At 51.0% G+C, this 90,768-nt stretch carries 77 protein-coding genes; 27 read left to right on the forward strand and 50 right to left on the reverse strand.

Translation table 11 applies throughout. The features are described from left to right. Positions 1 to 491: 491 nt before the first annotated feature. The 4 genes from copI to L6J37_RS16700 form a co-directional block, all read right to left on the reverse strand. A complete protein-coding gene (gene copI, locus L6J37_RS16685) occupies positions 492 to 1,040 on the reverse strand; it encodes a copper-resistant cuproprotein CopI (protein ID WP_237795966.1) in 549 nt (182 codons plus the stop codon). 87 nt (positions 1,041 to 1,127) lie between these two features. After that, positions 1,128 to 4,256, reverse strand: a complete 3,129-nt coding sequence (locus L6J37_RS16690) for an efflux RND transporter permease subunit (protein WP_237795968.1) — start codon at positions 4,254 to 4,256, stop codon at positions 1,128 to 1,130. Continuing rightward, positions 4,253 to 5,962: an efflux RND transporter periplasmic adaptor subunit gene (locus L6J37_RS16695; RefSeq protein WP_237795970.1), complete on the reverse strand. Its 1,710-nt coding sequence runs from the start codon at positions 5,960 to 5,962 to the stop codon at positions 4,253 to 4,255. The genes L6J37_RS16690 and L6J37_RS16695 overlap by 4 nt, the downstream gene beginning before the upstream one ends. 2 nt (positions 5,963 to 5,964) lie before the next feature. Further along, positions 5,965 to 7,341 carry a TolC family protein gene (locus L6J37_RS16700; protein ID WP_237796026.1) on the reverse strand — a complete coding sequence of 459 codons (1,377 nt, stop codon included), beginning with the start codon at positions 7,339 to 7,341 and terminating at the stop codon, positions 5,965 to 5,967. Between the two features lie 692 nt (positions 7,342 to 8,033). Between L6J37_RS16700 and L6J37_RS16705 the strand changes: the two genes are divergently transcribed. Beyond that, positions 8,034 to 8,576 (forward strand): hypothetical protein, encoded by a 543-nt coding sequence (locus tag L6J37_RS16705; protein WP_237795973.1) that lies wholly within the window; start codon positions 8,034 to 8,036, stop codon positions 8,574 to 8,576. A gap of 67 nt (positions 8,577 to 8,643) precedes the next feature. Here the strand turns inward: L6J37_RS16705 and L6J37_RS16710 are convergent, their stop codons facing one another. The 4 genes from L6J37_RS16710 to L6J37_RS16725 all read right to left on the reverse strand — a co-directional run bounded on the left by L6J37_RS16710 (position 8,644) and on the right by L6J37_RS16725 (position 12,233). Then, positions 8,644 to 9,162: a protein disulfide oxidoreductase gene (locus L6J37_RS16710; protein ID WP_237795975.1), complete on the reverse strand. Its 519-nt coding sequence runs from the start codon at positions 9,160 to 9,162 to the stop codon at positions 8,644 to 8,646. Between the two features lie 4 nt (positions 9,163 to 9,166). Beyond that, a complete protein-coding gene (locus tag L6J37_RS16715) occupies positions 9,167 to 11,266 on the reverse strand; it encodes a protein-disulfide reductase DsbD family protein (RefSeq protein ID WP_237795976.1) in 2,100 nt (699 codons plus the stop codon). A gap of 59 nt (positions 11,267 to 11,325) precedes the next feature. Further along, positions 11,326 to 11,706 carry a hypothetical protein gene (locus L6J37_RS16720; protein WP_237795977.1) on the reverse strand — a complete coding sequence of 127 codons (381 nt, stop codon included), beginning with the start codon at positions 11,704 to 11,706 and terminating at the stop codon, positions 11,326 to 11,328. A 137-nt stretch (positions 11,707 to 11,843) separates the two neighbouring features. Beyond that, positions 11,844 to 12,233: a DUF805 domain-containing protein gene (locus tag L6J37_RS16725; RefSeq protein ID WP_237795978.1), complete on the reverse strand. Its 390-nt coding sequence runs from the start codon at positions 12,231 to 12,233 to the stop codon at positions 11,844 to 11,846. Between the two features lie 282 nt (positions 12,234 to 12,515). Between L6J37_RS16725 and L6J37_RS16730 the strand changes: the two genes are divergently transcribed. Then, positions 12,516 to 15,335: an FAD-binding and (Fe-S)-binding domain-containing protein gene (locus L6J37_RS16730; RefSeq protein ID WP_237795979.1), complete on the forward strand. Its 2,820-nt coding sequence runs from the start codon at positions 12,516 to 12,518 to the stop codon at positions 15,333 to 15,335. 255 nt (positions 15,336 to 15,590) lie between these two features. Here L6J37_RS16730 and L6J37_RS16735 read toward each other — a convergent pair whose 3' ends face one another. Together L6J37_RS16735 and L6J37_RS16740 are read right to left on the reverse strand one after the other, a co-directional pair. After that, positions 15,591 to 17,255: a methyl-accepting chemotaxis protein gene (locus tag L6J37_RS16735; protein ID WP_192017479.1), complete on the reverse strand. Its 1,665-nt coding sequence runs from the start codon at positions 17,253 to 17,255 to the stop codon at positions 15,591 to 15,593. Between the two features lie 256 nt (positions 17,256 to 17,511). Beyond that, positions 17,512 to 18,312 carry a THxN family PEP-CTERM protein gene (locus tag L6J37_RS16740; RefSeq protein ID WP_237795980.1) on the reverse strand — a complete coding sequence of 267 codons (801 nt, stop codon included), beginning with the start codon at positions 18,310 to 18,312 and terminating at the stop codon, positions 17,512 to 17,514. 542 nt (positions 18,313 to 18,854) lie between these two features. Here L6J37_RS16740 and L6J37_RS16745 point away from each other — a divergent pair. The 7 genes from L6J37_RS16745 to L6J37_RS16775 all read left to right on the forward strand — a co-directional run bounded on the left by L6J37_RS16745 (position 18,855) and on the right by L6J37_RS16775 (position 25,221). Continuing rightward, entirely contained in the window at positions 18,855 to 19,673 is an 819-nt protein-coding gene (locus L6J37_RS16745; RefSeq protein ID WP_218383210.1) for a phosphate ABC transporter substrate-binding protein, read from the forward strand. Positions 19,674 to 19,764: 91 nt separating this feature from the next. Beyond that, positions 19,765 to 20,676 carry a phosphate ABC transporter permease subunit PstC gene (gene pstC, locus L6J37_RS16750; protein ID WP_218383208.1) on the forward strand — a complete coding sequence of 304 codons (912 nt, stop codon included), beginning with the start codon at positions 19,765 to 19,767 and terminating at the stop codon, positions 20,674 to 20,676. Between the two features lie 5 nt (positions 20,677 to 20,681). Beyond that, the gene (gene pstA, locus L6J37_RS16755) at positions 20,682 to 21,566 is read left to right on the forward strand and encodes a phosphate ABC transporter permease PstA (RefSeq protein WP_237795981.1); all 885 of its coding nucleotides are present in this window, start codon (positions 20,682 to 20,684) and stop codon (positions 21,564 to 21,566) included. A gap of 17 nt (positions 21,567 to 21,583) precedes the next feature. After that, the gene (pstB, locus tag L6J37_RS16760; protein ID WP_237795984.1) at positions 21,584 to 22,333 is read left to right on the forward strand and encodes a phosphate ABC transporter ATP-binding protein PstB; all 750 of its coding nucleotides are present in this window, start codon (positions 21,584 to 21,586) and stop codon (positions 22,331 to 22,333) included. A 221-nt stretch (positions 22,334 to 22,554) separates the two neighbouring features. Further along, on the forward strand, positions 22,555 to 22,935 hold the full coding sequence (locus tag L6J37_RS16765) for a hypothetical protein (protein WP_218383206.1): 381 nt from the start codon (positions 22,555 to 22,557) through the stop codon (positions 22,933 to 22,935). A 112-nt stretch (positions 22,936 to 23,047) separates the two neighbouring features. Then, positions 23,048 to 24,685 (forward strand): mechanosensitive ion channel family protein, encoded by a 1,638-nt coding sequence (locus L6J37_RS16770; RefSeq protein ID WP_237795986.1) that lies wholly within the window; start codon positions 23,048 to 23,050, stop codon positions 24,683 to 24,685. Positions 24,686 to 24,786: 101 nt separating this feature from the next. Beyond that, positions 24,787 to 25,221: an META domain-containing protein gene (locus tag L6J37_RS16775; protein WP_192017486.1), complete on the forward strand. Its 435-nt coding sequence runs from the start codon at positions 24,787 to 24,789 to the stop codon at positions 25,219 to 25,221. Positions 25,222 to 25,246: 25 nt separating this feature from the next. Here the strand turns inward: L6J37_RS16775 and L6J37_RS16780 are convergent, their stop codons facing one another. Next, positions 25,247 to 26,926, reverse strand: a complete 1,680-nt coding sequence (locus tag L6J37_RS16780; RefSeq protein ID WP_237795987.1) for a CHASE domain-containing protein — start codon at positions 26,924 to 26,926, stop codon at positions 25,247 to 25,249. A gap of 213 nt (positions 26,927 to 27,139) precedes the next feature. Here L6J37_RS16780 and metR point away from each other — a divergent pair, with 213 nt between their 5' ends. Beyond that, entirely contained in the window at positions 27,140 to 28,051 is a 912-nt protein-coding gene (metR, locus tag L6J37_RS16785; protein ID WP_192017488.1) for an HTH-type transcriptional regulator MetR, read from the forward strand. A 56-nt stretch (positions 28,052 to 28,107) separates the two neighbouring features. Here the strand turns inward: metR and L6J37_RS16790 are convergent, their stop codons facing one another. Further along, positions 28,108 to 28,296 carry a DUF4250 domain-containing protein gene (locus tag L6J37_RS16790; RefSeq protein ID WP_027253265.1) on the reverse strand — a complete coding sequence of 63 codons (189 nt, stop codon included), beginning with the start codon at positions 28,294 to 28,296 and terminating at the stop codon, positions 28,108 to 28,110. 115 nt (positions 28,297 to 28,411) lie between these two features. Then, positions 28,412 to 29,035 (reverse strand): hypothetical protein, encoded by a 624-nt coding sequence (locus tag L6J37_RS16795; protein WP_237795988.1) that lies wholly within the window; start codon positions 29,033 to 29,035, stop codon positions 28,412 to 28,414. Between the two features lie 280 nt (positions 29,036 to 29,315). On the opposite strand from L6J37_RS16795, the gene L6J37_RS16800 reads away from it, so the two are divergent. Then, positions 29,316 to 30,524: a GGDEF domain-containing protein gene (locus L6J37_RS16800; RefSeq protein WP_192017490.1), complete on the forward strand. Its 1,209-nt coding sequence runs from the start codon at positions 29,316 to 29,318 to the stop codon at positions 30,522 to 30,524. A gap of 22 nt (positions 30,525 to 30,546) precedes the next feature. Here the strand turns inward: L6J37_RS16800 and L6J37_RS16805 are convergent, their stop codons facing one another. Beyond that, positions 30,547 to 31,749 (reverse strand): MFS transporter, encoded by a 1,203-nt coding sequence (locus tag L6J37_RS16805; protein ID WP_237795989.1) that lies wholly within the window; start codon positions 31,747 to 31,749, stop codon positions 30,547 to 30,549. Positions 31,750 to 31,861: 112 nt separating this feature from the next. Between L6J37_RS16805 and L6J37_RS16810 the strand changes: the two genes are divergently transcribed. Both L6J37_RS16810 and L6J37_RS16815 read left to right on the forward strand, forming a co-directional pair. Then, positions 31,862 to 32,755, forward strand: a complete 894-nt coding sequence (locus L6J37_RS16810) for a LysR family transcriptional regulator (RefSeq protein ID WP_237795990.1) — start codon at positions 31,862 to 31,864, stop codon at positions 32,753 to 32,755. Between the two features lie 280 nt (positions 32,756 to 33,035). Next, entirely contained in the window at positions 33,036 to 34,226 is a 1,191-nt protein-coding gene (locus L6J37_RS16815; RefSeq protein ID WP_237795991.1) for an amino acid aminotransferase, read from the forward strand. Between the two features lie 149 nt (positions 34,227 to 34,375). Here L6J37_RS16815 and L6J37_RS16820 read toward each other — a convergent pair whose 3' ends face one another. Next, positions 34,376 to 34,681, reverse strand: a complete 306-nt coding sequence (locus tag L6J37_RS16820; protein WP_027253270.1) for a hypothetical protein — start codon at positions 34,679 to 34,681, stop codon at positions 34,376 to 34,378. 224 nt (positions 34,682 to 34,905) lie between these two features. Then, entirely contained in the window at positions 34,906 to 35,298 is a 393-nt protein-coding gene (locus tag L6J37_RS16825; RefSeq protein ID WP_192017494.1) for a MarR family transcriptional regulator, read from the reverse strand. Positions 35,299 to 35,653: 355 nt separating this feature from the next. Here L6J37_RS16825 and L6J37_RS16830 point away from each other — a divergent pair, with 355 nt between their 5' ends. Continuing rightward, the gene (locus L6J37_RS16830; RefSeq protein ID WP_237795992.1) at positions 35,654 to 36,319 is read left to right on the forward strand and encodes a DUF2982 domain-containing protein; all 666 of its coding nucleotides are present in this window, start codon (positions 35,654 to 35,656) and stop codon (positions 36,317 to 36,319) included. Between the two features lie 7 nt (positions 36,320 to 36,326). Here L6J37_RS16830 and L6J37_RS16835 read toward each other — a convergent pair whose 3' ends face one another. From L6J37_RS16835 to L6J37_RS16865, 7 genes are all read right to left on the reverse strand, one after another. Continuing rightward, positions 36,327 to 36,980: an MBL fold metallo-hydrolase gene (locus L6J37_RS16835; RefSeq protein WP_237795994.1), complete on the reverse strand. Its 654-nt coding sequence runs from the start codon at positions 36,978 to 36,980 to the stop codon at positions 36,327 to 36,329. 66 nt (positions 36,981 to 37,046) lie between these two features. Next, positions 37,047 to 37,598, reverse strand: coding sequence for a YcbK family protein (locus tag L6J37_RS16840; RefSeq protein ID WP_027253274.1), 552 nt, complete (start codon positions 37,596 to 37,598; stop codon positions 37,047 to 37,049). 155 nt (positions 37,599 to 37,753) lie between these two features. Further along, positions 37,754 to 39,541 (reverse strand): L,D-transpeptidase family protein, encoded by a 1,788-nt coding sequence (locus tag L6J37_RS16845; protein WP_237795995.1) that lies wholly within the window; start codon positions 39,539 to 39,541, stop codon positions 37,754 to 37,756. 137 nt (positions 39,542 to 39,678) lie between these two features. After that, on the reverse strand, positions 39,679 to 40,821 hold the full coding sequence (locus L6J37_RS16850; protein ID WP_237795996.1) for a DUF1513 domain-containing protein: 1,143 nt from the start codon (positions 40,819 to 40,821) through the stop codon (positions 39,679 to 39,681). Next, entirely contained in the window at positions 40,802 to 41,812 is a 1,011-nt protein-coding gene (locus L6J37_RS16855) for an imelysin family protein (protein WP_237795997.1), read from the reverse strand. The genes L6J37_RS16850 and L6J37_RS16855 overlap by 20 nt, the downstream gene beginning before the upstream one ends. A 9-nt stretch (positions 41,813 to 41,821) precedes the next feature. Next, a complete protein-coding gene (locus L6J37_RS16860; protein ID WP_237795998.1) occupies positions 41,822 to 43,258 on the reverse strand; it encodes a di-heme oxidoreductase family protein in 1,437 nt (478 codons plus the stop codon). A gap of 105 nt (positions 43,259 to 43,363) precedes the next feature. After that, the gene (locus tag L6J37_RS16865; RefSeq protein ID WP_237795999.1) at positions 43,364 to 44,617 is read right to left on the reverse strand and encodes an imelysin family protein; all 1,254 of its coding nucleotides are present in this window, start codon (positions 44,615 to 44,617) and stop codon (positions 43,364 to 43,366) included. A 557-nt stretch (positions 44,618 to 45,174) separates the two neighbouring features. On the opposite strand from L6J37_RS16865, the gene L6J37_RS16870 reads away from it, so the two are divergent. After that, positions 45,175 to 45,675 (forward strand): MarR family winged helix-turn-helix transcriptional regulator, encoded by a 501-nt coding sequence (locus tag L6J37_RS16870; RefSeq protein WP_192017501.1) that lies wholly within the window; start codon positions 45,175 to 45,177, stop codon positions 45,673 to 45,675. A gap of 134 nt (positions 45,676 to 45,809) precedes the next feature. Further along, on the forward strand, positions 45,810 to 46,670 hold the full coding sequence (locus L6J37_RS16875; protein WP_192017502.1) for a LysR family transcriptional regulator: 861 nt from the start codon (positions 45,810 to 45,812) through the stop codon (positions 46,668 to 46,670). Here the strand turns inward: L6J37_RS16875 and L6J37_RS16880 are convergent. Continuing rightward, the gene (locus L6J37_RS16880) at positions 46,615 to 47,385 is read right to left on the reverse strand and encodes a TSUP family transporter (RefSeq protein ID WP_192017503.1); all 771 of its coding nucleotides are present in this window, start codon (positions 47,383 to 47,385) and stop codon (positions 46,615 to 46,617) included. The two genes, L6J37_RS16875 and L6J37_RS16880, sit on opposite strands and share 56 nt — an antisense overlap. A gap of 244 nt (positions 47,386 to 47,629) precedes the next feature. On the opposite strand from L6J37_RS16880, the gene L6J37_RS21375 reads away from it, so the two are divergent. Further along, complete coding sequence (locus tag L6J37_RS21375; RefSeq protein ID WP_269093539.1) at positions 47,630 to 47,752, forward strand: hypothetical protein; 123 nt, start codon at positions 47,630 to 47,632, stop codon at positions 47,750 to 47,752. Between the two features lie 70 nt (positions 47,753 to 47,822). Here the strand turns inward: L6J37_RS21375 and L6J37_RS16885 are convergent, their stop codons facing one another. The 8 genes from L6J37_RS16885 to cmoM form a co-directional block, all read right to left on the reverse strand. Beyond that, positions 47,823 to 48,668: a PEP-CTERM sorting domain-containing protein gene (locus L6J37_RS16885; protein ID WP_218383192.1), complete on the reverse strand. Its 846-nt coding sequence runs from the start codon at positions 48,666 to 48,668 to the stop codon at positions 47,823 to 47,825. A 134-nt stretch (positions 48,669 to 48,802) separates the two neighbouring features. Continuing rightward, entirely contained in the window at positions 48,803 to 49,249 is a 447-nt protein-coding gene (locus L6J37_RS16890; protein ID WP_237796000.1) for a globin domain-containing protein, read from the reverse strand. 176 nt (positions 49,250 to 49,425) lie between these two features. After that, entirely contained in the window at positions 49,426 to 50,250 is an 825-nt protein-coding gene (locus L6J37_RS16895; RefSeq protein WP_218383187.1) for a tetratricopeptide repeat protein, read from the reverse strand. A 315-nt stretch (positions 50,251 to 50,565) separates the two neighbouring features. Beyond that, a complete protein-coding gene (locus L6J37_RS16900) occupies positions 50,566 to 51,606 on the reverse strand; it encodes a hypothetical protein (RefSeq protein WP_192017507.1) in 1,041 nt (346 codons plus the stop codon). 359 nt (positions 51,607 to 51,965) lie between these two features. Then, positions 51,966 to 56,426 carry a chromosome partition protein MukB gene (mukB, locus tag L6J37_RS16905; RefSeq protein ID WP_237796001.1) on the reverse strand — a complete coding sequence of 1,487 codons (4,461 nt, stop codon included), beginning with the start codon at positions 56,424 to 56,426 and terminating at the stop codon, positions 51,966 to 51,968. Then, positions 56,426 to 57,154 (reverse strand): chromosome partition protein MukE, encoded by a 729-nt coding sequence (gene mukE, locus L6J37_RS16910; RefSeq protein ID WP_027253292.1) that lies wholly within the window; start codon positions 57,152 to 57,154, stop codon positions 56,426 to 56,428. The genes mukB and mukE overlap by 1 nt, the downstream gene beginning before the upstream one ends. Continuing rightward, the gene (mukF, locus tag L6J37_RS16915; RefSeq protein WP_192017510.1) at positions 57,135 to 58,463 is read right to left on the reverse strand and encodes a chromosome partition protein MukF; all 1,329 of its coding nucleotides are present in this window, start codon (positions 58,461 to 58,463) and stop codon (positions 57,135 to 57,137) included. Before mukF ends, mukE begins: the two co-directional genes overlap by 20 nt. A 50-nt stretch (positions 58,464 to 58,513) precedes the next feature. Then, positions 58,514 to 59,308, reverse strand: coding sequence for a tRNA uridine 5-oxyacetic acid(34) methyltransferase CmoM (gene cmoM, locus L6J37_RS16920; protein WP_192017511.1), 795 nt, complete (start codon positions 59,306 to 59,308; stop codon positions 58,514 to 58,516). Positions 59,309 to 59,425: 117 nt separating this feature from the next. Here cmoM and elyC point away from each other — a divergent pair, with 117 nt between their 5' ends. Together elyC and L6J37_RS16930 are read left to right on the forward strand one after the other, a co-directional pair. Further along, positions 59,426 to 60,238 (forward strand): envelope biogenesis factor ElyC, encoded by an 813-nt coding sequence (gene elyC, locus L6J37_RS16925; protein WP_192017512.1) that lies wholly within the window; start codon positions 59,426 to 59,428, stop codon positions 60,236 to 60,238. Positions 60,239 to 60,475: 237 nt separating this feature from the next. Continuing rightward, positions 60,476 to 61,864 (forward strand): L-cystine transporter, encoded by a 1,389-nt coding sequence (locus L6J37_RS16930; protein WP_237796002.1) that lies wholly within the window; start codon positions 60,476 to 60,478, stop codon positions 61,862 to 61,864. Between the two features lie 89 nt (positions 61,865 to 61,953). Here L6J37_RS16930 and L6J37_RS16935 read toward each other — a convergent pair whose 3' ends face one another. The 6 genes from L6J37_RS16935 to L6J37_RS16960 all read right to left on the reverse strand — a co-directional run bounded on the left by L6J37_RS16935 (position 61,954) and on the right by L6J37_RS16960 (position 69,637). Next, positions 61,954 to 63,261, reverse strand: coding sequence for a serine hydrolase domain-containing protein (locus L6J37_RS16935; RefSeq protein ID WP_237796003.1), 1,308 nt, complete (start codon positions 63,259 to 63,261; stop codon positions 61,954 to 61,956). Positions 63,262 to 63,496: 235 nt separating this feature from the next. Beyond that, on the reverse strand, positions 63,497 to 64,243 hold the full coding sequence (gene kdsB / locus L6J37_RS16940; RefSeq protein ID WP_237796004.1) for a 3-deoxy-manno-octulosonate cytidylyltransferase: 747 nt from the start codon (positions 64,241 to 64,243) through the stop codon (positions 63,497 to 63,499). Beyond that, positions 64,243 to 64,422, reverse strand: a complete 180-nt coding sequence (locus tag L6J37_RS16945) for a Trm112 family protein (protein WP_027253299.1) — start codon at positions 64,420 to 64,422, stop codon at positions 64,243 to 64,245. Before L6J37_RS16945 ends, kdsB begins: the two co-directional genes overlap by 1 nt. After that, a complete protein-coding gene (lpxK, locus tag L6J37_RS16950) occupies positions 64,403 to 65,416 on the reverse strand; it encodes a tetraacyldisaccharide 4'-kinase (protein ID WP_192017516.1) in 1,014 nt (337 codons plus the stop codon). Before lpxK ends, L6J37_RS16945 begins: the two co-directional genes overlap by 20 nt. A gap of 16 nt (positions 65,417 to 65,432) precedes the next feature. Next, positions 65,433 to 67,190: a lipid A ABC transporter ATP-binding protein/permease MsbA gene (gene msbA, locus L6J37_RS16955; protein ID WP_192017517.1), complete on the reverse strand. Its 1,758-nt coding sequence runs from the start codon at positions 67,188 to 67,190 to the stop codon at positions 65,433 to 65,435. Between the two features lie 143 nt (positions 67,191 to 67,333). Further along, positions 67,334 to 69,637 carry a DNA internalization-related competence protein ComEC/Rec2 gene (locus tag L6J37_RS16960; RefSeq protein WP_330873347.1) on the reverse strand — a complete coding sequence of 768 codons (2,304 nt, stop codon included), beginning with the start codon at positions 69,635 to 69,637 and terminating at the stop codon, positions 67,334 to 67,336. Between the two features lie 41 nt (positions 69,638 to 69,678). Here L6J37_RS16960 and L6J37_RS16965 point away from each other — a divergent pair, with 41 nt between their 5' ends. Then, positions 69,679 to 70,188, forward strand: a complete 510-nt coding sequence (locus L6J37_RS16965) for a DUF2062 domain-containing protein (RefSeq protein WP_192017518.1) — start codon at positions 69,679 to 69,681, stop codon at positions 70,186 to 70,188. Positions 70,189 to 70,398: 210 nt separating this feature from the next. Here the strand turns inward: L6J37_RS16965 and lolE are convergent, their stop codons facing one another. The 3 genes from lolE to lolC are packed head-to-tail and all read right to left on the reverse strand — an operon-like array spanning position 70,399 to position 73,527. Then, positions 70,399 to 71,643: a lipoprotein-releasing ABC transporter permease subunit LolE gene (gene lolE, locus L6J37_RS16970; protein ID WP_192017536.1), complete on the reverse strand. Its 1,245-nt coding sequence runs from the start codon at positions 71,641 to 71,643 to the stop codon at positions 70,399 to 70,401. Beyond that, positions 71,640 to 72,329 carry a lipoprotein-releasing ABC transporter ATP-binding protein LolD gene (lolD, locus tag L6J37_RS16975; protein ID WP_237796005.1) on the reverse strand — a complete coding sequence of 230 codons (690 nt, stop codon included), beginning with the start codon at positions 72,327 to 72,329 and terminating at the stop codon, positions 71,640 to 71,642. The genes lolE and lolD overlap by 4 nt, the downstream gene beginning before the upstream one ends. Next, complete coding sequence (lolC, locus tag L6J37_RS16980) at positions 72,322 to 73,527, reverse strand: lipoprotein-releasing ABC transporter permease subunit LolC (RefSeq protein WP_218383316.1); 1,206 nt, start codon at positions 73,525 to 73,527, stop codon at positions 72,322 to 72,324. Before lolC ends, lolD begins: the two co-directional genes overlap by 8 nt. 188 nt (positions 73,528 to 73,715) lie before the next feature. On the opposite strand from lolC, the gene L6J37_RS16985 reads away from it, so the two are divergent. From L6J37_RS16985 to L6J37_RS17005, 5 genes are all read left to right on the forward strand, one after another. Beyond that, a complete protein-coding gene (locus L6J37_RS16985) occupies positions 73,716 to 74,291 on the forward strand; it encodes a PilZ domain-containing protein (RefSeq protein WP_237796007.1) in 576 nt (191 codons plus the stop codon). A gap of 2 nt (positions 74,292 to 74,293) precedes the next feature. After that, on the forward strand, positions 74,294 to 77,749 hold the full coding sequence (gene mfd, locus L6J37_RS16990; protein WP_237796009.1) for a transcription-repair coupling factor: 3,456 nt from the start codon (positions 74,294 to 74,296) through the stop codon (positions 77,747 to 77,749). Positions 77,750 to 77,777: 28 nt separating this feature from the next. Beyond that, a complete protein-coding gene (locus tag L6J37_RS16995; RefSeq protein WP_192017522.1) occupies positions 77,778 to 78,599 on the forward strand; it encodes a peptidoglycan binding protein CsiV in 822 nt (273 codons plus the stop codon). 59 nt (positions 78,600 to 78,658) lie between these two features. After that, on the forward strand, positions 78,659 to 79,231 hold the full coding sequence (locus L6J37_RS17000; RefSeq protein WP_218383166.1) for a GNAT family N-acetyltransferase: 573 nt from the start codon (positions 78,659 to 78,661) through the stop codon (positions 79,229 to 79,231). Between the two features lie 69 nt (positions 79,232 to 79,300). Further along, positions 79,301 to 79,774, forward strand: a complete 474-nt coding sequence (locus L6J37_RS17005) for an FKBP-type peptidyl-prolyl cis-trans isomerase (RefSeq protein ID WP_218383164.1) — start codon at positions 79,301 to 79,303, stop codon at positions 79,772 to 79,774. A gap of 112 nt (positions 79,775 to 79,886) precedes the next feature. Here L6J37_RS17005 and L6J37_RS17010 read toward each other — a convergent pair whose 3' ends face one another. The 8 genes from L6J37_RS17010 to hinT all read right to left on the reverse strand — a co-directional run bounded on the left by L6J37_RS17010 (position 79,887) and on the right by hinT (position 86,576). After that, on the reverse strand, positions 79,887 to 81,176 hold the full coding sequence (locus tag L6J37_RS17010) for an NAD(P)/FAD-dependent oxidoreductase (RefSeq protein WP_237796011.1): 1,290 nt from the start codon (positions 81,174 to 81,176) through the stop codon (positions 79,887 to 79,889). Between the two features lie 133 nt (positions 81,177 to 81,309). After that, a complete protein-coding gene (gene ycfP, locus L6J37_RS17015; protein ID WP_218383163.1) occupies positions 81,310 to 81,852 on the reverse strand; it encodes an alpha/beta hydrolase YcfP in 543 nt (180 codons plus the stop codon). A gap of 102 nt (positions 81,853 to 81,954) precedes the next feature. Continuing rightward, a complete protein-coding gene (locus L6J37_RS17020) occupies positions 81,955 to 82,809 on the reverse strand; it encodes a DUF6279 family lipoprotein (protein WP_237796013.1) in 855 nt (284 codons plus the stop codon). A gap of 48 nt (positions 82,810 to 82,857) precedes the next feature. Next, on the reverse strand, positions 82,858 to 83,703 hold the full coding sequence (locus L6J37_RS17025; RefSeq protein WP_237796015.1) for a phosphotransferase: 846 nt from the start codon (positions 83,701 to 83,703) through the stop codon (positions 82,858 to 82,860). Continuing rightward, the gene (gene lpoB / locus L6J37_RS17030; protein ID WP_046219739.1) at positions 83,704 to 84,294 is read right to left on the reverse strand and encodes a penicillin-binding protein activator LpoB; all 591 of its coding nucleotides are present in this window, start codon (positions 84,292 to 84,294) and stop codon (positions 83,704 to 83,706) included. Between the two features lie 70 nt (positions 84,295 to 84,364). Next, a complete protein-coding gene (locus tag L6J37_RS17035) occupies positions 84,365 to 84,760 on the reverse strand; it encodes a YcfL family protein (RefSeq protein ID WP_237796017.1) in 396 nt (131 codons plus the stop codon). Then, a complete protein-coding gene (locus tag L6J37_RS17040; RefSeq protein ID WP_237796019.1) occupies positions 84,760 to 86,157 on the reverse strand; it encodes a COG3014 family protein in 1,398 nt (465 codons plus the stop codon). The genes L6J37_RS17035 and L6J37_RS17040 overlap by 1 nt, the downstream gene beginning before the upstream one ends. Before the next feature lie 68 nt (positions 86,158 to 86,225). After that, positions 86,226 to 86,576, reverse strand: a complete 351-nt coding sequence (gene hinT / locus L6J37_RS17045; protein ID WP_237796021.1) for a purine nucleoside phosphoramidase — start codon at positions 86,574 to 86,576, stop codon at positions 86,226 to 86,228. 360 nt (positions 86,577 to 86,936) lie between these two features. Here hinT and L6J37_RS17050 point away from each other — a divergent pair, with 360 nt between their 5' ends. After that, complete coding sequence (locus tag L6J37_RS17050) at positions 86,937 to 88,934, forward strand: methyl-accepting chemotaxis protein (RefSeq protein WP_237796023.1); 1,998 nt, start codon at positions 86,937 to 86,939, stop codon at positions 88,932 to 88,934. A gap of 208 nt (positions 88,935 to 89,142) precedes the next feature. Beyond that, positions 89,143 to 89,886 carry a class I SAM-dependent DNA methyltransferase gene (locus L6J37_RS17055; protein WP_218383160.1) on the forward strand — a complete coding sequence of 248 codons (744 nt, stop codon included), beginning with the start codon at positions 89,143 to 89,145 and terminating at the stop codon, positions 89,884 to 89,886. Positions 89,887 to 90,118: 232 nt separating this feature from the next. On the opposite strand, the gene L6J37_RS17060 is transcribed toward L6J37_RS17055, so the two are convergent. Then, positions 90,119 to 90,409: a YkgJ family cysteine cluster protein gene (locus L6J37_RS17060; RefSeq protein ID WP_081669315.1), complete on the reverse strand. Its 291-nt coding sequence runs from the start codon at positions 90,407 to 90,409 to the stop codon at positions 90,119 to 90,121. Positions 90,410 to 90,768 lie beyond the last annotated feature (359 nt).

Below are 90,768 nucleotides of genomic sequence, written 5' to 3' on the forward strand. Positions count from 1 at the left end.
TAGATTTATACATAATCATCTGATACTAAAGAAATTCTATGACATCACCATATAATGGCATCACTAAGATAAACGATATGATGTCTTATCTTTCGCTTTTGCATAAAGTTCTATGTAACTGATTCACATATGATTTCATCATTCATGTTCGTTGTATCATCAATCAGCGACAAGTGATTCGAAATAATAAAGCGATATTCTATAGTCTCAGGTCTGTTCATTTACAGCCGTTCAAATATGACTGAAAGACCACCGCCGATTCATCAACAATCACGTAAATTTCTTCATCAGACACGCTACCGCCCTTCACATTGAAGTGAATCGTATGATAGAAATTTGACGCTTATATATGATATTCAGATATGGCTGCTGTTTCACGCTTTGGTGTGTTTTGAGTTGCATATCTGTGCATTAGGGCAAGTTCTGCGGCGTGAAAAAAGGAGGCGGTGCCTCCTTGGGTAGGTGGAGTGTAAGCTGTTGACGGGGTTGGATTACTGCACCATGATGCTTTTCACCATACCGGCTTCGGCGTGGCCGGGGATGTTGCAGGCGAGCTCGACCTCTGGTTCACCGTGGAAGTGCCAGAGCAGGGTTTTGGCTTTACCCGGTTTTACCGTCACGGTTGAGCCGCTGTCGTGATCATGGCCGGTTGTCATGTTGCGCATCATTTCCCGGTGTTTGAGTTGTTCTTTCATTGAGCCGATGGAGAACTCATGGTCGATCTTGCCTGTGTTCATTACGACAAACTGCACGACATCGTTGGCTTCGATCTGCACGTCTTTCTTAAAGCGGATCTTCATGTCATCGGAGAGAATAACGTGAACCACTTTGTCGGGTTTGGCGCCTTTGGCGGGCATACCGACAGCAGACATGTCTTCCATGTTCATGCCATCCATTTTCATCCCTGAATGATCCATTTTACTGTGGTCCATTTTCGAATGATCCATCGAACCGTGGTCCATCGAGCCGTGGCCCATTTCATCCGCAAGGACAGGCGTCGAGGCCAGTGTCATGATAAGGGCGAGTACTGTTTTTTTCATCTGTATTTCCTTTGTGTTCAGCATAATTATTCTGATGTGTTTACCTTTGTGCCCTTCTCCCGCCGGGCAGGAGAAAGGCAAAGATAGTTAACGGTTTGATGTCACTTCGCGCTGCTTCCACAGCTTGAAAATGGCGGGCAGCACCAGCAAGGTGAGAAGCAAGGCTGACGCCATGCCGCCAATCATAGGTGCGGCAATACGCTGCATGACTTCCGATCCTGTGCCTGAGCCGTACATAATGGGAATCAAGCCAATGATGACTGTTAGAACTGTCATCATCACAGGGCGGACACGCAGCCCGGCCCCTTCCCGGATAGCGTCAGTCAGATCCTGTGGCTGCAGGTGATTCTGCTGCTCTTCTGCCTGTAATTTGCGCCAGTGCCAGGCCTGATTGAGATACACCAACATGATGACGCCAATCTCTACCGCCACGCCTGCCAATGCGATAAACCCGACGCCTACCGCAATCGAGAAGTTGTATTGCAGGAGATACATCAGCCAGACGCCACCCACCATTGCCAGCGGCAGGGTGGCCATAATGACCAGCACTTCCCCTACCCGCCGGAAGCTGAAATACAGCAGCAGCATAATGATCATCAGCGTAACAGGCGTAACCACACTGAGTTTTGCCTTAGCCCGTTCCATATATTCATACTGCCCGGACCAGGTCAGTGAATAACCGGCTGGCAACGACAGTTCGCGGGCCACAATCTCTCTGGCTTCGGCAACGTAAGAGCCCAGATCACGATCTTCAATATCCACAAACACCCAGCCGTTGGGGCGGGCATTTTCTGTTTTGATCATCGGCGGCCCGTCTTCGTAGCGAATATCGGCCACATCGGCGAGGGCAATCCGGGCGCCGTTAGGTGTGACCAGTGGCAGATTCTGCAGTTTCACCACGGAATCCCGATAGTCCTGCGGGTAGCGGACATTGATCGGATAACGCTCCAGCCCTTCAATGGTTTCGCCGACGTTCACACCGCCAATTGCAGAGGCAATCACCTGCTGAACGTCCTGGATGTTCAATCCGTAACGCGCGGCCTGGCGGCGCTTGATATCAATGGTGACATAGCGCCCGCCGGCAACCCGCTCGGCATAGACAGAAGCTGTGCCCGCTATCGCGTTGAGGATGGGCTCAATCTGCGCGCCGATGGTTTCTATTGTTTTCAGATCCGGCCCCGCAATTTTGATGCCTATCGGGGTTTTGATACCCGTTGCCAGCATATCGATGCGGGTTTTTATCGGCATCACCCAGGCATTGGTCAGGCCGGGAAACTGCACCAGATCGTCGAAGGTTTTGCGCAGCGATTCTGTCGTCACGCCCTCGCGCCACTGATCGCGCGGTTTGAGCTGAATCACGGTTTCTATCATAGTCAGCGGCGCGGGATCGGTCGCGGTTTCTGCCCGGCCAATCTTGCCCCACACGGTTTCCACTTCCGGCACGGTTTTGATCAGCTTGTTGGTTTGCTGCAGCAGCTCACGCGCCTTGCCAACGGAAATGCCAGGATAGGTGGTTGGCATGTACATCAGATCGCCCTCGTCCAGCGGCGGAATGAACTCACTGCCCATTCTGGCGGCCGGGTAGTAAGCCGAAGCCAGCAGCGCCAGTGCCACTACAATCACGGCTTTAGGATAAGCCAGACTGAGATTCAGCAACGGCCGGTACAGGGCCACCAGCCCGCGGTTGGCCGGGTTTTTGTGCTCAGGCAACACCTTACCGCGAATAAAGTAGCCCATCAGAACCGGAACCAGCGTGATCGCCAGTCCGGCGGCTGCGGCCATGGCATAGGTTTTTGTGTAAGCCAGCGGCGAGAACATCTTGCCTTCCTGGCCTTCCAGCGCAAACACAGGCACGAAGCTCAGGGTGATGATCAGCAAGGAGAAAAACAAAGGCGCACCGACTTCTTCTGCCGCTTTGCCGATCACCTGCCAGCGGTTCTGATCTGTCAGCGGTGTGCGCTCGATGTGCTTGTGCACATTTTCAATCATCACAATCGCGCCATCGACCATCGCCCCGATAGCAATCGCAATTCCGCCGAGCGACATGATATTGGCGTTGATCCCCTGCCAGTGCATGACGACAAAGGCCGCTAAAATACCGACCGGCAGACTGATAGCTATCACCAGTGAGGAGCGGATGTGGAACAGGAAGATGGCGCAAACAACCGCCACCACGATGAACTCTTCCGCCAGTTTCTGCCACAGATTCTCAACCGCGGCGTTAATCAGGGTTGAACGGTCATAAGTGGGCACTATCTCGACACCGTCCGGCAAGCTGCGCTGCAGTGCTGCCAGTTTGGCTTTCACCGCCTCAATTACCTGACTGGCGTTCTCGCCATAGCGCATCACAATCACACCGCCTACCGCTTCACCTACGCCGTTCAGCTCGGAAATGCCGCGTCGCATCTGCGGGCCAATGTTGATATCGGCGATATCTCCCAGCAGCAAGGGGGTGCCTTTGGCTGTGGTTTTCAGTGGCAACGCTTTCAGATCGTCAACACCGGTCAGGTAGCCGGTTGTTCTGACCATGTGCTCGGCTTCGGCCACTTCGATAACCGACGCGCCAACTTCCTGATTACCACTCTGAATGGCGTTGTTAACCTGCTGAAGCGTCAACCCGTAAGCGCGCAGCTTGGCTGGATCTATCTGCACCTGATACTGCTTCACCATGCCACCGACTGTGGCCACTTCCGACACCCCATTGACGGTTTGCAGTTCATACTTCAGAAACCAGTCCTGCAGACTGCGCAGCTCAGCCAGATCGTGCTGGCCGGTTTTATCCTGCAGCACATAACTGTATACCCAGCCAACGCCGGTCGCATCCGGGCCCAGGGTCGGTTTCGCGTTCGCCGGCAGCTTAGGCGCAACCTGGCTGAGGTATTCCAGCACCCGGGAACGTGCCCAGTACATGTCGGTATCATCGTTGAAAATGATATAAACGTACGAGTCGCCAAAGAAGGAATAGCCACGGACCGTATCGGCACCCGGCACTGCCAGCATGGCGGTGGTCAGCGGATACGTCACCTGATCTTCCACCACTTGCGGTGCCTGTCCCGGGTAGCTGGTTTTGATGATCACCTGTACATCGGATAAATCCGGCAGTGCATCGACCGGGGTATTTTTAACGCTGTACAGGCCCGCCAATGTCAGGAACAGGGCCGCTATCAGCACCAGAAAACGGTTGTGGAGTGACCAGCGAATAATGGCAGCTATCATTGCTCACCCCCGGCCGCATTCAGTTGTTTCAGGCTGTACTCACTGCCGTTGCGGACAATCAGAAAGCGGACGGTTTGTCCTTCTGTAAACGCAGACAGATCGATACTGTCATCGACGGTGAAGTTCATTTCGCCCGGCTGCCATTGCCATTCGGGCACCGCTGAATGTGACAGAGTGATCATCCCGAAATCCGCCATCAGCATTGTAATATCACCTTTTACCCAGATTTCCCGGGCAGCAGGCTGATCCTTGACGTTGAAATCCACCACCTGATACTGGCCGGATTCTAGTTTGGTAATTTCGAAATCCAGTGTCTGTCCCGTCTTCAGCGGTGCCATTTCCAGGCTTTCAGCCAGAGTGAAATTCATCACCATGCCCGGCCAGTCCCATTCCGGTACAGGCTGATGGTTTATCGTCAGCATCTTGTGATCGGCCATCACCTCGGTAATTTCACCGGTTGCCCAGACTGTGGCTTGTTCAGGTTCAACACCGTTGATGCGTGCCAGATCTGCCGACTGACTGGATTCTGAGTCCAGCAAGAAATGTGCAGAGGTCACAACACTGTCCTGCAGGCTTAATCCCTGCAGGACTTCAATCTGTTCTGCCGCCTGGCGGCCCACTTCTATCCGGGCAGAGCGATATTTCCCCTCACCTTCTGACAACACCACGCGCGTCATACCGCCGGAGCGAATCACCGCAGAGGCCGGAATCGTCATCACCGCTTTGTCTGTCTCGGGCTCCAGCACGATGTTGGCAAACATATTGGGTTTGAGTTCGCCCGCTGCATTGTTGAAATTCAGCCGCATCCGCAGAGTACGGGTAGCTGGGTCAAGAATGGGATAGACATAATCCACACGCCCCTGCCACGCTTTGCCCGGCAGGGCATCCAGCGTCATGGTGGCTTTACTGCCTGTTTTTATCCAATGCGCCTGGCGTTCAAACACCTCGGCATCGACCCAGACAGTATTCAAGGGCCCTGCGCTGATCACCGACTGCGCCGGTGACAGATACGCCCCTTCACGGACATTCAGGCTGGCGATCACCCCGTCTGCCGGGGCCTTCACTTTCACTGTTTGTACCGCTTTGCCACTTCTGGCGATGGCCTGAATTTGTGCCTTATCAACTCCCAGCGACACCAAGCGCTCATAGGCGCCTTTAATCAGGCCATCACGTTTAGTGCGGTATGCATTCAATAGCTCTTCCTGGGCTTTGACCAGTTCCGGTGAATACAGGGTGAAGAGTACATCTCCTTGCTTCACCTGCTCACCAACCGCATTGATGTAAAGGTTCTCCACCCAGCCGCTGACACGCACGTTGGTTTGCCACAAGTGCCTTTCATCAAAAGCGACATACCCGACGGTTTCAATTCTGGGCGACAGTGGCTGGACAGACACCGCAGCCGTTTTCACGCCAAGGTTGTTTTCCACCGCCGGATCAATACGTACCGTGCCCGGTTTACTTTTCGAACCGCCTTGGTCTTCTTCATAAACCGGGATCAAATCCATCCCCATCGGCGACTTTCCCGGCTGATCTCGCCGGTAGTTGGGGTCCATAGGTGCCACCCAGTACAGTGGGGCTTTGGGTGTATCCGCTGATGAGTCGCTGTTATTGGCTGACAGAGCCTGGCTGCTGAGGTATTGACTGCCCACATAGCCGATTGCGCTTCCAATCAGCAGCGCCAGCACAGTAATTGTTATTGTTTTCATTCTTATTTTCCTTGGTCTGTCAGTGATGGGGCGAGAGTTTGCAAGGCTTGACCACCCAGCAAAAATGCCAGCGTACTGCTGGTCTGGCTGAAATCGGCCGTCAAACGTGCCAACTCCAGTTCAAGTGCCAGTTCATCGCTGGCCGCATTGATCACATCACTGAACTGCGCGGTGTTATTCTGATAGCCGCGTTCCACGGCTTTGGTCCTTTCTTTCGCCTGCGGCAGCAAGCTGTTCTGATAACGTTCCAGCCGCTCTGCCTGGCTCTGTCTGTCAGCCAGCAAGGCATTCACCCTGGCGTTCATCTGAGCAAGGAGCAGGTCTTTCTGAGATTTGGCTGCGCCAACCTGATAATGCGCAGCAGCGCGGTTTCTGTCCTGCCGGTTGTCCGTAAACAGCGGAAGATCCACCGTCAGATAAGCACTGAGCAGATCTGAAGCCGGTTCGCCTCGCATATTATTGGCCTGCCGGTAGCCGTACATGACTTCCACGGCAAACTGAGGCTTGTAAGCTTCGCCAGCGATATCTGCCTGAGTCTGACTGGCTGAAATCGCCGCTTCAGTCATTGCCACCATGGGGTGCTGAGCCAGCAAAGAGTAAAACTGACTCGTGCCATTGTGCGACTTCAGCACAGCGTCCAGCGCTGCCCTGTCAAGTTGATAACCGGCAGCCAGTGAAGCATTCGCCGACAACCAGTCTGCCCCCAGCCATTCGGACATCTGCGACATCAATTTACGCTGGCTCTGCCGGTTGGCCTGAAGTTTATCGTCCAGCCGACTCACCTGAAGCTGGGCCTGAAGCAGGTCCTGGCTTTCACTTTTGCCAATCGCGTAATTGGTCTGGATAAAACCGGCCATTTCCGACATCAGGCGCTGATTTTCCCTTAACACGCGTTCAGCATATTGCTGATAGCCCAATTCAAGCCACAGTTGGGTAATACTGTTGGCGACCTCCCTTTGCCGGGCCTGAATTTGCCAGTCCACGCCTTCCGCTTGCTGACGCACTTTTCTGGCCTGCAGTTCAAGCGTGTCTCCGCGCTCGAACTGCTGCATCAGCCCGACTGAAATATTGGTCATGGGATCGTCATCAAACTGAAAGCTGTCCACAGGCAAGCCGCCGACACCGACTTTCAGTTTGGGATCCATTTGAGTGGCACTGGCGACGGCCGTTTCACGTAACGCACTGGACTGCGCAGCGAGCTGCGCCTGACTGGCGTCATTGCGTACAGCCAGCGCGATCAAGGTTTGTAACGATGCTGGCTGAGCTTCCTTGTGGGCGGAGACGGCCAGCGTCTCTGCTGCCCAGACCGGAAACTGCCATGCCGGGTACAGCCAGGCGGCACTGAGACTCAGCGCCAAAGCATGCATATGTTTTTTCACCATAACATCCATTCTGTTTGCTGCCGGAAAGCGGCAGAAAAACGATACTCACCGTCAGTTCACGGTGAGACAACTTACGAAGAATGGATTCAGGCGATGGGAGGACGGTAAAGGGACTGGGAAGTGTAAACCACAGAAACAACGCTCTCTGCTGGTCTCAAAGCTAACTGGCTCTTAAGAGGAAAAGGCTGATGCTGGACGGGCAGCACAAAAGCTGTACTACAAGTTGCGGTACAACAGGTGTGAGCCATGGTCATATCATGATCGCAACCGGGTGGCATCTGCACGCTGTGTGCTGAGTGCTCATTGTCAGCCGTGTGAGACATACCAGCACAGTGATGTTCAGCCATTACCATGCTGTCACTTATCATACTGAAGGTCATTAAAGGCGTGCTATTGACCACACTCGATACAACCAGTACCAGTGAAGTCAATAAGGTTAACCAGATTGTCCGACGTGATTTCCGACGCATAACCAGCCTATGAATATCTGAACGCCTACACCCTAAAGCTTTCCCTTAGGGGAAGGTCAATACTGATGGACTCCTCTATTAAAAAAATGATACCTGTGACAAGAAAAGTCAATCATGCAACACGGCTACTACGCCCTTTTCTCGTGCATTCTTACCCTTGCAACAAATACCGCGCCAGCCTGGTCATACTAAAGAGAGTGTTGTTACGGAATTCAACTGATGCGCAGATGGTCGGTTCCTACCTGGATACTTGTCGCTACAGGGCTGCTGCTCAATATCGTCTCGGCATTGATGACCAACTTTTATATCGACGGTGCCACGGTTGATGCCAACCAGCTCATTCAGCAGCAATACAATAATGAAAAGCTCATCAGCCTGACCTGGCAGCAGATTGAAGGGATAGAACGAAAGCGGGAGTTAGTGCTGAACCTAGTGTCGCTCAGTGAGCTAAGCGGCTCGCCACTTCCCACCCCGGTTCAGCAGGAAATACAAGATCAACTGGCACCATTACACAATGCGACATTTTCCGGTCTGGCAACAGACAAGCTGACAGGACTCATGGCTGCCTTCAATACCGAACAGGAACTGCTCAGAGAAAAGATCAATCAGCTCTTTATCGATAATCTCTCACTGGCCGATAAGCACACCCGCCTGATGGCGCACATCTCCGGTTTGAGAAACCTCGCGCTATTTCTGCAGATCATCGGGCTGGCGCTGATTTTAGCCAGAGATCTCAGCCGTCGGCAGGATCTGTCCCGATAGCATAAAGCCTGCCCGCCGATGAGGCAGACAGGCTTTACGATCAATCAGCTTCAGCTTAACCAGATCCTCAGCTCAGCCAGAGCCTTGCCAGCAAGCCCGGCGGTGTGGTGATGCCACTGGTGATAAAGGTAACCTTACCATCACGGACGATAAACACAGTCGGCGTAAACGCCACACCCCATTCACGACCCAGCACATTTTTTTCGTCATTAACATTCTGAAAATCCAGCCCTTTATTGGCAAAATACTGCTGCAGTTTTTGATCAGAACCGGACGACAGAGAAATCCCGATCGTTGGATAATACTGACTCAGCCAGTTAACACTCGGGGTGACAAAACGGCACACGCCGCACCAGGTTGCCCAGAAATACACTATCACAGGCTGCTCTTTACTGAGCGCGGCAATATCAACCGACTCACCCTGTATGTCGAGCGCTTTCAGGGTAAAAGGTGCGTCATCCGGTACGGACTGACTTCGCCAGAGATCGACCCCCACTGAAACCACAGTCAGCAGCACAGTAAAAAAGAGGATTTCTCTCAGCCACTTTTTCCACTTCCCCGCGTGCCTTTTATGCTCTTCACTCATTGGCTTATCCTCCCTGAGCCTGTTGAATAGCAAGCATTACATCCTCGCTGGTGTAAATCACAGGTAACGCAATACCCTGAGGGGCACCCGGGCCGTAGACGATATTAAATGGCACGCCGAACCGGCCATTGGCCTGTAAATAGGCGGTCACTGCATCATTAGGAATTGTCCAGTCTCCCTGCATACGCACCAGACCGGGTTGCTGAATCGCGTCGTAAACTGGCTGCTGCAGCAGTACGCGAACCTTGTTGGCTTTACAGGTGATACACCAGTCTGCGGTCACATCCACGAACACGGTTTTTCCCTGCGCAACCTGCTTACTGATATCAGCAGCAATCAGCGGCTGCCAGCTTGGCTCCGGCGGCAAAGGTGTCGCCCACTCTTCAGCCGTCAGACTGGCTGCGAGCAGGGCAACAGCGCTGAACAGCAGAAACACGCTGCCCAGCACACCCACAGGCTTGCCGCCAAACACTTTAACGGATCGCCACACAATCAGGCTCACACCCGCAATACCTGCCAGCCACAGCGACCAGATCGGCCAGTGTGGGGCCAGCAGAGTCAGCAGCCATAGCGTTGTCGCCAGCATCATTATCCCGAACAGGACTTTCATTTTGCCCATCCAGACACCCGGCTTAGGTAACCATCGCACCATAAACGGGAACAATGCGATAGCTATCCAGGGCAGTGCCATCCCCAGCCCCAGGCCGGTAAAGATCACGGCCAGATTGCCGATACTGCCCGCCAGAGCGAAGGCGACCGCCGTACCGAGAAACGGCGCAGAACAGGGCGTTGCAAGAAAGGTGGCAAACATACCTTGTGCATAATGCCCGGCATAGCCTTTGCCACCTTTGGTGCCCAGCCAGGTACTGATGCCCGATGGCAGGCTGATGGTGAACAGCCCCAGCATATTGGCACCAAACATGAAGGTCACCAGTACCATCACGGCAAGAAAGGCCCCGCTCTGGAACTGTATCCCCCAGCCGATAGCCTGTCCGGACAGCTTCAGCGCCACCAGTGCCAGTGCAATCAGCCAGAATGCGCTGATGATCCCGCCGGCTGAGGCCAGAAACTGCAGTCGGATCTGTTGCTTTTCCTGCTTCTCGGCCGTCAGCACGGTGGAGAGTTTCATGCCCAGCACCGGCAGCACGCACGGCATGATATTGAGGATCAGTCCGCCCAGCAGCGCCAGACCGAACATGACCAGTAGGCTATGACCTGCCTGACCGGTAACGATACCGCTTTGCACCTGTAGGCTGTGTTCAGACAACACCGCATCGTCTGTCACTGTGACCGTGAGCGCTTGCTGGGCGAGATCCGGCTGACCGAACCAGCTCGACACGCTTATCTGCGCCGTCAGGGTTTCCCCCTCAATACTGATGTCCGGACGTGAGAAATGGCTGTCTTTAACGGCGTCGGAATCACCATCAATAAACAGATCAGGTTTGACCCAGCCCTGTTCGTTGCTCAAAACTACCTGCAGTTTGCTTTGCTCTGCATCCCAGATCGCTGACTTGATCTCAGCCAGCGAAGAGGCTTGCGGCACAGTGCTTAACGCTTGTGCATAGCGGCGCATATCAGTTTCTGAAGGCGTCAGCTCTGAGGGAATAAAGGACAAATCGATCGGATAATCGGTGATCACACAAACCGTCGAGCACGAAGACAGGCTGAGAGTAGCCAGCAGAATCACAGGCTGAGAAAAATCCTCCACCTTGATGGTCATCGGAAAAATAACATCCTCAGCATAGCCTATGGTTTCCACACCGAGTACGTCATACCTTTGCGGTACAGGCCACTGCCAGTCCAGTTCGGCAATATTCGCCGAATCCTGCCAGTTCATACTGGGTGCCACGCCCCCTTCGCCGGGTGATCGCCAGTAGGTTTTCCAGCCCTGTTGCAAGCGCACTTCCAGGTAACCGGCCACTGTGCCATTGACAGCATCTGTCTGTCCGGTTAACACAAAGCGTGTTTCAACCGGCGGATGATTGGGGTCACTCAGCCAGCCCGTGCTGACGACTGATGCCTGGGCCACAGACATAAATAACAGGCACAGCCATAACCCGCTGCTTGTCAGCCATTTGATAGTCAATCGTAAATTTTTTTGCATTGTCTTTCCTAAGTAATAAACACACAGATTTTTTGGCATCACGCCAGATGCTATGTGTTTTATTCCCGGAAAATACAAAGTGTCAGATGAATGCGCCTTTTAGGGACTTTAGGCTCACGAGACGGAGGCGGAGAGAGACAGCCAGCGCCTAACAAGCCAGCAAGCAACAGTGTCAGTAGCAGAATGGGGATCAGGAAGAGAGTATCAAGCTGCTGATATTTCACCTGTAGCAGTTGTTCCGACAAATCACACTCAGAGGAATCTGCCGACGCTTCAGGCTCAGCCAGTTCACTGACAGAGAAGATTTGCACAACCTCAACAGGTTGATTCGGACAGAGCGCCAGCAGAGCCGTGTTTTTCGACAGACACACAAACACCACCCAGACCGTTAACAGTAACGCCCAGTGTGCTAAGAATTGTCGTCGGAAAAAATACTGCATGATTGCCCGTCTGTCTCGTACCCTGACCCGTGAAAATCTGATGCGCTGACTTAGGTTTCAGCATCAGCCACAGGAAAATACCACGAAACTGCGTCAGGGTAACCCACAGAATGTTACCAGGCATGTCCGGCTGCTGCTTACATCGCCATATGGCCCATTCCGTTCTCTTCTTTTGGGTTATTGCCGTATTCATTCGGGCCGGGCTGGCCCGCTCTGGCAAAGAAAAAGAGCAGAATGACGAAGCCCAAGACCGGGATCAGGCTCAGTAACATCCACCAGCCTGATTTGCCGATGTCATGCAAGCGTCGAACCCCTACCGCGACAGAAGGAATCAGTACTGCCAGCGAATACACACCGCCCAGTAAGCCTGTCCCCTCGCCCGCACCCGGAGTATTGAGAAGATTATCTGCTATGCCCAGCGCCAGAGTAACGACCAGGTTGATCAAAAAGAAATACCAGTACTCCTGTCGCTGCGCGCGACCTGAGAAAACCGCGTACTTTCTGAGTGCGTACAAATACCAGTTCATGCTCAATCCCTTGGGTTGGAGGCTGTCAGGTAAATTTCTGCAGGTGACCAGAGTCAGTTACACTCAAGTATAGATTCAGATCACAAATTTATGGTTTTTCTCTTCTGATAATAAGGAAAGCGATAGGGTTCACACCCTGTTAACAGAAATGCCGCTGAGCACCGAAAGCTGAGATCAAGAGCAAAGTCTGTTTGCTGTTACGCGCTACACTCAAAGTATCTTCATGATTCATAAATAAAAGCATCAGACTTTTTCACTTTTCGTCTACGAGCAAGGGCAACTATGACGGACAACTACCAGCAGCTGATCCAGCAGCTTGGCACCCTACTTAATGCCGAGCAGATCATCACAGATGAAGCCAAGCGCCTCGCCTACGGCACCGATGCCAGCTTCTATCGCCTGATCCCTAAGATAGTGCTTCGCCTGCACAACCAGAATCAGGTCATTGAGGTTATTCGCGCCTGCGCCGAGCTGGATATTCCCTACACCTACCGCGCCGCAGGCACCAGCCTGTCGGGACAGGCAGTCTCCGATTCGGTACTGATCACCCTGAGCGATCAGTGGCGAGGCCATCTCATTGAAGACAACGGGCTGAAAATTACCCTGCAACCCGGTGTTATCGGCGCGGATGCTAACCGCTATCTGGCCCCTTACGGACGCAAGATCGGGCCGGATCCCGCTTCGATCAACACCTGCAAAATTGGCGGGATCGCGGCCAACAATGCCAGTGGTATGTGCTGCGGTACGGCACAAAACTCCTATCGCACTGTAGATGGGATGACAGTTATTCTGACCGATGGCACGGTACTGAACACCCGCGATGAAGAGAGTAAAGCCGCATTCCGCCGCAGCCATGCCTCATTACTCGGCGATTTGTCTGAACTGAAGAATGACGTCGACACTCACCCGGCACTGAAAGATAAAATTCAGCATAAGTACCGGCTGAAAAACACCACAGGTTACGCGCTGAATGCACTGACCGATTTCAGTGATCCTATTGATATTCTTGAACATCTGATGATCGGCTCGGAAGGCACGCTGGCCTTTATCTCCGACATCACTTACAAGACGGTTATCGAGCACCCTCACAAAGCCTCTGCTTTGCTGGTTTTCAGTAATATTGAGCACGCAAGTGAAGCGACCACAGTACTGGCCACCATCCCTGTCTCCGCCGTCGAAATGATGGACGGTCGCGCGATGCGCTCCGTTGCCAATAAAGCCGGAATGCCCGATTTTATCGCCCATCTGGATCTGGAAGCCGCCGCCTTGCTGGTTGAAAGCCGGGCAGGTACGCGCGACGAACTGCTCAGTCAGTGCGACGCCATCATGGCCAGTTTGTCGGCGTTTACCATTATCGAATCTGTGCCATTCACCTCTGAGCCGGCCACTGTCAATACACTGTGGGCGATCCGCAAAGGCATGTTCCCCGCCGTGGGAGCGGTACGGGAAACCGGTACCACTGTCATCATTGAAGATGTCGCCTTCCCTGTCGCAGATCTGGCTAAAGGCGTTCGTGATCTACAGGCCTTGTTTGCGCAGTTCCGGTATCACGAAGCCATCATTTTTGGCCATGCGCTGGAAGGTAATCTGCACTTTGTGTTCACCCAGGGGTTTGATGCTCAGAGTGAAATCGACCGTTACGGTGCCTTTATGGATGCCGTCGCCGAGTTGGTGGCCGTCAAGTATCATGGCTCGCTGAAAGCCGAACATGGCACCGGCCGCAACATGGCGCCTTATGTCGAGCTGGAATGGGGCAAAGAAGGCTACCAGCTGATGCAGCGCATCAAGCGGCTGTTCGATCCGCAAGGGCTGCTGAATCCTGGGGTGATCATCAATGACGATCCGCACGCCCATCTTCGTCACCTGAAACCCATGCCTGCGGCCGACGAACTGGTGGATCGCTGTATTGAGTGTGGCTTCTGTGAACCTGTCTGTCCGTCGCGGACGCTGTCTTTATCCCCGCGTCAGCGCATTGTGTTATACCGCGAGCTGCAGCATCGCCATCGCAGCGGAGACGCAGTCGGCGCAAAAGCACTGGAATCTGTCTTTCAGTATCAGGGCGTTGACACCTGTGCGGCCACAGGGTTGTGTGCCGATCGCTGCCCGGTGGGCATTAACACAGGGGATCTCATCAAAAAACTGCGTACCGACAAGTATCAGCGCTTTGCGCCGATTGCGCGCTGGACCGCCGATCACTTCGCCACCACTACCCGCTTAGTGAAAACCGGTCTTGGCGTGGCGCAGTCTGCCCAGTCTCTGCTTGGTGAGCACAGAATGACAGCGATCAGCAACGCAACCAGACGCTGGAGCCACAACAGTACACCACAGTGGCTGCCAGAATTACCGGCAGCCAATCACCATCAGTTAATTGAAACTGCCGGCAGCAGCCCGGCACACGGCGAGAAAAAAGTGGTATACCTGCCTTCCTGTGCCAGCCGCACTATGGGTCAGCAACCAGATAACCCGGATCAGCGCCCGCTCACAGAAGTGACACTGTCACTGATTTCAAAAGCAGGGTTTGATGTTGTTATCCCTCAGGCGGTAAACGATCTCTGCTGCGGTATGCCCTACGACAGCAAAGGGATGACAGAGCCTGCGGCGCAAAAAAGCCAGCAACTCGAAGACGCGCTCTGGCAAGCCAGTGAACAGGGCAAATACCCGATTCTGATTGATGCCAGCCCCTGCGCCAAACGCAGTGTGGAAAGTTTCAGCCGGCTGATGAATATTGTCGAGCCTGTTGGGCTGGTACTGCATTATCTGTTGCCACATCTGGAACTGAAACGTCTGCATGAGACTGTGATGCTGCATATCACGTGCAGCAGCCGCAAAATGGGGCTAGAAGATGACATGCTGGAACTGGCCAAAGCCTGTGTCAGCACTGTGATAGTGCCGGAGCACATTCAGTGCTGTGGCTGGGCGGGCGATAAAGGATTTAGTATCCCTGAGCTTAACGCCGCCTCGCTGGAACCATTGAAGGCTCAGATTCCGCCAGACTGCCGACGTGGTTTCAGCAACAGCCGTACCTGCGAAATCGGCCTCTCGCATCACAGTGGTGTGCCTTATCAGTCGATCTTGTATCTGGTGGATGAAGTCGCCCGTTAGTACACAGCGTTAGTACACAACCGTTAGTACACAAAGGGTGAATACGCAATGAGTCACGGGCCAGTGAGTACACTGGCCTGCAATATTGTTATCTCGTGCTCAGATCTCAGCATTAAGACAGAAAAAGCAAACCGCTGACACTACTATAAATAGGCCTTTAGGTCTTACACAGTACGAAAAAACCCGCCAGTAATTTTATTGGCGGGTTTCTTATTTTTTATTAACTTTCAATACGTTGTTCTATTGCTGCTTCTTTTAGCTGGCCTTGATGCTGTGACCTTCACTCGCATTGGCTACCTGAAAAAAGCTGACCTGCTCAACCACTTCCTGGCTGACACGGTGCATGTCATCGCTGCATTGTACCGTTTCAGAGGCGATAGACGAGGTCTTATCCGACAACGCCTGCACCGTATGAATATTCTGGCTGATATCGGCGGCAACCGCGCTCTGCTCTTCCGCTGCCGTCGCAATCTGCTGAGTCTGCTCATTAACCTGATTGATCATGTTCATGATGTCTGCCAGTAACTGATTGGTTTCAGACATCCTCGCTTCGGCCTGATCGGCTTCTGTGGTGCTGTCTGCCATCATGTCAACCGCGCTGCTGCAGGCTTGTTGCAGCTGAGCCAGCATCTGCTCAATTTCGTTGACAGAAGTTTGTGAGCGCTGCGCCAGGCCGCGCACTTCATCGGCCACAACAGCAAAGCCCCGTCCCTGTTCACCGGCCCGGGCTGCTTCAATCGCCGCGTTCAGGGCCAGCAGGTTGGTCTGTTCAGCAATACCGCGTATCACTTCCAGAATACTTTCAATCTTGCGGGATTCGCCATGCAGCTCATTAACGACGCCCGAGGTATCTTGCAAGGTAGCAACCAGCCGCTGAACCACAGACTGGGTGTGCTCAGAAGATTCAATGCCCCTTTCCGCCAGTCCCATCATCTGATCAGATGCTCTGGCTGAATCTGAGGTATTGACCGCAATACTCTTACTGGTTGTCGAGAGCTCTTCAATCGCCGTCACGGCCTGAATGGTATGCTCTGATACCTCACCCGCCGCAACCTGAATATTGTTATTGGCATCTTGTAAAATACGGCTGTTCTCGGTCACCAGTGTGCTGGAACGCACTATGCCTGCAACAGTACTGTTCAGACGGTTGACTGTGCTGTCAATCGCGCTGCTCAGCTGGGCCACTTCGTCTGTCCCTTTAACATTGGACAGCACATCCAGATGGCCGCTGGCCAGGGCTTCGGCTGTTGCCTTAACCCGGCTGATCCCGCCAACCAGACCTCGCGCAATCCAGTGGCTCAATACAAACGCAATCAGCACCGACAGGATAATGGAGATATAAAAGACAGTATTAGCGGTTTTAATTGACTGCAAGGTATCCTGATTGGCCTGAATCGCCATCTGAGCGCTGGCCTGCTGGATTTTATCGAACTGCAGATTCAGGGCTTCATAGCTGTCAACAAAGGCTCTGAATACTGGATAAGGTGCCTGATGGTTAGGTGCTGATTCCATATCCGACACAAACTGAAGTGTATTGGCCTGGTAGGTCGATAACTTTTGCTCAAAGTCCGCCAACATCTGAGGGTCACCGTTGTAGTCTTGCTTCAGCTCTTTCACCAGTTCCGGGGTGATCGCACTGTTTTTATCGACAATCGCATTAAATTCAGGCACTTGTTCATACAACCCCAGAAGGTACACCACCTGCAGCCCCCTGACATTACCGATAATATCGGCCTGCGCCTGGCGAATCTGGCTGATCAATTGCGACACTTTATAGTTATGCTGGTAAAACTCACTGAAATTACTGCCAATACGGTCATTAGCTGATTTAATGAATAACATTGCAATCACGAACATCAGTGAGACTGCACCACCTAAAACCAAAATTTTATTGCGGATTGAGAAATGACTAAGCTGCATTGACGCGCCCCAAACAACGATTTGATGTAATTTTGTCCTCACTATTCACAAAAAGAAAAATAAAGGCAAATAAATGCCACAAGGGAATGACAGAATGCTACTCAAGCTCAAATTTTTGCATAAATAGTACAAATATATTTAATTCTGACTTGCAAGTCAGTAAAACTCCTGCCTGAAAAATTTCATGCCCGAAGAATAAATATTCGCTGTTCAGGCAAAGAAAAAGCCGCAGGTTCTGCGGCTGGATGAGATTGGGTTATGAGCTGAGATTCTGCCGTTGATTCTGCCGTTTACGGCGGCGTATCATGGCAATGCCGGCCAGCACTGTACCCAGAATGGCAACACTGGCAGGTTCTGGTACCGGCACCTCAGTCAATGCAGAAATATTAGCCTGAATGAAAGCCTGATTGGTGCTTTGCTCAACGGTTTCAAACCGATCAGCAAATAGACCGTTGACCAGAAAACCCTGAATGTTCACCGTATACTGGATGCCGTTTATGGTAGTGACATCCGTGAACTGCGAGGTGGATACCGTAATGATGTCCGCACAGCCGTTCACGTTTACCCCAACGCCATTCGCTTCCCCGTTCGCGCAGGGATCCGCGCTGTTGCTGGTCTCGTTATGGGTAAAGTTAAACACAAACTGCACATCCACCGGCGTTCCGCCGTCAATAGACACTGTCGTGCTCAATTGCAAATCGACACTTTGCAGGCTGGCACCTGAGCTCAGAATGACATTATTTAAATGGGTAAAAGTCCCCAGCTGAAAATCATCGCTGGTGCCGGTATCAGTATCAAACGTGGTGTCAAAGCTGGCTGCAGAGGCAAAATCATAGCCGCTCTGCGGACCCGAAGACGGCGATGGCAGCCCCCAGCGTAACATAGGGTTATCCGTCGCATTGCCGATTGTCATTGGCTGACCACTGCCGGTATCTGCCACCGCGTTAACCCAGGAACCCGTAAATGCGCCAAACTCAACAGTGACTAATGCGGCATTGACATGGGCACTTGCCAACATCGCCAGACTGAACATCGTTATTTTTGTCACAGGTTTCATTACACACCCCCAACCCAACTTTATTGTCGTTTTTGTGTTCGTGCAGGAGTGCTTCAAGTTCTGTGCCATCGCAGCCTGAACGAAAAACAGCGCAGTAACGGAAGCGGAACTTTTCAGGAAATGACCTCAGTAAATCAAGGCTATAGAGCTCACCAAGCTGTGTGGGGATTCTCCGGGTAATTTTGCGTTTTTTTCATACCTGTCTGCCCAGAACCCTTTACGTCTTGCTGTGTAAAAAAAGGTGACACCGGGATACCTGACCCTGATCTGCCATGGCAGACCCGCGGCTCAAGTGAGAAATGCCTTCCAGAATTCATCATGCAGTCAGGCATCATTTATACCTCATGAGTATTATTGATAGCCTTTCATCAGTCTACGATTTCACATTAACTGCAATTATTGATGTATATCAGCCACTTAGTTTCATCTTCATAGAGTGTTCAACAAACTGCAACAAACCTGTCATAAAACTCTCCTAACCTGTGCCTCGTTCGTTAAACAACTGATTGGCAATTCCGCCAAATTCGAAAGGATATGGAAAAATGAAAGCAAAGGTTATCGGTGCTATCACACTGGCTGGCTCAATGATGTTTAACCCGGCTATGGCGGCTGAAACAATTTCTGTTGTAGGCTCTTCTTCTGTAACGCCATTGATGGAAGTATTCGGCGAGACTTACGCAAAATCCCATGATGTTGTGGTTGAGGTTCAGGGACCGGGTTCTTCTGCCGGTATCCGCACTGCCCACGACGGTTCTGCAGATCTGGGTATGAGCTCCCGTGATCTGAAATCATCTGAAAAAGCGTCTGACATTACCGAAGTGGTGATTGCCCGTGACGGTATCGCTGTTGTTATCCACAATTCAAACCCGGTAAAAGACCTGAGCAAAGAGCAGGTTGCTCAAATTTATAAAGGCGAAATCACCAACTGGAAACAAGTAGGCGGTGAAGACAAGCCTATCGTTGTGGCTACCCGTGATACCGCCTCAGGCACCCGCGGTGCATTCGAAGATATCATGTCTCTGAAGCGCAAAGTCAACGGTAAAACCGTTACTGCTATCTCTCAGCGTGCACAGGTTGCCAGCGGTAACGGTCAGCTGAAAACCATGGTTGCCAGCAACCCGTTCTCTATCGGTTACATTTCTCTGAGCTCTGTAGACGACTCTGTGAAAGCGCTGTCTATCGAAGGGCACACGCCATCGGTTGAAGCGATTAAAGCCGGTGATTACAGCGTACAACGCCCATTCCTGGTGGTTTACAAAGACGGTCGCCCTTCTAAAGCCGCTCTGGATTTCCTGAGCTGGATGAAAACCGCTGACGCACAAAAAATCGTTTCTGAGCAAGGTTTGATTTCAACTCACTAATTTGCAATACCTTTCCGGCCTGATATGCAGGCCGGATATTTCGATTTCTCAGTACCTGAAGTTTTTGGTTCAGCGTCTGGAGTAATGCAAAATGACCATCGCGAACAATATTGAGAACACGCAGAAGAAGCCTCAGCTTGCTGCTGCAAATAAAATTGACTGGCGTGAACTCTTTTTCAAATACCTTTTCCTAGCTAGTGCTGTCATTGGGATTTTATCGCTGATCACCATCGGCTATTTCATTTTCCGTGAAGGCTATGCGGCTTTCGCTGAAGCCGGTTTCTCTGGCATTGTGCTGGGTGACGAATGGTTACCACCTGCCTTGTTCGGCATCTTCCCTATGATCGTCGCTTCTGTGGTTTCTACCGCAGGTGCTGTGATTGTCGGTGTGCCGATTGGTGTGATGACCGCGATTTTTATCGCTGAAGTGGCTCCCAAGCGCCTGGCCGACATCATTCGCCCTATGGTTGAACTGCTGGCGGGTATCCCCTCTGTGGTTTACGGTTTCTTCGGTCTGGTGATTATCGTTCCTCTGATCCAGAACGTATTTAATGTACCGGCGGGTAACACGGTGCTGGCGGGTATCATAGTACTGGCAGTCATGATTCTGCCCACAGTGATCACTGTGTCTGAAACCTCCATTCGTGCTGTGCCGCGCAGCTATAAAGAAGGCTCACTGGCGCTGGGTGCATCGCATATTTTCACCATTTTCAAACTGCTGGTACCGGCTGCGCGTTCCGGCATTATGACGGGCGTTATTCTGGGTATCGCACGTGCATTAGGTGAAACCATGGCCATCATCATGGTGATGGGTAACTCCCCGGCTATGCCTGAGGGCATTCTGGATTCAGCACGTACCCTCACCGCCAATATCGCGATTGAAATGTCGTACGCCACCGGTATTCACGCCAGCGCCCTGTATGCCACAGGTATTGTTCTGCTGGTGTTCATCATGATGCTGAATGCTGCCCTGCTCTACCTGAACCGTGAGCGCGCGAGGTAATCACAATGACGCTATCAACAAACACACATTTGCAGGCAAGTAACCCTGCCAGACAGCAACTTAAAGACACAATCTACCTCAGTGTGATCTGGACCTCGGCCACGGTAACGGTCGGCTTCCTGCTGTGGGTCGTCTGGTACATTCTGAGCAACGGCCTTGCCTACGTCGACTGGACATTTATCTCCAGCAACTATACAACGCTGGGCGAGGAGTCGGGCATCTGGCCGATGATCGTTGCCACGCTGTACATGGTGCTGGCGTCAATTCTGGTTGCCGCGCCCATGGGGATCATGACCGCAATATACCTGACAGAATATGCCAAAGTCGGCAGCCGGCTGGTGAAAGTGATCCGCTTCTGTACCGAGTCACTGGCGGGTATTCCTTCTATTATTTACGGCCTGTTCGGTATGACTTTCTTTGTGGTCGTGCTTGGCTTTGGCTTCTCGATTTTGTCTGGTGCCCTGACACTGAGCATTCTGATTCTGCCCGTGATCATTCGCACCACAGAAGAAGCCTTGATGGCGGTGCCGCAAACTTACCGTGAAGGGTCTTACGGACTGGGCGCATCCAAAATTTACACCATCTGGCGCCTGATATTGCCAAGCGCAATGCCAGGCATAGTCACTTCTATCATCCTCAGTGTAGGTCGTGTTATCGGTGAATCGGCACCGGTATTCATGACAGCAGGCATGGTGGCACGTCTTCCGGAGAGTCTGCTTGATTCCGGCCGGACACTCACCGTGCACCTGTACAAGCTGACTCAAGAACTCTACACCATTCACGAATGGCATCAGGCTTACGCCACTGCCACGATTCTGATTGTGATTGTTCTGATCATCAACCTGTGCACCAAACTGCTTGCCAAACGTTTTAACACTGCGACTTACTGATTTCGGGGAAATACATTATGAACAAATTTAATATTGAAAATCTGGATCTGTTTTACGGCGACAACCAGGCACTGAAAAAAATCAATCTGCCGATTCCTAATCGCCAGGTGACAGCATTAATCGGCCCGTCCGGCTGCGGTAAATCCACGCTTTTGCGCTGCCTTAACCGCATGAATGACCTGATTGAAGGTGTGAAGATCAAAGGCAAATTGTCGATGGACGGAGAAGACGTTTACGGCAACATAGACGTTTCCAGACTGCGCATTAAGGTGGGCATGGTGTTCCAGAAGCCTAACCCCTTCCCGATGAGCATATACGAGAACGTGGCTTACGGCCTGCGTGCTCAGGGTGTGACCGACAAAAAACGTCTGGATGAAGTGGTAGAGCAATCGCTGCGCGGTGCCGCATTGTGGGATGAAGTGAAAGATCGTCTGAAATCACACGCCTTCGGTCTGTCTGGTGGTCAGCAACAGCGTCTGTGTATCGCCCGTACCATCGCTATGGAGCCTGAGGTCATTTTAATGGATGAACCAACCTCAGCGCTGGATCCGATTGCGACCAAGAAAATAGAAGATCTGATGGAGTCTCTGAAAAAGAACTTCACTATCGTTATCGTCACTCACTCTATGCAGCAGGCACGCCGAATTTCAGATCGTACCGCCTTCTTCCTGATGGGTGAGCTGGTCGAACACGATGATACTTATGCGCTGTTCAACAGCCCGCGTGATGGCCGTACCCGCGGCTATGTGAACGGCGACTTCGGCTAAGCCTGGATTCCAGACGGCATAGCATGCCGTGAAATCCGGCCTGCCCCCGACACGACAGATAATAAAAGCGATGGTAAGTACTTGCCCCCAACCTTGGGGGCTTTTTTTTGCTCTTTTTTTACCCATTCCTGACATTTCACACAACAGCCGGATTTACACTCAAATGAACACTGATTAATTCTATTGGCGCCGGACATTCAGGCCAAGGTCAGACAGGTGAGATGATGCAAAAGAATCATGAAATTTCACATGCTAAATCCTGGATTCACAAACTCGCAGCAATGGATGCTCACCCCAAACTCACTGGTATTCTGCAATCTTCACGGATCATGACACAACAGTATGCCGCCTTTTGCCGTTTACATAACCTGATGGCCTTTACCTATTCACAAAATGGCCACCAGCAGCTGCTTGCAGACACCCTTGCGGCTTCAGGATGCGACACCCTCATCTGTGATCAGCGCCACTACCCTGCACTCTGGTATATGCTGCATCAGATTAACCGGCCTATGCTGATCATTCTGAATCAGGAAATGTGGACGCCGGACTGGTGCTGGCAATTTGATCATCATCAGTTCCTTTGCCAGCAGGATTTGCTCTGACCTCACCCACAACGGTTAGCATGTTATAATCACGGCACTCATTCTCATCGCGGCACACCCGTTGCCGCGATGTACTTGTATTTATCTCCCTGAACCGGAATACCGCTCTACTATGCGCAAGCTTTTACTCATTATTACGTTGCTTACATACAGCCTCAATGTCTTTGCCCAGGCTGAAACACCGCCCTCTCAGCTGGATGAACTGTCGCAGTTGAACCAGGAAGTCATGGAGCTGTATCAGGCCGGCCAGAGCCGTACCGGTACCACACGTGATGTACTGCGCATGCAGGTACTGAATAAGAACAATGAACTGCGCGACAAGATCGGGGAATTAATCAGTGAGCCGCCGGAAGGGGCAACCGCCACCCTGCTGGATTACGTCAAACGACAGGAACGCTATACCGACAATACGGCAAACTATCTGAGTAACAAGATTCTGGCTGATGAAAAAGCACTGGACAAAGCCTCGCAGGAAGAACAGCTGCTCAAGCTCAAGCAATTGAATGAAGAGCGCATGCTGTCTGTTCAGATGCTGGGCGAGCAGTGGGAAAACTACCGCTGGATGGAACAGCTTGGTCATAATGCCGATCAGAAAAAAAACAAACTGGCTAAAGCCATCAGCAACCGCTTAGAGTTTGTCTCTGCTTCACTGGATTACAACAACCAGCAGGAAAAAGTGCTGGCTAAGCAGCTCAAAGAGGCGTCAGAGGGTGAGAAAGCCTCACTGCAACTGATGCACATTCTGGCACAACGCAAACTGTCGAGCGATATTGACCGCTTAAACTACTTAATCAACCTCGGTGATCAGGCACAGATAGATACGTCGAACTACAAAAAGCAGCAATTTGAAGTGACCGGTGATCTCACCAATGACATCCTGAATCCGCGGGTAATCTATTCGATTGTCTCAGCCTGGGCCGACAACCTGAAAAAGTGGCTGATTGATAATACCCCGCAGGTGCTGTTCAAGGTGTTGATCTTCGCCCTGGTCCTTTTGCTGTTCCGGCTGTTAAAAAACCTGACACGTAAAGTGGTTAAGCGCGCCGTGGCGTCACCCAATCTCAAGATGTCGCAGTTGATGCAGGACTTCTTTATTTCCATGTCGGGCAAAGCGGTCTTTTTTCTCGGGCTGTTAATTGCCCTGTCACAGGTCGGGCTTAACCTTGCGCCGATACTGACAGGTTTCGGTGTGGCCGGTGTGATCATCGGTTTTGCTTTGCAGGACACCTTGTCTAATTTTGCTTCAGGCATGATGCTGCTGATTTACCGCCCTTTTGATGTCGGCGATTTTGTTGAGGCTGGTGGGGTGTCTGGTAAGGTCAGCCACATGAGCCTGGTCAATACCACTATCCGTACCTTTGATAACCAGATCATCATAGTGCCGAACAGTAAAATCTGGGGGGACACAATCAAGAATGTTACGCACGAGCGCGTCCGCCGTGTCGATATGGTATTTGGGATCGGCTATAAAGACAGCATTGAGCAAGCCGAAGCCATTTTACATGACATTATTGATAACCATCCGGCTGTGCTGCGTGCCCCGGAGAAAACCATCAAAGTACACACACTAAACACCTCTTCGGTGGACTTTATTGTTCGTCCCTGGGTGAAAACGGATGACTACTGGGATGTGTACTGGGATGTCACGCGCGAAGTCAAACTGCGGTTCGACAAAGAAGGCGTTTCTATCCCCTTCCCGCAGCAGGATGTGCATTTACACATGGTCAGCCCGGAAAAGAACGATGCGTAAAAACATCCAAGTTGAATTGCTTCTACACTAAAAAACACGGTTTACGGAATTTTTTGTCTTACCGTCAGTCAAAAATCTTCGAATCCATTTGGGGAAATACAATGAAAAAACACCTGCTGACCGCCATGGGCACTGCCCTGCTGTTATCTGCCTGCGCCGGAACCGGTGGCAACACAACAGCTGGCTCTTCTGCTGATCTGACGCAATATGAATGGGAACTGTCAAAGATCGACAATCAGGCCGTCACCATCCCGAGTATGGGAGCCGTGCCGACCCTGGGGTTTGAAAATAACACAATGGCACATGGGCATTCCGGCTGTAACCGCTATTTCGGTTCTGCCGAAGTTAAAGACGGCCAGTTCCGGATTGAAAAAATGGGCATGACCATGATGGCCTGCCCGGATGATGCGATGAAACTGGAACGTGTGATGAGTGATACCTTAAGCCAGTGGAGCAAAGCCGAAGTCAAAGGAAATACGCTGACGCTCAGTAATAGTCAGCATACTCTGACTTTCACCGCCACTCAGCCAATGTAATTCGCCACCCTTCTGTCTGACAGCATCAACTGAGCGCGTTCTCAGTTGATGCTTGTGGCTGACGAACCTTTGCACTCACTTTGTTAAATCCTTCCTGCTGTGCCTGATACAGCAAAGCTTCTGTTTGATGGAACAGGGTTTCTGCTGTTAACCCCTGAATGTCGAAGACTGTCATCGCGCCCACAGACACCGTCAGATAGGGATTGGCACTCATTTCTGTATTGGCCAGATTCAAACGTTCAGCCGCAGTGCGCAGATGGCGGGCAACCACTTCACCATTGTTAGTATTCGGCAATACGGCGGCAAACCTGTCATCATCGAGCCGTGCCACCATATCAGCGGGGCGTTTTAATGTTCTGCCCAGCTCGTTGGCCAGCCTCCTGAGGCCGGACTCATACATGTCCTGCGGACACTGGCTGACAAAGTGCGCGTAATCATCAATTTGGATCAACACCACCACCAGCGGGGATTGTTCCCGCCGTGCGACTCTGACCGCTTTATCCAGACTTTCTTCAAACGCTCGCTGATTAGCGATACCCGTCAGCGGGTCAATCAGGCTCATGCGTTCCAGCTTTTCGTTAACGGCCAGCAGTCTGTCATGTTGCTGATTCAGAGTATCCAGATATTGCTGGCCCCGTTGAAACACGAAGAAACTCACCAAGGCTGCGACAGCAAAAAATGCATTGACTCCCCAGAAGACCCACCAGGGTGTTAATGACTGATGCTGGCGAATATAGTCCTGCATAGGTGTGGCTTCAATCACCCAGCGGCGTCCGCCTTTGCTCAACACCTGATGAACATAGCGGTAATCAGGCGCATACTCGCGGGTGAGAACCTCCTGGGTCAGCCTTTTCTGGCTATAGTGGTAATGCTTTTGCTGGCTAACCGGGCCGGTATCCAACGTCGGCACCAGGCTGAATACCAATTTATTTGGCTGGGGTGCCAGGGTATCAATCAGTGTCAGTGCAAAAGGCTTGACCTGAGTTAAGCCGGGTGATGAGAGAAAAATCTGCGCGGGATTAAACACCCCTGCCACAAAGCCCAGCAAGCTGTCCTGCCGCTCTGCCTCTGACATAGGTTCAGGGAATTCGTACACAGGCAACAGGCTGAGGATGCCCTGTGCGGTGACATCATTGCGCTGAATCTGGAGCGGGACAGTCAGTTGCAATTGCCCGGTATCTCTGGCGCGCTGAACCGCTTCAAAACGCAGAGAGTGCGAGCCCATGTCGTAACCTATTACCGCCTCGTTTCCGGTGACAGGCTCGACGTAATAAACTGGATAGTAAACAGCTCGCTCGCTGGCCGCTACACGCTCTCCGGACGCGACCTGTTCGGTAATCACATATCCGGGCAGCCATTCATTGGCCCGTTGTTCTAAGCTGGCACGGTCTGCCTGTTCCACTTCGGGAATCCATTCCAGGGCAGTGATTGCCGGAAAACGGGTAAGAATTTTATCTGTCAGTGCCGCGAAACCCTTGGCATCCGGAATGCCGTTGGTGTCCAGATTAAGCTGCAGGGTATAAAGTGCTTCAAAGTGGCTGTTCATCGCCTGAATAAAGGCGTGTGAGGCTTCCGTGACATCCGATTCAAATTCCTGCTGAATACGGCGGGTTTCCAGATGAGAGAAGAAAAGCAGCATCACAATCGACAAGATCAACCCGGCAAACAAGAGTAAGCCAATAAATGTAAGACGTTGTCGCTTCATCAAGTTCCCTTAAACAATTTAGTTACACCGGGTTTCAATCCTATTTTCAGCCAGGCGTCATCTATTTGCCAGTTTGGTTTCAGATAACAGATACAAGATCACTATGCGACACTCATTACGCCCTAATGTAATCGATTATAGACGTCTAGATGTTTACACTTCTCTTGATAACCAGTACTCTGAACAGCAGTAATCTTCAGGGACTGAGTGAACATGATTGAAATTAAACACCTTCGCACATTAGCGGTACTGAGAGACACCGGTTCCCTGACAGCAACAGCCAACACCCTTTGTCTGACCCAGTCGGCGTTGTCTCACCAAATTAAGGATCTTGAGCAGCGGATTGGCGCACCACTGTTTTTACGCAAGACACGCCCGGTCAGATTCACCGCAGAAGGCGATATCCTGCTGAAACTGGCCGATGATTTAATGCCCCGTATCGCACGCGCCGAGCATGAACTTGCCAATTTAAAAGAAGACGCAAAAGGTCGGCTGCATATGGCAATTGAGTGCCATTCCTGCTTCCAGTGGCTGATGCCTGCGCTGAAGGAATACCAGATTAACTGGCCAACGGTGAGCCTGGATTTTTCATCCGGTTTTAGTTTCGAGCCTATCCCGGCTCTGGCTGCCGGGGAACTCGATCTGGTGATAACATCTGACATTAACCCGCGATCGGAAGTGCACTATGAACCCCTGTTCGACTTTGAGATGCGCCTGGTAGTTTCGCCGCAGTCTCCCCTGGCCGAGTTGAGCACAATTAAACCGGCCGATCTTGCCAGCCAAACCATGTTGACCTACCCGGTACAAAAAAACCGCTTAGATGTGGTGAAACATTTTCTGCAGCCTGCGGGCATTGAACCTAAGATATGGAAGCAAGCCGATAATACCCTGATGCTGGTGCAAATGGTCTCGGCAGGCTTGGGAGTTGCTGCCCTGCCCAACTGGGCAATCCATGATTTTGCCCGCCAGGGATTAATCGCCAGCAAGCCACTGGGTAAAGGCTTGTGGCGAAGACTGTATGCGGCGATTCGCGCATCAGAAAAAGAGCGCCATTATCTTCAAGCCTTCTTTGCGACGGCCCGGCAGCAGTGCCAGACACACCTTGAGGGCATTAAAGCAGCCTGAGGCAAGTCTACAATAGACCTGAAAAAACAAAGGGCACCGAGACGGGTGCCCTTTATTCATTTAAATTGATTAGAAATGGGATCATAGCGGTAGCCGAGGGCCGCCATTTTTTGTCGCAATTGTTCCTGATCCAGCTCGTAACGGCTGGAAAGATCGTCAATCGTATCGCATTCCAGGCGCAATCTTTCGTTCACTATGCCCAGCACTATGTTAGCGTCCATGTTCAGCAAGTTACTGATTTCCACCTCTCCCTCCTCCGGCTACTGCCGTTAGAACATCAGACCCGGAGTCAAACAACTCCTCTTGTTGTTAGCATAGACGCTCTACCTATCATTCGACCAGTCAGAGCACTTCATTCAGTCAGAACACTGAAAGCTGGCATCCTACTGAGGCAGACAGCAATAAAAGCACACCGGACAATTGCCAGACTTTGACCGGTTTCGCCAACACAATATGGCCGACCCAAATCACCTGAGCAGCAATCAGCAATAACAATGCCGCACAAATCGCCAGTAACTTGCTTTCCACCTGTGCCTGAGGCACAGAGTAATAGAGCTGGCCTGAAAACAGCAACACACTCAGCATGGCACTCACCAGGCCTGCTGCGGGTAATACCCGGTGAAAAGCCTGCAACCGCGTTCGTGATTGAGTCAGCAACAGGTGCGCCAGGGCGGCGCCAAACATCACCACGGCAATCAGGCTCTGCACTTTTTCTGACCATGACAGCGAAGAGAGTGCCATCAGCCAGCTCAGCACTGCCATCGCGCACGAGGCATACAACAGCTTCAACGGCCCCTGATCCCGCGTCTTACCGGTTTTTACCTGGAAAGTGAACAAGCCTACACCCAGAAGCGGCAACAGTGCCACTGGCTGGTTGATGCATGCGATTAACCAACCCAGCAACAGTACAGGAAGCATCTTATGGACCCGGCCTCGCTGGCCCGGACAGATCTCCCCTTTCGTTAAAACGAGAGTGAGAATCATCTGTGCTCCCAACAGGGCAGAGACGAGTAAAGTGGTATAAGTCATATTCATGAAAGGCTACAGAAGAAAGAGAAAAACGCCCGAAATTATATCAGAACAGTACTAAAAACATCCATCGCTCAAATTTCCCGACAATTAACCTGGTTTCACATGTATTATATGAATCAAGATCACGGTTTTGGCGACCGTCTTGTAGAATAATTGTTCGATTATAAAAATAAAGGGCGTTTACCGTCTGTTTTTTCTCACAAAACAGATGTCAGATGAGCTGGAAGCAAAGATGATATCGACTTATAACCACTACCATAGGCTGTTGTGCCATGCGCTCAAGCTCTATATTCCGGATCTATGGAGTGCTAAAGCACACACCCAGAGCTTCCAGAATACGCGAAGCGGATACCTGCGCAGCCGAATTTCTCTGCTCTGCATTGTATGGGCAGTACTGATCATAGCATGGATACCTTTTGACTTTTTTTACCTCAATACAGGAGAAGATACCCGAATTGCCAGTGCCCGTTTACTTCTCGCGTTATTTTTAATGGGTATTGCCAAAGTCAACGAGACTCACACCACCTTGCGTCAGTCGCAATGGTGCATGGCACTCATGGTTCTGGGACTGAACCTCTTCTACACCTATTGCATCTGGGTATTGGGTTTTCCCGAAGTGTACAGCGGTTTTGAATACGGCTATACGCTGTTGCCTATTTTGCATGTCGCCATTTTAACTATCCTGCCGATTACACTGAAGGAAAGCCTGTGCCTGCTGGCATTCACCGCTGTCACAGAAATCGCAGTCGATTTACAGACAGGCACGGTGCTGATGCCGGAAACACTGGCCAATTACTGGCTGCAGAACGTGCTGGCTATTGTCGTCATCTGGTCACAGTTATCCAAGCTTTACATGTTGATGCGTTTGTACCGCCAGGCAACCCTGGATCCGTTAACCGGGATATACAATCGCAGAATGTTACTGCAACAAGCCCAGAAAGCCATGGAAAACTGTCAGGCCAAACGTCAGCCTTTTTCTCTGCTGCTGTTTGATATCGATCGTTTCAAACGCATCAATGATACCTGGGGCCATGGCGTTGGTGACAAAGTACTGCGCGGTTTTGCCGATCATCTGCAACTGGCATCGCGGAAAACCGATCTGTTCGGACGTTATGGCGGCGAAGAGTTCATTCTTTGCCTGCCCTGCTGCGATACCTTAACAGCGCAAAAAATTGCAGACCGGATGTTAGCCGATATCCGCTCACTGCAACTGCCAACTGATATAGAAGAAACACATGTGTCAATCACAGCCTGCATCGGCATTGCGACTTTTACCTCAGGCGACAGCCTGATGACCATGATAGACCGTGCCGACCGCGCATTGTACGAGTGCAAAGATGCCGGTCGCGACTGCTACCGGTTCCACCCGTATGGCTATCAGTACCGCGACAGACGCAAGCCGTTAGAACCCCTGGTCAGTGAAGCCAGCAGCGAGGTTTAACCCAGTCTGACCAGGGTATATGTTAAACAGCCACCGATGCCACTGGCTCGGTGGCCTGCTTTCTTCCCAGGCGCCAGCACAAGGCATACAGAGCCAAATACAGCACACTGCCGCCCACCAGTACGCCGTGCCAGTTCCAGTGTTGCCAGCAGGTGATCAGGTAAAACCCGCCCAGGCTGCCGCCGACATAATAGTGCACCAGGTAAAGGGCGGTGGCCGTGGCTTTTCCTGTCTTCGCTTTCTGGCTCACCCAGGCATACGCCAGAGAATGGGTAAAAAACGCACCGGAACTGATTAACAACAAACCGCTCAGCATGGCCGACACAGAGTCCAGCGCGGCAACCCACATCCCCAGCGCACTGATTGTCGTACCCAGTATCATGCCACTCACCGGTTTATACCTGATGCTCCAGCTGCCACTGAGTTTTGCGGTAAGCGTCCCGCTCAGATAACACAGAAATATCAAAGACGCCCAGCTGACCGGCAAGGAATAAGGCGGTGAGACCAGCCTGAAGCCCATCACAGAATACAGGTTCACAAACAAGGCAAAATTGATACAGCCAATCAGCATAGGGATCCACAATACCGGTTGCTGTAAATGCCGGATCACATGTTTTGTGTGATGTCTGAGCTGCCCGCGCTGAGGGGTAAAATATTGCTGCTGCGGCAATAATCTGGCGACCACCAAAGCGCCAACCAAACTAAAAAGTGCCATACCCAGCACAGCCCCCTGCCAGCCCCAGGCGTCTGACGCAAAGCCGCCGAATAATCGCCCGGCAATGCCGCCCAGTGAGTTAGCGCTGATGTATCCGCCTACCGCCAGCGACAGGGCTTTAGGTGAAAACTCTTCAGCCATATAGGCCACTGCAACCGCTGCAAACCCTGCCAGCGAGGCGCCCATCAGTGCCCGGGCAAGACTCAGCATCAGCAAGCTCTCAGCCAATAGCATCAGTACGCCCACCACAGGCAGCAAGAACAGACTCAGCAACATCACCTTACGCCGTCCAATCATTTCGGAGCTGACAGCCCATGGCACCAGAGTCAGCGCCAGAGCCAGTGTACCTGCTGCCAACAACCAGTTAACTTTGGTGGCACTCACGGAAAAAGCCTCCGTCATTACAGGCAACAGTGGCTGGAAGAGATACAAATTACAAAACACCAGAAATGAACCAAGAGCCAGAGCAAAACTGGCCCGACGATAGGCAGAACTATGGATTTCTATCACAGACAGGCACCAGACGATGAAGAGTTGCTGAAACAGTAGCAATTTCCCTCTGATAGTGAAAATATATTAAAAATATCGACTCCATATCTTTTATTAATAGCCAGAGTAACCAATGGACATTCGCCAGCTCACTTATTTCATAGCCATTGCAGAGGCCGGCAGTTTCACGAAAGCCGCGGCAAAACTGCACATAGCACAGCCGGCTTTAAGCATCGCAATAAAGAAATTCGAGCAACAGCTAGAGATGCCGTTGTTTCACCGCAGCGATCGCCAGATAGTGCTGACTCACGAAGGTGAAGTACTGATTCAGCATGCCCGCCTGATTTTGCAGCAGGTGGATGATGCAAAGATCGCCATGGCGGAATTGAAGGGATTGCAAAAAGGCGAAGTCCGGCTGGGTGTACCCAGTATGCTGGGGTCGTATTTTTTTCCCGATATCCTGATGGGGTTTAAATCTCGCTACCCCAATCTCAAACTGACGCTGGTCGAAGCCGGTACCCAGTCGATCCGCTTGATGCTGCTTAACGGAGAGCTGGATTTAGGTGTGATCCGAAGTGCCGATCTCCCCGACAGCCTTGAAGCCGAGCCGTTACTCACGTCAGAAATGGTGGCTGTCGTCAGCCCGAACCACGAATTTGCCCGGCAGTCCTCGGTGTCGTTCGAACAGTTTTTCAGCCAGGAGTTGGTTATGTTCAAGCAAGGGTACTTTCATCGCGACTACATCGACCATGTCTGTCAGGCACATCAGCTCAAACAGCACATTGCGTTTGAAACAAACCTGTTGCCCATGATCCTGAGTATTATCAGACAGGAGTTTGCCATATCAGCCTTACTGGAAATGGTCACCCGCCACGAGCCCGGTTTAACAGCCGTGCCTTTCGAACAACCGGTACAGCTCAATCTGGCTATCGCCTGGCGAAAAAATGGCTACTTATCGATGGCTGATCGGGCATTCATGGAATTTATCAAAGAGCATCAACGCCATCGCCGATTGCATTCAGCGTGATCCGGCATTTCAGGATGGGTATATGAAAAATTGCAAATTCGCAATGTGATCAAGCTCACGTGAAAATTTCCAATAGATGATGTTTGTGTTTCATTTTCTTTTACAATGGATGTTTGCTTGGGAGCCTGATCGCACCGGAATGTCAAAAGCCAGACCGGATTTCTGTCTGCCAGATCCTTGAAGGACTGCAGAATTTCGATCAGAGTCACATGACCATTGAAAAATTATGGTCTTTCCAGGCACGTCGACCGTATCACTGACTAGCATGGATGATTCACGAATGTTTGAAAAAATCGTTGCCGCACCAGCTGACCCTATCCTGGGACTGACTGAAGAATTCAAAAATGACACTCGCGCTGAGAAAATTAATCTTGGCGTTGGCATCTACAAAGATGAATCGGGTAATACCCCGGTTCTGGCGACAGTGAAAAAAGCTGAAGCTATCCTGCTGGAAAAAGAAACCACCAAATCTTATCTGAGTATTCCCGGTACAGCAGAATACGGTCTGGCTGTTCAGGAACTGCTGTTTGGCAAAGGTGCCGCCATTATTACTGACAAACGTGCTCAAACGGCTCAAGCGCCGGGTGGTACGGGTGCACTGCGCGTAGCGGCAGAATTCATTAAACGCCAGCTGGGCGATGTGACCGTTTGGATCAGCAACCCAACCTGGGCAAACCACTTTGGTGTCTTTGGCGCTGCTGGCCTGCAGACAGAACAATATGCTTACTACAATGCCGAAACCAAGAGCATGGATTTCGATGCTTTGCTGAGTTCTCTGGCAAATGCTAAAGCAGGTGATGTGGTATTGCTGCACGGTTGCTGCCATAACCCTACCGGTATCGACCCGGATGCCGATCAATGGCTGGCTTTAGCAAAATTCTGTGCAGAGAAAAACCTGCTGCCAATGTTCGACTTTGCTTATCAGGGCTTTGCCAAAGGCGTTGAAGAAGATGCAACCGGTTTGCGTATTTTTACTGAACACAACAGTGAACTGCTGATCGCCAGCTCTTTCTCCAAGAACTTTGGCCTGTACAACGAGCGTGTGGGCGCCTTCACTCTGGTGGCTAACACCGCTGAAGTGGCCAGCACGTCATTCAGCCAGGTTAAAAGCATTGCCCGTGTGATCTACTCTAACCCACCGGCTCACGGCGCAGCGATTGTGACTGAAATTCTGAACAATGCCGAATTACGTGCAGAGTGGGAACAGGAAGTCGCAGACATGCGTGACCGCATTCAGGAAATGCGTACCCTGTTTGTTCAGACACTGAAAGATTTGGGTGTAGACGCCGACTTCAGCTTTATTGAGCGCCAAAATGGCATGTTCTCATTCTCTGGCTTGAATAAAGACCAGGTGACACGCCTGAAAGAAGAGTTTGCTATTTATATCGTAGGCTCTGGCCGTATCAGCGTGGCGGGTATGACCAAAGATAATATGCAGCCTCTGTGTAACGGCATTGCCGCTGTCCTGTAACCTTCGGGCTCAGTCACCTGCACAGAAAGGGGCGCTCACAGGGCGCCCCTTTCTTTTGACTGTCTTTTGGCTTTCTGTTTAATGCTCTGGTGCATTTTGCTGTATTTGTTATTCACTGTGCTTTCGGTGCACTGTCTGCCTGCTTCACATCAACCGGATTTATCCAGCGGTAGCACATTACAAAACAGCTCACGCTCATATTGTCGTTCCAGCTGGTCTCGCCACGACTTCTTGGAAATATGGACCAGATAAAAGTTTTCCCGTGATGTATCTGTTACGAATGCCATATCAAACTGCATTAACTCGTAATGAATATCATGCACAAATCCCAGCGAGAAACTTTGCCGGCCAGTCAGCTGATTAATGTCCTCCCGGGTTAAACACACACCCTGTTCATCCTCAGCAAAACGGTTACGTAACCATTCGGAAAACTCTCGAGCACTGATCATTGTCATATTACCTCATCTGTGAGTGCCTACATCCGTGAATAATCCGATCCTCTTAAATAGGTATAGCAGAATAAGACTAGTTCGTCAGACCGAAACGAAATTGCGCAATAAAATCAGCCATGAATGGTCGGCTGTAAGAAATGCTGATTACGAGGAAAAAAGGAGATAAATGATTGAAAAAGGCAAGAAAGGTAACCCGCTCCTGATAATTCAGGAACGGGGAAGGACAATTACAGCGCTTTATATACGACTTTATTGCCAGCAAGCTGAATTCGCTCAACAAGCCCTTCTTCAACCAGTTTTTTCAGTGCCCCCGTTGCCCAGGAAGCGGCTTTGCTGTCTTCCTGGCCGGCTTCAAGGCCGATACTTTTCGGGTTAATACCTTCTGCATTGTTTGCCACTATGCCCAGCACCTGCTGCTGCTTAGGTGTCAGCGATACAGTAACCGCGACTTTACCCGCTGGTGCTTCTGTTTTTTTCACATCAACCTGAGGCTTTGCTGCCGCTACCGGGGCTGCCTGCTTCACCGCTGCTTTGGTGACAGGTTTTTGAGTCACTGCCGTGGCCGCTTTGATGCGTTTTTGCAGTTTAAGCTGTACTTTACGTTTGTGAGAGATTCTCATTAACTTCCTACTCCGTTGTACTACTTTCAGTCGCCAGTTTGGATGCCCAGCGGGAAAAAAAGTAGCGCGAGTTATATCAAGGATGTCAGAGGAATGCCAGCAAACGGCTATTTTAAGCACAATAAAAGCCATATTTTGCGTATTTTAAGCGACAAGATCTCATTTTTATCTTTTTCAAGTTCATGCAATTAATGGAATAAATACCGACTTTCATGCAAACTAGCCCTTACGCATTGCATAAACAGTCGTCAGTGGTTTGACACCCATATCGCTAACCACAACCTGTGAGTAATATCTCTGGACAATTTGCCATACTTTATAAAGATGACATCTTCATGCTCTCTCTGGAGTTAATTTGAATAGCGTATATATTCAGTCGCCGCATCCCAAACCCGGTGCTTATCTGATCTGGCTGAGCCTGCTGGCTATACTCGTGCTCGGGCTGACCGTCTTTACCTTTCCCGACATTAACGGCGTGGCCGTCGCGCTGTTATTGCTCGCCATGATGACCTTGTTACTCATAGGGGTGAAACTCAACCGACAGTCACCGATTACTTTCACCCTCACTTTCATGCACCTTCAGTACCACAGTCCGCACGGCGGCTGGCTGACCCGGTGGCAAAATGTCGCGGATATAGGACGCGCGTCTGTCAGCACTCAGGGCTGGCACAAGCCCTTGCCCTGGATTGGCATCAGACTCAAACATTACGATGAGTTCCTGGACAGCATCTGCCCCCGTATTGCCAGCCAGATATTAATGGAACAGCGCGGTTTGATGATCATGGCGTACAAGCGTGCAGACAATCCGCCTCATGAAATAGAAGATATGTTATTTGATGACAAACACTATGTGGGGGAAAACGGTAAAATAAACAAGGGGTTGTTGGCTATGCTGGCAAATCGCATGCGCTACAACAGGGAACTGATGGGGTATGATTTTTTTATTTCAGAAGATCTGCTCGACAGGCCAGCCGATGACTTTATCGGTCTGGCTCGTCGTTTTCTGGCTCAGTCCAGATAACAATCAATTACCAGAGCGGCATAGCATCAGCCACGTGCGGGTTACTGGCACGCTCTTCACCAAAAGTCGACATTGGACCGTGGCCGGGAATAAAGCGCGTGCCATTACCCAGTGGCCATAGCTTGGTTTTGATCGACGCAATCAATGTGCCATGGTCACCACGCGGAAAATCGGTTCGGCCGATACTGCCGTTAAACAGCACATCGCCCACAGCCGCCAGTCCGGCTTCTTCACTGTGCAGAACAACATGTCCCGGCGTATGGCCCGGTGTATGATACACAGCCAGACTCTGCTCACCAAAGTGGATACAGTCTCCCTCATCGAGCCAGCGATCAGGCTGAAACGAGGTCACGGGAGGAAAGCCAAACATCTGGCACTGCTGTTGCAGCGAATCCAGCCAGAACGCATCGTCTTGGTGCGGTCCCCATACAGGCACCTCAAGCTGGGACGATAAAGGTGCTGTGCCGCCGACATGATCCAGGTGACCATGCGTCAGAACGATTTTCACCACCCTGATGCCTAATGACGTAATACGGGCCGTGATACGCTCAATATCCCCGCCGGGATCGACAACCACACCTTCCAGTGTTTTATCACACCACAGAATTGAGCAATTCTGCTGAAACGGGGTCACTGGCACGATTTCAAACTGCAGACTCATACACTTGTCCTAACTGTTCCAAAACCGCGCCAGCATACCACACCCCTGCTCTTCTGCGTACTGTGCTTACCAGCGACGCACAGGACCTGTATCAATATGCACAAACCCGCTGCGAGGATAATAACCAACACCACCCAATTTCAGATCCAGTGCTGCACTGCGGACACGAGACAAAGAAATACCTTCCAGATTAAAATCAATGGCTTGACCTGTCATATGGTAGCTTTTCTTTGCCACTCCTTTGGTGGAGCCGCGCAGCATTTGATTGGTTTTGGGCGAACGGTAGCCAGATATGATACGAACCTGACCTTTATGGCTCAGTTCTTCACGGATCTGGGAAATCGCATCGAACAGGCGTCGGTCCATTGGCGCAACTTCATTCTGACGGAAGTCACGGCAAATATGGTTCATGCGCTTTAACTCTTTGTCCAGATAGAACTTCCCATCAAAGTAACGTGTTTCCAATTCTTCTTTGGTATGAATGTTACATAGGTACAGCTCTCGGGCACTTTTCGCGGTATATGGACTCGCAATCGCCATTTTTGGCAACATAAAGGCGCCTAATGTCAGCCCGCTCGCGATCAGGAGCTGACGACGCTTATTATCTACTTCTGACATCCTGAAAAACTCAACTGTAAAACACAAAAAACAAGCGCAAAAGCCTGTAAACGACTGCACGATAGCCGTGTGTTTTCGATGAGTCAACGCACGAATGTCAAAAAACAGACGTCAAAAAAGCCATTAAATTGACTAACTATTGACGTATAAGGAATTTAATTTTTGTAAATTGATGCAAATTTTTCAGAGTCTGGTGAATTTTTATCCTGCTCATCGTATTGGTACACATCATTGCGATAGTTCACCAGCCCCTGTTCGTCAATCCACGCAGTCTGATAAATCAGGAACACTTGAATTTTCTGTTTCACGCCGACGGTTCTGGTCGAGCTTCGCCCGGCCAACTGATCAAAGCGCTGCTCTGATACACCTGCATAGCTTAACAAGACTTTCGCCATCTCATCCGCGCCCTGAACACGGATACAGCCGGAGCTGAACGCTCTGAAATCTTTATTGAACAGACTTTTTGACGGCGTATCGTGAAGATAAATAGCCTGATTATTCGGGATAGTGAACTTAAAACGTCCCAGTGCATTATGCGCACCTGGTTTTTGCCGTAACCGGTACGGGAAGTTCTTCGCCGTCACATAGCGCCAATTGATAGAGCTGATGGGAATTTTTTCATTACTGTTCCAACCGCGGAGTACGTCGTAATGATGGCGGTACAAGTAGCCGCTGTCGTACCGGGCTTTAGGCAGAATGTCTTTTCTCATGATGGAGTTAGGGACATTCCAGTACGGATTAAACACCACAGCGGACAGGTTCGAGATCATGACAGGCGTTGGCCGTTTGGGTTGCCCGACTATGACTCTGGCATCAAACACCATGCGGTTATCCAGCCACAGATTCAACGCAAAATCGGGAATATTCACAACCAGCCTGGACGGAAAATCTGACGTCCACACCCGGCTGCGCTGGGCATTTAATGCCAGCAGGCGAATACGCTCCTGAGGCGTCACCGCTAGCCAGGCACGGGTTTGCGGGCCAATTGCACCGTCCACTTTTAATCCATGCCGTTGCTGGAAGTGCTTCACCGCTTCTGCCAGATCGATATTGTAGTGTTTCTTGCCCGCGGTTCTGAGTTGCTCTGCCTGGTAGTCAGTTAAATCACCCAAACGTTCCAGCATGGTGATTAAGATATCAGGATCTCTCAGCCAGGCGCCCAGGCGGATAATGCCGGGCTGACTGAACACTGGCCAGGGCTTCTCCGCAATGGTTTCCATTCGGTTGATGGCCTGCAGAAACTGGTTGTAGTGGCGTCCGGTAGGTTTGAGCGACGCCACGAAAACATTGAGCTGATCTCGTTCCAGCACTGCCATCAGCTCAGCCAGACTTTCATCCGAAGGCGCAGGCATGCGCGTGGGCACTTCCTCGCTAAACAGCCACTGCGTGCGGTTATCAATGACATTTTCAATGAAACTGAGGTATGCCAGTAAGGTGTCTGTCGCGAGCAGATCATACTGACGCCAATCCTGACTTTGCTTCAGCCGTTTGAGCTGCTTCAGACGATAGTTAAAATCCGGGCTGGTTTCCGCGAGTGTCAGCACCCATAACTGCTGCTCAAAATCAGTCACAGTGAAGCTGTCTTGCCAGAGAGGCACATAACCTAACCCGTGATACAGCTGAGCAAGTTGCTGTTTATATCGCAATCCCGGTAACTGAGCAGACACTTCATCGACCCAGGCCAGTGACTTTTGCCGGATAAGCGCTAATTCGTCCGCGTGTTTCTGAGCCTGAATCTGCTCCGGGGTCGGTGCAATGGCCGCCGCCTCGGCCGCAGGAGCCGGTTCAGCCATGGCACTTGTTTCAGCTTCTGGTGCAACAGGCGCGTCGATGGTTACACTGATCTCTGACTCAGGATCTGTGTTTGACGCATCCTGTGCATGCAGAGTATATGAAACACTGCTGACTACCAGAAGAAGCCCGATACGACCTAGCCTAGTCATGTGCGCTCTCCGCTACCATCACTATCATTATGGCAAAGCGAAGCGATTATCGCTTGAAATCAAACGATAACTCGATGCTTTCCCTGTTTATAGTTATAAAGGTAGTGAGATATTCGAAAGCCCGTTGTTTCAAAGTTTCAACTGAACAGCAATTTCCAGTGGTTGTCCCACATCACTGCAGATTGAGCGATCCGGCCCGGACGGAGCGGCGTGCGGGTCAGAATTTTTCCCGCCCCTGAGCCAACCAGCCACTGCCCCTGGCTGACTGCCACCCCTGACGCATCCGTCAAAGGCTGTAGATCCACCAGCTCGCCAGTCTCTTCACGCCAGATGCCATAGCAGTTGCCTCGTGGTGAGGTTGCCAGCAGATAACCGTCCAGGCTGGCAATACTGGCAATATAATGGTTAAACCGCATCCAGTCCTCTTCATCCGCCTGCAGCGGGCGAAGCGCGCCGCCACGTGTATGCAGATGAACAAGCGGCGCGGCCTGCTCTGGCAGTCCCCGGTATTGCTGACCGCAGGCGATGTCTCCGGTATCTGTCACGGCAAGGTGCCGGATACTCAGCCGTTTATCTGACAGCACGGCTTTCCCGACAACTTTCCCGCTCTGAATATCGAGATACACTAATGCAGGTTGCATGATCTCCAGGTTCAGCGGTTCCCGGCCGAGGGTATGTACGCCCCCGACACCAACCGCCAAAGTTTCCGGATCGGCCAGCACCACTTCATGAGGCCCAATACCAAACCCAGTGTATTCAGCCACTTTTTGCAGTCCGGCTGTCGTATCATAGACGCCAATCACGCCTTCACTGGTTGTGCTCATCCCTTCGGTTGCGTACAGGTAACGGCCGTCAGCGGAAAATGCACCATGACCATAGTAGTGGCGGTTCTGATCCGCATGGCGAAGCGGCTGTTTCTCTCCCGTTGCCGGGTTAAAAGCCTGCATATAAGCACCCGGACGACGAGCAAACGCCACCGCCAGTGCTCCGCCAGGCTGAATCGCCACACCGTGTCCGCGCTCAGGCAGAGCTATCTGGTGTATGGGCCGACCGTGCGAGTCTGCCACAACAACCGCATAACGGCCGTCAGCGGTTCTGCTGCAGCCGATGATGCGATCCCCGGTTGCTGTGCCGGTTGACTGTCCTTTGGTAAGTTGCTCCTTGGCGAGCTCCGCTGAAGCACAGGCAGACAGCATCCCGGCAGCCGGAAGCAAAATAGCGGTGCCCAGCGCCTTTTTCAGCAGTGCCCGCCTTGTTAAATCAGTCACCATCGGTTGCATTAAATCCTACGACAATGCCCAAAGCAGGCGATACCTCATCATGGAGTGCGAAATGAAGGTACTCCATGCCGTTAAAAATGCTGATGAGTTCGCGATACCCATCGCGTGTTTTCAGTAACTCGCCCATACTGGCACTTTGCGGCCAGCCAGCGATCAGGCTGTTAAACTGCCCGGCAATACGATCAGCCAGTGCAGCTTCTCCCTGCGCCCGCAATAAAGCATCCAGCCCTTTCCCATCCGCCAGGTACAGCGACTGCATTGCCTGTACATTGGCTTTCAGATTGTTCATGGATGTTTGAGAGCGCCAGGACTCCGCCTGATAAGGACGCGGATGACCCGGCTTACCCATAGGTAATGTCAGCTTCTTCAGGGCAAAATCCAGCTGATTGGTCAGGGCGCCAACGTATTCGCCCAGTGCCAGCTGCGGTGTCATTGCCTGCCAGGGATTGGCTTTCCAGGCCTCAGCCAGTGCTTCCCCACTGTCTATCAGGCGCTGGCTGACTGCCGTTGCCAGCGCACAGGCGTCAGGCTGGCTTAACTTGTCAGGGTTGGCATACAGCAACCACTCCATCGCCCCCAGCCCCTGTACGGCCACGCTTTGTTCAGCCAGTAATTCGGCTGTCCATTTTGTGTCCTGCGCCAACAGCTGCTCCATTTTTCGACCCGTAATGTCTTTCTTATCCGGCCAGAACTGGATCTGCCAGGCTAAAGCCAGTGCTTGTTCACTGCCTTTCTCCCGGCCTTGAAATACCATCCAGTCTTGCATCAACACCTGCCAGGCTGATCGACTGGCCGCCAGCGTTTTTTCTGTTTGTGCCTGACACACTTCACCGACAGCGCTTCCCAACACGCGGGCAGCGTCGGAAAAGGCGTCTGCCGCTTTAATATGTTGCTGATGAATTACCGCACTGCTGATTTCTTGATTTTCGTTGCAAGCGGTCAGTCCGGCCAGTGTAGAGATAAGGCTCAGTGCAACTATCGTTCTTCTCATATCATGTCCTTACAGTGATTGCAGGAAAGCAATTAACGCTTCCCGATCCTGTTTACCCAGCTGGAGCACCTGATCGCGGCTGGCCTGCGCTTCACCGCCATGCCAGAGCACAGCTTCCATCAGGTTGCGGGCCCGGCCGTCATGCAGGAAATACGTATGACCATTCACTTCTTCGGTATAGCCAATCCCCCACAGCGGTGCGGTTCGCCATTCCCGGCCGTTGGCCAGAAACTCACCACGGCCATCCGCCAGGCCTCCTCCCATGTCATGCAACAGCAAATCGGTATAAGGGTGAATGGTCTGCTCCGACAAAGCCGGTAAACTGTCAACTTTGGCTGTCTGTAGCTTGCTCTGGTGGCAAGATCCGCACCCTGCTTCAGCAAATAAGCGCTCACCGCGTTTTACTTGCGGATCATCCAGATTGCGGCGCACAGGCACAGCCAGATGACGGGAATAGAATTCAACAAAATTCATGATCTTATCGCTGACTTCGGGGGAGCCGCCATTGGGCAGTGTTTGACATACGTCCTGACCGCTGGTGCAGTTTTCAACCGGAAACAAACGACTTGTCAGGCCAAGATCGCCGTTAAACGCGCCGGCGTTTTGCTGCATCAGTGTCGGCTGGCCCGCTTTCCAGCCAAATCGCCCGGCTACGGTTTGCTGTTTTTCCACATCCCATACCCGGTTCAGCCTGCCGGAAATCCCTTTATTTTCCAGTAGTTGTGCTGCCGCGAGGGATTCCAGGGTCTGCTCGGGGATCTGCTCCAGCAACCCCAGGCCAATCATGGGCGGTGCGATACGCGCCGACATCATGATGTCCGGATGCAGGTCGCCGTAGTTCAGATCAAGAATCGTCAGTGTGGGTTTACGCAATGTGACGATGTCGCCATCCGAAAAAGTAACCGGCACCTCACTGTACGTCACTGTGATCTGGCCTTCGGGCTTGGCGTCAGGCAGTGCAAAATCCTGCAGTTGACCGCCATAGACAGGATCTGGAATCACACCATCCAGAATCAGGGTTTTCTTTTGTTCCGGTGTCAGGGCCGGGATGCTTAACCGCACCAGCATAGACACAGCATTGGTATCTCCTTCTTCCGGCGGATGCCCCCGGCCATCTTTGATGTGGCAATTCTGGCAACCATTGGTGTTGAACAAGGGCCCCAGCCCGTCGCGGGCATCTGTGGTCGCGGGGGCCTGTACCCAAGGGTTACGGAAAAAACTGTTGCCGACACTAAAATCCAGACGGTGAACCAAAGGCAGGTTCGCCGCAGGCATGGAGAAGGCATTGGCACCGGTTTTAGTGACACTGGTCGCCCCACCGGATTTCAGTAAAGAAAGATCAGCCGTAGCCGCGGTTTCACTGCTTTGCTGGGCCACGGCAGGAAAAGCGATCGCTAACGGCAGAAAACATACAGCTATTCTGGCTGCAAAAGGCTTGAACTTCATGCTTGTACACGCTCACATTCTAAAGGCTTCAAATAACCCGTTATGACGGCAAAAGGGCTCAGATGAGCCCTTGTTTTTGTTTTTATTGATTCATGCCATCACAGTTTAAAACTGATGGTCAGCGGTATCCGGATTCAGGTTTGTGACACCCAGAATACTGGCCGCGCGCTCGATTTCCGCCGTTTGTTTCACCAGCGACATGATGGCGTCATTAACCAGCTTGTTACCCGCTTTATTACCCGCCGCAATCAACTGATCAAAATGCTGATTATTCTTTTCTGCCGACTCAACCAGGCTATAAACCTGCGAGCGAGCATTGTCGAACTCAGTATGAATCGCTTTGGCTGCTTGCTGATCTTTCTCAGCCACCAGATCGTGGATACTCGGCCCTGTCACTGTGCTGCCATCAACACGCTTGTAAGTACCGGTATAAACGTTATAAATACCCTGCTCATTGTAGAAGTGTGAGTTATGGGTGTTGTCTGAAAAACAGTCATGCTCATCTTCGGTCGAGTTGGCTTCCAGCGCCACTTTCATACGCTCACCGGCCAGTTCACCCAGCGACAGTGATCCCATCCCGAACAGCATTTTCCGCAAGCCGTTATCCGCTGAATCCGCCAGCAACTCGCTGCGGTAATTGCCTTTCTCGGTGACAGACCATTGCTTAGCCATCCAGTCCAGATCTGTCAGCAGCAGCTCAGATGTCGCTTTCAGGTAAGCACGGCGGCGATCACAATGGCCGTTAGTACAAGCTTCACCATTTGCAAAATCGGTATAGGCACGCTCACCGGCACCAGCAGAGGTACCATTCAAATCCTGGCCCCACAGCAAAAACTCAATAGCATGATAACCGGTTGCGACGTTAGCTTCTGAACCACCGACTTCATTCATATCCGCCAGTAACTCAGGAGTAATTTGCACCGCATTGATCGTCGCGTTACCCACCTGAATCGTTTCACTTGCAATGATATTAGCGGTGGCACCGTCATTACCAAGCTCATAGTGGTAACCCTGAGCAACATAATCGATCAGACCTTCATCCAAAGGCCAGGCATTCAACTGACCTTCCCAGTCGTCTACAACTGTGTTACCAAAACGAAACACTTCCGATTGCTGATAAGGGATACGAGCCAGCTTCCAGGCCTCTCTGGCTTCAGCCAGCGTCTTTTCAGAAGGAGCAGCAATCAAAGCATCAATGGCTTTGTCCAGATTTTGTGCCGTTGTCCGGGCATCACTGAAAACATTAAAAGCAATATCTGCGTAGTGGCTGACCACATCTTGCTTAGAAACAGCAGCATGCGCTGAAGCGGAGGCCACGACAGAAGCAGCCAGCAGAGAAAGGGTAAAAGTCTTCTTCATCTTGGGCGTATCGTCCTTGGTGAAATTAAAAATAATGAGGCTATATTGAGAATTATTATTATTCACGAAAACAACAATAACAAGTAACAAGTAGAAACAATTTGAAAAACAGTGACCAAAATCCGTACAAACAAAAAAATACGATACGCAGTGGTTAAGGTTTAGCCATTTTCATTAGTGTGCCTCAGAATAGTCCACCGCTCCTTATCGAGATTTCGGTGTGGGTCCGATAACTATTCCATTAATCTACAATAGAAATTATCAGCAGGAATCGACAGCTAATCTGTTTATCAGGAATTACCTGAGTTGTTCGTCGCTGCTTCCTGATGTCAGAAGCCGATAAATCGAGCAAATCATGGTTTTTACAGCATTTTTGATAGCTGGCTTATTAATTGGCGTGCTAGAATTTTGGCTTTACTGAAGGTCTGGCTGAAAAAGATAAACCATCACGTCAGCTAACTACTCAGACAACCTGAATCAATAAGTGCTTTTGCCGTTTCTATCACGCAACAATCCATCGCCTGATGTTCCGTGCGGCAACAAGGTGGGAGAGCAACATGGACAAACATGAAGAAGTCCTCATCGCCCTGCGACAAATAATCCGAGCGATCGACCTGCATTCAAGACAACTGAACAAATCAACCGGTCTGACCGGACCGCAATTGGTACTCATGAAAGCCATACGCGATTCAGGTGAAGTGACTATTCGCCAGCTTTCCAGCAACACCAATATGAGTCAGGCAACAGCAACAACGATTCTTGACCGATTGGAAAAACGTGGCCTTGTCATCAGAGAAAGAAGCAAGCTGGATAAACGAAAAGTACATGCGCATCTCACCGCGGAAGGCTTGGCTAATCTGGATAAAGCCCCGCTGCCTTTGCAGGAAAGTTTTGTTTCCCGTTTTCAGCAGTTAGACGAGTGGGAACAGTCGCTGCTGCTATCGTCGGTACAGCGCATTTCTTCCATGATGAATGCCGAACATCTGGATGTGGCACCTATGCTTGAAGTGGGCAGTATTACGCAGACGCATCCCGACGATACCTCAGGCCACCACTAAGCTTCCTTTCTGATAAACCGCCGGACAGTTTACTGGCGGTTTATCTGTTATTTTCCCGCTCGACCATCGCCTCCCCCCGCTGGCTTTGCTATCATCGATTCCAACTATTCATCAATAATGCACCAGGAGCTATTGTGCTGCTTGAAGGTGTGGAAACATTACTGGTACTTGCAAAAGAAGGCACCATGAGCCGTGCCGGCAGCCGTTTATACATCAGCCAGAGTGCTGTCAGTAAACGTATCGCCAGGCTTGAACAACGGTTAGGCAAAAAGCTGATTGTGCCTGATGGCCGGAATATCAAGTTAACCCCGGATGCGCAGGCATTAGTGGCGCAGGTCGGCCCCGGTTTCAATGAATTAAAAGGCCAGATCTTCGATCAACAGGCCATCCGGGATCATAGCCCGGTTATTCTGGCCTGTTCTGAAACCCTGGTCGCGGGTTATCTTGCCGCCTTAATGGGAAGCTTTCTGAAAGACGACCCTCATATAGTGCTCAATACCCACCATACTCCCGTTATTGTAGAGAGAGTACAGGCCGGTGATGCAACCGTCGGGTTTTGTGCCGGTCACCTGCCCGCCCATCACGGACTTCAGGCAAGGCATCTATTCGATGAGCCTTTTACTGTGGTGTTCAATCAGCCGCTGGATGAGGCACCAGAGTGCCTGCTGACCAATGATCTCAGCAATCCTGCCAATGCCTATCAGGCGGGATTATTGCAGCAGGCGGGGATCCGCCCTTTGATGGAAATGGACTCTTACACCGCAGCCGCCAAACTGGCATTGGGCGGAGCAGCCCCTGCACTGGTGCCGCTTTCTGTGGTGAAAACACTGGCAATCAAAGAACAGCATTGCCAGCATTTTGCGTTTCTTGATGGCTTTGCCCGGCCCATTTATCTTTGCTACCGACAACACAGCTACCGCTCAGAACGTGTTAAGCACCTTATTGAAACCATTGCGGATTTTGTTCCCACAGCAGCTTTACTGCCATCAGCATAGACATGATCACCACCATAGGACGAATTAACTTTCGTCCGTTACTGACCACAATTTTGGCACCGATCCTGGCACCGATGAATCCACCTACCGCCATCACCAGGCCAATCTCCCATACCGGCAGCCCTGCCATGATAAAGAACATCAGTGCGGCAATGTTGGAAGTGAAATTCAGCACTTTGGTACGGGCTGTCGCTTCCACTATGCCCAGACCGGCTAAAGTGACAAAGCAAATGGTAAACAATGAGCCGGTTCCCGGCCCGAAAAAACCATCATAAAAACCAATGCTGGTGCCGACAGTAAAGGCAAAAAGACCGTCAGAAATCTTAGCTTTACCGCCATGTACACTGGCCTGGGGCGCAAACAGAAAATACAGAGAAATAACAATCAGCAAAGCAGGAATCATAGTCGTCAGCAACCCTGCATCAATCACTTGCACCAATTCCGCACCCACGGCTGAACCGACAAAAGTACAGATTATTGCCAGCACCATTTGCCGGAGATCGACCAGGCCGTTACGCACAAAATAATAGGTAGCCGAAAAACTGCCAAAGGAGCTTTGCAGTTTATTGGTTGCCAGAGCCTGTGTTGGCGGCACGCCGGCTGCCAATAACGCAGGCACGGTCAGCAACCCGCCGCCACCCGCAATAGCATCAATAAAAGCAGCCAGACCGGCCACAAAGAATAAAATAGCGAGAATGTCTAAAGAGATGTCCATACTTCTTCCTGAAAACGATGGGGACCTGTACCCATAGGCCGGAAAAATTAGCATCACTCAGAACCCGTTAACAGCGAAAGCTGAGATATCAATTCATTCCCTAATGGAATCAATTAACCACTAAGACGACTTGAGTGCCTGTCCGTCTTTGGCGGCCGGTTTTGGGGCAGCCGGTTTTGGGCGACCGGTTTGGCCGTCCGGCGCTGGCGTAACAGATCTACACTTAACATGGAGGTAGAAGCGTATGTATATCGAGATTCAGCGCTCTGAGCTCAGTGCCGGTTTGTCACAAGCAGGAAACTTACAGGAATGGGTAGATGCTGCTATTCAGGCGCTGGAGGACTTACTGAAGTCCCCGCAAGATTAACTGAAAGGATCAGAATCATGAAAAAAGGGAGTGAACACTCCCTTTCCGGCTTATGGTTTTATGACATCGTTCATGATTGCGTAATGCGCCGTCTGCGTTGGCTTCTTAATAGCCCTAATAAGCCAAGGCCAAGTAATGCCAAGCTACCCGGCTCTGATACGGGCGTTGGCGGATCGCCACCATCCGGATCAAATGCCACCTGGTCATGTGCCCACTCTTCAAAGCCTGAATCAAACTCAGAGAAGCTGGAGTAGAGAACGAAATTGTTCTGACCGGCGGGAATATTGGCAAAGTAATTCTCATTGATTAAGAACACTAAATCCGTCGCACCGCTACCTGGGCCGTTGTTATTCTTGCTGGTATCCAAACGCACAGAGTTATCCTGAAAAGCACCATTGTCATCCCAGTCCAGACTCCAGAGCAAAGTACTATTCTGCAAGTTCGCAATATCATCCACATTCTGGCTGGCAACACTTGTTGAGAACAGCATCAGGTTAGTGAGCACGATTTCATTATTATTACCGGTTTCATTAGCATCGAGAATAAAGGCATAGAAACCATCCAGTGACTGCAATTCAGAGAAGGTGACATCACGGGTAAAATTACCCGACGGGTGCTGATCCATCATATAAGGATCAGTGGTGCTGGTATTAAAACCTTCCTGGATACCGTTTCCATCCCCATTGCTGTTCCCATTCCCGTTACCGTTTCCGCTTTCCTGAACACGAAGAAATGATCCCAGATTACCCGACCCGGCCCCGGTTTGCTGATAAACAGCCACATAGCTGTCACCTTGGTTGCCCATCGTCAATACTGCCTGATCCACACCCGGTGCCGCTAAATTGATTTCAGCAGCATTGACTGAAGTGCCAAAACAGCACAATGCCGTCAATGTTAACCCATTCAATAACTTCATGCCTTGCTCTCCAATCTACAACATGAGTAACTAGGCTATGCAAGCAGCAAGCCACCTTATAATGCTTTGTTTTTATTTACAAAAATAAGGTGAACAAAGAGAGGGTGTAAAAGAAATCGACAGCCAGCCCTTTGCTATTCAGAGGCCTTTCGCGTCATTTCAGCCGACAAGGTTAACTGCACCATAACATACCGCTTAAACACTTCACTCAGGGGCTGAGTATCCAGTGCCTGTTGCATACAGCGAAGCCATGCTGCTTTCTCGGCGCTGTTCAGGCGAACCCGCCGCTGATTGGTATTCAGGTAACGCCGACCATTCGATTTAGTGTACAGCGGCACTTCACCCCGTATCCAAGTCAGCAGAAAAGTCGCCAGCGTTTCACGAAAATCAGTGAGATCGTCCGGATACTTGGCGCGAATTACAGCCAGTTCGGGTTGCGTTTCCATACACTGACAAAATGCATCGGCCAGTTTACGAATACCCGCGTCGCCACCTGCAGCATTCAACCGGTTGTTTCCAGATGAGAAATCAAGAATGTCACCGTTTACAATATCGGATATATCACGTTCGGGAGGTATCACAACAGCGCCCATTACAAAAAACACAGCTATGTATTAATTATCGGCAAAATACTGCCAGTTGAGGTAAAAATCTGTATTCGAAATGGGACAAAAGAAAGCCTTCACAACACTGTGAAGGCTTTAATGCATAACAGGAGAAGAAATAACCGTTCAGGTGTTGTTATGCGAAATGGGTATTACAATGAAGCGCTGTAAATCGTCTGGTTTTGCTGATATAGCCTTAAGCGCTGAGTAAACTTCGCAATGCGTTGCGCTTCTGCGTCCTGCTCCAATTTATCAAGGGCGATTTCCTGCGCTCTGACAGCCTGATTAAATTGACCGCAGGCTGCATAAGCGGCAGCGAGATTGTCATAATCACCCGCATCTGCCTCTGATTTTTTGACTAACTGTTTAGCCAGCTTCAGCGCTAAGTGGCCGTCGCGTGCTTTTTCATCTGAGCAGGTTGCGTATAACCAGACCAGATTACGCTTTGAATCCAGTGAGCCGCCATTCGACGCCTGAGTAAACCAGTGAATAGCTTTACCGCAGTTCACCTCGCCTGCAGCGCCGGAAGCATAATAATTGCCCAGCTCGACCATGGCAGGGATATCACCTTCATTGGCCGCCTTGCTGTACCAGTTGATTGCCAGCTCATTATTCTGCGGCAGCAACTGGCCTTTTTTGAACAGATCGCCGATCATCGTTTTCACTTCAGGCATATCTACCGCGGCTTTTTCCAGCCAGTAAAGCCCTTTCAGTGGATCGGCCTCAATGCCGCTATTCCCTTCCAGATATGCCCGGCCCAGAAAAAGCTGCATATTCTTATCACCCGCTTCCGCTTCTAGCTCCACGTATTTAAGTGTGGATTTCAGGTGATTAGTCGGTTTTGTGGTCACAGATGCCTGAACCGGATGTATACCATACGCCATCACAGCAACACCAAATACTGAACTGAGTGCAATTTGTTTTAGTAGTGTGAGTCCATTCAACGCCGGTGAAAGCAATTTGCCACTGAAAGTCATAGTTGTTTCTCTTTGGTTCCTGTACACGCAATGGAAAGAACTTTAATGAATGGAAGGTCAAAAAACAACCAGACCTATCTGGGCAATCGCGACTAAAAACATCGACATTGTTTATAAACAGGACGGGAATCAAAGAGTTGTTCTGAACGTACTAAGATTATTTTTGCGCAAAAATGAGATATTGATCTTGTGTAAAAAGCTAAAATTACGTATTTTCAGCATTATCGACTAGCTGTTCAGCAGAAATTCAAGCTTGTGGCAAAAAGAAACCGGTCGAACAAAGTCGACCGGTTGTGTTTACATCAACCCGATAACTCAGTAGATGTCATAGTTACCGTCTGCGTTATCTGTCACTTCAACATCGTAGTTGCCGTAACCGGAGAATTCGGGAATAGCATCATCGACATCACACATGATTTCGAAGTCATAGTATCCTTTCGGAATACTTGCCATACCGTAAGAATAGCCCCCGTTATCATCCTCACTTGCAGTGGTCACATAATCAGGATCACCTGAGCTTGGGCCATCGGAGTGAGATTTAAACAGATAAATCAGTTTCAGGCTGTCCTGCACGCAAGCCGAGTCCAGAATATCACCCACGACATCGATAGCATCCAGTTTATTCACCAGCCACATCCCTTTACCTGACAGCCCGTAAGCACCGTTATCCTGTATGTTAAAGGCACTATAAGGGTCAATCATCATGGAATAGGTTTGTGGGTAACCATACTTATCTTTCAGGTTAAAGCCCGCAAATTCCAGCTTACCGCCCAGATCAATTTTCTTGTAGTCACCATCATATTCCTGAACATAGGAATAAGGGCTACCGGTATTGATATCAATATCGCCATCAAGATCAACATCATAACCACCACCGTAACTACCCTGGTCGTTGATATTCAGAGTCACACTGACATAATCATCAACCGGCAGACCCACGCCTTTGAGCAGATAAGCCAAATCATTGCTCATATGCAGTAAATCAATCAGCACCATGCCTTCTGGCAGCGCATCATTGATAATTTCTGATGGTGGCACACAATCTGGATCCGACTTCAGCGCCTGTTCAATCACTTCATTGGTGTATTCAATAATATTACCGGCACTGCCTTTGATTTCCAGGCCCGTAATGGCCAGACACACTTTACGTGGACCATCATAACCGTCTCCAGGACTACCAGGGCCACCGGGATCACCAGGATCCGTACCCGGGTTTTCAGGTACTTCAATTGTGACGGGTACTTCCTGCTGACCATCTGAATCTAATGGTGTATTCGCAGCATTATCCGCACTGTCTGAATCACTACAACCCGCCACTGCCATCATGGCGAGCATTAATAGAATTATACTTTTCATGTCATCACCCCTACGACAAAACTTATTCATTCGTTATTCACTATTCACTCAACCCGACCGCCACGCCTGAAACATGCATTGAGTGGTTAGTCAGATGGCCGACTCCAACACTAAAATTCTAGGCACTCTATCGAGCCCCAAAGCGCTATCGACTGTGACACTAACGATTGAGAAACAGGTCTTAGGAACAAGACAAAACTGACCGCATGATGATGCAAAACAGGATAAAAAGAGGCGAAGTGATCGCTCAGACAACGCTTGATACAAAAGCCCTCAAGTCAGAGGGCTGGAGAGAACAGGAAAAAGATAGGACAAAAAAACCAGCATGATTCCACGCTGGTTTTCGTTTTTCGTCAGATTTAGGCCGGGTCTAACTCGAGTTGCCTGCCCGGTTCCGGCTCACCTTTCGGTTCCTGACCAAAACCACGCAAGCCCACCACATGGACGTGTTCCCGATCTTTAAAGATCTTGCGCACAAGCTTGTAGGTGGTGCCCTTCTCCGGGCTGATATTCTCTGGCGCAGCAATCAACAGCTGCATGTCCAGACGATCACACAGCTCGAACAGAGTTGCGATAGACTTGGCATCCAGTCGCGCTGCCTCATCCAGGAACAGCAGACGACATGGAATAATATCTTTACCGCGCAGACGACGGGCTTCTTCTTCCCAGCTCTGCACAACCATCAGCAAGATAGCCTGACCTGTACCAATGGCCTCACCGGTTGACAAAGCGCCCGATTCGGCCTGCAACCAGCCATCTGTACCACGGTTCACTTCAATGCTGAGCTCCAGATAGTTCCGGTAGTCCAGCAACTCTTCACCCAGAGTTTGTGGTGAACGCTGACCCATATCAATATGCGGATTCAGTCGCTGGAACAGCTTGGCAATGGCTTCAGAGAAAGTCAGACGGTTATTGCCGAACAAATCCTGATGCTGATCCTGCTGATCAGCCAGACCCGTCAGCAGAGATTCATGGGTTTCACGCACGTTCACATTCAGACGCACCCCTTTCACCTGACCAAAACTGATGTTCTGCAGGCCCTGGTTCAGCATCTTGATACGGTTTTGCTCGCGCATAATGGTCTTGCGGATGATATTCGCCACACTGTCTGAGCTGATAGCCAGACGCTTTTCACGTGCTGTCAGCTCTTCTGTCAGACGGGCCAGCTCAACTTCCATCTCTTCGATGGCCTCAACCGGATCGTCGGTACGGATAATATCGTGGCGGATACACTCACGCAGATGCTGGTACACAGCAATGTAGAACAATACTTTTCGCTCCGGACGTGATACGTCTTCAGAAGCACGCAGTGCATCACGCAGCGTTTCATTATCGGCCACGGCCAGACGCAGTGCGCCCAGGGCTTTATCTGACAATGAGCGCAGTTCGTCGGCCGTCATGTAGGCCATTTCGCGGCGATGCAGACGGCGTTCAACATCACTTTCTCGAGCCAGTCGCAGCACGGCACACCAGCCCGCTTTGGTGTTCACCACCAGGGTGCGTAAGTCGATATAATCTTTTTCTACCTTGCGCAGACGCTTCACCAGATTACGCATTTCCATATCCAGTGACGTGGTGGCTTTTTCCAGCTCGCTGCGACGGTTACGGGAACTGTGCAGACGCTCATGCAACTCATCACGACGCAGGCGTGCACGTTCTTCCGCTTCTAGATCAGCGCGGACACCCAGTTCCTGCAGCTCGCGTTCAAATTCCTGTACGGTTTCCTGCTTGGCCTGGTGTGAACTTTTCAGCGACGCCAGCAACTGGTTGTACTGGTTGCTCCGAGTCTGCGCCTGTTTCAGGCTCTCACGGTGGCGGGCACGTTCGCGTTCCGCCGTTTCCAGTTTGGTTTTCAGCTGCTCGTTGAGCTCAGAGCTCTTGCTCAGCAGCTCAACCGCATCGGCATAGCCAAAGTGGTGGCGACGTTCAACCAAATCAGCCAGTGCAAAAATCTGGCTTTTCAGGGTCTGAAGGGCCTGATCCGCATCCTGATACTCGGCCTGCATGGCATCAAACCGCTCAGGGTCGGTATCCAGTGCCGACACCAGACCTTCCAGCTCTTCCAGTGCTTTGCCGTGACGTTCAAGGTAATGACGTGCTTCGTCAATCTGGGAAAGCTGCTGCTCCACCTCTTCAAGGCGGGCGGCGATCGTCTCATCTTCTAACAAGGCCACGACCGGCTGCAGTTTGGATAACAGCGATAAACCTTCACGTGCAGCGGTGAGCTGGCTGCGCTGCTGCTGCTCGGTAGCTTCGGTGTCATTCAACTGACGCTGAATCTGATTACGTTTTTCACGCGCGATACGAATTGCTTCTTCCGGATCGGCATCGAAAGCGACCGCCAGATGGCTGGCGACGAAGGCATTGAAGCTCTGGTACAAACGCTGAAGTTTCTGCGCATCAAAAGATGCCTTGGCGTGATCCTCAACAATCTGATCACGCTCTTCGCGCAGAATCGCCAGACGCTGCTCGCGGGCGGCCCGGCCAAACAGTGGCACTTTCGGGAATCGGGAATAACGCAACTGCTGCTGATTGAGCTGAACGCACACTGCGCCTTCCAGTTCGTCAACAACAAAGCTGCTGTCGTCAAACGAGTCCGCTTCGCCTTCGATGATATACAGATCGTCCGGGCAGTCATCCAGCCCTGAGAGTTTCTCGCGGACTGACTGAAGATCCTGTACCACGATGGCATGGCGTGCAGGACCGTACATGGCACTGAAGTACGGCGCATCATCAATCGTGATGTCGTCATAAATCTCAGACAGTAAGGTACCGCCCAGCACATCGGCAATCACACGCAAACGGGAATCATCGCTGCCGCCCGGTAAGGCCAGACGTTCGATTTCATGTTCTACATTTTGCTTGCGCACTGCCAGCTTGTCTCTGGCATGAATGGCGTCACGCTCAGACTCCAGCGTCTGATGCATGGCCGTCATCACCGCCTGGCTGTCATAAAGATCCTGGCCAGATTGTTCTGCCAGTTTTTCCAGCGCATCACTGGCAGCAATCCAGGTCGGCGCTTTGCCTTCCTGCAGGCTGATGTCTTTCGACAACTGCAGTTCCTGGCGGCGCAGCTCACTGCGTTTTTCCACCAGATCAGACTGGTTCTGCTCCAGACTCTCTAAGGTTGCTTCGTGACGGGCCTGCTCTTCAGCCAGCGCCAGTTCGCCATCAACCTCAACGGCAAAACGTTTCGCGTAGGTATCTGCCAGTTCCTGGGCCTGACGCTGATGACGCATGCTGCGCTCCAGATCGCGATACTGAGCACTCAGCTGTTCACTGCGCTGAGCAATCATCCGCAATTCACGGCCTGTCGCCAGTAATTCACGGGCTTTTTCACCTGCCGATGCACGATCAACAGCACCGGCAATGGTCACCACCAGCTGCAGACCACGCTCAAATTGCTGCGCCGCGGCTGCAGACATATCCAGCTTATGTTTGAGTGCCAGCAATGCCGTGGTTTTACTGTCTTGCTGCTGTTTCAGGCTGGACAGCCGTTCAGCGGCATTCTCCTGATCCAGCGTGTCATCTGCCGAAATCTGACGGGCCTTTTCCAGCGCCTGAACGGCTTGCTGGTACTGTAAGGCGCGGGTTTGCTGTGCATCCAATGCCTGCTGATAATCAGCCAGCTGAGATTTCAGGCTGTCGACCTCGTCTTCACTGAGCATGGCCTGTTCTTCCGCCAGTGCCAGTTGCTCAGCCGCTTCTTCGACAATCATGACCTGCTCTTCCAGACGCTCAGTCAGCTCAAGAAGATCATCACGGTAACGCTCTATTTTTTCCTGCTGGCGAACGGCCGTCTGAACCAGTTGTAAGTGATCCGATGCCGCCTGATGATCCTGCTCCAGCGCACTCTCGTTGTCTTTCAGCTCGTCGAGCTCTTGCGACATGTTGCCGAACACCTGCTGTTGATCAATCAGCGTCTGGCGTGAGCCCAGTAATTCGCGACGCAGACCAAGTGTCTGTTCCAGCTTGATACGACGCTCGTTGGCATGACGCATGTAGTCGGCAGCCACATAATTGGTCGCTTCAGTGATCAGGTGTTTAAACAGATCACGATCGCTCTGGGTCACTTTGATCGCTTCGAGCGTCATGCGGTTTTCACGCAGCGCCGCTTCCATATCCTGGAAGGCTTTCTTCACGCCAGAGTTATGCGGCAACAGGTAATCACGCAGCGAGCGTGTAATAGCACTGGAAATACCGCCATACAGCGACGCTTCGATTAAACGGTAGAACTTAGACCTGTCGGTACTGTTACGCAGCTTCTTCGGCAAAACACCGAATTCAAACATCTGCGTGTGGTAGTCCGTAACAGAAGAGAAAGTTTTAAACTGTACACCTTCGTACTGAGACACAGCGTCTTTCACTTCATTGATCTGACGCACTCGTGCCTGGTTCTCAGACAGGGTTTCCACCAGAATATCCGTCGGTTTCACCGCTGACGGTAAGCCTTGGATCAGGAAAGGTTTGATGTCGACTTTCTTGTCCCGGCCGGCAACCTGCTGCAGTTTCACCGCAAAAATAATGCGCTGGTTCTTGGAGTTGACGATATCGAGCGCAGAATAACAGGCGCCTGGCTTGAGCTTGCCGTGTAACCCCTTATCACGGGACGCATTGGAACTTCCCGCTTCTGTGGTATTACGAAAGTGCAGCAGGCTCTGATCAGGGATCAAAGATGTGATAAACGCAGCCATGGTGGTGGATTTACCCGCACCATTACCGCCGGAAAGTGTGGTGACCAGTTGGTCAATATCAAATGTCCGGGCAAAGAAGCCGTTCCAGTTAACCATGGTCAGAGATTGGTACTTACCGCGCTCCATCAGGCGTGTTCCTCTTGCTCGGTTTCTTCATCACTTGCAGTGTCGTTCGGTTGCTCTGCCTCAATCAAACTGGATTGAGTCGGCAATTGCTGATGCACTATGGCTTCGCCGTCACGGATCAGGCGAAGCTGAGCTTCCCGGATATCATCACTGTTACGCACATCTGCACCAAAGCGGAATACCGCTTCACTGATGCGGAATTTACCGCTGTCGCCCAGCATGATCACCATGCCCAGACGGCGCATACGGCGCAGGGAAGTTTTCACTTTATCGAACAGTTTTTCACGATCCAGATCAGAGCCTGACGCCCGGTTGGTCACCAGCTTCATGAGTTTCTTTTCGTCGGCCAGCGACAAAAGCTCATCAAACAGTTCCTGATTGGTAAATATCCCCTCATGGGCCAGACGTTCAGGGCTCAGGTACAGGAAGCACAGTACTTTTCCTACCAGCATATCCAGCTCAGACAGCACAGAGCGGCCAATCAGCGAGGTGGAGCGGGGACGCAGATAGAAGAAGCCTTCAGGGGCTCTGACCAGTTCAGCGTTATAGCGCTTATAAAACAGCATCAGGTCCTGCTCAAACTCCAGCAAAAAAGCATGATTATCCAAATCTTCGCTGGAAACATGGCGGCCCGAACGCAATGCATTATCCAATGCCGGGAACAAGGGGTTGGCAATGGCTTTGGCCAGATTCTCTGGCATAAATTCTTCAATATTTGTCAATGACATTGGCTTGTACCTTGGCTCCGTAGTCGTTGATCAGTTCCCAATCAGGCTGAATCGCACTGAAATCCGACTCGGAATAACCGAGCCTCACGGCCTGATCGACAATAATACGAGCTAAATCAAAATGTTGTGCATGGGAATGCTGGCTCAGATATTCCCGGATCAAGGCGCCCAGATTAATGGCGGCGCCCTGAGATTTATGAATATCCAGCATTTCAGCAATTCTTTCACTGAGCTGATCATTGACCTGGCTCAGTTCTTCAAATTCAACCGTTTCCGGCACTATGCCTGTTACTTCATCGTCACGCAGGACCAGTTCTTCATCACGCATGTCCAGCAGGCGATCAGCATCGGCGTAAGTGAGCTGCCATGGTGCGTCGAAAAACTCGGCGACCGACTGGCGCAAACGCTGGCTGAAGGCACGGTTTTTGTCCATATCAATGGCGGTACGGATAAACTTATGCACATGGCGGTCGTAGCCGATCCACAAGTCTATTGCCTGCTGACCCCAGTTAATGATCCGGTCCAGTTTTGCCTGCAGCGAGTACACCATGCCTTCGACATATTCCAGATCCAGATCCGAGGTTATGCTTACTGCATCCTGAATGGCAAGCAGCTGGGTTTGCAGCTGATCACCGGCTGCTTGCAGAGTATCCTGAAGCTCGCGCAGCGTACTGGAGGTTTCATTAAGCAGGCTTTCACAGTTGGTAATGGCCGCACGCCAGTCCTGATTCAGCAGTTCAGCAATGTCTTCTTTCACCTGCTGCTGCTGCTCATCCATGGTGCGCTGGTTCAGATCGATACGATCAAAAATCTCGGCCACTGAATATTTCAGTACCGCATAGACGTTGATCTTCCAGTGCTGTTCATTGCCGCCTTCATGGGCAGCGACCGCTGCTTTGGTCAGCTCATCGGCCACCATAGCCAACTGAATCGACAGCTTCATCGATGAGAACTCGCGATGACGGGCGTAGTAATCGGCAATACCCAGTGCCAACGGACTGAGCCGGTAAATACTGGCACCTTCTGTCATTTCACTGGTAAAACGGGAAATCAGACGCTGGCGCACCAGTTCGTTGATTGCGTTATTGGCGCGGAAAACCAGGGTGTCTTTCGACTGGTCAAACATATCGCTCACGATTTTGAACGCATCGACCAGTTCACCTTCCCCCAGTTCCTCATCCAGACGCTCGCCGCTTAACACGGCAATCGCCAATAAAAATGCCAGTCTTTCCGTTGGCAGGTTAAGGGCGAATTCATGTTGTTTCACCCAGGTCACCAGCTCAGGAACAGTCTGGGATTGGTCACTCATCCGTTGTCCTTATTTGTTAGATTTATTACTTGCAACCGGCTTTATGTTTCTTACTGCAACGGTTTCTGAGCGTATACATGGATATACCGCCCTAAAGATAAATACGGTTCCTGACGGCAGAGACGCTGCTCCATCGCCAGTAATTGTTCAAGACTGTAGTCACCCACCCTGTCGGTACGCATGTAATCATGAAAAGTCCGTACACCGGTTTTACCCAAAATGGTAAAACCGCCTTCCGTGAGCCATGCATACACCTCTTCCGGTGTCTGTGCCGACTGGGGCTGAAGCTTGAATCGTTTGCGGTGTGGCATCCCTTGTTCTACGTGGGTTAGATTACCGCAAATAAGGTTCTTAAACAGCAAGCCATTATGGTTATAAAACATGACGGACACTATCCCGCCAGGTTTCAGCTGCTTCATCAGGTGTTCGAGTGCGGCACGCGGATCGCTCAGCCATTCCATTACCGCATGGAACAAAATCAAATCGACCGGCTCATCCAGGTATTGATCAACCTGCTGCACCGGACAATGTATGAGTCGATATTGCTCAAGCAGGCCATTTTTGGCAATTTCCACACCTGCCAGTTTCAGCATTTCTCCAGAAAGATCACATAAAGTGATGGTATGACCACGTTTCGCAATCAATTGCGATAACTGTCCCATTCCGCCGCCAGCATCCAGCACATGCAATAATGCGCCCGGCTCTGCTGATGTCGCGTCAAGGGTATGTAAAATCTGCTCCAAATCTTGCCATACGACAGTCTGACGGATCAGCCCTTTTGCTGTACCGTAGATGTTTTCTGAGAACTTTTGGGCTAAATCATCAAAATTTCGATCTCTGATCACGTCAGTTTTCGTTATGATAGTGGCCTAGTCAGATGCTTATTGTGTCACAAGCTTTAGAGTAATAAAGACTTGGAGCGCGTATTCAAGCTCAATTGCTGAAATTTCGGACGACCTGATATGTTTGAACTGAAAAAAATCTTGTCAGCTTTTTTGATGCCCCTTCCTTTGCTGCTGATCGTGGGCATCACAGGGTTGATGATACTCTGGTTTACCCGTCGCCATAAATTGGCCGGGTACATGCTGGCCGTCTCCTTATTGGGTATTTTCCTGGTTGCCTTTCAGCCTGTCTCCAGTAGCCTGCTGACCCCGTTAGAACGTCAGTATAAAGGCTATATTCCTTCCGGACAGCCGGTGGATTACATTATGGTGCTAGGTAACAGCCATGTAGTCGACAAAGATCTGCCTATCACCTCTGAGCTGTCACGCGCCTCGCTGATGCGCCTTGCTGAAGCCATACGTATCCATAATCTGTCACCCGGTTCCAAAATCATCCTGTCAGGCTATGACGGAGGCACTGAAATCAGTCAGGCCAGAATGATGGCAAAAGTGGCCATCGCATTAGGGGTGAATAAACTGGATATACTTTTGCTGGAAACCGCAAAAGATACCTGGGAAGAAGCCTTTCAGGCCGCTTCTGTGGTCGGCAAGCGCAACTTGGTTCTTGTGACTTCAGCCAGCCATATGCCGCGTGCCATCACCGAATTCAGTCAGGCTGGCCTGAGCCCGATTCCTGCCCCGACAAATTATCTCGCCAGTGATGAAATCCACCAGCCCTGGCTGAAATACGCACCTAAAGCCCAGTATCTGGAACAAACAGAGCGATTCTGGCATGAAACGCTGGGGAAATGGTGGCAGAAATTGCGTGACATGGCCGACAGCGCCGCGCCCGTCAATGTCGTGCAGCCTGTCGCCAACAACACCGCCGCCTGAAACGATTCAATACAACAGCCAGCTCATTGCTGGCTGTCACTGCACAATTATTCCCCTCCAATAGGTTACAGCTTAACCAATATTCCATTTGGTTTTAACATGTTCGATTTTTGAATAGTTAAAGTAATTAGGAAACATTCCTTAAACTCCGCTTAATCCCTATGATGCTGAAAACATTTTTTGACAGCTCTGCGCAACATGTTATGCAGGCTGGATACCTTATGAATAGAGAGAAGTATGTTTCTAATCGTGAACCTGGCGGTATTTGCGCTGCTGATTGCCTTTCTGGTGAAACAACAAAACAGTGATCAAACCCTGTCCAAGCGTGTATTTACAGGTCTGGGACTGGGTGTCATTTTTGGTGCGGCGCTGCAGTTTTTTTACGGTGCCGGGCATGAAGCCATTGCAACCACGCTCAAGTATGTCGGTATTGTCGGTTCCGGCTATGTCAGCCTGTTAAAAATGATTGTGATGCCTTTGATCATGGTGTCGATTATCGCCGCTATCGTCAAAGTGAAGAATGCCGGTTCACTGGGCAAAATTTCAGGCCTGAGCATTGGTATCCTGCTGGCAACCACAGCCGTATCTGCACTGATAGGTATTCTGGTCAGCAACATGTTTGGTCTGAGCGCTGAAGGCATTGTTCAGGGCGCGCGTGAAATTGCCCGTGGTGAAGCACTGCAGACCCGTCTGGCCTCGGTAGAGACCCTGTCTCTGGCTGACATGATTATTTCTTTCTTCCCGGGTAATCCGTTTGCCGATTTGGCAGGCAGCCGTCCAACCTCAACCATTGCAGTGGTGATCTTCTCCGCGTTCATTGGTGTCGCCAGCCTGACCGTTATCCGCACTCAGCCAGAACTGGGCAAGAGCCTGGAAACCTTTGTCAATGTAGCACAGGAAGTGGTCCGAACTCTGGTGCGCATGGTGCTGGCTCTGACACCGTATGGCGTACTGGCACTGATGACCAAAGTCGTTGCCGGTTCAAACTACAGCGATATTCTGAATCTGCTCAACTTCGTGGTGGCTTCCTACGTCGGCCTGGGGCTGATTCTGGTAATGCACCTGATTCTGGTAGCTGGTGTCGGTGTGAACCCTGTGCGTTTCCTGAAAAAAATCCTGCCGGTGCTGACTTTCGCCTTCACCTCACGTTCCAGCGCAGGCACCCTGCCACTGAACATTGAGACTCAGGTGAAAAAACTGGGTAACGGTGAAGCCGTTTCTAACTTCTCTGCCTCTTTCGGTGCCACCATGGGCCAGAACGGCTGTGCCGGTCTGTACCCGGCCATGCTGGCGGTGATGATTGCCCCGACCCTTGGCATTGACCCGCTGGATCCGGGCTTCATTATGACCTTGATTGCAATCGTTACTATCAGCTCATTCGGTATTGCCGGCGTGGGTGGCGGGGCAACGTTTGCCGCCATTATCGTTCTGTCTGCGCTGGATATGCCTGTGGCACTGGCTGGGCTGCTGATTTCCATTGAGCCATTGATTGATATGGGCCGTACTGCGGTGAATGTCAGCGGTTCGATGACTGCCGGTACAGTGACATCCCGGGTATTGGGACAAGCAGACAACAGCATTTTCGACAGCGATGAAGAAATCAGTGGTGAGCGGGCTAACGCCTGATCCGCTAGCAATACGGATACACAAATAGCCCGGTCCTGACCGGGCTGTTTGCATTCAGGGTTATCACATGTTTACGTCATGCCCATTTTTCAAAACCTTTCCAGCGTTTTCATCATCTGATCAATCAGCGCGGCGCGCTTTCTGAAATCAACAAAAAAATTATTAATCAACAACACCAAACCATCCCCTGTCTCCGGATCAACCATGACGCGAGATAGAATGCCCGGCCCACCGCCATCATGGCCCCAAAATGCCCCGTAACGGGGAGATTTGAATTGAAACCAGCCCAGCCCAAGCGTACTCCCCGTACGCGGATCATGGCGCTGAACCTGCCACATGCTATTCAGCGTTTCTCTTTTAAGCAGAGCAGGCGTCGTTTTATCCTGGGGCAAACAGGCACACATCAGGGTGACAAATGCGTTGGTGGAAGATCCTAATAACGCCGCAGCATTCAACGGTGAAAAATACTGACAATCATTAAAGGCAAAATAGGTTTTATGATCATCCGCTGTAACAGCCGTCCGGTCCAAATAGCCTCTGTCCTTCATCTGCTGGGTAAATACTGCCATGATTGGGGCTCTTGGGCTGTTTTTGGCCTCATAAGGCGTGATGATTTTTTGCTGATCCAATTCAGCCTTTTGCCAACCGATATCCTTCAAACCTAAGGGCGAAAAAATATGCTGCTGGGTATAGTCTTCAAATGAGAGGCGGCTCACCTGCTCAATCAAACAGGCTGCGACCATGGTATTCAGGCTCGAATAACCTGCAATCACCCCAATGGGGTCTGGTGTTAATTGCGAAAAATCTCCAGGCTGATAAGGATCAAACGCCAAGGCCGGATCGTGTTGGGCGCCCTGCGGCGATAAATAAGTCGTCACCCAGGTTTTCAAATCAACCGAGTCCTGCTTGCAGAAAAAATCGGCCATGCTGTCAGGTGCCGATGTCATTTTCCGGGTCGACAGCGACGAACTGTGAGTCAGCAAGTGATAAGGAGTAATCGGTGTATCCGGAAAATGCGGATTGCGCAATGTGAACCCCAGGTAGTCACTGACATCATCATCCAGCCGGACCTGATTCTGCTCCACCAGCTGCATCAGCGCTATCCAGGTCACCAGCTTAGAGACAGATCCCAGTGTCGGCCAAATACTGTCCAGCGTTGCTGGCACTCTGTTTTCCAGGTTCTGGTAGCCAAACCCTCTGCCCCACACCATCTGACCATTTTTGATCAGAACCGCGCCGATAGATGCAGCCGGTAAATCGGTTAAAGCATCATTGAACATCTCATCCAAAGCCGCCTCCGGCGTTTGGGTATCATGGAGCCACCATGCGCCTGTGGTGCCCGCCACACCAGCAATCACAGCACTTTTCAGTAGACCTCTTCGTGAAATCTTTTGCATTATCAACCAGTCATTAACAGTGAAGAAGATTCAGAGATAGGACCCACCCGGAACACACGAGCGTTCAACCAGCCCCTCTTAAGCAACTGATTTTATAACTAATTGAAAGAAAAAGTCTGCGAAAGATATCACTGATGCGACCAGAACCATTAAATGCGGGGGAGAGGAATCAGAATGGTGAATGAAAAAAACAGCCGGCCTAATGGCCGGCTGTTTTTATTTCGCCAGATCAATCTTACTTAATCAGCAAACGGACTTTTTCCAGATCTTCCGGGGTGTCTACTCCAGCCGGCGGCGGATCAATGGCGACATCGACGTGAATTTTTTCGCCGTGCCACAGCACGCGCAGCTGCTCGAGCGACTCAATTTTCTCAAGTGCACTGGGTTCCCAGTTGATGTAGGTATTGATGAAACCAGCCCGGTAGGCATAGATTCCGATATGACGCAGCAGGTTCTGATGGATCTCCTGCGGGCGCTTGGCAAAGTTATCACGGTCCCACGGAATGGAGGCACGGCTGAAATACAGCGCGTAACCGTTTTTATCCATCACCACTTTGACGGCATTCGGGTTAAACACTTCATCAGCATGGTCAATCTCAACTGCCAGGGTCGCCATAGGCGCGTCACTGCGGGCCAGATTGTCCGCCACCTGACGAATGATGCTTGGCGGGATCATCGGCTCATCGCCCTGAACATTCACCACTATCTCGTCAGCAGCCAGTTGGTATTTCTCGACCACTTCCGCCAGGCGCTCAGTGCCGGATTCATGATCCGCCCGCGTGAGACACGCCTCGCCGCCAAAGCTTGTCACCACTTCTGCGATGCGCTGATCATCCGTCGCGACAATGACCTGTCTGGCACCGGCTTTACTCGCTTGTTCGTACACCCACTGAATCATCGGTTTCCCGGCGATATCGGCCAGCGGCTTGCCGGGTAATCGGGAGGATTGATAACGGGCCGGAATAATGACAGTGAATGCCATTACATCACCTCATCGGCACTCAAAGTGCGCGCTTCCGGCTCCAGCAGAACTGGAATGCCGTCATTTATCGGATAAGCCAGGCGATCAAATTTACAAATCAGTTCATTATTGTCTTTATCAAAGTGCAGTTTGCCTTTGCATACCGGACAAGCAACGATCTCAAGCAGACGGTGATCCATATTCTTCCTTCACTTCTATAATTTTGTTCAGTAATTCGATTGACTGAGGCTCTGAAAGTTTGGCATCAACAGGCAGATACCACCAATTTTGCCGGGCAAATGCCTGACACTTCACCGCATCTTTTTCAGTCATCACCAGGTGTTCGCCTTGCTCTGCCAGCGCTTCCAGTTCACTGGCCTCAAAAGCCTGATGATCCGAGAAAGCCTGACAATGAACCGGGGACACTCCCAGCGCATTTAATGTGGCAAAAAAGCGTGGCGGATGACCGATTCCGGCGATGGCCACGACCTTTTGCAGGCTGTCTGGTGCACGGCGTTCACCCGTCATTAAATTCACCAGCTCGCCTGGCTCAAGGTGCATGGCAATTTCGTTACGCCGGGCATCGCCGCCATTGCAAATCAAAAAGTCGACCTCGTTCAGTCTGTCGCAGCTCTCACGCAGCGGCCCCATAGGGATCAACTGCGCATTGCCGAAACGGCGTTTACCATCGATGACGACAATTTCAATGTCTCTGTCGAGCGCGTAGTGCTGAAGGCCGTCATCGGTGATAATGACATCGACGTCCTTTTCCAGCACTTTCACCGCTTCCGCCCTGTTTGGTGCAACTACAACAGGGGCACAGGTGCGACGGGCAATTAACACCGGCTCATCACCTGCTTCAGCCGTTGTTGTGCTCTCGCTCAGGCGCAGCGGGTAATGATCCGATTTGCCGCCATACCCCCGGGATACCACGCCTACTGTCAAACCCTGCGCCTGAAGTTGTTCCACCAACCAGATCACGACCGGCGTTTTACCGTTTCCGCCTGCGGTAATATTGCCGACGACGACCACTGGAACGCGGGCACGGTATGCCACTTTTTTACCGGATTGGTAGCTGAGTCGGCGCCGGCGACTAATCCAGCCAAATAGCTTGCTTAATGGCCAGAAGACAGGTGCCAGCGCCCACCCTCCCGGGTGGCGCTCAAACCAGATTTTTTCGATCAGACTTGCCATCAATGACCCGCTCTGCTTATTCGCCAAACTGAATTCGGTGCAGCTGCGCATAGGCACCGTCTTTTTCCAGCAGCGCGGCATGGACACCGCGTTCAATGATTTCGCCTTCGTCCACCACCAGAATTTCATCGGCATTTTCAATGGTCGACAAACGGTGAGCAATCACCAGCACAGTTTTGTCTTTCTGCAACTCATCCAATGCTGCCTGAATGGCGCGCTCAGATTCTGTGTCCAGCGCCGATGTGGCTTCATCCAGTATCAGCACTGGCGCATCACGCAGCAGGGCACGGGCAATGGCGATACGCTGACGCTGACCACCGGATAAACTGACCCCGTTTTCGCCGATAACCGTGTCCAGTCCCTGATCCATACCTTGGATAAAATCCATGGCGTAAGCAAGTTCAGCGGCTTTCTCTATATCTTTCCGGCTGTATTTATCATCACTGGCATAGGCGATATTGTTGGCAATGGTGTCGTTAAACAGGTGCACGTTTTGCGACACAATCGCCACCTGATCGCGCAGGTTTGCCAGTTTATAATCATGGATGTCACGCCCATCTATGCTAATCAGGCCAGAATCTATGTCATAGAAACGGGTTAGCAGATTAGCAATCGTACTTTTACCCGAACCTGAACGGCCAACCAGAGCCAGTGTTTTACCCGCCGGTAAGTCAAAACTGACATTGCGCAGTGCGGGAGTATCTTTTGTCGGATAAGTGAAAGTGACGTCATTAAAGGCCACATCCCCTTTCACGCGCTGCGTTTCGTAAGTACCGTGATCTTTTTCGGTTTCCAGCTCCAGGATGCCGAAAAGCGTCTGGCACGCCGCCATGCCACGCTGGAACTGAGAGGTGACATTGGTCAGCGCTTTCAGTGGCCGCATCATGCCGAACATGGCACCAAAGATCAGGGCAAAAGTACCGGGAGTCAGTTCACTGCGCAGACTTTCGGTATTGGCCAGGATCAGCACAGCAACCAGCGCCATTGACGCAATAAGCTGAATAACAGGGTTGGCAATGGCCTGAGCCGACACCAGCTTCATGGTCTGCTGACGCATGCGGTTGCTGACTTGCTCGAAACGGTTTTTCTCAACCTGCTGGCCGCCATAGCTCAATACCACTTTGTGCCCTTTCAGCATCTGCTCGGCCGATGAGGTCACAGAACCCATGGTGTCCTGCATATTTTTAGAAATGAGGCGGAAACGCTTTGAGACCACACGAATACTGACAGCCACCACTGGGGCAATCACCAGCAAAATGGCAGACAGTTGCCAGCTGTTCCAGAACATCATCCCCATCAGCGCAATAATGGTCGCGCCTTCACGAACCAGGCTGACCAGCGCACCACTGGTTGCGGAGGCAACCTGCTCAGTGTCATAGGTAATTCGGGATAAGAGTGCGCCGGATGATTCTTTGTCAAAAAAACTGACCGGCATCGTCATGAAGTGGTTAAACACCTGCCGGCGCATATTCATCACAACATTGCCGGAGACCCAGGACAGACAGTAAGTGGAAACAAAGCCACTCAAGCCACGAACCAGCATCAACCCCAGAAGATAAAAAGGCATCTTGGCCAGAAAATTGGAGTCCACACTGTTCAGACCGCCAAAGCTTTCATCCATCAGAGGTTTGATCATTGATAACATCAATGCATCACTGGCTGCATTAATGATCAGCGCGATAACGGCAGCAATCAAACCCGCCTTATATAAGCTGATTGACGGCCAGAGTCGTTTGAACGTATCCCAGGTGGATTGATCGTTAGCTTGTATCATGTAAAACCGATTGTTATCTGTTAGTGGCGGTTATTCTACTCGTTAACGAGTCATGCACCAAGTAAGTTACAAGGCTCTCGTGCTTCTTAAATCCTGAAAAGCGATGCTTTTTTATCCGTTCGAGCCCAATTTGAGAGACTCAATCACGGCCTGAAAAGCGGTTGATACCAGTGTCGCTGGCTGTCTTTGCGATAGCGTGTGACCACCACTTCGCCCTGTTCAATACGCATGCTGACCTGGCCGTCTTCGGCCGTCTCCAGCCAATGCAAACCCTGCATCAGGTAACGATGCTTTACCTGCTCAGCCGGTAAAGCCCAGGGGCTGTATTTACCAGCAGAGACTAAGGCGTATGTCGCCTGCAACGAATCTAACCAGGTCTGAGTGGATGATGAGTTACTGCCGTGATGAGGCACCAGCAATATATCCGCTTTCAGATCCGGCTCCAGCCTGGCGAGCAGCAATTCCGAAATGGCATCAATGTCACCGGTTAACAACAGCGATGTGTCCGATTCCGGGTTTAGCCACTGGTCACTCACCTGTATCACACAGGAATGCGGATTGGCGGCTTTTGTTACCCTTTTCGGCGGCCAGAGCACCTTGAAGGTCAATCCCTGCCAGCGCCATAAACGTCCGCGTACACAAGGTGCAAAGCCCTCGCGCTTGTCACTGCTGCGCAGCCAGGCCGGATTCAGACGTGCTGTCACATCTGAAGTCCCGCCAGCATGATCGGCATCTGCATGGCTAAGAATAAGACCGTCCAGATGACGAATGCCCTGTCGTCTCAATACCGGCTCAATAACCGAGAGAGCCATGCTCCCGCCCGGCCAGCTATTTCCGGTATCGTAAAGCACAGCTCTGCCCTGTCGCTGAATCAGTATTGCCAGCCCATGTCCGACATCCAGCATATCGACCTGCCAGCTGTCAGGATTAAGCGTTTGGGACTTGCTCCAGTCACTGACTCCCCACAGCGCCAGTACCAGACTCACTTGCAGAGACAAAAAGCGTCGCCAGGGCAGAAGCCAGCACAGCACAATACCCGTCACCATGGCCAGCAGGACGATAAACAGACTTTCAGACAGTGGCCACCAGGCACCTTCCGCCAGACTTGCCAGAGCGATAACCGGATGCAGAGACCAGTCGGCTAACTGCCAGAACACACCTGAGAGACCGGGCACAGTGATAGTGACCACGGCCAGCAAGACACAAGGTACAGTCACCAGACTGACCCAGGGCACCGCGAGTAAATTAATCAGCGGCGCTGCCAGCGAGATCCCGCCAAACCAGACCCACTGCAACGGCAGCATTAACCCCAGCAGCGCCAGTTGCAGCAGCACATAAACACGGACTGTCTCGCGCCATGGTACTCGGACCTGCTCAGCCTGCTTTCGTCGCCGGATACCGCCAGTATTGGCCAGATACAAAACCAGCACAGCACCAAATGACAACCACAATCCGGCCGAGTAAGACGCCAGCGGATTGAGTATCAGACAACTGGCCAGTATCACAGACCACAATTGCAGTCCGCTCCACACTACACCGCAACGAATCATCATCAGACACAAGACCGATGTCAGTAAAGCGCGCTGAGTGGGAATACTGAATCCGGCCAGCCAGGCATAGCCATACGCCAGCAATAATGCCAGCCAGAAGGGTAACCAGAGCCAATACCCGGACTCAGGCAAGGCACCCCGTACCCGGCTTCCGATACCCCATCCAATCACCACAACCAGTCCGATATGCAGGCCGGATATCGCCATGAGGTGAGCCAGTCCGCTGTCGCGAAGTATCGACCAGTCATCCTGATCTAAACCGTCTCTCTCGCCAAAACCGAGCGCTAACAGATAGGCCCGGTAGGTGAAACCGTCTGTTTGCTGCACCGCGCGATCAAACCAGCGCTGACGCAAACTCATAGTGCCATTTTGCGACAACAAGGTACCGGCAATGACAGTCCCTGTACCATGGATACCGCTCCCCACCGCGTAACGTTCGGCATCAAATCCTGCGGCATTTGCCCGTCCGTTGGGGCGACGAACCCTGATATCCAATTGATACCGTTGCCCTTGTTTCAGATCCATCACCGCCGGCCAGTCAAGCAATAAACGGATCGCATCTTTTCGCAGAAGATCGCGTTCCTTCACACTCTCTGCAACAAAAATGAATCGCTTATCAAGAATATTATGATTAATTAGGCTGCGAACTTCGCCAACTATGGTAATATTCCCGCGCTCATGAGGAAGGCTATTGACTGCCTTGCTATAGTCAACAGCAGTTACCCAAGCCCAGAGCCCACCTATTGCGATCGCAAGAAACAAGTTGATACGCAAACAGAAAAATATCGCTCCACCTATAATCATGGCTGTAATAAACCATTTGTAGTCTGGTAAGGATTGCCAGTAGTGAAGTGACAAAACGCCAATGGATAAACCGGCTGTCATCTGAAACATCATGACAACCTGACGCTAACAGCCATTAAAAATAACGACAGACGATGCCAAGACAACTGATAAAACGTTTCTTGCCCAGCCCAGAGATGATTAAAAACCACAAGGCTTTGAAAGTTTTTGGTACTGTGCTGCATAACCCTAACCTGTGGTGTCTGAACCGCCGGTCTGCCTCTGGTGCATTCGCGGTGGGACTGTTTATGGCATACGTCCCCTTACCCAGCCAGATGATCATGGCTGCAGGGTTAGCCATCCTGTTTGGCGTCAATCTGCCGCTCTCCATTTCTCTGGTGTGGATTACCAATCCAATCACTATGCCGGTCATGTTCTACGCGGCATACAAGCTCGGAGCATGGCTGATGAACGTGCCCTATCAGCCTTTCCATTTCGAACTGTCCTGGGCCTTCCTTGAGCAGCAGATGAGCCAGATTGGCCCGCCGTTTCTGCTGGGCTGTTTAGTCTGCGGGACGATTTGCGCATTGATTGGTTACTTCGGTATTCGTGGATTCTGGCGTTATTCTGTTGTCCGCAGCTGGAACCGCCGCCGCTTCCGGTGACAATCACTCCAGAAATAAGCACCTAAGATTAACCATAAAAAAACCTCGCCAATGCGAGGTTTTTTTATAACGTATTTTGACGGGGTGCAGAAAAACACTGTCTGTTTGGAAGCCAGGTATTATCGATTACCCACTTTGCGTCATTGGCATCAATACTTTTTCGGCCTGATTCACAGAGCTACGCCAATATAAGCGCCAATTTACCGACATTTATTTTGCACTTAATACCTGCGCTGGCTGGAGTGCACTCGCCCTGCGAGCCGGATACCAGGTTGCCAGCAGGCTCAGCACAATGGCTGTCACCATCACGATCAGCACATCATGCCATCTCAGCTCTGTAGGCAGAAAATCCACAAAGTAAATATCCCCTGATAAAAACGGATGACCAATCAGTTTTTCCACAAAACGTGCTATCGAAGTCAGGTTCAGTGCAACCGAGGCCCCGAGAACAGCTCCGAGCAGGCTGCCAATCAGGCCAGACAGTAAGCCATGCCAGACAAAGATCATTTTAACCAGACGATCACTTGCGCCCATGGTTCGCAAAATAGCGATATCTGCCGCTCTGTCTTTCACCGCCATCATCAGTGTTGAAACAATATTAAAGCAGGCGACCCCAATCACCAGTACCATCACCAGATACATAATAGTACGCACCAGTTGGATATCACGATAAAGATAGCCATACTTCTGGGTCCAGCTTTTTAAGTAGACATACACAGGTAAGGTATATCCGACTTCTTTCACTATATTTGTGGCATCAAGCACCTTGTCCACATTGAGCGAAATACCTGAAACCCCGTCACCCATGGCAAGGTAATCCTGGGCATCTTGCAGAGGTACTAAAGCAAAGTTATGGTCAATCTGACCGCCCAGCGCCAGCACGCCGGCAACCTGCAGACGAATGCGCTTAGGGGCTTTGAGCTGATTTCCGCTATCACGGTTTGGCAACATCGCAGAGATCCAGTCACCCACCTGTATCCCGAGCAGATCCGCGACTCCCTGACCAAGAATAATGTATTTCTGACCCGCCTGAAAATCTCGCCACGCACCGTCTTTAACATAGCCAGGCAAGGCGCTGACCCGGGTTTCCTGAACAGGATCGACCCCTCTGACTTCAACCGCTTTAAGCTGCGTGCCTTTTTCAAGCAAGGCGGTAAATTGCACATAAGGCGCCGCCGCTTTGACTCTGGGGTGCTTTTCAACGGTTTCCAGAACAGGTTGCCAATCCGTAAATGGTGGTTTCACTGCTTCCAGTTCACCGTGGGGGATCACCGCCAGTACCCGGTTTTGCAACTCACGCTCAAAGCCATTCATTGCCGACAGGCCAATCACAATAACCGCCACGCCCACTGCGATCCCGAGAATGGAGGAGATTGAGATAAAAGAAACCAGTCGGTTCCGCTGCCGGGCCCGGCTAAAGCGGCTGCCGATAAAAAGAGACAGTGGTCGCATCAGGCCACCTCTAAGGCCGCCAACTGACCATCCTGCATATGCAGGCAACGATCAAGCTTGCCAGCCAGTTCATTATCATGCGTTACAACCAAAAAAGCGGTGCCGGATTCCTGATTCAGCTTGCGCATCAGATCGTAAATTTCCAGCGCGGTTTTGTGATCCAGGTTGCCTGTCGGCTCATCCGCCAGTACCAGGGCCGGCTTATTCACCAGTGCCCGGGCAATGGCGACCCGCTGACGCTCGCCGCCACTGAGTTCTGATGGCCTGTGGCTGGTTCTGTGGCTCAGCCCCACCTGAGCCAGAATCTGTCTGGCCTGTTCTTTGGCTGCCGCGGCGGATACACCGCCAATCATTAAGGGCATAGCGACATTTTCTTCCGCTGAGAAATCAGACAGTAAATGGTGAAACTGATAGACAAAACCTATGTCCTGATTGCGTACTCTGGCCTGTTTATTGGCACTCATGCCATTGAGTTTCTGGCCTTTGAAGTACACATCACCTGCCGTCGGCGCATCCAGCGCCCCCAGCAAATGCAGCAAAGTGCTTTTGCCCGATCCCGATGATCCCACAATCGCCACCAGTTCCCCGGCTTCTATTTGCAGGCTGATATCATTCAGTACCTGGGTTTCCAATTGGGCTTCACGGTACACCTTACTCAGATGCTGGCATACCAATAACGAATCACTCATAACGCAAGGCCTCAGCAGGACGGACAGCCGCCGCCCGATAAGAAGGGAAAAGGGTCGCCAGTAAACTCAGACAAATCGCCCCGATAATCACGATGGCAACCTGAAATGGCTTCACATCGACAGGTAACGAACCGCCTAAGCTCGCCAGATCAACGCCCAGCAGCGACAAAATACCATTAATATTCAACGCCAGCAGAGTGCCAAGTATGCCACCAGCCACAGCACCTATCACACCACTGCTGGCTCCCTGCACAATAAAGGTCAGCAATACCTGCTGACTGGTCATTCCCTGTGTTTTCAAAATAGCGACTTCGGCCTGCTTTTCCATCACCACCATGATCAGGGCCGAAATGATGTTAAAAGCCGCGACGCCAACCACCAGACCCAGCATCAGCCCCATCATGTTCTTTTCCATTTTCACCGCCTGAAACAGCTCACCGCGCTGATCCCGCCAGTCCGACCAACTGAAGCCATCGGGCAGATCAGACTGAGCAAGTTCTGTGACACTAAACGGATCATCCAGAAATAAACGCCAGCCGGTGAACGCGTCGGGTTTGTAGCGTAACAGACGTCCTGCATCTGCGATGTTGGTTAACACCAGCGATTTATCGACATCAGAACCGGTGAAATAGATGCCAGACACAATAAAATTGCGCTGACTGGGAATACGCCCCAGAGGGGTATAGACGCTGACGCTGGTCACCATCAGGCGGACTTTATCCCCGACTTTAACTCCGAGTTGCTGCGCCATGCCGTTACCGAGAATGACCCGGTAACTGCCCGGTGTCAGATCAGCAACCTGCCCTTGCACCATATGCGCAGCCAGCGGTTCATAGCCTTCAGGCTCTATGCCCAGCATGGCTCCGGCCGCCAGCGCACCTGCACTTTGCAACACGGCCTCAGCACGGGTTAACGGCACCGCCCGGTTGACCTGAGGTAAGGCAGACAGCGCAGCAGGCGGCGCATCAGGCTGGGTAAAAGGGCCATCCTGAGTAATCAGTGCCTGCGGCAACACACCCAGAATGCGGTCTTTGAGCTGCTGCTCAAAACCGTTCATCACAGAAATGACAATAACCAGCGCAAGCACACCTATGGTGATACCTGCGGTAGACATTGCAGAGACAAAGCGGCTGAAACGGTCACCCGAACGGCCTTTCAGATAGCGCAGCCCAATAAAAATAGGCAATGGATGAAACATCATTCAGTCTGGAACCATCCTGTTAACAGTGGTCGAAAGCATACCTGCTGCTGGCTGTGATTACCATGCAACTTGGTCAATCTCATGCAAAAAGAGTGGCTAAAAATCAACCTGTTGAGACCTCTAACTTGCCCGTTAGGCGATGCTAAGTGATAATCGAAGAATAGTTAACAAATCACGAGTGTGACATGAATCAGGACGAGTACTTTTCAGTCCATGCAGGGCTTACCATTAATGTTGAACCTTTAGGGGAACATGCTGTGCTGCCCGATGACGCCGAATTTCTGCGGGAAATTCCCCCTCTGTTTCGTGTTGCCAGTGAATGTAGCGAACTGGAAGGCAGTGCAGAAAAAATGCTGCAGCAGGATAAAAAGACAATGAACCGGCCACTGCTGGATTATCTGGCGGCGCAGAACAATAAGATAAATCTGCTGCTCTCATTTGTGCTTTCACAACAAGATGATCCAACCCTGCGTCATACCACGCAAACTTTCGGGGCCAGCCAGCTGACTTATCTGGCAGAGCGGCCGCTTGAGATTGGTTGTCAGGTTCGTCTTAAACTGTTTCTTGATAATCCTCCTGCAGCCGTGTATTGCTATGCCAGTGTCAGTGATTGTCAGGCCAATGAAGATAAGTTTGACATCACACTGCAGTACACCAGACTGCAGGAAGACGACAGGGATTTACTCATTCGTGCAGCTTTGCACATCCAACAAAAACTGCTGCGTCAACGTGCGCTGCAACGAAACGAAAGTCAATCATAGTCATGACAACACACACGCTATTTTCTCTTCCAATGCCGAACAAAGCTGGCGACAAGCGCTTTGTGGGAAATGTCTCCGGTGCCGCCTTGGCGGTTGCCATTGCCGAACTGACGAAAAGCCATACAGGCCCGGTGCTGGCTGTGGTGCCGGATACGCAGACGGCATTGCGTTTACAGCCTGAAATCAGCCAGTTCTCTCAGGCAGAGGTCAATATTTTCCCCGACTGGGAAACCCTGCCTTATGACAGTTTTTCGCCGCATCAGGACATCATTTCTGATCGCCTGGCCCGTTTATATCAACTGCCGACTCAGCAGGATGGTGTGCTGCTGGTTCCTGTCAGTACCTTGTTACAGCGCCTGACACCGCGCAGCTTTATTCACCAGCACGCTCTGCTGGTCAGCAAAGGGGATCGCCTGTCGCTGGAGAAGTTACGCCTGCAGCTTGAAGCCGCTGGTTACCGCCATGTCGATCAGGTAATGGAACACGGTGAGTACGCCAGCCGCGGCTCACTGCTTGATCTCTTCCCAATGGGAAACAATGAGCCCTTCCGGATTGATTTCTTTGATGACGAAGTGGATTCGATTCGTCAATTCGACCCTGAGTCGCAACTGTCGACCGGCGAGATCGACAATATTCACCTGCTGCCCGCGCACGAGTTTCCAACAGATGAAGTGGCCGTGGAAAACTTCCGCATGCGCTGGCGTGAGCAATTCGAAGCCCGCCGGGAGCCAGAGTCCATCTATCAGCAGGTCAGCAAGCGCACCTGGCCGGCAGGGATTGAATACTGGCAGCCGCTGTTTTTCGACAATACAGATACTTTGTTTGATTATCTGCCAGATAACACGCTGTTACTGACCATAGGCGATCTGGACAACGCAGCGGAACATTTTCTGCACGATGCCGAATACCGTTTTCAGGAGCGCCGTGTCGACCCGCTGCGCCCGCTTCTCGAACCTAAAGCCCTGTGGCTGACAACCGCAGAAATGTTCAGCGGATTTAAAACTCTGCCGCAAGTCAAACTGAACAAAGCCCTGGAAGAAGACAAAGCCGGCCGGTTCAACCCGGCCATTTCGCCTGTGCCGGCGCTGACCATCAATCATCAGTTGAAAGAGCCCTTATCGGCACTGCGTCAGTTTCAGGAAAGCTTCACCGGAAAAATCATCTTTTCCGTTGCCAGTGAAGGCCGCCGCGAAGCCTTGCTGGACTTGCTTGCCCGGATAAAACTGCGCCCTATGGTCTGTCACAGCCTTGAAGAGGCCATGGCAGCCGCCAGTCAGTACACTCTGGTGATTGGGGCCGCAGAACAGGGTTTTATCCTCGATGAACCGGCTCTGGCTTTCATCTGTGAAAGTGATCTGCTGGGTGAGCGTGTTATTCAGCGCCGTCGCCGTGAGGACAAGCGCACTGTCAGCTCAGATACCATTATCCGAAATCTGGCAGAGCTGAAAATTGGCCAGCCTGTGGTCCACCTTAACCATGGCATAGGCCGTTATCAGGGCTTGCAGACCCTCGAAGCCGGCGGCATTACCACTGAGTACGTCACCCTGGAATATCAGGGCGGGGCGAAACTCTATGTCCCCGTGGCATCCCTGCACCTTATCAGCCGCTATTCGGGCGGGGCAGAAGAAGCCGCCCCTATCCATAAACTGGGCAGTGAAAGCTGGCAAAAAGCCCGCAACAAAGCGGCAGAAAAAGTCCGTGATGTGGCGGCAGAGCTTCTGGATGTTTACGCCAAGCGTGAGCTGAAACCAGGTTTCAAATTTAAACTCGACCGCGAAGCCTATGCCGATTTCTGTACCGGATTCCCGTTCGAAGAAACTCACGATCAGGCTATGGCCATCAATGCCGTGCTGTCGGATATGTGCCAGGCCAAAGCCATGGATCGCCTGGTGTGTGGTGATGTCGGTTTCGGTAAAACCGAAGTCGCAATGCGTGCAGCCTTTGTGGCAGTCGATAACAGCAAGCAAGTCACAGTGCTGGTACCAACCACTTTGCTCGCACAGCAGCATTTTGAAAATTTCCGCGACCGCTTTGCCAACACCCCGGTACGTGTGGAAGTGCTGTCCCGTTTCAAAACAGCAAAAGAACAAAAAGTGATTATGGAAGATGTCGCTAAGGGAAAAATTGATATCCTGATCGGCACGCACAAGCTGCTCAACGCCGAAGTGAAGTATCAGGATCTCGGCCTGCTGATTGTCGATGAGGAGCACCGCTTCGGCGTCCGCCAGAAAGAAAAACTGAAATCGCTGCGCGCAGACGTCGACATTCTCACGCTCACCGCTACCCCGATTCCGCGTACGCTGAATATGGCAATGAGCGGCATGCGCGATCTGTCTATTATCGCGACCCCGCCTGCCCGGCGTCTGGCGATCAAAACCTTCGTTCGCGAGCGTGAAGACCTGATCATCCGTGAAGCCGTATTGCGTGAAATTATGCGCGGCGGGCAAGTGTATTTCCTGCACAACGACGTAGAAAGCATCGAAAAAACGGCGCAGGATCTGGCCGTTCTGATTCCTGAAGCGCGTATTACTACTGCCCATGGGCAGATGCGCGAACGTGAGCTGGAAAGAGTCATGAGCGACTTTTACCATCAGCGTTTTAACCTGCTGGTCTGCACGACTATCATAGAAACCGGAATTGACGTCCCGACAGCAAACACCATAGTTATCAACCGGGCTGACCATCTTGGTCTGGCCCAGTTACATCAACTGCGTGGTCGCGTTGGCCGTTCGCACCACCAGGCCTATGCGTATCTGCTGACCCCGCATCCCAAGCGTATGACCAAAGACGCCGTGAAGCGCCTGGAGGCCATCGCGTCACTGGAAGATCTGGGCGCAGGCTTTACACTGGCGACACACGATCTCGAAATACGCGGCGCCGGCGAACTGCTGGGCGATGAACAATCGGGCCAGATCCAGTCGGTTGGTTTTACGCTGTTCATGGAAATGCTGGAACAGGCAGTAGAAGCACTCAAAGCCGGCAAAGAGCCGTCGTTGGATGACCTGCTGCGCGAGCAGACTGAAGTTGAACTGCGATTACCGGCGCTGCTGCCGGAAGATTACATCCCGGATATCAATACGCGACTGTCCCTGTATAAACGTATTGCCAGTGCCGGCAATGAAGACACCCTTGACGAGTTAAAAGTGGAGCTGATTGACCGCTTTGGCCTGTTGCCGGATGCCGCTGCGAACCTGTTAACGCTCAATAAGCTGAAGCTGAAAGCAGCAAATCTGGGACTTCGTCGCATAGAAGCCGGAGAGAAAGGCGGTTATTTCGAATTTACTGAAAATGCTGCCATTGACCCCGGTTTCCTGGTCGGTCTGTTACAATCACAGCCACAGCGATTCAGAATGGATGGTCCAACCAAGCTGAAGGTCACGGCAACACTGACGGACCGCCGTGAGCGCATCAAGTATGTTGACGGCTTCCTAACACAATTAGCTGAAAACACCCTATAATGGCTGCATACCAGTGCGGAGTATAACCTTGAAAAATCTGATTTATTTGCTGCTGCTTGCCATCAGCCTGCCAAGTTTCGCAGCACGACAATTTGACATTGAAGTCATTATCTTCAAGCGAAATATTGATCCGGGGCAAACGGCTGAATCCTGGCCGGATCAGGCAGAGCCTCTGAATTACAGTGGCACAGTGCGATTGAACAATATGGCGCAACTGGCAAACAGAGGCATTACGCCTATGCCGGCAAGCCGATTTAAGCTGAGCGAACAGTATCAGCGCCTGAAGAGTCATGCCGGTTTCGCCCCACTTGCTCACTTTGGCTGGCGGCAAGGTGATCTCAGCAAAGCACAGGCACCGACTTTTCACTTAACCGCTGGCCGGGATTTCTCAGGTCAGTTTCTGCAAGACGGCACCTCTAAAGCCGAAGCTGCGCGCCATGGCCTGAACAGCAGCGAAATGACAGCACCGCCCAGCTTTGATCTTGCTTCCGGTGAAGTCACGCAAGCAGAGCCTTCTCCGGCAGCGAGTAAGCCGCTGTATGAGCTTGAAGGGAAAATTCAGGTCTATGTGAATCACTTTCTTTTCACCAATACCCAGTTGGATTTACGTGAGCCTGGCCGCCGTGAAGTGGTTGTCGGCACCGAGCCATTAGACAGTCTGGATCCAAACCAGAGCGGCACGGTTCAGTACGGACAGCTGCAGGAAGTGAAAAAGAAAATAGAGGTTGAAGAATTCCTCAAAGCATTCCGCTTTGACCAGCAGCGTAAAATGCGAAGCGGTGAAACCCATTACCTTGATCACCCGCTGATGGGAATGGTAGTACAAATCCGCCGCCTTGATTCAGAATAACAGCTTTTGCGAGGGGCCATCCGGCCCCTTTTTCCGTTTACTGTCTGCAGGAATCACCGATGAAGCTGGACTTCATACTCACCACTCCCCGCCTTTACCTGCGCCCCTACAAAATTGCGGATGTTGACGACAACCTGTCCGCAGTGCTGGAATCGCAGCCGGATTTAAAGCCCTGGGTCGAGTGGTGTCATGATGGCTATGACCAACAGGATGCACACGCCTGGCTGTCGGCTTCTCAGATGAACTGGAAAATCGACAATGGCTACGAACTGGCAATTTTTACCCGCCGTGACGACAAATTTTTAGGTACTGTGTGTCTGAATAATCTGTCTCAGCTGACCAATTCTGCTGAATTGGGTTACTGGATACGAAGCAGTTGCCATCGTCAGGGGTATGCGACAGAAGCGATTGTCGCTCTGGCGCGTTTTGCGTTTGATACGCTGGCACTGACCCGGCTGGAAATCGTGGTACACATCACCAATACACCCAGCCAGAAAACAGCTGAACGCACAGGCGCCCTGTTCGAATCTCTGAGCCGGAACCGGATTTACACACATGGCAAAGCTTGCGATGGCATGGTCTACTCACTGATCCCGCAGGACTTGGCACCTAAACGCAACCGGATAGGCTAAGATAGCCACATAACCTTGGGTTACTTGGCTATATTCATCAAAGACAATACAAAAAAGGTAGGAATATCAGTGTTTAAAATTATTCTCGCGATCATTATCATCGGCTTGGTGATTTTCTTCTTTCAACGCAGCCAGAACAATAAGCAGCTGGCAGTTCAAAATGCAGAAGAAGGCCAAGCCTTCCTTGAAGCCAATAAAAACCAGGATGGGGTTAAAACCACAGCCTCAGGCTTGCAATATACTGTGCTGAAATCAGGCACGGGAACGGAGCACCCCAAGGCATCGGACAAGGTGACTGTCCACTACCACGGTACCCTGATTGACGGCACTGTGTTTGATAGCTCTGTTGAGCGCGGTGAGCCGATCGCTTTCAACCTCAATCAGGTGATCAAAGGCTGGACAGAAGGACTTCAGCTGATGGTTGAAGGGGAAAAAGTACGTTTATTTATCCCGGCTGAACTGGCGTATGGTAACCGCTCTATGGGTAAAATCGGTCCCGGATCTGTGCTGATTTTCGATGTCGAATTATTAAAAATCAATTGATAGCCAAACCATCACCACCGCCCGTGACAGGTGCGGTTAGAGATAACAAAAAACCGCCGTTTCAGGCGGTTTTTTGTATGAGTGCCAGCTCCAAGTGTCTGACACAATAGTTTTAGTGTAGCTTGAGGTTGGGACGCAGCACGCGGTTAATTCGTCCAACCAGCATCATCAGGCTGGTCTTGAAGAAACCGTGCAGCGCAATATGGTGCATCCGGTACAACGAAATATACATCACGCGGGCAATACGGCCCTCAATCATCATCGACCCTTTGGTCAGGTTACCCATCAGGCTCCCGACGGTAGAAAAACGACTCAGGGAAACCAGCGAACCATGATCCACAAAGACATAAGGCTTCTGCGCACGATCTGTCAGCTTAGCGACGATATTTGAAAAGCAGCGGCTGGCCATCTGATGAGCCGACTGTGCCCGAGGCGGAACCAGAGTACCGTCCTTCTGCGTACAGGCAGCCAGATCCCCAATCACATAAATATCATCGTCACGGGTGGTCTGTAGCGTGTCTTTCACCACCAGCTGGTTAATACGGTTCGTTTCCAGTCCCGCAATGTCTTTGATAAAATCCGGGGCTTTAATACCCGCTGCCCAAACCATCAGTTTGGCCGGAATATGCTGACCGTCTTTGGTTATCAGGCCGGTTTCATCCGCTTTAACCACCATGGTTGCCGTGTGTACTTTTACGCCCAGCTTAGTCAGCTCGGTATGCGCAGCAGCTGAAATGCGAGGCGGCAACGCAGGCAAAATACGCTCACCGGCTTCAATCAGGTTGACGTTCAGTCGGGAACTGTCCAGATCACCAAAGCCGTACAAACGCAGCTCTTTCACGGCATTATGCAGCTCCGCGGACAATTCCACTCCGGTAGCACCCGCACCGACAATAGCGATATCAACCGTTTTCTGCTCTTTGTGTGCATGCAGCTTCAGAAACTGGTTATTCATTTCAGTTCTGAATTTATGTGCCTGCGCCGGACTGTCCAGGAAAATACAATGCTCTCGCACCCCGGGTGTATTGAAGTCATTACATTTCGAGCCGATAGCCAGAACCAGAATATCGTATTCAATCTCGCGCTCGGGGATCAGCAGTTCATCGTGCTCATCGTAAAGCGGATGCAATGTGATGCTTTTGCGATCGCGGTCTATGTCTTTCAGCGCACCCAATTGGAAATCGAAATGATGATTTTTGGCATGCGCACGGTAGCTCAATGCGTCAACGCCCTCATCCAGCGAGCCGGTCGCCACTTCATGTAACAGTGGTTTCCACAGATGACTGCTGTTTTTGTCTACCAGGGTAACGTTTGCCTTTCGTTTACGGCCTAAGGTGCGCCCTAGTTTGGTGGCCAATTCCAGGCCCCCGGCACCGCCTCCAACTACGATGATTCTCGTCACAGTCTTTTTCCTCTAGTTTTTATAAATCTTGCACAAACCGGCAGGGACATTGCCCTGCCAGGTAAAAATTCTGACTGACGTAGAGTTGGGCAGAGGATCGTTTCAATCCGTCTGCGGAGGGAGAGGCATATACTCAATTGGTTGCTTTAAATTGCTTTATTGCTTGCAAGTGCTGGGAGATTTTCTTGAATTTATGCGTTTGTGTATCGTCCCAGATCACTTGGTAATATGCGTCCAATGTTCTATTTATGGATCGATTATCTAACACTTCATCATTAGTTGAAAGTATACAGAGGCACTTCCCGATATTTTTTTCTCTGAAATCAGACACGCATTTTGTTGCTATATCTTCGTACTCTTCCGGCCGGTCTATTTTCTTCTGCATATTTGTTTCAGGATGTAAATTTGGGTTAATGATTACTTGCTTGATACCACAGAGAAAGCCGATACGCTCAGCCCAGTAACCCCCCAGCCCTACGCCACATATCAACGGATGTGCATCATCGCTGGCAGCAATGAGTTTATCCACTTCTTTAAGCAAATGTTGCATATCGTGTTTGGGATGAAGTGTACTATAAGTCACTGCGCGAACATCGGGATCGATAAATTGCAGCTGAAGCACTTTTTCGTGATTGCCAGGGCTGGTGGAATCAAAACCATGCAGATAAATGATCATAGTGAAGCGACTCCTGAAAAATGTCCGTATTGAGGTTAATAACTATACGGCATTTACCATTAACCACAAATTTAAAGAGGTTAATCAGGTCATTGATAATGATTACTGTTGGATCAAGACGGCGATTTCTTTGCGCGTGTCAGTTAATTTATTCATCAGGTACTGGCGCTGAGAAGAAGACAAACTCTGATTCAGCTGCGCCATTAAGGCAAATCGGCGCTGAAGGTATTGGTCTAATTGAGACTGTACCGGCGCATAGCGAAGACCGACAACATCTCTTAATAACCTCTCGAGCCTGGCATCAAATTCCGGACGGTGACGCTGCGACAATAGCGCCTGCCATTGCTGATAAAGCCCGCGACGCGCAGAAAAAAAGACCGGCTCAATATCCAACTGGTACTTTGCCAGTTCTTCAATAATGGTTTGTTGCTCTTCCGTCAGTGAACCAATCCATTCCTTGCTGAATTTCTCAAATCTGGTGGTATAGCGCTGAAGTTTCTCTTCCTGGCTTAACTTATCTCTTTTGACCCGAAGTTCATCCAGTTCCTTATTGATCTTACTGTTAATCTGATCAATCTGGATATTACTCAGGTATCGCAGCAGGTTTGCCGCCGGAGGGGTAAAAACTGAAGCACTCTGCTCTGCCAGTGCCGTAAAGCTATAGTGGTAACTTCTTATTTGCTCTGAAGTCAGCGGACGTTGCAGCTCCTGCTGAAATTCAAGAATATGCTGATGCAGTTTTGGCAATTCCTGACGACGGTGCACAGCCTGAGCCTGTAACAGCTCGCTTTCAAACCGGGATGCCTGCACCGGGGTCAGGCTGACATAATCATCCAGATACCAGGGAACCCAATAGTTCATCGTGTTATAGGCAAGGCGGGCGGCACACCCCGAGAGAAAAGCCAATACACACAGCAACAGTAACGGACGATACCAACGAGCACAGGCTAGACTCACGCGTACTTCCTCCAGAAACTGTCTGACAGGTTTACCCGGCGATAGCAATCAGGCAACAGCCAATTTCGCTAACAATGCTTTTGCCTCAATACGATAGGTGTCATCCTGCCACAAATGTGCGCCAGCATAATACCAAAGCATAGCCAAGAAATCGCACCAGGGTAGCCACTGCTGCACAGCTTCTGAGACAAGCTCCGGGTCACCCCCCTGATAACGGCAGTAGTGCTGCGCAGCCGTTACAACTTCAAGCTGGTTGGCCTGAACCGTGAGCGCCAGATCCAGCATAGGGTCACCGGCCGCCGCATACTCCCAGTCAATCACGGCCAACTCTCCGCCCGGACGTTGAATGAGATTGTAAAATCCCAGATCATGATGGCAACAGGTGTCTGGAAACCCACTTTGAGGAATATGGCTGAAATAATGTGCGCATACTGATGCCAGTTCTTCCCCGTTATCCTCCGGTGAGATGGCAGCAAGATACTGTTCAGCCCGCTGACGTACGGCTAAACGCCAGCCAGGCAAAGGTAACCGGTGAATCTTGGCCTGCAAAGCCATCATCACGGCTGGCGATGGGGAATGAGTACAAACCTCTCCGGCTATCCACTCCACAAGTATACCGGCTGGCGTTTCTGCAATTGGATGCGGGGCAAACGGGCAAGGCTGAATCGCTGACAACAGCTGATATTCTTGCTGACGGTCAACGCCAAATGCCTGGCTGGCCGGGCTGACAGGACGCCAGACCGCGTGTGAATCAGAAGAGGTAGAGGAGTGCAGAACAAGCTGCCAGCATCGGTTACTGAGCCCGCCCCCCAAAGGGCGGGCATTCAGCACATCGAAACCAGCAATGCGGGAGAATGGCCATGCTTCCGGCTGAATAAACGATGAGTCAGGCACTTACCAGCCCAGCAAGCGTTTGGCTTCCTGCTTACGGATTTCAGTTTCATCCGCCCACTCAATCAAGCCGGTTTCCAGATCCATCAGGCGCATAGTCATTTTATAATACACGTCTTTATCGCTGCCTGATTGCTTCACGATACTGGCAAGGTTGCCGTACATCATATATTCCGCGCCAACCATCTTGCCAAACTGAATCGCCGTACTTTGATTAACCAGTTCATCGTTATTCTGGAAGTTCAGTTGCTTACGAACAGCTTCTACACGCGTCATATCGACAAAACGGAACTTACCTGAGTTGAGCATTCGCGTGCTGATTGAATCGGTAATAGATTCTGTATCGATGTGCTCGCTGGTTTTATTTTTGATGCTGTCCACCACTATGATAGGACGCTTACCGGCAGTAATCGCGCCCACTGAGCCCGATGCCAGCATGCTGTCTGTCATGTTTTCCGCAATCTTTTGCAGGTCTGTCGAGCCGAATTCAGAAGTCGTGGTTTCTACCCCCTGAGCATCTCCATAAGTTACCTGTTTTGCACAACCCCCCATCAGGGCAGCAATTCCCACTAAAGCTATGACGCGTTTTTTCATTTCTAACCCTTAATCGGTTTTTATCATTCTTGGAATAATGAGGTGATTACAATCAGCCCACTAAACTTGCTTACCATGTACTGGTCGCTTCACGGATATAAATACGGTAATTGGTGACATCCGCACTCTTCGCCATGGCTTTGATTGTCATTGTGTCTTTACCATGCAGTACGAACTGCCGCCATGGGCTTTCGCTACCGCTGACTTCCAAGCCTTTGGCATCGTACCAGTAAAAACGGTACTGCAGCTTAATATCAGTATCTGACTTGCTGTTTACCGGCACACCGGCCTGAAGCAAGCCATTCTGACGTGAGACAATGGCTTTTTCTATCCCAATCTGGTTGGCCAGATAAGGGTTAGCAATAACCACATACTGGTTACTGCTATCAATACTGATACCAGAGGTTGTGGTATCCGCACAGGCTGCCATCATCACAGTTAACAGTATTACTGCAAAATATTTCATTAGTTTCCTCCTAATAACACCGACCAGCCACTCATTGACTGACCCTGTCGGGAAATCCAGACCATAGTGGTACGGCCTGATTTAACCTCAGCATCCACCGACCTGCCCTGCCATTGAATTTGATGGCTGCCGGGAGGCAAGTCTTCCTGGTACAAAGCAACCCGAGCAGGCAGAGTTTGCCAGCTTCTTGTATCCGGTTGCTCTGTTAATGTATTGAATATATTAGCCAAAACATTACCGACTTCATCACCGTTTCGCGCCGCCGACTGTCTGACCTGCTCTTTGGCAATCACTCGCAGGCTTTGGCGCAATACCCGCACTGGCAGCGTTTCGCTCAGGCTCTGTTTCACCATTTGGTCAACATTAACCAAAGGCGGCGCAGCCAGTAACCGATTGTTAAGACTGAGTTTACCCGGCAATACTGCCGGACGCGGCGGGTAATGAGGCAATGCCAGATTGTAAAGCACACTCTGACCCTGGCTGTCATAGAGCCAAAGCGGCAAACGCCAGCCTTCGGGAGCCTGTACCACGCCCTGTTCATCTAAAATAATCAGGCGACCAGTTCCTGACTGAGGTGATTGCCAGGGGCCATACTTTTTGGCCAACAGCTGCTGATCATCTTTCATGCTCAACCGCTCAGCCAGTCTTTGCACCGCCTCTGCCACATAGGGATTATCGGGAGCAACCGCTAACGCCCGTTTGAAATCGATATAGGCATCATTCAGATTACCGTCCGCTTCATACAGCATGCCTGACAAATAGAATAAATAGCCGTTCTGCACCGCTGCCAGTGTCTGCCCGGCATTCGGGTAACGCGCGAGCACTGAACCGATATTGTCTGTCAGCCCCTCTTTTTGCAGCTGATTTTCTGCCGAGGCTAACTCAGATTCACGCTGCTGTCTGGCCGCTTCCTGAACCTGATTCGCTCTGCGCATTTCAACCAGCGCGCCATTCAGGTCCCGATTATGAATGTAGTTCAGCGCAAGATATAAATGCAAAAATCCCAGTTCATAATCAGAGGCTTGGTAGCTGATCATATTGTCATTGGTGAACAATGATCCAGCCTGGTTCAACCCTTCAGACACCTGAATCCGGGCTGCATCTTGCTGCTCTTTAACCGCGTTGTCCGATTTCTGCAATGCTGCAAAGCTGGCGGTGTAATCGCCGGTCAGCAACGTCAGCCTGCCCCGCTCCATGCCGTCGAGAATCGCCCCAGCCGGCTCATCAGGCAGACTGTCTAATGCGCCCTGAATCTGGCCTTGATACAAAGCGTGTCTGCTCGATTTTGTGCTGGCGCTGTAATGGCTGAACAGGCTGTGCCCGGATAAATTGGCACAGCCTGAGAGAATAAAAGCGCAAAAAAAGACAAGAGTTTTGTGCCGGAAATGTTTTTTCATTCGATCCTGTTTGTCATCTGGCTGCCCACAAATCTCTGCGGAAAGCAGGCCATGAAGATTCGCCAGTCTTAACCAACCAGCATCGGGCCGAGCGGTCGTCCACCCAACAGGTGCATATGAATGTGGTACACTTCCTGCCCACCGTGAAGATTACAGTTCACAATCAAGCGATAACCGTCTTCCGCAATACCTTCCGCTTCTGCGAGTTTGCGGGCCACGGTAAACAAACGCCCCATCATCGCTTCATCTTCCGCTTCAACATGGTTAACCGTTGGAACCAGCTTGTTAGGAATGATCAGGATATGGCTTGGAGCTCGGGGGTTAATATCGCGAAATGCAGTGACCAGATCATCCTGATACACCACATCAGCCGGGATTTCCTTACGGATTATTTTGCTGAAGATAGTTTCTTCTGCCATGACTTTCTCCATCTTTTGATTTCTACCATTGCCGAGTATGCGTGAGTCGCGTAATCAGAGCAATATTGAACGTCGTTTTAAACCAATTTTCCTGCGATTATTTCACTGCAAAATCTTCATTTTGTTACACCTGCCAAAGTATGTGCAGAGAGTATCCGGTTATCCTCATCAAACTCCTGCCTAGCAAATTACGGTGATATTTTGATGACACGGTCACGGCTTGAGGCACACTTATTTTACGTCGTGAAGCAAACGATGTATGAGTAACAAAATAATAACACTCAAAATAAAAACCACACTGGTAAGCAAGGAAATGCTCGGGCTGTGTCCGGCCTGGGGTGTTTTAGGGACGATAGTGCAATGAAAAAACAGACTTCTGTCATCCGGCGTATGTACGCAGGTTTCGCCGTGATGATCGGCCTCTTCGCAACCACCAGCACACTAACGCTGATGGAAACCAAAACTATCTATGGGCAATTAGAGTCGGTGAACACCGAATCCGTTCCGTTAGTCACCATTTCCAGTCAGGCCAACGTGGAACTACTGGTCGCCGACAAAGTGTTTAAAGATTTTCTGACCACCAATGATCAAAACCGAATGCAGCAGTATGAAAGTCAGTTTACTGAATCTTACGATCATTTCAGCCAAACGCTGACAACCCTTGTCGATACCGCGAAAGACTACCCTTCGCTGAGCAGCCAGCTGGAAGCCTTGACAGCATTAGAAGGCAGATACTTTACCCAGGCCCAGGTTGCCATGAGCAACTACCGTGATCAGTTAGCCGCCAATGAAGCTCGTCAGCAATCCATCCGCCGCTTTCAGCAGTTGCATCGCGACCTCAATGTGCGGATGAAAGATGTGATTGCCGATCGCAGCCGGGTGTCTGAGCTGATGCTGGCAAAAAGTTACTTCGACAAACTCAGCCAGACAGAAGCCATTACATCTGATGCTCTGGCATCCAGTGATGTTGAAAAAATTAATGAAGCGATAAAAAACAATAAGCGCCTGGTTAACCATCTCAGCAATTCTTACCGCACACTAACCTCGATGATCCCCGATCTCAAGCGGACTTTTGACTCGTCGATTGACCAATACAATCAGGACATAGGTCAGTCAGGTGGTGTGCTGGATGTGCATTTTAACTATATTCAGGCCCAGGAACGCCTCTATACCAGTATCAGTAATCTGGCGGCAGAAATTAACAATGCTAACTCTTTGCTTGAAAGCTTCCGCAGCCAGGCAAGAGATGACATGAATATGGCCATCGCTCAGGCAGGTGAGTCTTACCAGACGGGCGTCCGAAATACCGTTCTGCTAGGCAGTCTGGCCGCGTTTCTGGCCGTTGTTATCGGCTGGTTCCTGGCACGTAATGTCAGACAACCGCTGGCTTCCACGCTGACCACACTGGAAGCACTGACAGCAGGCGATATGACAAAGCGCATTACTGACAACAAATACGCTGAGTTCGGTCAACTGAGCCATCACATCAATACGCTGGCTGACCATCTGCAGCAATTGCTGAGCCAGTTGAGCGATGCCTCTGCCGAGTTGACTGAAGTCGCCACCCAGAACCAGACCACCACAGCTGACGCCAAAGATCGTCTGAACGAACAACGCCAGCAAACCGCGTCCGTAGCAACAGCAATGACAGAGATGGAGCATTCTGTGGCTCAAGTGACCCAAAGTGCTCAGCACACTCTCGATAAAGTGAAAAATGTCGAGTCGGCCGCGGCAACGGGCCGTGGAGTCATGGGCCGTAATATTTCCACCACCCATCAACTGTCTGAGCAATTGGATCAGTCGGTGCAGGCGGTGAACCAGCTTCAGCAAATGAGCAGTAATATCGGCAGTATCCTGGATGTGATTCGCACTATTGCCGATCAGACTAACCTGCTGGCACTGAATGCGGCTATTGAGGCCGCACGCGCCGGTGAGCAAGGGCGGGGGTTTGCGGTGGTTGCTGATGAAGTGCGCATTCTTGCTCAGCGAACTACCGCCTCAACGGGCGAGATTGAATCTATGATTCAAGAGCTGCAATCCAGCTCGAGCCAGGCTGTTCAGGTGATTGAGAGCTGCGTTAACGAAATGGAAGACAGCGTCAACCAGACGTCAGAAGCCAGCAGCGCGATGGAAGAAATTGAAGCCATCATTATTGAAATCAGCGATATGAGCAGCCAGATAGTACAAGCCACCGAAGAACAACGCAGCACCACTGCCAGTATTGCCCGTAGCCTGGAAGACATCAGCGAAATTGCCGATGCCAACCTTGCGGCGATGGAAAGCGTCACCAGTGCCAGCCTGAAATTGGATCTCCAGGCCAAAGAGCAAAACGCCCTGGTTCAGCGATTTACCCTCTGATCAAAACAATAACACTCAATAGGCCAGAACGAGTTTCTGGCCTTAATCATAGTGTCTGTCCCGCCAACACCCTTTTCGTCATAACCGTGTCTGTCCCGTCATAGCCAGCGACAAGCTCAGTTACTGATACTTTTATCTGCTTCGCAATTGCGGCAGATTGGTTTACTATGCGCCACCCAAAAATTTCAGCTCAGTCTACCAGGCAACTATGTCCGCCAACGCCCTTTACACAGACCTTTCAGGCTATTACGACTTAATGTGTGTCGATATCGATTACCAGGCCCAAAGCCACTGTATTCGTCGGCTCCATCAATTGTTCGGTAACAACGGAAATACCCATCTTGATCTGGCCTGCGGGACAGGGCCGCATGTTCGTCATTTCATTGATTATGGCTATCAGAGCAGCGGACTGGATATCAATCAGCCGATGCTGGATATTGCCTCCACGCGTTGCCCGGAAGCACAGTTCACTTTGCAAAACATGAGTGATTTCAACATTACGTCCCCAGTCGACTTGATCACCTGTTTCCTGTATTCCATCCATTACAGCGATGGTATTGAAAAATTGAAAGACTGTATCGCCAGCGTGCACAGTGCATTAGGCGATCAGGGGATGTTCTGCTTTAACGTGGTCGACAAAGATAAAATCAATAACGATTTATTTGTCAGGCACACTGCCCAACACGACGGCAGCCAGTTCACTTTCCACTCGGGCTGGCATTATTGTGGCGACGGCGAAAAACAGTCGTTAAAGCTCAGCATCGAAAGAAGCACGGCTGAAGAAACCCATCAATGGCATGACGAACACCCCATGGTTGCTGTCACTATCAATGAATTAAAAGACATACTGCAGCCCTACTTTGAAGTTCATGTCTTTGAGCATGACTACGAGAAAATCATCCCTTGGGATAACAGATCAGGCAATGCCCTTTTCGCTTGTGTGAAAATCTGACTCTGACGGGCATCATTCACGTTAATTGAGAGTGATGTTCATTTGATTGGCTTATCGGAGGCAGTTGCTATAAAGCTGCTCCGTTACCCCAGAGGCCAACTTTGGTGTCCAAAACCCATATTGGCCTCGCTTTAAAGGCGTCTATTTGCCTCGATCTATACTGTATCCAACTGCCGTAGGCGCTTTGGATATACAGACGCTGTGCTTCTGAACCGTGATTGATCCCCAACAATCACACTAAATCTGCTCTTTCATCCCGACATTCGTACGAGCCCATTTCGAATTCCCGGCAAATCCAAGGCCGGTTTTCATAGATGGTACACATAAAAGTTTCCCGGTTTAGCGCCGAACACCAACCATCAGCCAGACGTAACATGGTTTCACCGCCCCATTCATCAGTGGCAATGTGTTGTTCTGGAACGCCAGTGTCAGTAATGATCATGACTTCTAAGCGGCAACAGCAAGCCTGACAAGTAGAGCAAGAAACCTCAGGGACAGCGATGTTTTTTATTGGAATGGTCATGAATGTCTTCAGCAAATACAGTGACGACATAGTACGCTAATTCGCACGGATTTACCGAAATAGATGACCAGCCAACATTGAGGACCACTTGGGGATATACCGGGACAGACAGGTCAACAGTCGTACAAGGACAGACATACCATGCTTGCAAGGACAGACATACCATGCTTGCAAGGACAGACAGGTGAAGAAAAAAACAACTTCATCAATTTCATAAGATTCTGACCCAGATCCCCACTTCGTGATTTGCTCCTTTTTCCGGCCAGCACAGACGCATACTGTATGTTTATCCAGTTCAATTATTGTGACTCCCAATGACGACAGCACGCAGCCAACTTATCAGTATAGAAGCTACGCCT

Origin of the sequence: Photobacterium sp. WH77 (assembly GCF_022014395.1) — a bacterium.
Lineage (GTDB): Bacteria > Pseudomonadota > Gammaproteobacteria > Enterobacterales > Vibrionaceae > Photobacterium > Photobacterium arenosum.

Coding starts and splice junctions, on each gene's coding strand:
- copI (WP_237795966.1), bottom strand. CDS start 1,040: ATGAAAAAAACAGTACTCGCCCTTATCATGACACTGGCCTCGACGCCT.
- L6J37_RS16690 (WP_237795968.1), bottom strand. CDS start 4,256: ATGATAGCTGCCATTATTCGCTGGTCACTCCACAACCGTTTTCTGGTG.
- L6J37_RS16695 (WP_237795970.1), bottom strand. CDS start 5,962: ATGAAAACAATAACAATTACTGTGCTGGCGCTGCTGATTGGAAGCGCA.
- L6J37_RS16705 (WP_237795973.1), top strand. CDS start 8,034: ATGCGCAGATGGTCGGTTCCTACCTGGATACTTGTCGCTACAGGGCTG.
- L6J37_RS16710 (WP_237795975.1), bottom strand. CDS start 9,162: ATGAGTGAAGAGCATAAAAGGCACGCGGGGAAGTGGAAAAAGTGGCTG.
- L6J37_RS16715 (WP_237795976.1), bottom strand. CDS start 11,266: ATGCAAAAAAATTTACGATTGACTATCAAATGGCTGACAAGCAGCGGG.
- L6J37_RS16720 (WP_237795977.1), bottom strand. CDS start 11,706: ATGCAGTATTTTTTCCGACGACAATTCTTAGCACACTGGGCGTTACTG.
- L6J37_RS16725 (WP_237795978.1), bottom strand. CDS start 12,233: ATGAACTGGTATTTGTACGCACTCAGAAAGTACGCGGTTTTCTCAGGT.
- L6J37_RS16730 (WP_237795979.1), top strand. CDS start 12,516: ATGACGGACAACTACCAGCAGCTGATCCAGCAGCTTGGCACCCTACTT.
- L6J37_RS16735 (WP_192017479.1), bottom strand. CDS start 17,255: ATGCAGCTTAGTCATTTCTCAATCCGCAATAAAATTTTGGTTTTAGGT.
- L6J37_RS16740 (WP_237795980.1), bottom strand. CDS start 18,312: ATGAAACCTGTGACAAAAATAACGATGTTCAGTCTGGCGATGTTGGCA.
- L6J37_RS16745 (WP_218383210.1), top strand. CDS start 18,855: ATGAAAGCAAAGGTTATCGGTGCTATCACACTGGCTGGCTCAATGATG.
- pstC (WP_218383208.1), top strand. CDS start 19,765: ATGACCATCGCGAACAATATTGAGAACACGCAGAAGAAGCCTCAGCTT.
- pstA (WP_237795981.1), top strand. CDS start 20,682: ATGACGCTATCAACAAACACACATTTGCAGGCAAGTAACCCTGCCAGA.
- pstB (WP_237795984.1), top strand. CDS start 21,584: ATGAACAAATTTAATATTGAAAATCTGGATCTGTTTTACGGCGACAAC.
- L6J37_RS16765 (WP_218383206.1), top strand. CDS start 22,555: ATGATGCAAAAGAATCATGAAATTTCACATGCTAAATCCTGGATTCAC.
- L6J37_RS16770 (WP_237795986.1), top strand. CDS start 23,048: ATGCGCAAGCTTTTACTCATTATTACGTTGCTTACATACAGCCTCAAT.
- L6J37_RS16775 (WP_192017486.1), top strand. CDS start 24,787: ATGAAAAAACACCTGCTGACCGCCATGGGCACTGCCCTGCTGTTATCT.
- L6J37_RS16780 (WP_237795987.1), bottom strand. CDS start 26,926: ATGAAGCGACAACGTCTTACATTTATTGGCTTACTCTTGTTTGCCGGG.
- metR (WP_192017488.1), top strand. CDS start 27,140: ATGATTGAAATTAAACACCTTCGCACATTAGCGGTACTGAGAGACACC.
- L6J37_RS16795 (WP_237795988.1), bottom strand. CDS start 29,035: ATGATTCTCACTCTCGTTTTAACGAAAGGGGAGATCTGTCCGGGCCAG.
- L6J37_RS16800 (WP_192017490.1), top strand. CDS start 29,316: ATGATATCGACTTATAACCACTACCATAGGCTGTTGTGCCATGCGCTC.
- L6J37_RS16810 (WP_237795990.1), top strand. CDS start 31,862: ATGGACATTCGCCAGCTCACTTATTTCATAGCCATTGCAGAGGCCGGC.
- L6J37_RS16815 (WP_237795991.1), top strand. CDS start 33,036: ATGTTTGAAAAAATCGTTGCCGCACCAGCTGACCCTATCCTGGGACTG.
- L6J37_RS16820 (WP_027253270.1), bottom strand. CDS start 34,681: ATGACAATGATCAGTGCTCGAGAGTTTTCCGAATGGTTACGTAACCGT.
- L6J37_RS16825 (WP_192017494.1), bottom strand. CDS start 35,298: ATGAGAATCTCTCACAAACGTAAAGTACAGCTTAAACTGCAAAAACGC.
- L6J37_RS16835 (WP_237795994.1), bottom strand. CDS start 36,980: ATGAGTCTGCAGTTTGAAATCGTGCCAGTGACCCCGTTTCAGCAGAAT.
- L6J37_RS16840 (WP_027253274.1), bottom strand. CDS start 37,598: ATGTCAGAAGTAGATAATAAGCGTCGTCAGCTCCTGATCGCGAGCGGG.
- L6J37_RS16845 (WP_237795995.1), bottom strand. CDS start 39,541: ATGACTAGGCTAGGTCGTATCGGGCTTCTTCTGGTAGTCAGCAGTGTT.
- L6J37_RS16850 (WP_237795996.1), bottom strand. CDS start 40,821: ATGCAACCGATGGTGACTGATTTAACAAGGCGGGCACTGCTGAAAAAG.
- L6J37_RS16855 (WP_237795997.1), bottom strand. CDS start 41,812: ATGAGAAGAACGATAGTTGCACTGAGCCTTATCTCTACACTGGCCGGA.
- L6J37_RS16860 (WP_237795998.1), bottom strand. CDS start 43,258: ATGAAGTTCAAGCCTTTTGCAGCCAGAATAGCTGTATGTTTTCTGCCG.
- L6J37_RS16865 (WP_237795999.1), bottom strand. CDS start 44,617: ATGAAGAAGACTTTTACCCTTTCTCTGCTGGCTGCTTCTGTCGTGGCC.
- L6J37_RS16870 (WP_192017501.1), top strand. CDS start 45,175: ATGGACAAACATGAAGAAGTCCTCATCGCCCTGCGACAAATAATCCGA.
- L6J37_RS16880 (WP_192017503.1), bottom strand. CDS start 47,385: ATGGACATCTCTTTAGACATTCTCGCTATTTTATTCTTTGTGGCCGGT.
- L6J37_RS21375 (WP_269093539.1), top strand. CDS start 47,630: ATGTATATCGAGATTCAGCGCTCTGAGCTCAGTGCCGGTTTGTCACAA.
- L6J37_RS16885 (WP_218383192.1), bottom strand. CDS start 48,668: ATGAAGTTATTGAATGGGTTAACATTGACGGCATTGTGCTGTTTTGGC.
- L6J37_RS16895 (WP_218383187.1), bottom strand. CDS start 50,250: ATGACTTTCAGTGGCAAATTGCTTTCACCGGCGTTGAATGGACTCACA.
- L6J37_RS16900 (WP_192017507.1), bottom strand. CDS start 51,606: ATGAAAAGTATAATTCTATTAATGCTCGCCATGATGGCAGTGGCGGGT.
- mukB (WP_237796001.1), bottom strand. CDS start 56,426: ATGGAGCGCGGTAAGTACCAATCTCTGACCATGGTTAACTGGAACGGC.
- mukE (WP_027253292.1), bottom strand. CDS start 57,154: ATGTCATTGACAAATATTGAAGAATTTATGCCAGAGAATCTGGCCAAA.
- mukF (WP_192017510.1), bottom strand. CDS start 58,463: ATGAGTGACCAATCCCAGACTGTTCCTGAGCTGGTGACCTGGGTGAAA.
- elyC (WP_192017512.1), top strand. CDS start 59,426: ATGTTTGAACTGAAAAAAATCTTGTCAGCTTTTTTGATGCCCCTTCCT.
- L6J37_RS16930 (WP_237796002.1), top strand. CDS start 60,476: ATGTTTCTAATCGTGAACCTGGCGGTATTTGCGCTGCTGATTGCCTTT.
- L6J37_RS16935 (WP_237796003.1), bottom strand. CDS start 63,261: ATGCAAAAGATTTCACGAAGAGGTCTACTGAAAAGTGCTGTGATTGCT.
- kdsB (WP_237796004.1), bottom strand. CDS start 64,243: ATGGCATTCACTGTCATTATTCCGGCCCGTTATCAATCCTCCCGATTA.
- L6J37_RS16945 (WP_027253299.1), bottom strand. CDS start 64,422: ATGGATCACCGTCTGCTTGAGATCGTTGCTTGTCCGGTATGCAAAGGC.
- lpxK (WP_192017516.1), bottom strand. CDS start 65,416: ATGGCAAGTCTGATCGAAAAAATCTGGTTTGAGCGCCACCCGGGAGGG.
- msbA (WP_192017517.1), bottom strand. CDS start 67,190: ATGATACAAGCTAACGATCAATCCACCTGGGATACGTTCAAACGACTC.
- L6J37_RS16960 (WP_330873347.1), bottom strand. CDS start 69,637: ATGATGTTTCAGATGACAGCCGGTTTATCCATTGGCGTTTTGTCACTT.
- L6J37_RS16965 (WP_192017518.1), top strand. CDS start 69,679: ATGCCAAGACAACTGATAAAACGTTTCTTGCCCAGCCCAGAGATGATT.
- lolD (WP_237796005.1), bottom strand. CDS start 72,329: ATGAGTGATTCGTTATTGGTATGCCAGCATCTGAGTAAGGTGTACCGT.
- lolC (WP_218383316.1), bottom strand. CDS start 73,527: ATGTTTCATCCATTGCCTATTTTTATTGGGCTGCGCTATCTGAAAGGC.
- L6J37_RS16985 (WP_237796007.1), top strand. CDS start 73,716: ATGAATCAGGACGAGTACTTTTCAGTCCATGCAGGGCTTACCATTAAT.
- mfd (WP_237796009.1), top strand. CDS start 74,294: ATGACAACACACACGCTATTTTCTCTTCCAATGCCGAACAAAGCTGGC.
- L6J37_RS17000 (WP_218383166.1), top strand. CDS start 78,659: ATGAAGCTGGACTTCATACTCACCACTCCCCGCCTTTACCTGCGCCCC.
- ycfP (WP_218383163.1), bottom strand. CDS start 81,852: ATGATCATTTATCTGCATGGTTTTGATTCCACCAGCCCTGGCAATCAC.
- lpoB (WP_046219739.1), bottom strand. CDS start 84,294: ATGAAAAAACGCGTCATAGCTTTAGTGGGAATTGCTGCCCTGATGGGG.
- L6J37_RS17035 (WP_237796017.1), bottom strand. CDS start 84,760: ATGAAATATTTTGCAGTAATACTGTTAACTGTGATGATGGCAGCCTGT.
- L6J37_RS17040 (WP_237796019.1), bottom strand. CDS start 86,157: ATGAAAAAACATTTCCGGCACAAAACTCTTGTCTTTTTTTGCGCTTTT.
- hinT (WP_237796021.1), bottom strand. CDS start 86,576: ATGGCAGAAGAAACTATCTTCAGCAAAATAATCCGTAAGGAAATCCCG.
- L6J37_RS17050 (WP_237796023.1), top strand. CDS start 86,937: ATGAAAAAACAGACTTCTGTCATCCGGCGTATGTACGCAGGTTTCGCC.
- L6J37_RS17055 (WP_218383160.1), top strand. CDS start 89,143: ATGTCCGCCAACGCCCTTTACACAGACCTTTCAGGCTATTACGACTTA.
- L6J37_RS17060 (WP_081669315.1), bottom strand. CDS start 90,409: ATGACCATTCCAATAAAAAACATCGCTGTCCCTGAGGTTTCTTGCTCT.